Annotated in this window: 101 protein-coding genes, 3 tRNA genes and 3 pseudogenes; 57 read left to right on the forward strand and 50 right to left on the reverse strand. The window is 68.4% G+C overall.

All coding sequences use genetic code 11. The features are described from left to right. Positions 1-114: 114 nt before the first annotated feature. On the reverse strand, positions 115-1557 hold the full coding sequence (locus ACIBB8_RS10510; RefSeq protein ID WP_398950539.1) for a CCA tRNA nucleotidyltransferase: 1443 nt from the start codon (positions 1555-1557) through the stop codon (positions 115-117). Between the two features lie 183 nt (positions 1558-1740). Between ACIBB8_RS10510 and ACIBB8_RS10515 the strand changes: the two genes are divergently transcribed. The 7 genes from ACIBB8_RS10515 (at position 1741) to trxA (ending at position 11392) form a co-directional block, all read left to right on the forward strand. Further along, entirely contained in the window at positions 1741-4038 is a 2298-nt protein-coding gene (locus tag ACIBB8_RS10515; protein ID WP_398950541.1) for a DUF6049 family protein, read from the forward strand. 49 nt (positions 4039-4087) lie between these two features. Further along, complete coding sequence (murJ, locus tag ACIBB8_RS10520; RefSeq protein ID WP_398950543.1) at positions 4088-6244, forward strand: murein biosynthesis integral membrane protein MurJ; 2157 nt, start codon at positions 4088-4090, stop codon at positions 6242-6244. Between the two features lie 129 nt (positions 6245-6373). After that, positions 6374-8095 (forward strand): serine/threonine protein kinase, encoded by a 1722-nt coding sequence (locus tag ACIBB8_RS10525; protein WP_398950545.1) that lies wholly within the window; start codon positions 6374-6376, stop codon positions 8093-8095. A gap of 165 nt (positions 8096-8260) precedes the next feature. Continuing rightward, on the forward strand, positions 8261-8965 hold the full coding sequence (gene sigM, locus ACIBB8_RS10530; RefSeq protein ID WP_398950547.1) for an RNA polymerase sigma factor SigM: 705 nt from the start codon (positions 8261-8263) through the stop codon (positions 8963-8965). Next, on the forward strand, positions 8962-9918 hold the full coding sequence (locus tag ACIBB8_RS10535; protein ID WP_398950549.1) for an anti-sigma factor family protein: 957 nt from the start codon (positions 8962-8964) through the stop codon (positions 9916-9918). Before sigM ends, ACIBB8_RS10535 begins: the two co-directional genes overlap by 4 nt. A 133-nt stretch (positions 9919-10051) precedes the next feature. Continuing rightward, complete coding sequence (gene trxB, locus ACIBB8_RS10540; protein WP_398950551.1) at positions 10052-11014, forward strand: thioredoxin-disulfide reductase; 963 nt, start codon at positions 10052-10054, stop codon at positions 11012-11014. Between the two features lie 45 nt (positions 11015-11059). Continuing rightward, positions 11060-11392: a thioredoxin gene (gene trxA / locus ACIBB8_RS10545; RefSeq protein ID WP_030930508.1), complete on the forward strand. Its 333-nt coding sequence runs from the start codon at positions 11060-11062 to the stop codon at positions 11390-11392. A gap of 81 nt (positions 11393-11473) precedes the next feature. Here the strand turns inward: trxA and ACIBB8_RS10550 are convergent, their stop codons facing one another. The 9 genes from ACIBB8_RS10550 to rpmH all read right to left on the reverse strand — a co-directional run bounded on the left by ACIBB8_RS10550 (position 11474) and on the right by rpmH (position 18378). Beyond that, positions 11474-12091, reverse strand: a complete 618-nt coding sequence (locus ACIBB8_RS10550) for a GNAT family N-acetyltransferase (RefSeq protein ID WP_037702094.1) — start codon at positions 12089-12091, stop codon at positions 11474-11476. Between the two features lie 303 nt (positions 12092-12394). Continuing rightward, positions 12395-13495, reverse strand: coding sequence for a ParB/RepB/Spo0J family partition protein (locus ACIBB8_RS10555; protein WP_398950554.1), 1101 nt, complete (start codon positions 13493-13495; stop codon positions 12395-12397). Continuing rightward, positions 13492-14568, reverse strand: coding sequence for a ParA family protein (locus ACIBB8_RS10560; RefSeq protein ID WP_366693047.1), 1077 nt, complete (start codon positions 14566-14568; stop codon positions 13492-13494). Before ACIBB8_RS10560 ends, ACIBB8_RS10555 begins: the two co-directional genes overlap by 4 nt. A gap of 292 nt (positions 14569-14860) precedes the next feature. Beyond that, on the reverse strand, positions 14861-15577 hold the full coding sequence (rsmG, locus tag ACIBB8_RS10565) for a 16S rRNA (guanine(527)-N(7))-methyltransferase RsmG (RefSeq protein ID WP_398950556.1): 717 nt from the start codon (positions 15575-15577) through the stop codon (positions 14861-14863). A 109-nt stretch (positions 15578-15686) separates the two neighbouring features. Then, entirely contained in the window at positions 15687-16196 is a 510-nt protein-coding gene (locus tag ACIBB8_RS10570) for a R3H domain-containing nucleic acid-binding protein (RefSeq protein ID WP_030930494.1), read from the reverse strand. 14 nt (positions 16197-16210) lie between these two features. Continuing rightward, positions 16211-17491, reverse strand: coding sequence for a membrane protein insertase YidC (gene yidC / locus ACIBB8_RS10575; protein WP_398950559.1), 1281 nt, complete (start codon positions 17489-17491; stop codon positions 16211-16213). Positions 17492-17494: 3 nt separating this feature from the next. Next, positions 17495-17854 carry a membrane protein insertion efficiency factor YidD gene (gene yidD, locus ACIBB8_RS10580; RefSeq protein ID WP_358856651.1) on the reverse strand — a complete coding sequence of 120 codons (360 nt, stop codon included), beginning with the start codon at positions 17852-17854 and terminating at the stop codon, positions 17495-17497. After that, on the reverse strand, positions 17851-18222 hold the full coding sequence (rnpA, locus tag ACIBB8_RS10585; protein WP_078840444.1) for a ribonuclease P protein component: 372 nt from the start codon (positions 18220-18222) through the stop codon (positions 17851-17853). Before rnpA ends, yidD begins: the two co-directional genes overlap by 4 nt. Positions 18223-18240: 18 nt before the next feature. Next, on the reverse strand, positions 18241-18378 hold the full coding sequence (gene rpmH / locus ACIBB8_RS10590; RefSeq protein ID WP_030930485.1) for a 50S ribosomal protein L34: 138 nt from the start codon (positions 18376-18378) through the stop codon (positions 18241-18243). 380 nt (positions 18379-18758) lie between these two features. Here rpmH and dnaA point away from each other — a divergent pair, with 380 nt between their 5' ends. The 9 genes from dnaA to ACIBB8_RS10635 all read left to right on the forward strand — a co-directional run bounded on the left by dnaA (position 18759) and on the right by ACIBB8_RS10635 (position 31508). Then, a complete protein-coding gene (gene dnaA / locus ACIBB8_RS10595) occupies positions 18759-20555 on the forward strand; it encodes a chromosomal replication initiator protein DnaA (RefSeq protein WP_398950562.1) in 1797 nt (598 codons plus the stop codon). Positions 20556-21607: 1052 nt separating this feature from the next. Further along, entirely contained in the window at positions 21608-22738 is a 1131-nt protein-coding gene (gene dnaN / locus ACIBB8_RS10600; RefSeq protein ID WP_398950566.1) for a DNA polymerase III subunit beta, read from the forward strand. Positions 22739-22869: 131 nt separating this feature from the next. Then, entirely contained in the window at positions 22870-23748 is an 879-nt protein-coding gene (gene gnd, locus ACIBB8_RS10605; RefSeq protein ID WP_358856653.1) for a phosphogluconate dehydrogenase (NAD(+)-dependent, decarboxylating), read from the forward strand. 79 nt (positions 23749-23827) lie between these two features. Next, positions 23828-24958: a DNA replication/repair protein RecF gene (recF, locus tag ACIBB8_RS10610; RefSeq protein ID WP_398950569.1), complete on the forward strand. Its 1131-nt coding sequence runs from the start codon at positions 23828-23830 to the stop codon at positions 24956-24958. Further along, a complete protein-coding gene (locus tag ACIBB8_RS10615; RefSeq protein ID WP_398950571.1) occupies positions 24955-25536 on the forward strand; it encodes a DUF721 domain-containing protein in 582 nt (193 codons plus the stop codon). The genes recF and ACIBB8_RS10615 overlap by 4 nt, the downstream gene beginning before the upstream one ends. A gap of 416 nt (positions 25537-25952) precedes the next feature. After that, complete coding sequence (gene gyrB / locus ACIBB8_RS10620; RefSeq protein WP_398950573.1) at positions 25953-28022, forward strand: DNA topoisomerase (ATP-hydrolyzing) subunit B; 2070 nt, start codon at positions 25953-25955, stop codon at positions 28020-28022. A gap of 47 nt (positions 28023-28069) precedes the next feature. Further along, positions 28070-30694, forward strand: coding sequence for a DNA gyrase subunit A (gyrA, locus tag ACIBB8_RS10625; protein ID WP_398950575.1), 2625 nt, complete (start codon positions 28070-28072; stop codon positions 30692-30694). Positions 30695-30787: 93 nt separating this feature from the next. Continuing rightward, entirely contained in the window at positions 30788-31360 is a 573-nt protein-coding gene (locus tag ACIBB8_RS10630; RefSeq protein ID WP_398950577.1) for a DUF3566 domain-containing protein, read from the forward strand. A gap of 71 nt (positions 31361-31431) precedes the next feature. Next, positions 31432-31508: transfer RNA gene (locus tag ACIBB8_RS10635), tRNA-Ile, on the forward strand. Positions 31509-31576: 68 nt separating this feature from the next. Here ACIBB8_RS10635 and ACIBB8_RS10640 read toward each other — a convergent pair. Both ACIBB8_RS10640 and ACIBB8_RS10645 read right to left on the reverse strand, forming a co-directional pair. Next, entirely contained in the window at positions 31577-31798 is a 222-nt protein-coding gene (locus tag ACIBB8_RS10640) for a hypothetical protein (protein WP_398950579.1), read from the reverse strand. Positions 31799-32568: 770 nt separating this feature from the next. Continuing rightward, entirely contained in the window at positions 32569-32934 is a 366-nt protein-coding gene (locus ACIBB8_RS10645; RefSeq protein ID WP_398950581.1) for a DUF6344 domain-containing protein, read from the reverse strand. A 275-nt stretch (positions 32935-33209) separates the two neighbouring features. Here ACIBB8_RS10645 and ACIBB8_RS10650 point away from each other — a divergent pair, with 275 nt between their 5' ends. From ACIBB8_RS10650 to ACIBB8_RS10660, 3 genes are all read left to right on the forward strand, one after another. Then, positions 33210-33344, forward strand: a complete 135-nt coding sequence (locus ACIBB8_RS10650; RefSeq protein WP_003958712.1) for a DLW-39 family protein — start codon at positions 33210-33212, stop codon at positions 33342-33344. A 508-nt stretch (positions 33345-33852) separates the two neighbouring features. Further along, entirely contained in the window at positions 33853-34179 is a 327-nt protein-coding gene (locus ACIBB8_RS10655) for a hypothetical protein (protein WP_398950584.1), read from the forward strand. After that, positions 34176-35528 (forward strand): hypothetical protein, encoded by a 1353-nt coding sequence (locus tag ACIBB8_RS10660; RefSeq protein WP_398950586.1) that lies wholly within the window; start codon positions 34176-34178, stop codon positions 35526-35528. The genes ACIBB8_RS10655 and ACIBB8_RS10660 overlap by 4 nt, the downstream gene beginning before the upstream one ends. Before the next feature lie 22 nt (positions 35529-35550). Here the strand turns inward: ACIBB8_RS10660 and ACIBB8_RS10665 are convergent, their stop codons facing one another. Together ACIBB8_RS10665 and ACIBB8_RS10670 are read right to left on the reverse strand one after the other, a co-directional pair. Further along, positions 35551-36924: a serine/threonine protein kinase gene (locus tag ACIBB8_RS10665; protein ID WP_398950588.1), complete on the reverse strand. Its 1374-nt coding sequence runs from the start codon at positions 36922-36924 to the stop codon at positions 35551-35553. 273 nt (positions 36925-37197) lie between these two features. Continuing rightward, a complete protein-coding gene (locus tag ACIBB8_RS10670; RefSeq protein ID WP_366136023.1) occupies positions 37198-37746 on the reverse strand; it encodes a DNA-binding protein in 549 nt (182 codons plus the stop codon). Positions 37747-37917: 171 nt separating this feature from the next. On the opposite strand from ACIBB8_RS10670, the gene ACIBB8_RS10675 reads away from it, so the two are divergent. Then, positions 37918-37990, forward strand: a tRNA-Ala gene (locus tag ACIBB8_RS10675). Between the two features lie 84 nt (positions 37991-38074). Here ACIBB8_RS10675 and ACIBB8_RS10680 read toward each other — a convergent pair. After that, complete coding sequence (locus ACIBB8_RS10680) at positions 38075-38785, reverse strand: DUF5324 family protein (RefSeq protein WP_398950885.1); 711 nt, start codon at positions 38783-38785, stop codon at positions 38075-38077. A 320-nt stretch (positions 38786-39105) separates the two neighbouring features. Here ACIBB8_RS10680 and ACIBB8_RS10685 point away from each other — a divergent pair, with 320 nt between their 5' ends. Continuing rightward, positions 39106-39633, forward strand: a complete 528-nt coding sequence (locus ACIBB8_RS10685; protein WP_398950590.1) for a peptidylprolyl isomerase — start codon at positions 39106-39108, stop codon at positions 39631-39633. Positions 39634-39790: 157 nt separating this feature from the next. Next, positions 39791-40690: a rhomboid family intramembrane serine protease gene (locus tag ACIBB8_RS10690; RefSeq protein WP_398950887.1), complete on the forward strand. Its 900-nt coding sequence runs from the start codon at positions 39791-39793 to the stop codon at positions 40688-40690. Positions 40691-40978: 288 nt separating this feature from the next. Here the strand turns inward: ACIBB8_RS10690 and crgA are convergent, their stop codons facing one another. Further along, positions 40979-41233 carry a cell division protein CrgA gene (crgA, locus tag ACIBB8_RS10695; protein WP_366694353.1) on the reverse strand — a complete coding sequence of 85 codons (255 nt, stop codon included), beginning with the start codon at positions 41231-41233 and terminating at the stop codon, positions 40979-40981. Between the two features lie 141 nt (positions 41234-41374). Here crgA and ACIBB8_RS10700 point away from each other — a divergent pair, with 141 nt between their 5' ends. From ACIBB8_RS10700 to ACIBB8_RS10725, 6 genes are read left to right on the forward strand one after another with little or no spacing between them, the layout of a single operon-like run. Beyond that, positions 41375-42142, forward strand: a complete 768-nt coding sequence (locus ACIBB8_RS10700; RefSeq protein ID WP_398950592.1) for a DUF881 domain-containing protein — start codon at positions 41375-41377, stop codon at positions 42140-42142. A gap of 25 nt (positions 42143-42167) precedes the next feature. Beyond that, positions 42168-42884, forward strand: a complete 717-nt coding sequence (locus tag ACIBB8_RS10705; RefSeq protein WP_398950594.1) for a class E sortase — start codon at positions 42168-42170, stop codon at positions 42882-42884. A 56-nt stretch (positions 42885-42940) separates the two neighbouring features. Beyond that, positions 42941-43123: a hypothetical protein gene (locus ACIBB8_RS10710; RefSeq protein WP_037702041.1), complete on the forward strand. Its 183-nt coding sequence runs from the start codon at positions 42941-42943 to the stop codon at positions 43121-43123. Then, positions 43120-43758, forward strand: a complete 639-nt coding sequence (locus ACIBB8_RS10715; RefSeq protein ID WP_398950596.1) for an aminodeoxychorismate/anthranilate synthase component II — start codon at positions 43120-43122, stop codon at positions 43756-43758. The genes ACIBB8_RS10710 and ACIBB8_RS10715 overlap by 4 nt, the downstream gene beginning before the upstream one ends. Next, the gene (locus ACIBB8_RS10720) at positions 43755-45089 is read left to right on the forward strand and encodes a class E sortase (RefSeq protein WP_398950598.1); all 1335 of its coding nucleotides are present in this window, start codon (positions 43755-43757) and stop codon (positions 45087-45089) included. Before ACIBB8_RS10715 ends, ACIBB8_RS10720 begins: the two co-directional genes overlap by 4 nt. A 26-nt stretch (positions 45090-45115) precedes the next feature. Continuing rightward, positions 45116-45853, forward strand: a complete 738-nt coding sequence (locus tag ACIBB8_RS10725) for a class E sortase (RefSeq protein WP_398950600.1) — start codon at positions 45116-45118, stop codon at positions 45851-45853. A 98-nt stretch (positions 45854-45951) separates the two neighbouring features. On the opposite strand, the gene ACIBB8_RS10730 is transcribed toward ACIBB8_RS10725, so the two are convergent. From ACIBB8_RS10730 to ACIBB8_RS10760, 7 genes are all read right to left on the reverse strand, one after another. Next, a complete protein-coding gene (locus ACIBB8_RS10730) occupies positions 45952-46983 on the reverse strand; it encodes a restriction endonuclease (RefSeq protein ID WP_398950602.1) in 1032 nt (343 codons plus the stop codon). A gap of 203 nt (positions 46984-47186) precedes the next feature. After that, a complete protein-coding gene (pknB, locus tag ACIBB8_RS10735) occupies positions 47187-49184 on the reverse strand; it encodes a Stk1 family PASTA domain-containing Ser/Thr kinase (protein ID WP_398950604.1) in 1998 nt (665 codons plus the stop codon). Positions 49185-49351: 167 nt separating this feature from the next. After that, entirely contained in the window at positions 49352-50806 is a 1455-nt protein-coding gene (locus tag ACIBB8_RS10740; RefSeq protein ID WP_398950606.1) for a penicillin-binding transpeptidase domain-containing protein, read from the reverse strand. Then, on the reverse strand, positions 50803-52221 hold the full coding sequence (locus tag ACIBB8_RS10745; protein ID WP_398950608.1) for an FtsW/RodA/SpoVE family cell cycle protein: 1419 nt from the start codon (positions 52219-52221) through the stop codon (positions 50803-50805). The genes ACIBB8_RS10740 and ACIBB8_RS10745 overlap by 4 nt, the downstream gene beginning before the upstream one ends. A 23-nt stretch (positions 52222-52244) precedes the next feature. Then, positions 52245-53762 (reverse strand): Stp1/IreP family PP2C-type Ser/Thr phosphatase, encoded by a 1518-nt coding sequence (locus ACIBB8_RS10750; protein ID WP_398950610.1) that lies wholly within the window; start codon positions 53760-53762, stop codon positions 52245-52247. Positions 53763-53891: 129 nt separating this feature from the next. After that, the gene (locus tag ACIBB8_RS10755) at positions 53892-54407 is read right to left on the reverse strand and encodes an FHA domain-containing protein (RefSeq protein ID WP_398950612.1); all 516 of its coding nucleotides are present in this window, start codon (positions 54405-54407) and stop codon (positions 53892-53894) included. A 10-nt stretch (positions 54408-54417) separates the two neighbouring features. Next, positions 54418-55284 carry an FhaA domain-containing protein gene (locus tag ACIBB8_RS10760; protein ID WP_398950614.1) on the reverse strand — a complete coding sequence of 289 codons (867 nt, stop codon included), beginning with the start codon at positions 55282-55284 and terminating at the stop codon, positions 54418-54420. A gap of 317 nt (positions 55285-55601) precedes the next feature. Between ACIBB8_RS10760 and ACIBB8_RS10765 the strand changes: the two genes are divergently transcribed. Next, positions 55602-55684, forward strand: a tRNA-Leu gene (locus tag ACIBB8_RS10765). A gap of 800 nt (positions 55685-56484) precedes the next feature. Beyond that, positions 56485-57117 (forward strand): annotated as a pseudogene (locus tag ACIBB8_RS10770) (response regulator transcription factor). A gap of 186 nt (positions 57118-57303) precedes the next feature. Here the strand turns inward: ACIBB8_RS10770 and ACIBB8_RS10775 are convergent. After that, complete coding sequence (locus ACIBB8_RS10775) at positions 57304-57915, reverse strand: FMN-dependent NADH-azoreductase (protein ID WP_398950616.1); 612 nt, start codon at positions 57913-57915, stop codon at positions 57304-57306. Positions 57916-58048: 133 nt separating this feature from the next. On the opposite strand from ACIBB8_RS10775, the gene ACIBB8_RS10780 reads away from it, so the two are divergent. Beyond that, positions 58049-58396 (forward strand): winged helix-turn-helix transcriptional regulator, encoded by a 348-nt coding sequence (locus tag ACIBB8_RS10780; RefSeq protein ID WP_398950618.1) that lies wholly within the window; start codon positions 58049-58051, stop codon positions 58394-58396. Positions 58397-58409: 13 nt separating this feature from the next. Here ACIBB8_RS10780 and ACIBB8_RS10785 read toward each other — a convergent pair. Then, positions 58410-58724 (reverse strand): annotated as a pseudogene (locus tag ACIBB8_RS10785) (MarR family winged helix-turn-helix transcriptional regulator); the annotation flags it as partial. Between the two features lie 2 nt (positions 58725-58726). On the opposite strand from ACIBB8_RS10785, the pseudogene ACIBB8_RS10790 reads away from it, so the two are divergent. The 4 genes and pseudogenes from ACIBB8_RS10790 to ACIBB8_RS10805 form a co-directional block, all read left to right on the forward strand. Continuing rightward, positions 58727-59338 (forward strand): annotated as a pseudogene (locus ACIBB8_RS10790) (hypothetical protein); the annotation flags it as partial. Between the two features lie 135 nt (positions 59339-59473). Further along, the gene (locus ACIBB8_RS10795; RefSeq protein ID WP_398950620.1) at positions 59474-60925 is read left to right on the forward strand and encodes a DUF2252 domain-containing protein; all 1452 of its coding nucleotides are present in this window, start codon (positions 59474-59476) and stop codon (positions 60923-60925) included. 58 nt (positions 60926-60983) lie between these two features. Next, on the forward strand, positions 60984-61886 hold the full coding sequence (locus ACIBB8_RS10800) for a hypothetical protein (protein ID WP_398950622.1): 903 nt from the start codon (positions 60984-60986) through the stop codon (positions 61884-61886). Between the two features lie 46 nt (positions 61887-61932). Beyond that, positions 61933-62277: a rhodanese-like domain-containing protein gene (locus ACIBB8_RS10805; protein WP_366690159.1), complete on the forward strand. Its 345-nt coding sequence runs from the start codon at positions 61933-61935 to the stop codon at positions 62275-62277. 52 nt (positions 62278-62329) lie between these two features. Here the strand turns inward: ACIBB8_RS10805 and ACIBB8_RS10810 are convergent, their stop codons facing one another. The 6 genes from ACIBB8_RS10810 to paaA form a co-directional block, all read right to left on the reverse strand. Next, positions 62330-63517 carry an acyl-CoA dehydrogenase family protein gene (locus tag ACIBB8_RS10810; protein WP_398950625.1) on the reverse strand — a complete coding sequence of 396 codons (1188 nt, stop codon included), beginning with the start codon at positions 63515-63517 and terminating at the stop codon, positions 62330-62332. Between the two features lie 187 nt (positions 63518-63704). Then, positions 63705-64763: a 2Fe-2S iron-sulfur cluster-binding protein gene (locus ACIBB8_RS10815; protein WP_398950627.1), complete on the reverse strand. Its 1059-nt coding sequence runs from the start codon at positions 64761-64763 to the stop codon at positions 63705-63707. After that, positions 64764-65270: a 1,2-phenylacetyl-CoA epoxidase subunit PaaD gene (paaD, locus tag ACIBB8_RS10820; protein WP_398950630.1), complete on the reverse strand. Its 507-nt coding sequence runs from the start codon at positions 65268-65270 to the stop codon at positions 64764-64766. Continuing rightward, on the reverse strand, positions 65264-65965 hold the full coding sequence (paaC, locus tag ACIBB8_RS10825; protein WP_398950632.1) for a 1,2-phenylacetyl-CoA epoxidase subunit PaaC: 702 nt from the start codon (positions 65963-65965) through the stop codon (positions 65264-65266). The genes paaD and paaC overlap by 7 nt, the downstream gene beginning before the upstream one ends. After that, the gene (gene paaB / locus ACIBB8_RS10830; RefSeq protein ID WP_398950634.1) at positions 65962-66252 is read right to left on the reverse strand and encodes a 1,2-phenylacetyl-CoA epoxidase subunit PaaB; all 291 of its coding nucleotides are present in this window, start codon (positions 66250-66252) and stop codon (positions 65962-65964) included. Before paaB ends, paaC begins: the two co-directional genes overlap by 4 nt. Continuing rightward, on the reverse strand, positions 66249-67364 hold the full coding sequence (gene paaA / locus ACIBB8_RS10835) for a 1,2-phenylacetyl-CoA epoxidase subunit PaaA (RefSeq protein ID WP_398950636.1): 1116 nt from the start codon (positions 67362-67364) through the stop codon (positions 66249-66251). Before paaA ends, paaB begins: the two co-directional genes overlap by 4 nt. Positions 67365-67479: 115 nt before the next feature. Here paaA and ACIBB8_RS10840 point away from each other — a divergent pair, with 115 nt between their 5' ends. Genes ACIBB8_RS10840 through ACIBB8_RS10850 form a run of 3 tightly spaced genes read left to right on the forward strand, consistent with a single transcriptional unit; the run spans position 67480 to position 70258 of the window. Continuing rightward, on the forward strand, positions 67480-68256 hold the full coding sequence (locus ACIBB8_RS10840) for a DUF5819 family protein (protein ID WP_398950638.1): 777 nt from the start codon (positions 67480-67482) through the stop codon (positions 68254-68256). Then, complete coding sequence (locus ACIBB8_RS10845) at positions 68253-69527, forward strand: HTTM domain-containing protein (protein WP_398950640.1); 1275 nt, start codon at positions 68253-68255, stop codon at positions 69525-69527. The genes ACIBB8_RS10840 and ACIBB8_RS10845 overlap by 4 nt, the downstream gene beginning before the upstream one ends. Next, complete coding sequence (locus ACIBB8_RS10850) at positions 69524-70258, forward strand: TrmH family RNA methyltransferase (RefSeq protein ID WP_398950642.1); 735 nt, start codon at positions 69524-69526, stop codon at positions 70256-70258. The genes ACIBB8_RS10845 and ACIBB8_RS10850 overlap by 4 nt, the downstream gene beginning before the upstream one ends. Before the next feature lie 188 nt (positions 70259-70446). Here ACIBB8_RS10850 and paaN read toward each other — a convergent pair whose 3' ends face one another. Then, positions 70447-72147: a phenylacetic acid degradation protein PaaN gene (gene paaN, locus ACIBB8_RS10855; RefSeq protein WP_398950644.1), complete on the reverse strand. Its 1701-nt coding sequence runs from the start codon at positions 72145-72147 to the stop codon at positions 70447-70449. Positions 72148-72270: 123 nt separating this feature from the next. On the opposite strand from paaN, the gene ACIBB8_RS10860 reads away from it, so the two are divergent. Both ACIBB8_RS10860 and ACIBB8_RS10865 read left to right on the forward strand, forming a co-directional pair. After that, positions 72271-72864, forward strand: coding sequence for a TetR/AcrR family transcriptional regulator (locus ACIBB8_RS10860; protein ID WP_398950646.1), 594 nt, complete (start codon positions 72271-72273; stop codon positions 72862-72864). Positions 72865-72905: 41 nt separating this feature from the next. Continuing rightward, on the forward strand, positions 72906-73676 hold the full coding sequence (locus ACIBB8_RS10865; RefSeq protein ID WP_398950649.1) for an alpha/beta hydrolase family protein: 771 nt from the start codon (positions 72906-72908) through the stop codon (positions 73674-73676). A 62-nt stretch (positions 73677-73738) separates the two neighbouring features. Here ACIBB8_RS10865 and ACIBB8_RS10870 read toward each other — a convergent pair whose 3' ends face one another. Next, positions 73739-74236, reverse strand: a complete 498-nt coding sequence (locus ACIBB8_RS10870; protein WP_398950889.1) for an Lrp/AsnC family transcriptional regulator — start codon at positions 74234-74236, stop codon at positions 73739-73741. A 264-nt stretch (positions 74237-74500) separates the two neighbouring features. On the opposite strand from ACIBB8_RS10870, the gene pdhA (ACIBB8_RS10875) reads away from it, so the two are divergent. The 7 genes from pdhA (ACIBB8_RS10875) (at position 74501) to ACIBB8_RS10905 (ending at position 83310) form a co-directional block, all read left to right on the forward strand. Beyond that, on the forward strand, positions 74501-75673 hold the full coding sequence (gene pdhA, locus ACIBB8_RS10875; RefSeq protein WP_398950651.1) for a pyruvate dehydrogenase (acetyl-transferring) E1 component subunit alpha: 1173 nt from the start codon (positions 74501-74503) through the stop codon (positions 75671-75673). Beyond that, positions 75670-76698 (forward strand): alpha-ketoacid dehydrogenase subunit beta, encoded by a 1029-nt coding sequence (locus ACIBB8_RS10880; RefSeq protein WP_398950653.1) that lies wholly within the window; start codon positions 75670-75672, stop codon positions 76696-76698. Before pdhA (ACIBB8_RS10875) ends, ACIBB8_RS10880 begins: the two co-directional genes overlap by 4 nt. Continuing rightward, a complete protein-coding gene (locus ACIBB8_RS10885; protein WP_398950655.1) occupies positions 76698-78080 on the forward strand; it encodes a dihydrolipoamide acetyltransferase family protein in 1383 nt (460 codons plus the stop codon). Before ACIBB8_RS10880 ends, ACIBB8_RS10885 begins: the two co-directional genes overlap by 1 nt. A gap of 84 nt (positions 78081-78164) precedes the next feature. After that, entirely contained in the window at positions 78165-79013 is an 849-nt protein-coding gene (locus ACIBB8_RS10890; protein ID WP_398950657.1) for an NTP transferase domain-containing protein, read from the forward strand. Positions 79014-79582: 569 nt separating this feature from the next. Beyond that, positions 79583-81178, forward strand: coding sequence for a molybdopterin-binding protein (locus ACIBB8_RS10895; RefSeq protein WP_398950892.1), 1596 nt, complete (start codon positions 79583-79585; stop codon positions 81176-81178). Continuing rightward, on the forward strand, positions 81136-82266 hold the full coding sequence (locus ACIBB8_RS10900; protein WP_398950659.1) for a potassium channel family protein: 1131 nt from the start codon (positions 81136-81138) through the stop codon (positions 82264-82266). The genes ACIBB8_RS10895 and ACIBB8_RS10900 overlap by 43 nt, the downstream gene beginning before the upstream one ends. 57 nt (positions 82267-82323) lie before the next feature. After that, positions 82324-83310 carry an NAD(P)H-quinone oxidoreductase gene (locus tag ACIBB8_RS10905; RefSeq protein ID WP_398950661.1) on the forward strand — a complete coding sequence of 329 codons (987 nt, stop codon included), beginning with the start codon at positions 82324-82326 and terminating at the stop codon, positions 83308-83310. 202 nt (positions 83311-83512) lie between these two features. On the opposite strand, the gene ACIBB8_RS10910 is transcribed toward ACIBB8_RS10905, so the two are convergent. From ACIBB8_RS10910 to ACIBB8_RS10940, 7 genes are all read right to left on the reverse strand, one after another. Then, the gene (locus tag ACIBB8_RS10910) at positions 83513-84061 is read right to left on the reverse strand and encodes a bacterial proteasome activator family protein (protein ID WP_327245455.1); all 549 of its coding nucleotides are present in this window, start codon (positions 84059-84061) and stop codon (positions 83513-83515) included. 119 nt (positions 84062-84180) lie between these two features. Further along, entirely contained in the window at positions 84181-87015 is a 2835-nt protein-coding gene (locus tag ACIBB8_RS10915; RefSeq protein ID WP_398950663.1) for an FtsX-like permease family protein, read from the reverse strand. Next, positions 87012-87791, reverse strand: a complete 780-nt coding sequence (locus ACIBB8_RS10920; RefSeq protein ID WP_398950665.1) for an ABC transporter ATP-binding protein — start codon at positions 87789-87791, stop codon at positions 87012-87014. The genes ACIBB8_RS10915 and ACIBB8_RS10920 overlap by 4 nt, the downstream gene beginning before the upstream one ends. Before the next feature lie 58 nt (positions 87792-87849). Next, positions 87850-88464 carry a PadR family transcriptional regulator gene (locus tag ACIBB8_RS10925; protein WP_398950667.1) on the reverse strand — a complete coding sequence of 205 codons (615 nt, stop codon included), beginning with the start codon at positions 88462-88464 and terminating at the stop codon, positions 87850-87852. Between the two features lie 82 nt (positions 88465-88546). Beyond that, positions 88547-88771, reverse strand: a complete 225-nt coding sequence (locus ACIBB8_RS10930; protein ID WP_398950669.1) for a hypothetical protein — start codon at positions 88769-88771, stop codon at positions 88547-88549. A 103-nt stretch (positions 88772-88874) separates the two neighbouring features. Then, positions 88875-89414, reverse strand: coding sequence for a hypothetical protein (locus ACIBB8_RS10935; protein WP_398950671.1), 540 nt, complete (start codon positions 89412-89414; stop codon positions 88875-88877). A gap of 370 nt (positions 89415-89784) precedes the next feature. Further along, positions 89785-91422, reverse strand: a complete 1638-nt coding sequence (locus tag ACIBB8_RS10940) for a protein kinase (protein ID WP_398950673.1) — start codon at positions 91420-91422, stop codon at positions 89785-89787. Positions 91423-91714: 292 nt separating this feature from the next. Between ACIBB8_RS10940 and ACIBB8_RS10945 the strand changes: the two genes are divergently transcribed. After that, positions 91715-93292, forward strand: a complete 1578-nt coding sequence (locus ACIBB8_RS10945) for a protein kinase (protein ID WP_398950675.1) — start codon at positions 91715-91717, stop codon at positions 93290-93292. A gap of 23 nt (positions 93293-93315) precedes the next feature. On the opposite strand, the gene ACIBB8_RS10950 is transcribed toward ACIBB8_RS10945, so the two are convergent. From ACIBB8_RS10950 to ACIBB8_RS10960, 3 genes are all read right to left on the reverse strand, one after another. Beyond that, on the reverse strand, positions 93316-94299 hold the full coding sequence (locus ACIBB8_RS10950; protein WP_398950893.1) for a phosphotransferase: 984 nt from the start codon (positions 94297-94299) through the stop codon (positions 93316-93318). A 63-nt stretch (positions 94300-94362) separates the two neighbouring features. Beyond that, complete coding sequence (locus tag ACIBB8_RS10955) at positions 94363-94791, reverse strand: pyridoxamine 5'-phosphate oxidase family protein (RefSeq protein ID WP_398950677.1); 429 nt, start codon at positions 94789-94791, stop codon at positions 94363-94365. Positions 94792-94931: 140 nt separating this feature from the next. Continuing rightward, positions 94932-95591: a response regulator gene (locus ACIBB8_RS10960; protein ID WP_398950679.1), complete on the reverse strand. Its 660-nt coding sequence runs from the start codon at positions 95589-95591 to the stop codon at positions 94932-94934. A 338-nt stretch (positions 95592-95929) separates the two neighbouring features. Here ACIBB8_RS10960 and pdhA (ACIBB8_RS10965) point away from each other — a divergent pair, with 338 nt between their 5' ends. From pdhA (ACIBB8_RS10965) to ACIBB8_RS10975, 3 genes are read left to right on the forward strand one after another with little or no spacing between them, the layout of a single operon-like run. After that, positions 95930-97078, forward strand: coding sequence for a pyruvate dehydrogenase (acetyl-transferring) E1 component subunit alpha (pdhA, locus tag ACIBB8_RS10965; protein ID WP_366136502.1), 1149 nt, complete (start codon positions 95930-95932; stop codon positions 97076-97078). Positions 97079-97080: 2 nt separating this feature from the next. Beyond that, positions 97081-98061, forward strand: coding sequence for an alpha-ketoacid dehydrogenase subunit beta (locus tag ACIBB8_RS10970; protein ID WP_366690129.1), 981 nt, complete (start codon positions 97081-97083; stop codon positions 98059-98061). Between the two features lie 11 nt (positions 98062-98072). Beyond that, on the forward strand, positions 98073-99473 hold the full coding sequence (locus ACIBB8_RS10975; protein WP_398950681.1) for a dihydrolipoamide acetyltransferase family protein: 1401 nt from the start codon (positions 98073-98075) through the stop codon (positions 99471-99473). Between the two features lie 75 nt (positions 99474-99548). On the opposite strand, the gene ACIBB8_RS10980 is transcribed toward ACIBB8_RS10975, so the two are convergent. Beyond that, the gene (locus ACIBB8_RS10980; RefSeq protein WP_398950683.1) at positions 99549-101567 is read right to left on the reverse strand and encodes a PA14 domain-containing protein; all 2019 of its coding nucleotides are present in this window, start codon (positions 101565-101567) and stop codon (positions 99549-99551) included. Positions 101568-101677: 110 nt separating this feature from the next. Next, on the reverse strand, positions 101678-102577 hold the full coding sequence (locus ACIBB8_RS10985; protein WP_398950686.1) for a D-alanyl-D-alanine carboxypeptidase family protein: 900 nt from the start codon (positions 102575-102577) through the stop codon (positions 101678-101680). A 173-nt stretch (positions 102578-102750) separates the two neighbouring features. On the opposite strand from ACIBB8_RS10985, the gene ACIBB8_RS10990 reads away from it, so the two are divergent. Then, positions 102751-103425, forward strand: coding sequence for a GntR family transcriptional regulator (locus tag ACIBB8_RS10990; RefSeq protein ID WP_398950688.1), 675 nt, complete (start codon positions 102751-102753; stop codon positions 103423-103425). Further along, complete coding sequence (locus tag ACIBB8_RS10995) at positions 103422-104732, forward strand: nitrate/nitrite transporter (protein WP_398950690.1); 1311 nt, start codon at positions 103422-103424, stop codon at positions 104730-104732. The genes ACIBB8_RS10990 and ACIBB8_RS10995 overlap by 4 nt, the downstream gene beginning before the upstream one ends. Before the next feature lie 72 nt (positions 104733-104804). Here the strand turns inward: ACIBB8_RS10995 and ACIBB8_RS11000 are convergent, their stop codons facing one another. Next, positions 104805-105629, reverse strand: coding sequence for a maleylpyruvate isomerase family mycothiol-dependent enzyme (locus tag ACIBB8_RS11000; protein WP_398950692.1), 825 nt, complete (start codon positions 105627-105629; stop codon positions 104805-104807). 182 nt (positions 105630-105811) lie between these two features. On the opposite strand from ACIBB8_RS11000, the gene ACIBB8_RS11005 reads away from it, so the two are divergent. Further along, positions 105812-106612 (forward strand): carbon-nitrogen family hydrolase, encoded by an 801-nt coding sequence (locus ACIBB8_RS11005; protein WP_398950695.1) that lies wholly within the window; start codon positions 105812-105814, stop codon positions 106610-106612. A gap of 112 nt (positions 106613-106724) precedes the next feature. Here ACIBB8_RS11005 and ACIBB8_RS11010 read toward each other — a convergent pair whose 3' ends face one another. Beyond that, positions 106725-107216, reverse strand: a complete 492-nt coding sequence (locus ACIBB8_RS11010; protein WP_398950697.1) for an LURP-one-related/scramblase family protein — start codon at positions 107214-107216, stop codon at positions 106725-106727. Between the two features lie 121 nt (positions 107217-107337). Here ACIBB8_RS11010 and ACIBB8_RS11015 point away from each other — a divergent pair, with 121 nt between their 5' ends. Continuing rightward, on the forward strand, positions 107338-109155 hold the full coding sequence (locus ACIBB8_RS11015) for an NHL domain-containing thioredoxin family protein (RefSeq protein ID WP_398950700.1): 1818 nt from the start codon (positions 107338-107340) through the stop codon (positions 109153-109155). 163 nt (positions 109156-109318) lie between these two features. Here ACIBB8_RS11015 and ACIBB8_RS11020 read toward each other — a convergent pair whose 3' ends face one another. From ACIBB8_RS11020 to ACIBB8_RS11030, 3 genes are all read right to left on the reverse strand, one after another. Continuing rightward, complete coding sequence (locus tag ACIBB8_RS11020; protein ID WP_398950702.1) at positions 109319-110617, reverse strand: M18 family aminopeptidase; 1299 nt, start codon at positions 110615-110617, stop codon at positions 109319-109321. 167 nt (positions 110618-110784) lie between these two features. Next, entirely contained in the window at positions 110785-111411 is a 627-nt protein-coding gene (locus ACIBB8_RS11025; protein ID WP_398950704.1) for a Uma2 family endonuclease, read from the reverse strand. Between the two features lie 112 nt (positions 111412-111523). Then, a complete protein-coding gene (locus ACIBB8_RS11030) occupies positions 111524-113350 on the reverse strand; it encodes an acyl-CoA dehydrogenase (RefSeq protein ID WP_398950706.1) in 1827 nt (608 codons plus the stop codon). Positions 113351-113522: 172 nt separating this feature from the next. Between ACIBB8_RS11030 and ACIBB8_RS11035 the strand changes: the two genes are divergently transcribed. Beyond that, positions 113523-113963 carry an SseB family protein gene (locus ACIBB8_RS11035; RefSeq protein ID WP_037701899.1) on the forward strand — a complete coding sequence of 147 codons (441 nt, stop codon included), beginning with the start codon at positions 113523-113525 and terminating at the stop codon, positions 113961-113963. Between the two features lie 372 nt (positions 113964-114335). Next, positions 114336-115298, forward strand: coding sequence for a pirin family protein (locus tag ACIBB8_RS11040; RefSeq protein ID WP_398950708.1), 963 nt, complete (start codon positions 114336-114338; stop codon positions 115296-115298). The last annotated feature ends 45 nt before the right edge of the window (positions 115299-115343 follow it).

A 115343-nucleotide genomic window follows, 5' to 3' on the forward strand; every position in this document is an offset into this window, starting at 1 on the left:
GGGGGGGGGGCCGGTGGGGGGGGGGGGGGGCGGTGTTTCTCACCACACCCCCCCCCCCCCCCCCACCCCGGCCCGTGGTCTTTTACACGCAAAAAAACCCCCACGGCCCCACCCTCAGCTCTGCTCGGCCCACCACTTCTTGAGCTCCGCGACGGCCGCGTCATGCCCCATCGGGCCGTTCTCCAGCCGCATCTCCAGCAGGAACGCGTACGCCTTGCCGATCACCGGTCCAGGGCCGACACCCAGCGTCTTCATGATCTCGTTGCCGTCCAGGTCGGGACGGATGGCGTCCAGCTCCTCCTGTTCCTTCAACTGTGCGATGCGCTCCTCAAGCGCGTCATAGGTGCGCGAGAGCGCGCCGGCCTTGCGCTTGTTCCGCGTCGTGCAGTCCGAGCGCGTCAGCTTGTGCAGCCGCTCCAGCAACGGGCCCGCATCCCGCACATACCGGCGAACGGCGGAGTCGGTCCACTCGCCGTCGCCATAGCCATGGAAGCGTAGATGCAGCTCCACCAACTTCGAGACGTCCTTGACCGTGTCGTTGGAGTACTTGAGCTCCGTCATGCGCTTCTTGACCATCTTGGCGCCCACCACCTCGTGGTGATGGAACGAGACGCGTCCGTCCTTCTCGAAACGCCGGGTCCGCGGCTTACCGATGTCATGGAGCAGCGCGGCAAGCCGAAGAGTCAGGTCGGGACCGTCCTCCTCCAGGTCGACCGCCTGCTCCAGAACGGTCAGCGAGTGCTCGTAGACGTCCTTGTGGCGGTGATGCTCGTCACTTTCCAGCCGTAGCGCGGGCAGCTCCGGCAGCACCCGCTGCGCCAGTCCCGTATCGACCAGGAGTGCCAGTCCCTTGCGAGGGTGCGCGGAGAGCAGCAGCTTGTTGAGTTCCTCACGGACCCGCTCGGCGGAGACGATCTCGAGACGGCCCGCCATCTCCGTCATCGCAGTGATGACATCAGAAGCGACCTCGAAGTCCAGCTGCGCGGCGAAGCGCGCAGCACGCAGCATGCGCAGGGGATCGTCGGAGAAGGACTCCTCGGGTGTCCCGGGGGTGCGCAGCACCCGCTCCGCCAGGTCCTCCAGACCGCCGTGCGGGTCGATGAATTCCTTCTGCGGCAACGCGACGGCCATGGCGTTGACCGTGAAGTCTCGGCGTACGAGGTCCTCCTCGATGGAGTCGCCGTAGGAGACCTCGGGCTTGCGCGAGGTCCTGTCGTACGCCTCCGACCGGTACGTGGTGACTTCGATCTGGTAGCCGTTCTTCTGGCAGCCCACTGTGCCGAAGGCGATACCGACCTCCCACACCGAGTCAGCCCATGGGCGCACGATCTTCAGAACGTCCTCGGGCCGGGCGTCGGTGGTGAAGTCCAGGTCGTTCCCGAGCCTGCCGAGAAGCGCGTCCCGGACCGAGCCACCGACCAGGGCCAGACTGAATCCGGCAACCTGGAATCGGCGGGCAAGGTCGTCGGCGACCGGGGAGACCCGGAGCAGTTCACTGACTGCGCGATGCTGCACCTGGGTCAGGGCACTGGAATTCTCTTCATTGGCGTTCGGCACAACAGAAAAGGGTACGTGGCCGGACCGGCCCAGGCGTCATCGTTTCTTTCCGCCCTGCAAGACTCTCCCGATCATGTAGCGCACACCCGAGCACTTAGCACCCGCGCACATCGTTACCATGCGGGGACGCAGCAACCGACAACCATCGACAGCAGCTGACGACGACGAGGGACGGGTAGGCGCGTGGCCGAGGCGGCAGACATCCAGGGGATCAGTCCTTCTCCTGCCCGCCGGTGGCTACGGCGCGCAGCATCCTTGGTCGTCGCAGCACCGCTCGTGGCAGCCCTGCTGGCCGGCGCTGCCGCGCCCACGGCGCAGGCCGATGTGGCGAGCAAGGCTCCCACCGGCTCCAGCACCGTCGATGTGTCCCTGGACACCCTGGCTCCCAGCGCACCGGTCAGGGGGGACACGCTCACCGTCTCCGGCACCCTGACCAACAGGAGTAAGGAATCGGTCACCGATGCCCGGGTCGATCTGCGTGTCGGGCCGAGGCTCTTCAGCAGGACATCGATCGACGACGCCGCGGAGCGCACCGGGTACGTGCCCGGCAGCGATCCCGCAGCGATCGGCGGTAAGTACACGGTGGAATTCGCGAAACTCCCTTCGGGCATCAGCCAGGACTTCACGCTGTCCGTGCCCGTCGACAAGCTGGAACTCGACGGCGCAGGTGTCTACCAGATCGGTGTCTCCCTGTCCGGGCGGACCGCCCGCGCCCAGTACGAGCAGGTGCTCGGAATCCAGCGCACCTTCCTCCCCTGGCAGACGGGGGAGAGCGATTCCAGGACCAATGTCACCTATCTCTGGCCGCTGATCGCATCCCCCCATGTCACTGCCGAGACCGGCTCGGACGAGCAGCAGACACCGGTCTTCGCCGATGACAACCTGGCGGCCGAGATCGCTCCGGGCGGTCGCCTCGACCAGATGGTCTCGCTGGGCAGCCAGCTGCCCGTCACCTGGGTGATCGACCCGGATCTGCTCGCCAGCGTCGATGCCATGGCGAGGAACTACCGCGTCAAGGTCGACGACACCACCGTTCCCGGGAAGAACCAGGCCGTTGCCAAGCAGTGGCTCAGCTCACTGGAGAAGGCGGTGGCGGACAGCAAGGTCGTGGCGCTGCCTTTCGCCGATCCCGATCTTGCGTCCATCGCACACCGCGGCAAGAACGTCTCGGGGACCCTCAGCCACTTGCAGACCGCCACCGAGGTGGCCGGCACAACGGTGGAGACGATCCTGCACGTGAAGCCGTCCACCGACTTCGCATGGCCGGTCGACGGCGCGATCGATCCTTCGATCGTTGATGTCGCCACGTCGGCCGGTGCCCACAACGTGATCGCCCGCAGCGACAGCCTCCAGGAAACAGGGAAACTGCCGTACACACCGACCGCAGCCCGGCCGATCGGTGGCGGCACCAACGCCATCGTGGCCGACTCCCGGCTCTCCAAGGCCTTCGAGGGAGACATGTCGCGTGCGGAGGATTCCACTCTTGCCGTTCAGAAGTTCCTTGCCACAACCCTCGCGCTGACCGAGCAGGCCACGGACACCAAGCGCAGCATCGTCGTCGCGCCACAACGGATGCCGACCGCCGCTCAGGCGCAGTCGATGGCACGCGCCCTCCACGCCCTCGACGACGAACGGTGGACGCAGCCTCTCGACCTCGTGGGCGCGGCCGAGGCCGAGCCCGACGCCCAGGCGACGACGCGGGTGCCCGGGACCTCCCAGTACCCGAAGAGGCTCCGCAGCCAGGAGCTGCCCACCCAAGCCTTCCAGGACATCAAGTCCACCCAGGTCTCGCTGGACAGCTTCCAGGTCATCCTCACTCAGCCGGAGCGGGTGGTGACCCCCTTCGGCAACGCGATCAACCGAGCCATGTCGACGTCCTGGCGCGGCAGGTCGCTCGAGGCACAGCAGTACCGGGACTCGGTACGCACATATCTGCAGGGCCTCATCAACGAGGTGCAGCTCATTTCGAAGTCGGACGTCACGCTGTCCGGCCGCAGCGCCACGATCCCTGTGACCGTGCAGAACAGGCTGTTGCAGGATGTCGATCATCTGGTGCTCCGGCTGAAGTCGGAGAACCCGACGCGGCTCAAGCTGAACAACGGCGGCGCGATGGCCGAGAAGCCGATCCGTATTGCCGGTGGCCACAGTCAGTCCGTGAAGTTCGACGCAGCTGCGAACGCCAACGGCCAGGTACAGGTTGTGGCGCAGCTGTACACGGAGGACGGCATGCCGTACGGCGAAGAGATGACCTTCACGGTAAAAGTCTCCGAGGTCACACCGACCGTGTTGCTGGTGATCGCCGGCGGGCTGCTGCTGCTGGTCCTCGCAGGCATCAGGATGTACGCCCATCGCAAGCGTGCCAACGCAAGCGCCTCGGCCGGGGACGACGGCGGTGAACCCGGGCAGCCGAGTGACCCGACGCCGGACACCGGTCCGGAAAGCGGGGGGCCTTCAGGCACGGGTGAGAAAGTAGACCGTTGAGCGATGTCTGTCGTGGCCGGTCGGCCGGGGACGATGAGGTGGGGTTTCGATGAACGCGCCGTACGACGGTGACCGTGGTCAGGGTGCGGGCGGAGATGGTTCTTCCGGTGGCCCCCCGATGCCACCTGGCCCGGGCCAGGCGCCGCTGCCGCCCGACCCGTACGTCCAGGACGCGTACGACCACGACCCTTACCGCGCTCACGATCTGTCCGCCCAGGACCCGGTGGCCGAGGCGCTGTACGACCGCGCCGCCCACCCGCCGCCACCCCCTGGCATGTACCAGCCGCCGCAGCCGCTCTACCAGCAGCCGCTTGCGGCGCAGTACGCCCCCGATCCACGCATCTGGGCGCAGGCCCCGCCGCCCGAGCCCGACGGCCCGTCCCGGCACCTGCCGTACGGGGACGACGCGGCGACCACGCAGTTCGTCGGTGTGGACGACCTCGTCACCCAGGCATCCGAGCACCACGAGGAACCGGACGCGTTCGCTCACCTGTTCCGGGACCAGGAGGGCCCGGCCGGGTCCCCCGCTCCGTCCGAGCCAGAACCGGCTCCGGCACCCGCCCCGCCGAAGTCCGGCGGACGGGCCTCCAGCCTGCTGAAGTCCAGCGCGGTGATGGCGGCCGGCACACTCGTGTCCCGTCTTACCGGCTTTGTCCGCAGCCTGGTGATCACCGCCGCGCTGGGTGCGGCGCTGCTCGGTGACAGCTTCACCGTCGCCTACACGCTGCCGACGATGATCTACATCCTCACCGTGGGCGGCGGGCTCAACTCGGTCTTCGTTCCTCAGCTCGTCCGTTCCATGAAGGACGACGAGGACGGCGGCGAGGCGTACGCCAACCGCCTGCTCACGCTCGTGATGGTCGCACTCGGCGTGATCGTCGCGATCGCGGTCTTCGCCGCTCCCCTGCTGATCCATCTGATGTCGAGCACGATCGCGAACCGTCCGGCGGCCGACAATGTGGCCACCACCTTCGCCCGGTACTGCCTGCCGACCATCTTCTTCATGGGCGTGCACGTGGTGATGGGCCAGATCCTGAACGCCCGCGGAAAGTTCGGCGCGATGATGTGGACCCCGGTCCTCAACAACATCGTCATGATCTTCACGTTCGGCATGTTCATCTGGGTCTACGGCACCTCCGCCGAATCCCACATGGGTGTGGAGACGATTCCGCCGGAGGGCGTCCGGCTGCTGGGTATCGGCACACTGCTCGGCCTTGTCGTCCAGGCCCTGGCGATGATTCCGTATCTGCGTGAGGCCGGCTTCCGCTTCCGTCCACGCTTCGACTGGAAGGGCCATGGACTCGGCAAGACGGTCAAGCTGGCCAAGTGGACCGTTCTGTTCGTCTTCGCCAACCAGGCCGGCGTGCTGGTCGTCACGCAGCTCGCAACCGCCGCTGGCGAGGCTTCCGACAGGAAGGGCACGGGATTTCTCGCCTACTCCAATGCGCAGCTGATCTGGGGCATGCCTCAGGCGATCATCACCGTCTCGGTCATGGCAGCCCTGTTGCCCCGTATCTCCCGGGCCGCACACGACAACGACCCCGGCGCAGTCCGCGACGACATCTCGCAGGGGCTGCGCAACTCCGCCGTGGCGATCGTGCCGGTCGCCTTCGCGTTCCTCGCGCTGGGCGTGCCGATGTGCACGCTGCTGTACTCCGCCAGCGGCACCGAGGCCGCCAGGTCCATGGGCTTCATCCTGATGGCGTTCGCCCTCGGCCTCATCCCGTACTCCGTGCAGTACGTGGTGCTCCGTGGCTTCTACGCCTACGAGGACACCCGCACGCCTTTCTACAACACGGTCATCGTCGCCGGAGTCAATGCCGCCGCTTCCGCTCTCTGCTACGTGGTGCTTCCGGCCCAGTGGGCGGTCGTCGGCATGGCGGCTTCGTACGGGCTGGCCTATGCCGTCGGCGTGGGCATCGCCTGGCGCCGGCTGCGCAACCGGCTGGGCGGCGATCTGGACGGCGCACACGTTGTCCGTACCTACGCCCGTCTGTGCCTCGCGGCGATCCCCGCGGCGATCCTCGGTGGTGGCGTGGGCTTCGCACTGCTCCATGGCCTGGGCGAGGGTGCCTTCGGTTCGCTGATCGCCCTGCTCTGCGGTGGGGCCGTGCTGATGGGGGTCTTCTTCATCGCGGCGAAGCGCATGCGGATCGAAGAGATCAACGGCATGGTCGGGATGGTCCGCGGGCGGCTCGGACGCTGAGGATCAACCGGCCCGCACAACCATCGCCGCTCTCCGTGTGTCGTGCATAGCGCTGGAGTGTGGGCACAATTGGCGTGACTGTGCAGAGCTGGCTGGCATCGCGCAACGGATGGGGAGGCAGGAACGACGGTGGCGGAACGTAGCACGGCTGCCGTCGACGTGGCCGACAACAGCGGTGATGAGCCGCTGGCCGCCAAGGCGGACGAGGCCACGACCGACGGGACGGCAGAAGCCCAGGAATCGGCGGGCACCAGCCCCCGGGACGCAGACGATGAGCGAAGCAGCCCGGAGGCCGCCTTGGCGACCCCTGATCTGCACAGCGGTCACAGACTTGCCCAGCGCTATCGTCTGGAAGAGTGCGTCACCCGTCTGGACGGATTCAGCAGCTGGCGTGCTGTCGACGAGAAACTGCGCCGCGCGGTGGGCGTCCATCTGCTCCCCGCGGACCACCCGCGAGCCCGCTCCGTGCTGGCCGCGGCCCGGTCCTCCGCGCTGCTCGGCGACCCCCGCTTCGTGCAGGTCCTCGACGCGGTCGAGGAGGACGACCTTGTCTACGTCGTCCATGAATGGCTTCCCGACGCCACCGAGCTCACGGCTCTGCTGGCCTCTGGCCCCATGGACGCTCACGACGCGTACCAGCTGGTCAGTCAGATCTCCCAGGCCATGGCGGCCGCGCACCGCGAGGGCCTCGCGCATCTGAGGCTCACCCCGGGAGCGGTGCTGCGGAGCTCGACCGGTCAGTACCGGATCCGTGGCCTCGCCGTTAACGCCGCCTTGCGCGGCATCACCGCAGAGCGTCCTCAGCGCACGGACACGGAGGCGATCGGCGCCCTGCTCTACGCCGCGCTGACACAACGCTGGCCGTACGAGAACGACGCGTACGGTCTCTCCGGACTCCCCAAGGGCGTGGGGCTGATCGCCCCCGACCAGGTGCGGGCCGGCGTACACCGAGGTCTCTCCGAGCTCGCCATGCGCGCCCTGGCCAACGACGGCGCCACCGCCTCCCGGCAGGAACAGCCGTGCACCACCCCGGACGAGCTGGCCAAGGCCGTCGCGGCGATGCCGCGCATTCGCCCGCCCGAGCCCACGTTCACGGCTCCGCCCGAGTACCAGCGGACGACCTACCAGCAGGGCACCTACGGACGTCCGTCCGCCCGTCCCGGCGCATCCGTAACTAAGCCCGTGACGGCCGCACCCCCGGCGCCGCTCCAGAGCCGCACGGGCAAGGCCCTCAAGTGGGCCGTGTCCGCATTGCTGATCGCGGCCCTGGGTCTCGGCAGCTGGCAGCTCGCCGAGACACTGCTCAACCACGACAACGACCCGGGTGACCCCGGCAGCACGCAGACCAACCCGTCGAACGGCGACAAGCACGCTCCCGCTCCGACCAAGCCGCTGCGGATCGTCAAAGCGACGGAGTTCATGCCCGGCGGCTCGGGGATAAAGCAGGAGGACGTGCCCTATGCCGTGGACGGCAAGTCGGACACCGCCTGGGTCACCCCTCAGTACAAGGGCTACGCAAATTTCGGCAACCTCGCGAACCGCAAGCAGGGCAGCGGCATAGTCGTTGACCTCGGCAGTGTGCAGGACGTGAGAGGCATCAAGATCGAGATGTACCGCAGCGGTCAGAAGGCCGAAGTGCTGGCCGCCAACAAGAACGCATCCGCGCCGTCAGCCCTGTCCGACTTCTCGCAGCGCCTCACGAAGCTTGCTACGACGGGGAACGGCCTGGAGAAGAACCTCAATGAACCAGTGCGGACTCGCTACATCCTGATCCACATCACCGAACTCCCGCCGGACGGGTCAGCGAGCCTCTTCCGGGGCGGGATCTCGGAGATCTCCGTTCTCGGCTGACAGCACAGGCCGGCGGGAACACATCCTCCCCGTCGGCCTGCTGCGCGAGCAGTGACGAACGACCGCAGCACACATCGGACCGAGCTTCCTCATCTCTCTGACCCCGCTCGCCTGAATCGTGATAGACAGACGAACCTGATACACAGAGGGAGGGAGGGAGGGGAGGTGGCCGCCGAGCCTTTAGAGCCACTCAGCGACTCAGACCTCCTCGCTCGTCATGTAGCCGGTGAACCGGACGCCTTCGGTGAGCTCGTACGGCGCCACCGCGACCGGCTTTGGGCCGTGGCGCTGCGAACGCTGGGAGACCGCGAGGAAGCGGCCGACGCGGTTCAGGACGCCCTGGTCTCCGCCTTCCGGGCCGCGCATACCTTCCGCGGCCAGTCTGCCGTCACCACCTGGCTGCATCGCATCACGGTCAACGCCTGCCTCGACCGGGTCCGCAAGGCGGCGTCACGCAAGACCTCACCCGTCGACGACACCGAGCGACTCGAACAGCTCCTGGAGCCCCACGAGTCCGCCGAGGCGCCAGCCGAGCGTCAGGATCTGCACCGCGAACTTCTGGCGGCACTCGGCACGCTTCCCGCCGAACAACGGGCCGCACTGGTTCTCGTGGACATGCAGGGATATCCCGTGGCGGAGGCCGCCCTCATCCTCGAGGTGCCGACCGGCACCGTGAAAAGCCGCTGTGCACGGGGCCGAGCCCGGCTGGCCCCCCTCCTGACCCACCTCCGTGGTGAAGTCGGAGAGAACGGTGGACTCGGCATGGGAAGGAACCGGACGCAGAGAGCATCCGTCCCACCCGCATCGGGGCCAAAGGACGCGGAGACCAGTGATCCCGCTGGAGTGAAGGGCGGAGGTGGGCGCACGTGACATCAACGACCGACACGACCCAGCACCCGGATGTCTCGGAGATCTCCGAGCTCGCCGAAGGGCTGCTCTCACCATCCCGCACGGCGGAAGTAAGCCAGCACGTGGATGACTGCGCACTCTGTGGCGACGTCCGGTCCGCTCTCGAAGAGATCCGCGGACTGCTCGGCACGCTGCCCGCTCCCGTGCGTATGCCCGAGGATGTCGCAGACCGTATCGATGCCGCGCTGGCCGCCGAGGCCGATGTTTCACGTGAAACAGAAACCGCCGCAGAACAGCGTCAGGAAGCGGGAGAGCAAGAGGCGCGGGGCCGGGAAGCGGAGAACAGGGCGGCTCAGTCCAACGTTGCGGGCCGTCCCTCAGGGCACCCCAGGGCCGTCGGCGGCCCTGGCCGCCAGTCGTCACGGCGCCGCCGCCGCATCGTCCTTGGCACAGCGCTCGGCGCGGCGGCGGTGGGCATGAGCGTCCTCATGCTGCAGATGGTCCGGACGTCCCAGAACTCCGCAGATACCAAGGCGGCGGACACGGGCGTCAGCGCCTCGAAGGCGGGAGCGGGCGCGTTCTCGGGTTCCCCGCTCAGCCAGCGCGTACACAGCCTCCTCAGCAATGCCGAGGCGTCCCCTCCCAAGCATTCCAACGCCGAGAAGCAGGCGCCGTCTGTCGATGTCCAGTCGACCCCGGAGGGCGAGTCCCCTGCCGCCTCAACCGCCGGCACACCGCTGCGCGCTCCCGTCGCGTCCGTCCCCGCCTGCGTACAGTTGGGCACCGGACGAGAGACTGCCCCACTCGCCGTCGAGGAAGGCACTTACGAGGACACCAACGCCTTCCTCGTCGTTCTGCCGCACGAAACCGACGCCACCCTCGTCCAGGCCTACGTCGTCGATGCGAGCTGCGTCCGCGCAGACCCCGCAGGCAGGGGCGATCTTCTCCTGACCCAGGCCTACCCCCGCCCCTGAGAATGGCGCTGGACGCCGCTCCGGCACGTCGGGAATGCATCCCCCGTAGGATCCGTTGGGTGGGGTGAGAGTCGTTGAACCGACCCCAGTAGGCGTGGACAGTAGGCAGTCTGCAGAGACGAGGAAGAAACCCGTGAGCGACGTCCGTAATGTGATCATCATCGGCTCCGGCCCCGCGGGCTACACAGCCGCCCTTTACACCGCACGTGCGTCGCTGAAGCCTCTGGTCTTCGAGGGCGCCGTCACCGCTGGTGGCGCGCTGATGAACACCACCGACGTGGAGAACTTCCCCGGATTCCAGGACGGGATCATGGGCCCCGAGCTCATGGACAACATGCGCGCCCAGGCGGAGCGCTTCGGCGCCGAGCTCATTCCCGACGATGTGATCGCCGTCGACCTCGCCGGAGACATCAAGACCGTCACCGACACGGCCGGCACGGTGCACCGCGCCAAGGCTGTCATCGTCACCACCGGCTCCCAGCACCGCAAGCTCGGTCTGCCCAACGAGGACGCACTCTCCGGTCGCGGCGTCTCCTGGTGCGCCACTTGTGACGGCTTCTTTTTCAAGGACCAGGACATCGCTGTGGTCGGCGGCGGCGACACGGCTATGGAAGAGGCGACGTTCCTCTCCCGCTTCGCCAAGTCGGTCACGATCGTCCATCGCCGCGACTCGCTGCGCGCCTCCAAGGCCATGCAGGAGCGTGCCTTCGCTGACCCGAAGATCAAGTTCGCCTGGGACAGCGAAGTCGCCGGGGTTCACGGTGAGCAGAAGCTCTCCGGTCTGACCCTGCGCAACACCAAGACCGGCGAGACGTCCGAGCTTGCGGTGACCGGTCTGTTCATCGCTGTCGGCCATGACCCCCGTACCGAGCTCTTCAAGGGGCAGCTCGACCTGGACGACGAGGGTTACCTCAAGGTCGACGCTCCCTCGACGCGCACCAACCTGACCGGCGTCTTCGGCGCCGGCGATGTCGTCGACCACACATACCGGCAGGCCATCACCGCTGCCGGCACCGGCTGCTCCGCCGCTCTCGACGCCGAGCGTTTCCTTGCCGCGCTCGCCGACGAAGAGAAGGCCGCTGCGGCAGCCGCCTGATCCACGCCTCTCACCCCACACCCCCGCAAAGTTAAGGAGGCCGCCGTGGCCGGCGCCCTGAAGAACGTGACTGACGACTCCTTTGACGAGGACGTCCTGAAGAGCGAGAAGCCCGTACTGGTGGACTTCTGGGCAGCCTGGTGCGGCCCGTGCCGCCAGATCGCTCCCTCCCTGGAGGCAATCGCGGCCGAGCACGGCGACAAGATCGAAATCGTCAAGCTCAACATCGACGAGAACCCGGCGACCGCCGCCAAGTACGGCGTGATGTCGATCCCGACGCTGAACGTGTACCAGGGCGGCGAGGTCGCCAAGACCATCGTCGGCGCCAAGCCGAAGGCCGCAATCCTCCGCGACCTCGAAGGCTTCATCGCCGAGTAGGACCATGGTGCGCTGTTTCACGTGAAACGGGTCCATCCCTTGAGGGGATGGACCCGTTTCACGTTCTCCCAAGCTCTCGGATCACAGTGGGCGCAGTGCCGGTTCCTTCTGTACGGCACCCAGCAACCGATCCAGTGCCAATTCGACGTCTTCCTTCCACGAGAGCGTCGTGCGCAGCTCCAGTCTCAGCCGTGGATACACCGGATGCGGGCGTACGGTCTTGAAGCCAACCGCCAGCAGATGGTCAGCCGGAAGTACACAGGCCGGCTCCTTCCACCGGGCATCACCGAAGGCCTCGATCGCCTTGAACCCTCGTCGCAGCAGGTCCTTGGCGACGGTCTGCACCATGACCCGCCCCAGACCCTGCCCCTGATACCCGGGCATGATCCACGCAGTCATCAACTGCACGGCATCGGGGGACACGGGACTGGTGGGAAAGGCGGTCGAACGCGGAACATACGCCGGTGGCGCATAGAGGACGAAGCCGACCGGCACATCGTCCACATAGACGACCCGGCCACACGATCCCCACTCCAGCAGGACAGCCGAGATCCACGCTTCCTTTTCCAGCTCCGGAGTGCCTGCCTTTACCGCAGCTTCCCCACTGACCGGATCAAGCTCCCAGAAGACACACGAGCGGCAGCGCTTGGGGAGATCGGGAAGGTTATCCAGTGTGAGCGGTACGAGCCGCCGTCCCATGAAGGCTGTTCCTCGCTTCCTTCGCCCGCCGCATCACGTGCGGCAGTCAGTGCACTCCGTTCGCGGAGCAGGCCGCCGACAAACCCTCCGACGGCTCCCAAGCCCAGCCCCACTGTCACCAGCCGGCTGCGGCTCACTGATCGCATGGCCCTCCCTCCGCCGAGGTGGATCAAGGTGGACGTGCCATATCAAAACGAATCGTATCCACCCGGAGACGAAGCCGACACCGTGAGAAAGCAAAGGGCGGGCCGTGTTCCGGTAAGTACCCACACACGGCCCGCCCCACAGCTCACTCGGCGGGTGTCAGCCCTCGCCGTCCTCGGCGGACTCCTCGGAAAGACGCCGCTCCAGCACGCGGCCCTCACCCGGCGCCAGACTTCCGAGAATGCGGTCCAGATCTTCCATCGAGGCGAACTCGACGACGATCTTTCCCTTCTTCTGCCCGAGGTCGACCTTCACCCTGGTCTCGAAGCGGTCCGAGAGCCGGGAAGCAAGATCAGAGAGAGCGGGAGACAGCCGACCGCCGGCCCGGGGCCCCTTGGCCTTTGGGGTACTGGTGGTCCGGGAACCCATCAGGGTCACGATCTCCTCGACCGCACGCACCGAGAGGCCTTCGGCCACGATGCGATGGGCCAGCCGATCCTGCTCCTCGGAGTCATCGACGGACAACAGCGCTCGGGCATGACCGGCCGACAGCACCCCGGCAGCGACCCTGCGCTGCACAGGCGGAGAGAGCCGCAGCAGCCGCAGCGTGTTCGACACCTGCGGGCGCGACCGCCCGATACGGTCGGCCAGCTGGTCGTGCGTGCACTTGAAGTCCTTAAGCAGCTGGTCGTACGCGGCTGCCTCCTCCAGTGGGTTCAGCTGAGCCCGGTGGAGGTTCTCCAGGAGTGCGTCCAGGAGTAGCTTCTCGTCGTCCGTGGCCCGCACGATGGCCGGGATGCGCTCCAGCCCCGCCTCACGGCAGGCCCTCCAGCGCCGCTCGCCCATGATGAGCTCGTAGCGCTCCGGTCCCAGCTTCCGCACGACGACAGGCTGGAGGAGACCGACCTCCTTGATGGAGGTGACGAGCTCGGCAAGCGCGTCCTCGTCGAACACCTCACGAGGCTGCCGGGGGTTCGGAGTGATGGAGCCGAGGAGAACCTCGGCGAAGTACGCTCCCGCAGCGCCCGTCGCCTCGGAGGAGACTTCGGACTGCGAGATGGGCGCACTCGGCCCCGGTGCAGCGGAAGCAGCCGTGAGCGTGGCCACCTTCGCAGCGGCCACTCCTCGCTCGGCCGTCATCACCGGAATCGCGCCGGGCGAGGCCGCGCCTGGCTCGGAGGCTGGTACCTGACGTTCCTGCGGGGCAGCGGGAATCAGTGCGCCGAGCCCACGCCCCAATCCTCTACGACGCTCACTCACTGGATCCCCTCCGAAATGTTCTGCTGACTGTTCTGGCTGCCTGAGTGGGCGTGCTGGGCCTCGTAGTGCACCCCGACCCCCCGCAGGGCAATCTCACGAGCTGCTTCGAGATACGACAAGGATCCGCTGGAACCCGGGTCGTAGGTCAGAACGGTCTGCCCATAACTCGGCGCCTCCGAGATTCGTACCGACCGGGGGATGTTTGTGCGCAGCACCTCCTTGCCGAAGTGGCTGCGCACCTCCTCCGCCACCTGGGAAGCGAGCCGGGTCCTGCCGTCGTACATAGTCAGAAGGATCGTCGAGACATGCAGATCGGGGTTCAGATGTCCCCGGACGAGATCGACGTTCCTCAGCAGCTGTCCCAGTCCTTCCAGCGCGTAGTACTCGCACTGAATGGGGATCAGTACCTCGGCGCCCGCGACCAGGGCGTTGACCGTCAGCAGACCGAGCGAAGGCGGGCAGTCAATAAGGATGTAGTCCAGCGGCTGCTCATACGCCTGGATCGCTCGCTGCAGTCGACTCTCCCGCGCCACCAGCGACACCAGTTCGATCTCCGCACCGGCGAGATCGATGGTGGCAGGGGCACAGAAGAGACCTTCGACGTCCGGTACGGGCTGAACCACGTCGGAGAGCGGCTTGCTCTCCACCAGAACGTCATAGATAGAGGGAACTTCGGCATGGTGGTCGATGCCCAGGGCCGTGGAGGCGTTTCCCTGCGGATCGAGGTCGACCACCAGAACACGTGCGCCGTGGAGTGCAAGCGAGGCGGCAAGGTTCACCGTCGTGGTCGTCTTGCCCACGCCGCCCTTCTGGTTGGCCACCACCATGACGCGTGTCTGGTCAGGGCGGGGCAGCCCCTCGCCGGCGCGGCCGAGGGCCTCGACCGCCAGCTGGGCCGCACGACCGATGGGTGTGTCATCCATCGGCGGCGGTGTTTCACGTGAAACACCGTCTCCCGCCGATTCGGTTCGGGGACCGGGGACCGGATCGGTCATCGGTCCCGCGATGTTGGCGTCGGACCGCAAGGATTCACTCTCCTCGACTTCAGGCTCGCAATGAGCAGAGCCTGCCATGCTTTCGGGGTCGTGAACCAGCGAGGCCCGCTCTTCTGTGGATGAATCCACTTCTGTGGACAACTCCGTAACCCTGGCGGGCCTGCGATGGCGCGGAGCGGCAGCCGCACGGCCGCGGCCGATGATTCCATGCAGCAGAGAGCGACGTTTCACGTGAAACACGATGCCCCTGCAGCCTAGCTACAGGGGCACGACACTCCGCACAGAGTGCGTATGGCTGCTTGTGCGGAGCATTACCGATAGACGGCACGAACTGTACGTAATGACTGATCCCGCAACGTGACCACGCGGCTCAGCGCCGCCGTCGCGTGCGGCTCGTCCTTGCGGCCTTGGCCCTCTTTGCGGCGAACCTCACACCACCCGGGCTCTCACCGACCACCACGCGCACCACGGTGGACATCGGCTCGACCACGCCCTCCCCGACGTGCAGCACCTCGGTCTCCACCACGCCGAGCTTGCTCAGAGCGGCCCGTGCGCCGTTGACCTCCTCCTCGGCGGTGTCGCCCTTGAGCGCCAGCATCTCCCCATAGGGGCGCAGCAGTGGCACACCCCAGCCGGCGAGTCGGTCGAGCGGCGCCACGGCCCGGGCCGTGACGACATGGACCGGCGGAAGCGTCCCCAGGACTTCCTCGGCCCGGCCGCGGACCACGGTCACATGGTCAAGCCCGAGCAACTCGACGACTTCCTGGAGAAAGTTCGTCCGCCGAAGCAGCGGCTCCAACAAGGTGATCTTCAAGTCGGGACGCACCAACGCCAGTGGAATCCCCGGAAGACCTGCTCCGGAGCCCACGTCGCAGACCGTGACCCCTTCAGGCACCACTTCGGAGAGCACCGCGCAGTTCAGCAGATGCCGTTCCCACAGCCGAGGCACTTCGCGGGGGCCGATCAGACCGCGCTTGACCCCGGCATCGGCAAGAAGCTCCGCGTACCGGACAGCCTCCGGGAAGAACTCACCGAAAACCGCCCGCGCCTCTTCGGGCGCCTGGGGAAGCTCTACTTCCGCCGTCACGGGAACCGTCCTTCCATACCGCACTACCGCACTGTGGGTGGCTGACTATCAGGCTGACAAAGAGCGGCCCCGCCTGCGAACAGACGGGGCCGACAGAACAAGGGTCCGGTCAGGCCGGGAGAACGACGACGAAGCGCTGCGGCTCCTCGCCCTCCGACTCGCTGCGCAGACCTGCGGCCGCAACCGCATCATGCACAACCTTGCGCTCGAACGGCGTCATCGGGTCCAGCTTCACCGGCTCACCGGTCTTCTTGACCTCGTCCGCGGCCTTGGCACCCAGCTCGGCCAGGACCGCCCGCTTCTTGGCCCGGAAGCCTGCGATGTCCAGCATCAGACGGCTGCGGTCACCGGTCTCCCGGTGCACGGCCAGTCGCGTCAGCTCCTGGAGCGCCTCCAGCACCTCACCGTCGCGGCCTACAAGCTTCTGCAGTTCACGTGCCGAGTCGCTGATGATCGAGACCGCGGCCCGGTCCGCCTCGACGTCCATGTCGATGTCACCGTCAAGGTCGGCGATGTCGAGCAGGCCCTCGAGGTAGTCGGCTGCGATCTCCCCTTCCTGCTCAAGGCGGGTCAAGGTGTCGCTGCCCTCAGCGGCCGTGGAGGTGGTGCCTTCCGTCACGGATGGACTCCTTCTTACTTCTTGGACGGGTGCTTGGGCCGCTGCGGGCCCCTGCGCTGTCCGGACTTGGCTTGGCGTGAGGAGCCGGACGCGGGCTTGCCCGCCGGCTTCGGCTTGTCGTCCTGCGGTGCTTCCTGCTTCTCCAGCGAGGCCTTGGCCTCCGACTCGGTGGAGTCGGTCTCCTTCGCCGCACCGGGCTGAGCGGCACCGGCCTGAGTCGTACCGCTCTGACGCTTCGCCTTGGTCTGGCGCTTGGGCTGCTGACGCTTCTGTGCGGATCCACCCTCGGCCTCGGCAAGAGCGGTATCGCTCTTCGTCACCGTGCCGTCGTCCTGGGCGGCAAGGCCGAGCTTGGCCAGTCCGGTGATGAACTTCCGCTCGATGTCGTTGCGGTCCGGGCCCTTGGTCACGATCCGCTTGATCGTGTTGCGCCTGGCCCGGCCGCGCACCTCTCCGTGAGCGGTGACGCTCTTCAGCAGACGTTCCAGGTACTGGGTCTGCGCCTTGCTGCCCGGGGTCGGGTTCTGGTTGATCACGTACATTTGCTGACCCATGGTCCAGACGTTCGTGGTCAGCCAGTAGACGAGGACACCGACAGGGAAGTTGATGCCCATGCCGGCGAAGATCAGCGGGAAGATGTACATGAGCATCTTCTGCTGCTGCATGTACGGCGTCTTGACCGTCAGGTCGACGTTCTTCGTCATCAGCTGGCGCTGGGTGAAGAACTGCGACGCCGACATCATGACGATCATGACCGCGGTGACGACCCGGACATCCATCAGCGAGGCGCCGAGCGCCTGGACCGTCGCTTCGCTGTCCATGAACTTGGCAGCGAGCGGAGCACCGAAGATGTGAGCCTGACGGGCGCTGTCGAGCAGCGGCTGGTCGATGACACCGATCGTCTTGCCCGAGGCGATGGCCGAGAGCACGTGATACAGGGCGAAGAAGAACGGCGACTGCGCCAGGATGGGAAGGCACGAGGAGAGCGGGTTGGTACCCGTCTCCTTGTACAGCTTCATCATCTCTTCGGACTGACGCTGCTTGTCGCTCTTGTAGCGCTCCTGGATCGCCTTCATCTTCGGCTGGAGCACCTGCATGTTCCGGGTCGACTTGATCTGCTTGACGAAAAGCGGGATCAGGCAGATCCGGATCAGCACCACCAGGGACACGATGGACAGGCCCCAGGCCCAGCCCGTGTTATCGCCGAAGATCGCTCCATACAGCGTGTGGAACTGGACGATGACCCACGAAACGGGGTAAGTGATAAAGCTGAACAGACTGGCAATCGTGTCCACTAATCAGGCTCCTTGAGCATTGGGCGAAGTCTCTGCGGCCGGGCTTGGGGGTTCGGAGGCCGTCCCCCCAAGAGGCACATCAGCGGCGGAGTCCCCGGCCTTGCTGCCACGCAGTGCATTACGCAGCAGTTCGTGCCAACGCGGACGTTTGCGTGGCGGAACATGGTCCACGCCGCCGGGTGACCACGGATTGCACCGCAGGATGCGCCACGCGGTCAGCGCGGTTCCCTTGATCGCTCCGTGCCGGTCGATCGCCGTATATCCATAGTGGGAACACGACGGGTAGTAACGGCAGACAGGCCCGAGGAGTGGGCTGATCGTCCACTGGTACAGCTTGATCAGAGCCAGCAGCGGGTACTTCATCGCGCGCCCCCTCCCAGCAGCCGCTGAAGAGCGGCGTCCAGGTCTCGGGCCAGCTGTTCATGGTCGGCGTCGCCCGATCCGGGCAGCGCTCGTACGACAACCAGGCTACCGGGGGGCAGCATGGCCAGACGATCGCGGACCAGATGGCGAAGCCTCCGCTTCACGGCTGTGCGTACGACCGCGCCACCCACGGCTTTGCTGACAACGAAACCCGCACGCGGCGGGGGAGCACTCTCCCCAGTCACGTGCGGGTCCGTTGCACCGCTGCGTAGATGGACGACGAGTAGCGGCCGTCCGGCCCGGCGTCCTCGACGTACTGCGGTCGCGAAGTCCTCGCGCCGCCTCAGCCGATTCTCGGTAGGCAGCACGTCATGACCTGTACGCGATCAGGCGGACAGGTTGGCGCGACCCTTGCCACGGCGGGACGCGAGAATCGCGCGGCCGGCACGGGTGCGCATACGCAGCCGGAAGCCGTGGGTCTTCGCGCGACGACGGTTGTTCGGCTGGAAGGTGCGCTTGCTCACTCGGGGGCTCCAGAAATGATTGTGTGTTGGCGGGACATCGCCTGGCTGTCACCGTGCGCCCACGAGGGATTCGCGTAAACGCCTTAGTGCACCGCTTCACAATCACAGATCGTGATCTTTGCCCATCGGAGGCAGGCGGCAGCAGCCATCGACAACTCGACCTGGTCACGGTACGCGCGGCTACGCCATCCGGTCAAACCCGCCCCGCGAGGTCCCGCGCTGTACACAGCCTGTGGACAACGACTTGAACCTCACGGGTCGGCCTGACTACCGTGGCTGGACTGCGGTTCTTTTTCTTCCCGCCTGCCGGGCCTCACCCGTCCCGACCCATCCCGTCCCGAGAACCACACATTCGTGGGACCAGCGAGAAAGCGTGCCTTGTGGCTGACGTACCTGCCGATCTTGCCGCAGTGTGGCCACGAGTGCTGGAGCAACTCCTCGGGGAGGGCCAGCAGGGCATCGAGCCGAAGGACAAGCAGTGGATCGAGCGCTGCCAGCCGCTCGCGCTGGTCGCCGACACCGCGCTGCTCGCCGTGCCCAACGAATGGGGCAAGCGAGTCCTTGAGGGGCGGCTTGCGCCGCTCATCAGCGAGACCCTGAGCCGTGAATGCGGACGCCCGATCCGGATCGCGATCACTGTCGACGACTCGGCGGGCGAGCCGCCGAACCCGCCGGCACCCCCGATGCACCAGGCCCAGCAGCCCGAGCAGCACCGCTACCAGGGACCGCAGCACGACGAGCGGCAGCACAACGACGCGTACGACGGATACGGCCACCGGCCCTCGGACGACGGCATGCCGACGGCCCGCCCCGCCTACCCCGACTACCAGCAGCAGCGCCCCGAGCCCGGCGCCTGGCCGCGCACCCAGGAGGACCTCTCCTGGCAGCAGCCCCGGCTCGGCGGATTCCAGGAGCGCGACGCGTCCCCGGAGCAGTGGCGTGAGCCGCAGCACGACTACCGCCCCCAGCAGCACGACTACCGGTCCCAGCCGCCCGAGCATCAGGGTTACGAGCAGCTGCGCCCCGAGCGCCACGACATGCCGGACCCCCAGCACCGGCAGGGCGGTCCCGGCACCGGACGCCCCGGCGGCGCCACCGGACCGATGGGTGCACAGCCCGCACCCGCACCCGGTCCCGGCGAACCCCATGCCCGGCTGAATCCGAAGTACCTCTTCGACACCTTTGTCATCGGCGCATCCAACCGATTCGCGCACGCCGCCGCCGTCGCTGTCGCCGAGGCACCCGCGAAGGCGTACAACCCCCTCTTCATCTATGGGGAGTCGGGGCTCGGCAAGACCCACCTGCTGCATGCCATCGGGCACTACGCGCGCAGTCTCTACCCGGGCACCCGGGTGCGCTATGTGAGCTCCGAGGAGTTCACCAACGAGTTCATCAACTCGATCCGCGACGGCAAGGGCGACACCTTCCGCAAGCGGTACCGCGACGTGGACATCCTGCTGGTCGACGACATCCAGTTCCTGGCGAGCAAGGAGTCGACGCAGGAGGAGTTCTTCCACACCTTCAACACGCTCCACAACGCCAACAAGCAGATCGTGCTGTCCTCGGACCGGCCGCCCAAGCAGCTGGTCACCCTGGAGGACCGGCTGCGGAACCGTTTCGAGTGGGGTCTGACCACCGATGTGCAGCCGCCGGAGCTGGAGACGCGCATCGCGATCCTCCGTAAGAAGGCAGTGCAGGAGCAGCTCAACGCCCCGCCGGAGGTCCTGGAGTTCATCGCCTCCCGCATCTCGCGCAACATCCGGGAGCTGGAGGGAGCGCTGATCCGGGTGACGGCCTTCGCCAGCCTCAACCGGCAGCCGGTGGATCTCGGGCTGACCGAGATCGTGCTGAAGGACCTGATCCCGGGCGGCGAGGACTCGGCTCCGGAGATCACGGCGACGGCCATCATGGCGGCGACCGCCGACTACTTCGGTCTGACTGTGGAGGACCTCTGCGGATCCTCACGCAGCCGGGTGCTGGTGACGGCTCGCCAGATCGCGATGTATCTCTGCCGTGAGCTGACGGATCTCTCACTACCCAAGATCGGCGCGCAGTTCGGCGGCCGCGACCACACGACGGTGATGCACGCGGACCGCAAAATCCGTGCGCTGATGGCGGAGCGACGCTCCATCTACAACCAGGTCACCGAGCTCACCAACCGCATCAAGAACGGCTGACAGGACGCCGGTACGGCTTCTGGCACGACTTCATGCACGGCGCCGAGGGCGCCCCTGCCGGACTTCCGCACAAGTCCGGCAGGGGCGCCCTTCGTCGTCTCCTGCCCACATCCATGGAGCCGGGGCACACCTCGGCGTGGTCCTGAAACGTTCCTGCCGACCACCGGAAGTTCTTCTGCCGGCCTCCGGAACGCCTCCGTGGGGCTCCAGGACACCTCGGCGGAGTCTCCAGAGGCCTCCCGGACCCCCTTCCGGCGCCATCCGCACGCCGCCGTCCCGGCCCTGGTGTTCGAATACACGCCGCCGACCTGCGGTTCTCCACAGATCTGGGGAAAATTTCCCCTCCACAGCCTGGGGATCGCGAAGTTGTCCATATTGCTTCCACAGGGCCGACTGCCGATACTCCATCAGGCCAGGTCAAGGGTCTGGGGATTTGTGGTCAACAGTGATCCACAGCCTGTGGATAAAATATTCGTCCACAGGGACCACCCGATGTTGTCCACCGGCAGCCCACAGGCGGGGCTGCGTTGTCCCCAGCTTCTCCACACCCTTGTCCACTGTTCGGCAACACAACACCCGCCTTCACCGCGCGGAGTGAAAGGCGTCACACCAGGGAGCCCGGTTGGGCTGTGGGGAACCTGGGTAAAACTGGGGACAGCCCTGGGGAGAAACACCCCTGTCCTGTGCATCGGGTGTGCAGAACTTTTGCGTGTCCACAGAAACACCGGGTTGTCCACCGGTGCCGCCCACAGGACCAGTGGATAAAAAACCCGGCCTGACCTGCGAAAACGACGTTATCCACGGTTTCCACAGGCCCTACTACTACTGCCACATAGAGTTAGCTCGGATTTCGCTTCGAAGTGGGTGCTGTGCACAACTCGGCGCCGGAGCTCTCCGAACCTCTTGTCGCGACTTGACCCCGAGCAGCACCGAGTGTCGGTGCCGTACGTCAGACTGGTCCCGGGACGTCCTCCCCCTGCCATCGGCGGAGTGACCCCGACCAGACCACGAAGGCCAGCAGGGCGAGCGAGCAACAGCAGGAGGCGGTTCCGGTGAAGATCCGGGTGGAGCGCGATGTACTCGCGGAGGCGGTGGCCTGGGTGGCCCGCAGCCTTCCGGCCCGTCCGCCGGCGCCCGTTCTTGCGGGCCTTCTTCTGAAGGCTGAGGACGGCGCCCTCAGCTTCTCCAGCTTCGACTACGAGGTCTCCGCCCGGGTCTCGGTGGACGCCGAGGTCGAGGAGGACGGCACGGTGCTGGTCTCCGGCCGGCTGCTCGCCGATATCTGCCGCGCCCTCCCCAACCGACCGGTGGAGATTTCCACCGACGGTGTACGGGTCACCGTGGTCTGCGGCTCCTCGCGATTCACACTCCACACCCTTCCTGTGGAGGAGTACCCGGCGCTGCCGCAGATGCCGACGGCGACGGGCACGGTCCCCGGCGAGGTCTTCGCTTCGGCCGCCGCCCAGGTCGCCATCGCCGCGGGCCGGGACGACACACTGCCCGTCCTGACCGGTGTGCGGATCGAGATCGAGGGCGACACCGTCACCCTGGCGTCCACCGACCGCTACCGCTTTGCGGTCCGCGAGTTCCTGTGGAAGCCGGAGAACCCGGACGCGTCGGCCGTGGCCCTGGTACCCGCCAAGACGCTGCTGGACACCGCCAAGGCCCTGACCAGCGGTGACACGGTCACGCTGGCGTTGTCCGGCTCGGGTGCCGGTGAAGGTCTGATCGGTTTCGAGGGCGCGGGCCGGCGTACGACCACGCGACTGCTCGAAGGCGATCTGCCGAAGTACCGGACGCTGTTCCCCACCGAGTTCAACTCGGTCGCCGTCATCGAGACCGCCCCGTTCGTCGAGGCCGTCAAGCGTGTGGCCCTCGTCGCCGAGCGGAACACCCCGGTGCGGCTCAGCTTTGAGCAGGGCGTGCTGATCCTGGAAGCCGGATCCAGCGATGATGCACAGGCTGTGGAGCGCGTCGACGCCGTTCTGGACGGTGACGACATCTCGATCGCCTTCAACCCGACCTTCCTGCTCGACGGGCTCAGCGCGATCGACTCCCCGGTGGCCCAGCTCTCCTTCACGACGTCCACCAAGCCCGCGCTGCTCAGCGGCCGGCCGGCTGTGGATGCCGAGGCGGATGACGCGTACAAGTACCTGATCATGCCGGTCCGCCTCTCCGGCTGATCCGGCCACCGGTCCTGTCACGGCAGCGCCCGACGGGCACGCTCGGCTCCGAGCATGCCCGTCGGTCTGTCCCCGGCCGGGCGTAGGCTCGGCTTTGGGTACGAATCGGCACAACGCTTAAGGAATCTCTGATGGAGCTCGGTCTCGTCGGCCTAGGCAAGATGGGCGGCAACATGCGCGAGCGCATCCGCCGCGCAGGCCACACCGTCATCGGTTACGACCGCAACCCGGACGTCTCCGATGTCCACAGCCTCGAAGAGCTTGTGGGCAAGCTGAAGGGCCCGCGGGTCATCTGGGTGATGGTCCCGGCCGGTGCCGCGACCCAGTCCACGATCGACGAGCTGGCCGCGCTGCTCTCGCCCGGCGACATCGTCGTGGACGGCGGGAACTCCCGCTGGACGGACGACGAGAAGCACGCGGTCGAGCTGGGCATCAAGGGCATCGGCTTCGTCGACTGCGGTGTCTCGGGCGGCGTCTGGGGCCTGGAGAACGGCTACGCGCTGATGTACGGCGGCGACGCCGAGAGCGTGGCGAAGGTCCAGCCGATCTTCGACGCGCTGAAGCCGGAAGGCGACTTCGGCTCCGTCCACGCGGGCAAAGTCGGTGCCGGCCACTTCGCGAAGATGGTCCACAACGGCATCGAGTACGCCATGATGCAGGCCTACGCCGAGGGCTGGGAGCTGCTGGAGAAGGTCGACTCCGTCACCGATGTGCGCGAGGTCTTCCGGTCCTGGCAGGAGGGCACGGTCATCCGTTCCTGGCTGCTCGACCTGGCGGTCAACGCGCTGGACGACGACGAGCACCTCGACAAGCTCCGTGGCTTCGCCGCCGACTCCGGTGAGGGCCGGTGGACGGTGGAAGCCGCGATCGACAACGCGGTGCCGCTGCCCGCGATCACCGCGTCGCTCTTCGCGCGATTCGCCTCGCGCCAGGACGACTCCCCGCAGATGAAGATGATCGCCGCGCTGCGCAACCAGTTCGGTGGCCACGCGGTCGAGAACAAGAAGTAACCGCATCGAGGGCGGGCCGACATCACCGGCCCGCGCCGCGGAGCACGGAGCAGGAAGCCGGGAAGGTCGGCATACACCCATGCATGTCACGCATCTCTCGCTGGCCGACTTCCGCTCGTACGCCCGGGTCGAGGTTCCTCTCGACCCGGGCGTCACCGCATTCGTGGGGGCGAACGGTCAGGGCAAGACGAATCTGGTCGAGGCCGTCGGCTACCTCGCGACGCTCGGTAGCCATCGTGTCTCCTCCGATGCGCCACTGGTGCGGATGGGTGCGGACCGGGCTGTCATCCGGGCCGCCGTCACCCAGGGTGAGCGCGCGCAGCTGATCGAGCTGGAGCTCAACCCGGGCAAGGCCAATCGCGCCCGGATCAATCGATCGTCGCAGGTCAGGCCCCGTGACGTGCTGGGGATCATACGGACCGTACTGTTCGCGCCGGAGGATCTGGCGCTCGTCAAGGGCGATCCCGGGGAGCGTCGGCGCTTCCTCGACGAGCTGATCACTGCGCGTTCGCCGCGGATGGCCGGTGTCCGTTCGGACTACGAGCGGGTGCTCAAGCAGCGCAACACTCTGCTGAAGTCCGCGGCGATGGCGCGCAGGCACGGCGGCCGGTCGATGGATCTGTCCACCCTCGACGTGTGGGACCAGCATCTGGGCCGGGTGGGCGCGGAGCTGCTGGCGCAGCGGCTGGATCTGATCGCGACCCTGCAGCCGCTGACGGACAAGGCGTACGCGGATGTCGCGCCCGGTGGCGGCCCGGTGACGCTGGAGTACCGCAGTTCCGTCGGTGCGGGTGTGGAGTCCGCCCGTACCCGTGACGAGCTGTACGAGCAGTTGCTCGCTGCGCTCGCGGAGGTCCGCAAGCAGGAGATCGAGCGGGGTGTGACGCTGGTCGGTCCGCACCGTGACGATCTGCTGCTGGGACTGCGCGGGATGCCCGCCAAGGGGTACGCGAGCCATGGCGAGTCCTGGTCGTACGCGCTGGCGCTGCGGCTTGCCTCGTACGATCTGCTGCGCACCGAGGGCAATGAGCCGGTGCTCGTTCTGGACGATGTCTTTGCCGAGCTGGACGCGCGGCGCCGGGAGCGGCTGGCGGAGCTGGTGGCCCCGGGTGAGCAGGTGCTGGTGACGGCGGCAGTGGACGATGACGTTCCGGGTGTGCTGGCGGGAACGCGGTATGCGGTGTCGGCGGGCGAGGTGAAGCGGATATGAGTGGCTCCGTCGATCCGGCGAAGGGCGCTGCCGGCGGCCCGCAGGAGCCGTTGGGCGGGGCGAAGCAGCAGGAGGCGTCCGGTGTCGATCTGGCGCGGGTCGCCCTGCGTGCCGCGAAGGAGCAGGCTCGGGCGCGCGGGGCCGCGGCACAGCAGAAGAAACAGGCCAGACGGGGCGGTGGGCTGCGTTCGGGCGCGCGGGCGGACGGGCGCGATCCGTTGCCGCTGGGCGCCGCGATCAATCGTCTGATCACCGAGCGCGGCTGGGAGACCCCCGCGGCGGTGGGCGGTGTGATGGGCCGCTGGCCGCAGATCGTCGGTGACGATCTGGCGAATCACTGTGTGCCGCTGCGGTACGACGAGGCCCCCGAGGAGCGGGTGCTCACGGTGCAGTGCGATTCGACGGCCTGGGCGACGCAGTTGCGGTTGCTGGCGCCGCAGCTGGTCGCCCGGCTGAACGCGGATCTGGGGCATGGCACCGTGAAGTTGATCAAGGTTCTGGGGCCGGGCGGTCCGCAGCGCAGATTCGGTCCGCTGCGTGCGCCGGGAAGTGTCGGCCCGGGCGATACCTACGGCTGACCTGGGCTTTTCTCTCTTTGTGCGGTTCTTTGCCCGATGTCGGCGGCTGCCGTCCCGCAGTCCGGAGAAGTTCGGCTGCGGTGGTATGCCGCGTTCTTTGCGGTTTTGTCTGTTATTTGCGCGATGTGCGGGTCTGTACAGGTTGAAATCCTGCGGTGCGGCCGAGGTGTCCCTCGCTGTAGTGAGAGGTTGACAGGCCGAAGCGCTCAATGCCCGCGTGAGCCTCTTGGGGCCCCATCCCGAATATGGGGAGTCGTCAGGCGCTCATTCAGGGCGGCACATGCGGACTCAGGTACCGGCAAACCCCCATTCGTGTCGGCGCTACCGGTAGACTGGTGAACAATCCCGCATCCTTGCGGGAGTCGTCGATACAAGCCGAACGACGCAGCCGCTCCCGCTTGCCCGGAGAACGGCCTGTGCTGTGCCAGAAAGGGCGCTTCGTGGCCGATTCCGGCAACCCCAACGAGAACATTCCGTCCACACCCGGTGAGAGCGGCGAGGCGGCTGCCTCGTACGACGCCAGCGCGATCACCGTCCTCGAGGGCCTGGACGCGGTCCGCAAGCGACCTGGCATGTACATCGGCTCGACCGGTGAGCGTGGACTTCACCACCTTGTGCAAGAGGTCGTCGACAACTCGGTCGACGAAGCCCTGGCCGGGCACGCGGACACCATCGACGTCACGATCCTTGCCGACGGCGGGGTCCGAGTGATCGACAACGGTCGTGGTATCCCCGTTGACATCGTGCCGTCGGAGAAGAAGCCCGCGGTCGAGGTCGTGCTGACGGTGCTGCACGCCGGCGGCAAGTTCGGCGGTGGCGGATATGCCGTCTCCGGCGGTCTGCACGGTGTCGGTGTCTCCGTCGTGAACGCCCTGTCGACGCGCGTCTCCGTCGAGGTCAGGCGGGACGGCTACCGCTGGACCCAGGACTACAAGCTCGGTGTGCCCACGGCGCCGCTGGCCCGTAACGAGGCCACCGAGGAGACCGGTACGACCGTGACCTTCTGGGCCGACGGCGACATCTTCGAGACCATCGAGTACTCCTTCGAGACCCTGTCGCGCCGCTTCCAGGAGATGGCGTTCCTCAACAAGGGCCTGACGATCAGGCTCACGGACGAGCGTGAGTCGGCGAAGGCGACGGCGGGCGCGGATGTCGCGGAGGCGGTCGAGGTCGCCGAGGAGGAAGCGGCCCGTACGGTCACGTACCACTACGAGGGCGGCATCGTCGACTTCGTGAAGTACCTCAACTCCCGCAAGGGCGACGTCATTCACCAGTCGGTGATCGACATCGAGGCCGAGGACAAGGAGCGACTCCTCTCGGCCGAGATCGCGATGCAGTGGAACACGCAGTACAGCGAGGGTGTCTACTCCTTCGCCAACACGATCCACACGCATGAGGGCGGTACGCACGAGGAGGGCTTTCGCGCGGCGCTGACCACGCTGGTCAACAAGTACGCGCGGGACAAGAAGCTGCTGCGCGAGAAGGACGACAATCTCACCGGTGACGACATCCGTGAGGGTCTGACGGCGATCATCTCGGTGAAGCTGGGCGAGCCGCAGTTCGAGGGCCAAACGAAGACCAAGCTGGGCAACACGGAGGCGAAGACCTTCGTCCAGAAGGTGGTCCACGAGCACCTCACGGACTGGTTCGACCGGAACCCGAACGAGGCCGCGGACATCATCCGCAAGGGCATCGCGGCGGCCACGGCCCGCGTCGCCGCCCGCAAGGCGCGCGACCTGACCCGTCGCAAGGGGCTCCTGGAGAGCGCCTCGCTGCCGGGCAAGCTGAGCGACTGCCAGTCGAACGACCCGACGAAGTGCGAGATCTTCATCGTCGAGGGTGACTCCGCCGGTGGTTCGGCGAAGTCCGGCCGTAACCCGATGTACCAGGCCATCCTGCCGATCCGAGGCAAGATCCTGAACGTCGAGAAGGCCCGGGTCGACAAGATCCTTCAGAACACCGAGGTCCAGGCGCTGATCTCGGCCTTCGGTACCGGAGTCCACGAGGACTTCGACATCGAGAAGCTCCGCTATCACAAGATCATTCTGATGGCGGACGCCGACGTCGACGGTCAGCACATCAACACGCTGCTGCTGACGTTCCTCTTCCGCTTCATGCGGCCGTTGGTCGAGGCCGGCCATGTCTACCTCTCCCGGCCGCCGCTCTACAAGATCAAGTGGGGCCGCGACGACTTCGAGTACGCGTACTCGGACCGCGAGCGCGACGCCCTGGTCGAGCTCGGCAAGCAGAACGGCAAGCGGATCAAGGAAGACTCGATCCAGCGCTTCAAGGGTCTCGGCGAGATGAACGCCGAGGAGCTGCGCATCACGACGATGGACGTCGACCACCGCGTGCTCGGCCAGGTCACGCTGGACGACGCGGCGCAGGCAGACGACCTCTTCTCGGTGCTGATGGGTGAGGACGTCGAGGCACGGCGCTCGTTCATCCAGCGCAACGCCAAGGACGTCCGCTTCCTCGACATCTGAGTCGGCCGTACCAAGCAAGCCGCAGCTCGAAAGGACTTTGACCAGCAATGGCCGACGAGAACACCCCTGTGACCCCTGAAGAGGAGCCCGCAGCCGCGGGTGTGGGCATGCGTGTCGAGCCCGTGGGGCTCGAGACGGAGATGCAGCGCTCCTACCTCGACTACGCGATGTCCGTCATCGTGTCGCGTGCGCTGCCGGACGTAAGGGACGGCCTCAAGCCCGTCCACCGCCGTGTCCTGTACGCCATGTACGACGGCGGGTACCGGCCCGAGAAGGGCTTCTACAAGTGCGCCCGTGTCGTCGGTGACGTCATGGGTACGTACCACCCGCACGGCGACTCCTCGATCTACGACGCGCTCGTGCGACTGGCGCAGCCCTGGTCGATGCGCATGCCGCTGGTCGACTCCAACGGCAACTTCGGTTCTCCGGGCAACGACCCGGCCGCAGCCATGCGGTACACCGAGTGCAAGATGATGCCGCAGTCCATGGAGATGGTCCGGGACATCGACGAGGAGACCGTCGACTTCCAGGACAACTACGACGGCCGCAACCAGGAGCCGACGGTTCTGCCGGCGCGCTTCCCGAACCTGCTGGTCAACGGCTCCGCGGGCATCGCGGTCGGCATGGCGACCAACATCCCGCCGCACAACCTGCGCGAGGTCGCGGCCGGTGCCCAGTGGTACCTGGAGCACCCGGAGGCCTCGCACGAGGAGCTGCTGGACGCCCTGATCGAGCGGATCAAGGGCCCGGACTTCCCGACCGGAGCGCTCGTCGTCGGCCGCAAGGGCATCGAGGAGGCGTACCGCACGGGCCGTGGCTCCATCACGATGCGCGCGGTCGTCGCGGTCGAGGAGATCCAGAACCGGCAGTGCCTGGTCGTCACGGAGCTTCCGTACCAGACCAACCCCGACAACCTCGCGCAGAAGATCGCCGACCTGGTCAAGGACGGCAAGGTCGGCGGCATCGCGGACGTCCGCGACGAGACGTCCTCGCGCACCGGCCAGCGCCTCGTGGTCGTGCTGAAGCGGGACGCGGTCGCCAAGGTCGTACTGAACAACCTTTACAAGCACACCGATCTCCAGACGAACTTCGGCGCGAACATGCTGGCGCTCGTCGACGGGGTGCCGCGCACGCTGTCGATCGACGCGTTCATCCGCCACTGGGTGACGCACCAGATCGAGGTCATCGTCCGGCGTACCAGGTTCCGCCTGCGCAAGGCGGAGGAGCGGGCGCACATCCTGCGCGGTCTGCTCAAGGCGCTCGACGCGATCGACGAGGTCATCGCCCTCATCCGGCGCAGCCAGACGGTCGAGATCGCGCGTGAGGGCCTGATGGGCCTGCTGGAGATCGATGAGATCCAGGCGAACGCGATTCTGGAGATGCAGCTGCGCCGACTGGCCGCGCTGGAGCACCAGAAGATCACGGCCGAGCACGATGAGCTCCAGGCGAAGATCAACGAGTACAACGAGATCCTGGCGTCGCCGGTACGGCAGCGGCAGATCGTCAGCGAGGAGCTGGCGGCGATCGTCGAGAAGTTCGGCGACGACCGGCGCTCCAAGCTGGTGCCCTTCGACGGTGACATGTCCATCGAGGACCTGATCGCCGAGGAGGACATTGTCGTCACCATCTCGCGCGGCGGCTATGTGAAGCGTACGAAGACGGACGACTACCGCTCGCAGAAGCGCGGCGGCAAGGGTGTCCGCGGCACGAAGCTCAAGGAAGACGACATCGTCGACCACTTCTTCGTGTCGACGACCCACCACTGGCTGCTGTTCTTCACCAACAAGGGCCGCGTCTACCGGGCCAAGGCGTACGAGCTTCCGGACGCCGGCCGGGACGCGCGCGGCCAGCACGTCGCCAACCTGCTGGCCTTCCAGCCGGACGAGCAGATCGCCGAGATCCTGGCGATCCGGGACTACGAGGCTGCGCCCTATCTGATCCTCGCCACCAAGGGCGGCCTGGTGAAGAAGACCGCGCTGAAGGACTACGACTCCCCGCGTTCCGGCGGTGTCATCGCGATCAACCTCCGCGAGACGGAGGACGGCAGCGACGACGAGCTGATCGGTGCGGAGCTGGTCTCGGCCGAGGATGATCTGCTGCTCATCAGCAAGAAGGCCCAGTCCATCAGGTTCACTGCGACGGACGAAGCCCTGCGCCCGATGGGCCGCGCCACCTCGGGCGTCAAGGGCATGAGTTTCCGCGAAGGCGACGAACTGCTCTCGATGAATGTCGTCAGGCCCGGTACGTTCGTGTTCACTGCCACCGATGGTGGGTACGCGAAGCGGACCCCCGTCGACGAGTACCGCGTTCAGGGTCGTGGCGGCCTGGGTATCAAGGCCGCCAAGATCGTGGAGGACCGGGGCTCGCTGGTCGGCGCGCTGGTGGTCGAGGAGACGGACGAAATCCTCGCCATCACGCTCGGCGGCGGTGTGATTCGTACGCGAGTCAATGAAGTCAGGGAGACGGGCCGTGACACCATGGGCGTCCAACTGATCAATCTGGGCAAGCGTGACGCGGTCGTCGGCATCGCACGTAACGCCGAGGCCGGCCGCGAGGCCGAAGAGGTCGATGGAGATGCGGATGCCGAGGCGACTGCCGAGGCGACTGCAGAGAACACTGTCGAGGGCACTGTCGAAGGCACGTCGCCTTCGGCCGGGGAGCACGAGGAGTAGAGCGTGAGTGGAGCCACGGGCGCCGGTTCGGCCGCTTCCGGAGCTGGAGCGAACGGTGCCCGTGGCCCTGCCACGGACTCCCAAGGGGGCACTGTGACGGACACCCGGGGGCCTCAGCCCCAGTACGAGGGATACGCGAGCGGGCCGCTGCCCGGTGAGCGTGAGCCCGCGCCGGGGCAGGCAGGAGGGCCATACCACCCGCCGCAGGCGTACTCCTCGCCCGCGGGCGGGACGCAGGGCGTCGGGGCCGCTCAGGCGGCCCGTCGCCCGCGGACGGGGGCGCGGACCACTCCGCGTACCCGCAAGGCGCGACTGCGGGTGGCGAAGGCTGATCCGTGGTCGGTGATGAAGGTCAGCTTCCTGCTCTCCATCGCGCTCGGCATCTGCACGGTCGTGGCGGCCGCGGTCCTGTGGATGGTGATGAACGCCATGGGCGTCTTCTCCACTGTGGGCGGCACCATCAGCGAGGCGACCGGCTCCAACGACAGCACCGGCTTCGATGTGCAGTCGTTCCTGTCGCTTCCGCACGTCCTCATCTTCACGTCGGTCATCGCGGTGATCGACGTCGTGCTGGCGACCGCGCTGGCGACGCTGGGCGCCTTCATCTACAACTTGTCGGCCGGTTTCGTGGGCGGTGTCGAGCTCACGCTGGCCGAGGACGAGTAAGGGCTGCGGGTATCGATTTTGGGACTGGCCCCGACGTGCGCTAATCTTCAGAAGTCAGCGCGCAGCGCGGCGGGGCTATAGCTCAGTTGGTTAGAGCGCATCCCTGATAAGGATGAGGCCACAGGTTCAAATCCTGTTAGCCCCACCAGTACGAAGACCCCCGGTCCACTTGGGCCGGGGGTCTTCGGCATCTACTGCTGACATCAACGGCTGCGGTCAGCCGATGAGCGGGCCTTCCAGGAGCTCGGCCGGCATCGCCACGGCTCCGCGCTCCCCGTCGCCGACCACGTGGGTGTAGATGTCGATGGTCATGCTGATCTGGCTGTGCCGGAGGGTCGCCTGAGCCACCTTGGGGTGCACCTTCAGGAAGGCCGGCAGGGTGCCGCAGGTGTGCCGGGCGAGCCGGACCGTGATGCGCCGCACACCGGCCCGCTGCACGAGGTGGTCGAAGGTCCTCGTGCCCCTCCCGGCAGGCTTTGCCCCCGTCGCACCGATCGGCACGCCCGCTCGACGCGTTGGCCACAAGCCCCGGTAGCTCCGCTGCACAGATTTGTGGCCGCCTTGCGATCGCACGCACCGGACGACGCTCCTCAGGGGGCACACATTCCCGGTCACGGCACTGGAGAAGCCCGCCGGGTCGATCATGCCGCCATGCTCCGAGGAGAAGATCAGGTCATGATCCGTGTTCCGGGACCAGTGCTCACTGGCGATCAAAAGACGAAGCCACTCGCCCCCGCCGGCGTGAAGACTGCCTACAACACCACGACCCGCAAGACGACCGTCTCCTGCTCCGCCAACAAGGAGATGGACCTGGCGAGTTACTCCCTCTACCGGCGGCCCGTCGGCTCCAGCACCTGGTTACCGGCGGCCCGTCGGCTCCAGCACCCGGACGAAGTAACCACGACCACCATCTGCGCGGCCACACCGATCCCTCGTGAACCCCGACGACCGCACGCCCTGCTACTACGAGGTTCGCGACAGGCCGGTTGCATCGTCGTGGGCGGTCTTGGGGCATCGGAGTGCGGGAACGGCCCTGTCGGCGCAGGGGATCGCCTGATCGGGAACCGTGAAGCAAGGCTTCGCGGACTGCGGCTTCGTGCCCACCACGCCATGGTGGGCACGAAGCCGGCCCCCGGCTGCCCGGCGCACGAAAAGGCCCCCGTCCGGTGTGAACCGGACGGGGGCCCTGTGCGTCATTGGCGCCGCTCTTACGGCGGCAGGAGGGATGCGTCCCCCGTCGGGGCCCCGTGGGCGGTGCGGGCGGCACCGGTGGTGTCTGTGGCGCCCATGGCGTCCCTCATGTCCGTCAGCAGGTGCCTGGCGTCCGGTGCGAAGCCGTGTGCCTCGGCGCGGATGCGCTGCTTCATCGTGGGTGGCAGCGACCTGTCACGCGGAAGGGTCCATCGCACCGACGGCGTGGTCGCGGTTGCCGTGGTCGCATCTGTGTGCTCCTGAGTCGTGGCCTCCGGCTGTGCGGCCGCGGCGGGGGTGCTGATGAGCCCCATCGACGCGAGAAACGCGAAGAAGGCGGTGATGAAGGCGGTCCAGATGCTCTTGGCCTTGAAGGTGCTCATGGCCCCTCGCTTTCGGGTGGTCCGGTTTGCTTACCTTTCTGATGATGTGGATGTGGCCCCCGATTTCGGGGACCGACGCCGTGGATCCGCCGATCTTCAGATGAACACCACTCGTCTGGTGCAACCGGGCTGGACGGACCGATACGAGGCCGGGTGGGATGGCCGCTTTTGCCCGGGAACCAGCCGGGTCGCAGGTAGGTCACTGATCGGTATCGGTCGGTGTGTATAGTCGGGCGGCAGAAGTCCCCTACGTCAAGGAAAGACGAGGTCGCGCGGTGAAGAAGCTTCTCCTGGTCGCACTGGCCGCCATCGGCGGGCTCCTCGTGTACCGCCAGATCCAGGCGGATCGCGCCGAGCAGGATCTGTGGACGGAGGCGACTGACTCCGTACCCGCAGGTTCGGGTGTCTGAGACAGAAACAGCCTTGTGCGGGCCCCGGTCGCTGAGCGGCCGGGGCTTCGTGCTGTTGCGGGACCGTGACGCCTGTGCTCTTGGATTCACCTACACAAATCAATAGCTTGCGAAAGCAAAAGGGCCGATGGGGTGGTCGAGGGGGCACAGGTGGGAGCACCGAACCATCGCCGTACTTCAGCACTGGGGACTTGGGCCGGCAGGGCACTGCTCGCCCTGATCGCGGGTGCGATGCCCGCCACGGCGGCCGGCACGGCTGCGGACGGCACAGCTGCAGCCCCGGCCACGACATCTCGGTCGCCTCGACGTACTCGTACGGTGCGACGCAGCTGTTCACGCCCGCCCGCTTCCCGGTCGGCGGCGATGGTGAGTTCACCTCGTCGGCCCTCTGCAGCGGCCGTCCGGCTGCGATCAGGATGGGTTCGGTGCCGGTTGCCTGGACCAACCGCTACGAGTACCGCTCAGCGGCCCAGCCGACGGTGCATGCCGGGGCGAGTTCTGCATCTCGGTGACGCTGGGCGCGCAGACTGCTGAGATCGCCGAGAACGCCCGGATCGGTGTGGTGCTGCGGGTGGCGGTGCTCGGGGACGAGCAGGCCGGCCCCGAGCACCATGCCGCCGTCCTCGCCAGGAAGCCGGACAGGGGAGAGGGCAGGAGGACCGACAAGAAGGGCATTTCAGCTGCAGCCGGAGACAGCGGAGGTACGGGCGGGGCAGGATGGACCGGCGTTGCGGCCGCTGCCAGGGCGGGCGCCATGGTGGTGACCGCCGGGCTCGTGTTCGTACGCAGCCGCCGCAGGTCGGCCACACAGACGACGAGGGGAAGCGCGCGATGAGGCAGCGCAACAGGGGCCGGGCGACGCTGGCCGCGGCAGCGGCGATGTGCGTGGTGGTGGCGCTGCCGGGGCAGGCGTACGCGGCCGGTGAGCCTGCCGCGTACACCTTCCACCCCGGGGCGAAGGCGATCCCGGGCGCGGAGGTCAGCACCGACGCGTCGGCCCTGAAGCCCGGATCCGTCTACAGGAGCTCGATCAAGCCGGGCGAAAAGCTCTACTACCTCCTCGACCTCGACGCCGCCACGAACGCGTACGTCTCGGCGGTGGTCGTACCCAAGGCCGGTGGCAAGGTCGCGTACGGGGACGGCATCACGGTCAGCATCAGGGACAGCAGGGACCTGCAGTGCAGTTCCGAGGGCGCCCGCTTCGGGGCTGCGGAGTTCCCGCATCCGATCGCCGCGTACGCCTACCGGGTCACGGACAAGGACAGCAGCCCCTGCCAGGACGCCGGTACGTACAACGTCCTGATCGAGCGGGAGAGCAAGGCCACCTCGACGCCCGACGCCTGGGACCTGGAAATCCGTTACGCGTCGGAGCCGAAGCTGAAGAAGGGCGGTACGGCGCCGACCGAGGCGCCCCAGAACTGGCCCTCGGCGTCGCCGACACCGCCCACGCAGGCCAAGACGGAGGAACGGCCCGGCGGCACGAGTTATTACGACGCCACCAGCCTGGAGACCGGCACGTGGAGGGACGGCATCAAGCCGGGGCAGACCCTCTTCTACCGGGTGCCGGTGGACTGGGGACAGCAGATCTTCGCCACCGTCGACCTCGGCAACAGTGTCGGCGGCTCGGACGAGTACGTCGGCAACGCGCTCGCACTCTCCCTGGACAATCCGGCGCACGGCCATGTCGACAATGCCTCGCCGCTGTCGTACTCCGGCAAGCCCGCCTCGGTGTCGCTCGATCCGCTGCCCCCGGTGGCGTACGAGAACCGGTTCACGTTCAGTGCCGACGAGAGCGCCATGCGGTTCGCGGGCTGGTACTACCTGTCGGTGTCGCTCAGCCCGAAGGTCGCTCATGGATACGGGGAGAAGGCGATCCCGATGACTCTCAAGGTGCAGGTCGAGAACGCGGCGGGAACGTCGCCGTACGAGGGCTCCGCCGGAATCTTCGGTGTGACGCAGGACGACAAGGACATGGCCAGGAGCGGTAAGAGTGCCCCTCAGGCCGACAAGAGCAACACGATGAAGATGGTGGGCGCGGCCGGGATCGGCGCAGGCGCCGTGCTGGTGCTCGGCCTCGGGGCGTGGACGCTGCTTGCGCGTCGCCGCGCGGCGGCCGCCGTGGGTGGTCCTGCCGGTGGCGCAGCCGGGCAGCAGCCCTACGGAGGACCGCCGCAGGCCTGGTGACAGCGGCTGCAGCCACCGAGCCTCAGGCCTGTTTCAGTGCCCAGATTCCGACAGCGAAACAGACCAGCGCCACCAGCAGGACCGGGATCGCCACCCTCGGGGGCGGTCCCGGACGCTTTTGCGACGCCTGTGCGGGAGCGGCGGCCATGGGGTGGGCCGGAGGCGCTGCCGCAGCGAAGTGCGGGGACATTCCCGTCCCGGGGTGCGGAACCTGCTGCTGCTCGGCGGTGTATGCACGAGTAGGAACCGGTTCGCGCAGCACTGCGGATGTCGGGGCCTGGGAGAGATCCGGTGGGGCGGCAGGGAAGGGGGAACCCGTATGCGCCGGGAGCGGAGTGGGGGCAGGAGCAGGCTGAGTCTGCCGGGGCAGTGGCGTGGGGGGCGGCTGCTGCGGAGGCGGGGCGAGATGGAAGCTGCCCGTCTCCGACATCGGGGAGGGCGGTGGGGTGTGCGGCTGCTGTACGGCCTGGCCCGCGTGTGCGGTGTGGTCGGCCGGGGACGGCTGCTTGGGGGTGGCGATCGGGCCTGCGGGGCCGAAACCGGCGGGCAGCGGGCCGAGTTGGTCGAAGACCTCCACCGGTTCGTCGTCGACACCTGGCTCCGGCAGCATCTCGACCGCTGCCGTCAGCGCCTTCCGCGCGCCGGTGGCCGTGCGGAACCGGGCCTGCGGATCCGGCTGCAGAAGACCTGCGAGGACCTGCCACAGCGGTTCCGGGATGCCTTGCGGGGCGCTGGGGGTGCCGTGCGAGGCGAAGTATTCGACGAGGGCCCGGGCATCCGGCTTCTTCCCCTGCAGCAGATAGAGCGCGACAAGCCCCACGGCGAAGAGGTCCGCGGGGAAGTCGGGCTCCGCGCCCATCATCTGCTCGGGCGCGAAGTAACCCGGCGTTCCCACCACATAGTTGGTCTCGGTCAGGCGGGGCTCGCCCTTGCGCATGGAGATGCCGAAGTCGGAGAGCCGCAGGTGCGGCCGGCCGGTGCCGGTGGCCTCCATCAGGATGTTGGCGGGCTTGATGTCGCGGTGCACGACGCCTTCCGCATGCACCGTCGACAGTCCGGACAGCAACTGGTCGAGCAGCGTGCAGACGAAGCGCAGGGGCAGTGGGCCGTAATCGCCGATGACATGCGCAAGCGAGCCGCCGCTCACCAGATCCATGGTGAACAGGACCTTGTCGTCGTCCGCGGCCCAACTGGCCGGAGCGAGCACATGAGGATGCTCGATCCGCAGGGCCTGCTCGCGGACGAAGCGCAGCAGCGTGTGTGCGTCGCTCTGCTGAAGCACCTTGGCCGCCACGTACCGGCGGCGCCGGTGGTCCCAGGCTCGCCAGACGGCGCCGACGCCACCACGTCCGATCGGATCGATCAGTTCGTACCGACCAGCGAAGACCTCACCCATTGCGCTGTGCCCGCTCCCAGTTCCTGTTTCGGCTCGTGCCCGGCTCTCGGGGGTAGTGCACCAGAATCTTTCGTTCGGCTGAGCTTGTGGGGTCTGGTACGCATGTCCGCCGCGTTGTCGTCGGTCCACAACGCCCGGCGCTGTTTCCCTCCTCCGCCTGGCAGCCGCACGTACCAGGTTCCGCCCCCTGAATCCGGCCCGAACCGAAAGAAAGGTCCTAGTGCCGTGACCGGCAAGATGTTCCTCATGGGGCAGACATTGCCGGTCACGGCACTAGCTCTGGTGTCCTTCGTAGTGCGCGACCGCGTCAGCGGTGCGGCCGGCGCCGTACACCCGGAGGAACTCTGCCAGTTCCGGGTGGGTCGGGGCGAGGGAGTCGGCGGCATCGATGATGTCACCGGCGGCAGCGACCGACCGCAGCAGCGACTGGATCTCACGGACCACGCGGCGGACGGTGGGTGCCCCGCCGCTGGTCGTGGTCTGACCGGTGCCGGTGAGGACGGAACCGCCCTGGGACTTCTTGATCTCTTCCATGCGGTCGGTGGCCTCGCCCGCGCTGACGCTGCCATCGGCGACCTGGCCGGCCAGCTCCTGCAGAGCCTGGACACGCTGGACCACCGCGGGGTTGCCGATCTTCGCCCGCTGACCGCTCATCAGCTGGGAGAGCATGGGTGCGGACAGCCCGAGTACGGCGGCGAGCCGGGCCTGGTTCAGGCCGAGATCGTCGATGAGCCGGCGAAATAGAGCGCCCAGCGGTTCCCCGTACCAGCTGCGCTGAAGTTCCCTGGCTCTTGCCGTTGCTTCCTGCTGAACTGCATCCATGGCGTCTCCCCTTCGCTGAGGCTTCGCTGCTGCGAACCTCGTCCAGCATCTTACGGAGAGTGGTTGCCGACCGGGAGTCCCCATCTTTTTGGAAGATTCAGGGGGTCACCCGGTAGTCTGGTCTGCGGCGGTGACCAAGACGCTGATGTGTCTGGTGCTGTCCTCTTTTTCGGGGCCTTAGCTCAGTTGGTAGAGCGCTGCCTTTGCAAGGCAGATGTCAGGAGTTCGAATCTCCTAGGCTCCACGTCAAGAGCCCCTCCGATCTGCGGAAACGCAGATCGGAGGGGCTCTCCTGTGTGTCTGCCGTGGGCCGGGCGGCAGTGGCGGCTCAGCGGTCGTCGTCGAGGTCGGTGCCGTCCACCTCGTCCGTCTCGGCCTCCTTGGCGCGGACCTCGGGGTCCACAGCCGTTGGCCCGCTGCCGTCGACCGAGGTCAGCGGCGTACGGTCGGCGACCTCCGTGGGGGCGGGGGGCTCGACCAGCCAGTCCGGATTAGCCTGCTTGTCCCACCAGCGCCACGCCGCGTAGGCGCCGACTGCCAGCACGGAGACCACGGCCACCACCTTGAGCACGCGCCCGGCCTTGGCTCGCCGCTCGTGCTTTCTGGCCAGCTTCTTGATCTCCTTCGCCGTGACCTGCCCGCGCAGTGCGGCCAGTGCCGCGGAGCTGCGGGCCGCGGCTTCCTCGGCTACGGGCTGGGCGGCGGCCATCGCGTTCTCGACGCGGGGCACGGTGTACTCCGCGGCGCTCCTGGCTGCCTGACGGGTGCGGAGCGCGGCGCGCTGGGCGGCCTCGTCGACCTTGGGGGGCACATGTGCGCGAGCCAGTTCGATACGTGGTGCAAGATGCGCGTCGTACTGGACGCGGGCCTGCCGGGCTGCCTTCGATACTTTCGGCGCGAGCCGCGCACGGGCCTCGTGCGCATAGTGTGCCGCCTGGTCCTTGGCCGAGTCGGCGTAGGGCGCCACCACTTCCGCGGCGTGCTGCACGCTTTCCTTCGCCGAGTCGGTTGCGGCGCGCACGCTGTCGATGCGGGTCACGGGATCCTCCTCCTTGGTGGCGGGTAGGTACTCCGCCTTTCCACCCATTTCGAAATCATGCCCCGCGATGGCGTGTGCGGCATGCGGGGCGGGCATCCGGGGCATGAGACACGGTCATGCAAAACGGTCGTAAGAGATTTTTGTGTGCAATGTGGTGCAAGGGGGCTTGTCGATGACAATGCCACGGTTCGGTTCAGCACGCGCCGGTTCGTCACGCACTTGGCCTCTTTTGTTCGTGCGGGGAGCCGCAGGAACGCCGTGTGACGGATCGGCCGTGCGAGGATCGGTGGACGTCAGCGAAGACTTACGGAAGGCAGATCGTGGCCGAGCAGCTTTACGCCACCTTGAAGACCAGCCAAGGCGACATCGAGATCCGGCTTCTGCCGAACCACGCGCCCAAGACGGTCAAGAACTTTGTCGAGCTTGCCACGGGCGAGCGGGAGTGGACCCACCCCGAGACCGGCAAGAAGTCCAAGGACAGGCTGTACGACGGGACCGTCTTCCACCGGGTCATCAGCGGCTTCATGATCCAGGGCGGGGACCCGCTGGGTAACGGGACCGGCGGCCCGGGCTACGAGTTCGGCGACGAGTTCCACCCGGACCTCAGCTTCAACAAGCCGTACCTCCTGGCCATGGCCAACGCAGGCCCGGGCACCAACGGCTCGCAGTTCTTCGTGACCGTCTCGCCCACCGCGTGGCTGACCGGCAAGCACACCATCTTCGGTGAGGTGGCGGACGAGGCCAGCAAGAAGGTCGTGGACGCCATCGCGAACACCCAGACCAACGCGCGCACCGACCGCCCGGTGCAGGATGTGGTGATCGAGTCGGTCGTCGTCGAGACCCGATGATTGCCGGTGGTCACGGTGTGATCACTCTCTGATCGACTGTCTCGGGAACCAACCGCCCTGCTTGTCCGTACTTGGTTACATAGCGGACGAGCAGGGCGGCATCATGCGCGCTGTCGCCCACGACGTGACCCGAGGGGGCCAGCAAGTGATGGGACCGATGGACGAGCAGCCGCCCGGCGCCCGGGACCAGTCCGCCGACGCCCGCGGCTCATTCAGCTGCTACCGCCACCCGGGTCGTGAGACGGGGATTCGCTGCACGCGCTGCGATCGTCCGATCTGCACCGAGTGCATGGTCAGCGCCTCGGTCGGCTTCCAGTGCCCGGGCTGTGTCCGTCAGGGTTCCGGTACGGGTCACGGCCCGGCTGCCAATCAGCCGCGCACCCTGGCCGGCGGCACCGTCACCGCCGACCCGCGGCTGGTCACCAAGATCCTGCTCGCCATCAACGTCATCCTGTTCATCGCGGTACATGTGAAGGTGTCACTGCTCGACGACCTGACGCTGCTGGGACGGGCCACCTACTACGTGGGCGGTCCACTGGAAGGGGTCGCGGAGGGTCAGTGGTACCGGCTGGTGACGTCGATGTTCCTGCACCAGGAGGTGTGGCACATCGCGTTCAACATGCTGGGACTGTGGTGGCTCGGCGGTCCTCTGGAGGCGGCGCTCGGCCGCGCCCGCTACCTCGCGCTCTACCTGCTCTCCGGCTTGGCGGGCAGCGCGCTCACCTATTGGCTCGCCGCACCGAACCAGGGCTCGCTCGGTGCCTCCGGTGCCATCTTCGGTCTGCTGGGCGCCACCGCCGTGCTCATGCGTCGGCTGAACTACGACATGCGTCCGGTCCTCGTGCTCCTCGCGCTGAACCTGCTCTTCACGTTCAACCCCTGGGGCGGAATCGCCTGGCAGGCGCATGTCGGCGGTCTGATCGCGGGCACGCTGATCGCCATCGCCATGGTGCACGCACCGCGTGAACGGCGGGCGCTGGTGCAGTACGGCACCTGTGCGCTGGTGCTGGTGACGGTGGTCCTCATCGTGGTTGCCAGAACTGCCGCACTGACCTGATCGCAGGCGCCAGGGGGGCTTTCCCGGGCAGTTGTCCACAGCGGGTGCACGATCTTGTGCATTCTGTGGGTACAACTGTGCCCCTTGTCGCTGAGCTGGGTTTTTCCAGCGGAGACAAGGGGCGTGCCACCCCTCGATGAGGGAGACTGCAGTCACACCGGCGTCAACATCCGGGGAGTTATCCACAGATCGTCTGACCTTTTCCCCCGCCTGTGGATAACGCTGTGGGTAACTCAGGGCAAGGGTTGCGGTACCGGGGCCGGCTGTGGTCCTACGAGTGCTGTCCGGCTACTTCCACTGCGTGGAGACGCCGAAGCCGCCGGCGATGAAGCCGAAGCCCACGACGATGTTCCAGTTACCCAGCGTCTTGATGGGCAGATCGCCGTCGGTCACGTAGAACACGACGATCCAGGCCAGACCGATCAGGAAGAACGCCAGCATCACCGGCGCCACCCAACTGCGGTTGGTCAGCTTTATGTTGGCTGCCTGCTTCGCCGGAGGCGGCGTGAAGTCGGCCTTCTTGCGGATACGTGACTTCGGCACGAGGAACTCTCCTGTCGATGCGCTGCGTGACCGCGCAGGGAACTGTGGCTGGCGCCGGGGCGGGGCGCGAGGGGGAATGCTGCCTTCCCCGGACGTCCGTTAGCGTAGTGCTTCCGTGGCGCCGAAGGAGATAAGGGTACGTTGAGCAATTCTGCCGATTCTCCCCAAGGACCGGCCCGGCGCACCTTCCGGCACCCGGTCCGAGTGCTCACCGCTGCCGTTTTCGCCCTTGCCGGGCTGATCTTCGTCACCAGCGCCAACACGGCCAAGGGCACCAACATCCGCACCGACTCGTCGTTGCTGAAGCTCTCCGACCTCATTCAGCAGCGCAGCGAGAAGAACGCGGGGCTCGACGGCTCCAACGCGTCCGTACGCGAGGACATCGATGCCCTCGCCCAGCGCGACGACGGCAGCACCAAGGCGGAGGACGTCAAACTCAAGGCGCTGGAGCGGGCCGCGGGCACCAAGAAGCTCTCCGGCCGGGGCGTCGACGTCACGCTCGACGACGCCCCGCCGAACGCCACCGCGAAACCCGGCTACCCCGACCCGCAGCCCAACGACCTGGTCATCCACCAGCAGGATCTGCAGGCGGTCGTCAACGCTCTCTGGCAGGGCGGTGCCCGCGGCATCCAGGTCATGGACCAGCGGCTGATCTCCACCAGCGCGGTGCGCTGCGTCGGCAACACGCTGATTCTCCAGGGCCGGGTCTACTCGCCGCCGTACAAGATCACTGCGGTCGGCGACCCCGACCGGCTGGGGAAGGCCCTCGACAACTCCTCCTCGATCCGGAACTACCTGCTGTACGTGAAGGCGTACGGGCTCGGGTGGAAAGTCGACGAGCACGAGGCGGTGACTCTTCCCGGCTACTCGGGCACAGTGGATCTCCACTATGCGAAGCCGGTGAAGTAGCGAGCAGTTCCGGGGAGGCCGACCGGTGTCGGTGCGACTGATCGTCAGGGCCTTCAGCGAACTGTGCATCACCGCGGGCGCTTTGATCATCCTTTTTGTGGTGTACGTGCTGTTCTGGACCGGCGTGATGGCCGCCGGTGCCACTGAGGGGCAGATCGACATTCTGCAGAACCAGTGGGCGCGGGGGGCCGTGTCCGTACCCGGGCCGAACGCAACAGGAACGCCGTCGCCCTCGGCCGCACCCACGCCATCGCCGGCCCCCGCCGCCTACCGGGACGGGAAGCCGTTCGCGATGCTGTACATCTCCCGCTTCGGCAAGGGCTGGGAGTGGCCCGTCCTGGAGAACACCAAGGTCAAAACCTTGCAGAAGGGGCTCGGCCACTACCGCGGAACCGCCCCCCTCGGCGGCGTCGGCAATTTCGCGGTGGCCGGACACCGTCGCACCTATGGGGATCCCTTCAAGGACTTTCCGACACTGCGCCGCGGCGACGCGGTGGTGCTGACGGACGGGACGACGTGGTTCACGTACCGCATCGAGAAGAAGCCGTACCGCACCGTGCCGAGCGACACCGGTGTCATCGACGCCGTTCCCCGCAAGTCCGGCTTCGACGGGCCCGGCCGCTATCTGACGCTGACCACCTGCGATCCCGAATGGGGCAGCAGCCACCGGCTCATCGTCTGGGCGCATCTCGACGCGACGCAGCCTGTGACGGACGGCAAGCCGGCGGCTTTCCACAGCTGACCCACGCCTCTGCCCCGGCCCTTTAGTCTGGTCCCGTACCGAATGAAGGGGACAGCATGTACGGCTGGATCTGGCGGCATCTGCCGGGCAACGCGTGGGTGCGCGGGCTCATCTCGCTCGTACTGGCACTCGCCGTCGTCTATGTGCTTTTCCAGTACGTCTTCCCGTGGGCCGAGCCGCTGCTTCCGTTCGGCGACGTGACGGTCGACGGCACGAGCGGAACGGGGGCCGGCCAGTGAGTGCCCGCATCCTTGTCGTCGACAACTACGACAGCTTCGTCTTCAACCTCGTCCAGTACCTCTACCAGCTCGGCGCCGAGTGCGAGGTCCTGCGCAACGACGAGGTGACCACGGCACACGCCCAGGACGGCTTCGACGGCGTTCTGCTCTCGCCCGGCCCCGGCACCCCGGAGCAGGCGGGCGTCTGCGTCGAGATGGTGCGCCACTGCGCGGCGACCGGCGTCCCGGTCTTCGGTGTCTGCCTCGGCATGCAGTCGATGGCCGTGGCGTACGGCGGTGTGGTGGACCGCGCCCCCGAGCTGCTGCATGGCAAGACGTCGCCGGTGACGCACGAGGGCCAGGGCGTTTTCGCCGGGCTGCCGTCCCCGTTCACCGCGACCCGCTACCACTCGCTCGCCGCCGAACCGGGGACGATCCCGCCGGAGTTGGAGGTCACGGCGCGGACGGCCGACGGCATCATCATGGGTCTGCGCCACCGCGAACTGCCGGTGGAGGGTGTGCAGTTCCATCCGGAGTCGGTCCTGACCGAGTACGGCCATCTGATGCTGGCCAACTGGCTGGTGCAGTGCGGTGACACGGGAGCCGTCGCGAGGTCGGAGGGGCTCGCGCCTGTGGTGGGCAAGGCTGTCGCGTGACCGCACTCCGCCCCGAGCACGACACCGCTGAGGAAGGCCCGTACGAGCAACGAGCGTACGAGGCCACGGGCGCGTTCGAGGCGGCAGTCGACCAGCTGGCGGACCCGCTGAACGATCCGTTGCCGGGGCAGCACGCGCCGTGGTTCCGGGCGGAGAGCATTCCGGCGGAGACGGCGGGCACCGGGGCGGCGCAGGGCCGGCAGTGGGAAGGCCAGGTGCAGGCGCCACAAGGGGCGCAGGGGCCTCAGGGGACGCCGCGTGAGTGGTACGACCCCGAGGGGTACGAGCGGGACTGGTACGGGCAGCAGGAGCCTGTCGCGGCGCCTCCGCCCGCGCCGCCGCTCCCCCGTAACGACGAAACGATCGGTCTGCGGACGGCGGACCCCCGGCGCCTGGCCGACAGGGCGGTGACGGCTCCGGCACCTCAAGCAGAGCCGGAGTACGACACGGAGCCTGCCGCGGCTCAAGATCCCGGTCCGGAGACCACAGAACTCGAACCGCGTACGGAACCGCCCACCGGAGGCCGGGCCGAGCGCCGTCGCGCCGCCAAGGGGCGCGGCCGCCGTCGCGCCGAGCCGCAGCCGGGGACCCGGTCGGCGGCGACGCCGGAGGGGCGTCCGCTGTCCCGCGTCGAGGCGCGGCGGGCTGCCCGCGCGGCCAAGGACAGCCCGGCCGTGATCGCCAGCCGGGTCGTCGGCGAGCTGTTCATCTCGCTCGGCGTGCTGATGCTGCTGTTCGTCACGTACCAGCTGTGGTGGACGAATGTGCGTGCCGACCAGATCGCCGGGAAAGAGACGCACAAGATTCAGGACGGCTGGGCGAAGGGCCGCAAGCCGGGGGCGTTCGAGCCGGGGCAGGGCTTCGCCATCATCCACATCCCGAAGCTGGATGTGGTCGCCCCGATCGCCGAGGGCATCAGCAAGGAGAACGTCCTGGACCGCGGCATGGTCGGTCACTACGGCCAGGGCGCGCTCAAGACGGCGATGCCGTCGGCCAAGCAGGGCAACTTCGCGCTGGCCGGTCACCGGAACACCCACGGCGAACCGTTCCGCTACATCAACCGGCTGCGCAAGGGTGACCCGATCGTGGTCGAGACGCAGGATGCGTACTACACGTACGAGATGACCAGCGTCCTTCCTCAGACGTCCCCTTCCAATGTCTCGGTGATCACGCCGGTGCCGCCCGGTTCGGGCTTCACCAAGCCCGGCCGCTACATCACTCTGACGACTTGTACGCCTGAATTCACCAGTACGTACCGGCTGATCGTCTGGGGCAAGATGGTCGACGAACGGCCGCGCAGCAAGGGGAAGCCCGACGCGCTCGTCGGCTGAACTTCATCACGACAGGGACGGGTGCGGTGGCAGCGAGGACCCAGCAGCAGGACGAGCAGACCGACGAGTCCGCGCCTCCGGTGCGGAGCAGGGACCGCCATCTCGTTGCGACCGCGGTGAGTGTCTTCGGTGAGCTGCTGATCACCGCGGGCCTGGTGCTGGGCCTCTTCGTCGTCTACTCCCTGTGGTGGACGAATGTGCTCGCCGACCGCGAGGCCGAGAAGCAGGGGCACACCGTCCGTGACCGCTGGGCCGGGGGACCCGGGGCCCTCGACACCAAGGACGGCATCGGCTTCCTGCACGTACCCGCGATGAAGAACGGTGAGGTGCTCGTCAAGAAGGGCACCGGCACCAAGAACCTCAACGACGGCATCGCCGGCTACTACACGGACCCGGTGAAGTCGGCTCTCCCCTGGGACAAGCAGGGCAACTTCACGCTGGCGGCGCACCGCGACGGGCACGGGGCGAAGTTCCACAACATCGACAAGGTGAAGACAGGCGACGCCGTCGTCTTCGAGACCAAGGACACCTGGTATGTCTACAAGGTCTTCAAGGAGCTTCCCGAGACGTCGAAGTACAACGTCGACGTGCTGCAGGCGGTGCCGAAAGGATCGGGAGCGAAGAAGCCCGGCCGCTACATCACGTTGACGACCTGCACGCCGGTCTACACGTCGAAGTACCGCTACATCGTGTGGGGCGAACTGGTGCGTACGGAGAAGGTGGACAAGGACCGTACGAAGCCGGCGGAGCTGCGGCAACCGTGACTGAGCTCCTTCGAGGAGCTCAGTCGTTCTAGGATGGCGAAGGCCCGAAGTCGCAACTAGCCTTTGCGACTTCGGGCCCCTTCTCTGCCTGGCGACGGCTACCTCAGGATCGGGAGCGGTACTCCGGCGCTCCACTTTTCGAGGTGAGCGCGGTCGACGGGGGTGATGCCGTGGGTCTCGGCGATGGCGCGTGCGTCGGGTGTGAAGGAAGTCGTGGCGACGAAGAGTGCCACATCGGCCCCGTGCTGGACGAAAGAGGCGCCGAGGAACTTCTGCAGCTGTCCGCTCCACACCGGACGGTAGGGCGCGAAGCTCTTGCACTGCACGACGATGCTGCGGCCGTCCGCGGTCACCGCTGTGACATCCACACCTCGGTCGCCGCGGCCGCCATGTACCACGACGTCTGTGCAGCCGTCGCGGCGGAGCAGCGCGGCGACGTGGTGCTCGAAATCCCGCCAGTTCATGGCGTCGATGGACGCCATGATTCCGGTGTACGGGCGCGGGCCCTGGGCGTGCTCAAGGTGCCTGAGCCTTTGGTGGTGGTTGCAGAGCTTCCGCTCGACCTTCTCAACGTCGTCCCGGAGCGAGATCAGCTCCTTGCGGTGCTCGCCGGAGGCCTCGATGAGGGCGTTGAACATGGGGACGATGGTCTTGCCGAGGATGTGGGTGATGCGTCGGTCGATGCGGTCGTCGAGGGAATCCGGTCCCCTGTGGACAGAGTTATCCACAGGCTGAGTCCGTGCCATGTACTCCACGTCGAGCAGGTATGTACGCACCTGACGTGCGACTTCGCTGTCGCGGAGCAGCATGGCGACGTTGAGGACAGCTCGCCGGGGGAAGAGCGCAAGCGACGCGGTGCGTGACTGGATCCCACTGAGTTGCTTGAAGTAACTCAGTTCCGATCCGGTGAGGACGCGATAGCCGTTGCTTTCGAGCTCTTCACGATGGTCGAACACCATGGCCCGAATGACCGTTTCGGTCACTTCGAAGTACGCGGCGACCATTGCTGTCGTCACGTGCATGCCGTCCGGAAGAAGAGACAAGGTCTTGACCTTGTCGATGACGTGAGTCCGGTCCACCACGCCATCGCGCAGTGACCTCGACTCCAGCAGAGCTGCTTCGTTGATCATGCTCCTGACCTCCTATGTGTGCAGAAGAGAGGGAAGAGCTCGATACCCCGCCCCATCGATTCAACGAATCAGCACATATGAAGACACGATCGGTTTGCGGCCGCATGTGCGGTATGCCGGACAGGAGGCATCGCGGCAGGCGCAGCGAAGGGCCCCGGTCACCGTTTCGGTGGCCGGGGCCCTTCGCGTTTGTGCGGTGGGGCTCAGTTCTGTGAGCCCGATGGGCCGCCGAAGATATTGCCGTTCCCGTTTCCGTTGCCACCCATTGTGGTGAGGGTGATGACGGTGGTTGCCGGGTCTGCCGGGGTGTTCGGCGCAGGGTCGGCGTTGACGACCGTGGCGTTGTCGTCCTTAGAGCTGCCTTCCGCGAACTGGATGTTCGTGAAGCCCTTTTCGGCCAGGGCCTGCCTGGCCTGGGCGACCGTGCTGCCCCTGACTTCGGGAATCGGCACCGTCGCCGGCTGCGTCGGGCCTTTGGAGACCTTCAGGACGATCTGGACGTCCTTCGGCTGCTGGCTCGGGCCAGCCGGGTTCTGGTCGACGACCGTATTCGCCGGTTCGGGCGAATCCACCGGCGTCTGAGCGACGTTGGTGAAGCCGTTGCCGTTGAGCTGGGCCAGTGCCTGGTCGATGGTCCGCCCGCGGACGTCCGGCAGGGGCGCCGTGGCCTGCTTGGCGACCGTGATCTTGACCTCGGACTCCCGCTCGGCCTTCGCGCCGCCCTTGGGCGTCTGGTCGAGCACGGTGCCGGGTTCCGCGGTGGAGGACTCGGTCGCGACGACCTTCACCGAGAAGCCCTTTTCCTCCAGGATCTTGCGGGCGTTCTCCTCGGACTTCTCCGTGACGTCCGGGACCTCGACCTTCGGCGCACCGGTGGAGACGACGACCGTGACGGTCTCGTTCTCCGCCATCTTGCCGTCCTTGGGCGACTGGCTGCAGATCTTGCCCGTCTCTTGGGTCTCGCACGGTTCGCGCGAGCCGACCTTGACGTGGACAACGGCGTTCTTCGCGAGTTCCTTTGCCTCTGCCACGGTCGAGCCGACCATGTTCGGCACGTCGACCTGGCCGTTGTCGCTGTTGTCGTTGCTGAAGACGGACTTGCCGATCAGGATCGCGCCGATCAGCACCAGGATGCCCGCGACGATCAGCAGGATCGTCGAGGTGTTGTTCTTCTTCTGGCGGCGGCGGTCCGGGCGCTCGTCGTTTCCGTAGCCGCCGTCGTCCGGATTGACCGGGGGCAGCATGGAGGTCTGGGCGCCGCTCGGGTCGGCGGCGCGCAGTGCGGTGGTGGGCTGGTCGTTGCCGTACCCGTCATAGCCGCCGTAACCGGCCGCGCCCATCGCCGCGGTGGCGGCGACCGGCTGGCCGTCGAGGCAGGCCTCGATGTCAGCACGCATCTCGTCGGCCGACTGGTAGCGGTAGTCCGGGTCCTTGACCAGGGCCTTCAATACGATCGCGTCCATTTCGGGCGTGATCTCGGGATCGAAGGTGCTGGGGGGCTGCGGCTCTTCCCGTACGTGCTGGTAGGCGACCGCGACGGGCGAGTCACCGATGAACGGCGGCCGGACGGTCAGCAGCTCGTAGAGCAGACAGCCGGTCGAGTACAGGTCGGAGCGCGCATCGACCTGCTCGCCCTTGGCCTGCTCCGGGGAGAGGTACTGGGCGGTGCCGATGACGGCCGAGGTCTGGGTCATCGTCATACCGGAGTCGCCCATGGCGCGGGCGATACCGAAGTCCATGACCTTGACCTGCCCGGTGCGCGTCAGCATGACGTTCGCCGGCTTGATGTCGCGGTGGACGATGCCGGCGCGGTGCGAGTACTCCAGCGCCTGGAGGATCCCGACCGTCATTTCGAGGGTGCGTTCGGGCAGCAGTTTGCGGCCGGAGTGCAGAAGTTCTCTGAGCGTCGAGCCGTCGACGTACTCCATCACGATGTACGGGATGGAGACGCCGTCGACGTAGTCCTCGCCGGTGTCGTAGACGGCGACGATCGCCGGGTGATTGAGCGAGGCGGCGGACTGGGCCTCACGGCGGAACCGGGCTTGGAAGGACGGGTCGCGGGCGAGATCGGTCCGCAGCGTCTTCACAGCGACGGTGCGGCCGAGCCGGGTGTCGTGCGCGAGGTAGACCTCGGCCATGCCACCACGGCCGAGCACCGAGCCCAGCTCGTACCGGCCGCCGAGGCGACGCGGCTCTTCCATAACTGTTCCAGCCCTCTCCGTCAGTCCCGACCGCACCGGTGTGTGGTCCGGCGGTGTGCTGCTCGCGCATACGCTACCGGCCACGCGCTACCTGATCGGCCCACAGCCGTGAGCTGATATCTGACCGGTATCCCAATGTGCAGGTATGGCCCCCGATGTGATGGGCGTCACCTCTTGTTGATGACCGCCTCCATCACGGCCTTGGCGATCGGAGCGGCGAGGCCGCCGCCGGAGACGTCGTCCCGGTTGGCACTGCTGTCCTCGACCACCACGGCCACGGCGACGGGCGAGCCGCTGCTGGTCTTCGCGTACGAGATGAACCAGGCGTACGGCTTCTCGCTGTTGTTCAGACCGTGCTGGGCGGTACCGGTCTTGCCGCCGACAGTGACGCCGTCGATGAGGGCCTTGGTTCCCGTGCCGCTCTTGACGACGGTCTCCATCATCTGCTGGAGCTTCTGCGCGTTCTCGCCCGAGAGAGGCCGGCTGAGCTCCTCTTTCTCGTGGGTGTAGATCGAGTCGAAGTTGGGCGCCTGCCGCTCGGCGACCATGTACGGCTGCATGAGCTTGCCGTCGTTGGCGACTGCGGCGGCAACCATGGCCATCTGGAGCGGGGTGGCGCGGTTGGAGGCCTGGCCGATGCCCGCCATGGCGTTCTGCGGCCGGTTGTCCTTGGGGTAGACGCTCGCGTCGGCGCGGACCGGGGTGAAGATCTCCTTGTTGAAGCCGAACTTGGCGGCCTCGTCCATCATCTTCTGGTTGCCCAGATCGTCGCTGATCTTGCCGAAGACGGTGTTGCAGGACATCCGCAGCGCTTCCCGGAGCGAGGCGTTCTCGCACGGGATGTTGCCCTCGTTCGCCAGGACGGTGGTCGACAGCGGAAGCTTGTACGGCAGCGGGGAGTCCGTCTTGCCGTCGATGTCGGTGTAGAGGCCGTTCTCCAGAGCGGCGGCGGCGGTGACGACCTTGAACGTCGAGCCGGGCGGGTAGGTCTCGCGCAATGCCCGGTTGAGCATCGGCTTGTCCTTGTCCGCCAGGAGCTTCTGCCAGGCCTTGGTGTCCGCGTTGGAGTTGCCCGCGAAGGTCGAGGGGTCGTACGAGGGGGTGCTGGCGAGGGCCAGGATGGCGCCGGTCTGCGGGTCGAGCGCGGCGACGGCACCCTTCTTGTTGCCCAGCCCCTGGAAGGCGGCCTTCTGGGCGGCGGCGTTGAGGGTGGTGACGACGTTGCCGCCCTGCTTCTTCTCGCCCGTGAACATCGACAGGGTGCGGTCGAAGAAGAGCTGGTCGTCGTTGCCGGTGAGGATGCCGTCCTCAAGGCTCTCGAGCTGTGAGGCGTCGAAGGCCTGCGACGAGTAGCCGGTGACGGGCGCCCACATGGGGCCGTTCTTCCAGGCCCGCTTGTACTTGAAGTCGCTGTCCTTGGTCTCGACCGAGCTGGTCACGGGGTTGCCGTCGACGATGATGTTGCCGCGCTCATGGGCGTATCGCTCGATGCGGACGCGGCGGTTCTCGTCGCGGGTGTTCAGCTCGTCGGCGCGGACGTACTGGAGGTAGTTGGTCCGCACGAGCAGGGCGAGGATGAGGACGCCGCAGAAGATCGCGATCCGGCGCAGGGGCTTGTTCACGGTCGGACCACCTGGGTCATCTCGGCGTCGGAGGACGGGGCGGGGGCCGGTGCGGGGCGGCGTGCGGTGTCGCTGATCCGGATCAGGATGCCGATCAGGGCCCAGTTGGCGATCACGGACGAACCACCGGCCGCGAGGAACGGCATCGTCATACCGGTCAGCGGGATGAGACCCATGACACCGCCGGCGACGACGAACACCTGGATGGCGAAGGCGCCGGAGAGACCGATCGCGAGGAGCTTCCCGAACGGGTCGCGGGCGGCGAGAGCGGTGCGGACACCGCGCTCGACGATCAGACCGTAGATCAGCAGGACGGCCATCATTCCGGCGAGACCGAGCTCCTCACCGACAGTGGAGAGGATGAAGTCGGCGTTGGCCGCGAAGCCGATCAGGTCGGAGTTGCCCTGGCCCCAGCCGGTGCCGAGGGTGCCACCGGAACCGAAGGACATGATGGCGTTGGCGATCTGCTCGCAGGCGCCGGTCTTGTCCGTCGTGTAGCACGCGAACGGGTCCAACCAGGCGTTCACACGGGACTGGACGTGCGGTTCAAAGGTGGCAACGCCGACTGCACCGGCTGCGGACATCAGGAGACCGAAAACGATCCAGCTGGTCCGTTCCGTGGCGACGTACAGCATGATCACGAACAGGCCGAAGAAGAGCAGAGACGTACCGAGGTCGGTCTCGAAGACCAGGATCAGGATCGACAGCCCCCAGATCACGAGGATCGGTCCGAGGTCACGGCCGCGGGGCAGGTAGAGGCCCATGAAGCGGCGGCTGGCGAGGGCCAGGGCGTCGCGCTTCACCATCAGATAGCCGGAGAAGAAGATCGCGATGATGATCTTGGCGAACTCCCCGGGCTGGATGGAGAACGGGCCGAGGCTGATCCAGATCTTGGCGCCGTTCACCGAGGGGAAGAACATTGGCAGGATCAGCAGGACCAGCGCCACGGCCATGGAGATGTACGTGTAGCGCTGCAGGATGCGGTGATCCTTGAGCACCATCAGTACGGCGACGAACAAGGCGACGCCGATCGCGGAGTACATCAGTTGCTTGGGCGCGTCGGGACTGAAGGCGCCGAACAGCGTCTCGGCCCGCTGGATCAGCCGAGGCGACTTGTCCAAGCGCCAGATCAGCACCAGCCCCAGCCCGTTGAGCAGGGTTGCCAGTGGCAGCAGCAGCGGGTCCGCGTACGGAGCGAACTTGCGCACCACGAGGTGGGCGACGCCGCCGAGCAGGACCAGGCCGAGCCCGTATCCGAGCATGCCGGAAGGCAGTGTGCCATCCATGGCAAGGCCCACATTGGCGTACGCGAACACCGAGATGCCGATGGCGAAAGCCATCAGGCCCAGCTCGGTGTTGCGACGGCTCGGTGCGTCGATCGCGCCGATCGTGGTCGTGTTGGTGACAACGCTCATGGTGCTGAAGGCCCCCTACGGCTTTACTGCTTACCGCACTGCGGGACCAGCTTCATCTCTTCCTCCGAGAGGCTGGGGCCGGGAGTGGGAGTCGCTGTGGTCGGCTTGGTCTTGGTGGCGGTGGACGTGGTGCCGGACTCGGTGGACGTCTTCGAGAGGTCCGAGCCCGTGCCGCCGGCTTCACCCTCGCCGGTGCCGGTCTTGCTCGCGGCCTCGGCCGCGCGGCGCTGCGCGTCCTTCTTGCAGGCGGACGCCTGGGTCGAGAGTTCGCTGATCTTCTCGCGGGCGTCGGCCAGGTTGCCCTCGGCGATGGTCGCCTTGATCTGCTTGCGCTGATAGGGCGGGAGGTACTTGAGTTCGATCTCGGGGTGGTCCTTCTCAACCTTCGAGAGCGAGACCCATGCGAGGTCCTGGCTGATGCCGCGGTACAGCGCGACGTGGTCGTTCTTCGCGCCGACGAAGAACTGGTTCTGGGTCCAGCGGTAACCGCCGTACACACCACCACCGATGACGGCCAGCGCGAGCACGAGGTAGAACGAACGCTTCAGCCATTTGCGGCCGCCGCCGGGCTTGACGAAGTCGTCGTCGGTGTACGCGTCGAAGGAGCCGTCCGGCATTCCGCCGTACCCGAGGCCGTCACCGCTTCCAGGCGGGCCGAAGCCGCCCGCGGGCGGCGGGACGGGGCGGCCGAGGCCGGCCGCCCGGCCGGCCGGGGTGGTCATGGCGTCGCCGTCGTTCAGCTGGGCGGACTGGTTCTCGGCGACGGCGCCGACGACGACCGGGGTGTCGTTGAGATGCCCGGCCAGGGTGTCGTTGCTGTCGACGTCGAGGACGTCGGCGACGATGCAGGTGATGTTGTCCGGGCCGCCGCCGCGCAGAGCGAGCTGGATGAGCTCCTGGATCGTCTCCTGCGGGCCCTGGTAGCTGGCGAGGGTCTCCTCCATCGTCTGGTGCGAGACGACGCCGGAGAGTCCGTCGGAGCAGATCAGATAGCGATCGCCGACCCGTACCTCACGGATGGAGAGGTCGGGTTCGACGTGGTCGCCGCTGCCCAGCGCGCGCATCAGCAGGGAGCGCTGCGGGTGGGTGGTGGCTTCTTCCTCGGTGATGCGGCCCTCGTCGACCAGCCGCTGGACCCAGGTGTGGTCCTGCGTGATCTGGGTCAGCACGCCGTCGCGCAGCAGGTACGCGCGGGAGTCGCCGACATGGACCAGGCCGAGGCGCTGACCGGTCCAGAGCAGAGCGGTGAGCGTGGTGCCCATGCCCTCCAGCTGGGGGTCCTCCTCGACCATCATGCGCAGCTGGTCGTTGGCCCGCTGGACCGCCGCACCGAGCGAGGTGAGGATGTCCGAGCCGGGCACGTCGTCGTCGAGCTGGACGAGCGTGGAGATCACCTCGGAGCTGGCGACCTCACCGGCCGCCTGGCCGCCCATGCCGTCGGCGATGGCGAGAAGGCGCGGACCGGCATAGCCGGAGTCCTCGTTCCCCTCTCGGATCATGCCCTTGTGCGATCCGGCGGCGAAGCGCAGGGACAGACTCATGCGCACCTCGCCCGTCGGCTCGGGGTACAGCCTGTCTCGCGCCACACTGCCCACCCTCCGGTCGGGAGCAGGTCCGGGTCCGTTGCCCGGACCGCTCCGGCCCGCTCGCTCCGCTCGCTCATTGTCGTACTACTTCCGCAGCTCGATGACGGTCTTGCCGATCCGGATCGGCGCGCCCAGCGGAACAGGCGTCGGGGTGGTGAGGCGGGTCCGGTCGAGATACGTGCCATTGGTGGACCCGAGATCCTCGACGATCCACTGGCCGTCACGGTCGGGGTAGATCCTGGCATGCCTGCTGGACGCGTAGTCGTCGTCCAGCACGATCGTTGAATCGTGCGCCCGGCCCAGCGTGATGGTCTGTCCCTGGAGCGCCACCGTGGTGCCGGTGAGGGTGCCCTCGGAGACGACCAGCTTTGTGGGCGCCCCACGGCGCTGGCGGCCGGGCTGCTGGCGTTGCTGCGGCGGTGCCGCGCCGGTTTGGCGTGCCTGTTGCGGTCGCGTGTCGCCCGCGTTGCGGCGTGAGCCGCGTTGCGTGACGCGCGTTCCGAACAGGTCGCTGCGGATGACCTGAACGGCCACGATGACGAACAGCCACAGAACAGCCAGGAAACCTAGCCGCATGACCGTCAGGGTCAGCTCTGACATTGCCCCCGCTTCACCCTTCGGCTTGCCGGTAAACGATGGTGGTGCTGCCCACGACGATCCGCGAGCCGTCGCGGAGCGTAGCGCGGGTGGTGTGCTGCCCGTCTACCACGATGCCGTTGGTAGACCCGAGATCCTGGATCGTCGAGGGCGTTCCGGTCCGGATCTCACAGTGCCGGCGCGATACGCCGGGGTCGTCGATCCGCACGTCGGCGTCGGTGCTGCGTCCCAGCACCAGCGTCGGGCGGGAGATCTGATGGCGGGTGCCGTTGATCTCGATCCAACGTCGTACCTGCGCGCCCGGCATGGGGCCGGGCGCGGCCGGCGGGCGCCGGTCGGTAGTGGGTGCTCCGGGACGGCCACCGCCCGGCGGCGGGGCCGCGGGCATGGGCGGGACGGAGCTGGGGGGATAGCCGTAGCCGCCGGTGGGCTGCGGGGCGGCGGGGCGCCCGTGGCCGGGTTGTCCGGGGTGGCCCTGTGGAGCCTGCTGGCCCTGCTGCGAGGTGCTCGAAGCAAGGGTGCGGCTGCGCACGCGGTAGAGCCCGGTGTCGAGGTCCTCCGCCTTCTCCAGGTGAACCTTGATCGGTCCCATGAAGGTGTAGCGCTGCTGCTTGGCGTAGTCCCGGACCAGACCGGAGAGCTCGTCGCCGAGCTGGCCGGAGTACGGGCTCAGGCGCTCGTAGTCCGGGGCGCTGAGCTCGACGATGAAGTCGTTGGGGACGACGGTCCGCTCGCGGTTCCAGATCGTTGCGTTGTTGTCGCACTCGCGCTGGAGGGCACCCGCGATCTCGACCGGCTGGACCTCGGACTTGAACACTTTGGCGAAGGTGCCGTTGACCAGACCTTCGAGACGCTGCTCGAAACGCTTCATGACTCCCATGGGGCACCTCCTCCGGTGTTCTCGTCCCTGTACTGCTTACTGATCGTATCCACGCGTCGGGAAATCGGCTGGTTCCCCTTGTCTGCCCAGTGGATGAGTGTCACCCCTCACACGGATCGTAGAGGTGACCGCTCCTCACAGTGTCCCGCACCTGCGGTGTGCTGAGGAGGAGTGGGGGTGACCGCATTGCGTTCCCGCTTCCCGTCATCCGCCCGGCAAAACAACGGATGTGAATCCACCCTGTCCAGCGTGCTAATCTTCCGGATGTCGCCAGGCGCTCGCACCAACAGGTGAGAGAGTCTGAAAACACCACTCATGCGCGAGTGGCGGAACGGCAGACGCGCTGGCTTCAGGTGCCAGTGTCCTTAGGGACGTGGGGGTTCAAATCCCCCCTCGCGCACAAGAGAGAAGCCCCACAGGCCAACGGTCTGTGGGGCTTCTTCGTTCCCGGACGAGGGGGTCGGCGGCGGGGCGACTTTCGTCGTGCGCGGGCGCAACGGAAGAAAGGCATCGCGTGTGCGAAGGGCTGCCTAGGGTGCGGGGCGTGTACGCGATATCGGAACTCCGGGCCGGATGGCAGTGGTGTGCGGCGCCGGAGCTGTGATCCCGCCGCAGGACGGCCGGGGAGGCCGTGCTGGCCGTGGTGCTCGGGCTGCTGGCCGCGGGGACGGAAGAACTGCTGCGCGGCGGGGAAGTGCGGCGTCCTCTACGTGGGTGTGACCGTCGCGATGACCTGGCCGGGGCTGCGGCCGCTGACCCAGGTGTTGTTCACCACCCTCTATTTTTTGGCAACGACGCTCGTGCCGGGTCTAGCAAGCCGGTACCGGACGCAGCGCCGGACCCTGCTGCACGCTCTCCAGGAGCGCAATGCACAGCTGATCCGGGAGCGGGCCATGATCGTGGGGCAGGCGCGGCTCATGGAGCGCCAGCGGATCGCTCAGGCACATGCACGACAGCCTCGGTCACCAACTGGCGCTGATCTCTGTTCGTACGGGGGCACTGGAGGTCGACCCGGAGCTGACGGTGCGGCAGCGCGAGGCGGTCGGTGTGCTGCGCGGTGCGTCGGTTTGTGCCATGCACGAACTGTGGGAAGTCGTCGGGATTCCGCGGGACGACGTCGCGGGACCCGGGCGCGGCGAGGACGGGCAGTGGGTGCGGTGGTCAGCGGCGGGCGGGGGCTGCCCGGGCTCCACGAACGGGATCAGAGTCGTCTTCGCTGACGACGAGCCCCTCATCCGGGCGAGGATACGGACGATCCTGACCTCGGACCGCTTCATCGAGGTTGTTGCCGAGGCGGCGAATGTGCGCGAGGCCGCGGATCAGGTCGGTGCCCATGCGGCGGATGTGGTGCTGCTCGACATCCAGATGCCGGTGATGGACGGGCTCACAGCACTGGTGGAGCCGTGCACGGCAGCACCGGCGGTGCGGCTGCGCTCACGGCGTTCGGGGAGCGGGAGAACGTCCTGCGGGCGTGGAGCAAGGGGGTGCCGGATTCCTGCTCACGGGCACCGCGCCGGCCGAGCTGATCCAGGCGGTTCGGGCGGCAGCGGCCGGTGACGCCTATCTCTCGCCCGGTGCCGGCACGTGGTCGATCAGCTGGCCAGGGGACAGACGGCGAAGCAGGGTGAAGGGGCGCGGCGGGTGGCGGAACTCAGTAGGCGGGAACGCGAGGTACTGCCCCTGCTCGGCGAGGGGCTGTCCAACGCCGACGCAGGCAGGCCGCTGCACATGAGGGAAACAATGGTGAAGACGTATGTCAGCCGGATCCTGGCGAAACTGAGGTGCGAGAACCGGGTGCAGGCTGCGCTGTTGGCGAGGGATGCGGGGCTGTAGGCGCGTCCTGGAGGCTCTGGAACGCTGGGCCTTGTTTCACGTGAAACATCTGATTCGGGGCATTCCGGTAAGTCGGGGCTTTCCTGTGTGGCGCGGTGTTTGTGTGTCCCAACGCAATGACGGGCCGGGGCTCACGGGAGTGTCCGATCCCCGCGAGCCCCGGCCGGTTTTCCGTCGTGCCGCGGCTCAGGCGGCGAGTCGCGCGGCGAGCGCCTTGGCCTTCTCCGTGGCCTCGGTGAACGCCCTGGCGCGGGAGGCCTCGGCGAGCGGGATGAGCTCGGCCATCGCGGGCTGGGAGTGGGCCAGCGTCAGCTCCGGGACGATGAAGTCGACCTCGGCGCCGAACATGTTCGTCAGCAGCTTCTCCAGGTAGTTCTGGACGAACTCGGAGTCCTCGCGCGGGGTGCCGGGGGCGTACGAGCCGCCGCGGCTGGCGACGACGGTGATCGGGGTGCCCGCCACCGGGCTGTCGGGCCCCGCGTTGCGGCCGACGATGATCACCTGGTCGAGCCAGGCCTTCAGGGTCGACGGGATGCTGAAGTTGTACATCGGGGCGCCGATCAGGACAGCATCCGCGGCTTCCAGTTCGGCGGCGAGCTCGCTGCGCAGCGGGTCCTCGCCGCCGGCGGCTGCCGCTGTGGCGTCCAGGTGGGGCAGGGGGTTCGCGGCGAGGTCGCGGTAGACGACCTGCCCGTCCGGGTGCTGCTCGAGCCAGGTCTTGACGAAGGTGGCGGTGACCTCGCGCGATGCGGAGCCCAGCGGGAAGACGGCGGAGTCGAGGTGCAGAAGCGTGGCCATGGGGGGTCTCCACGGAATATTTAGAGGGTGATGCCCGGCCGTTGATGCAGGGCATCTTTTTCGTATGCACCTAGTAATAACATAGGGGCTTACAAATCATAAGCCCCTCACTCTGACGCAGTACCCTGGGTGTATGGCGGAACACAGTGAGCAGGCGTGTCGACGGGTCGACGTGAGCATCACGCGCGTCTTCGAGCTGTTCGGGAAGCGCTGGACGGGCCCGATCGTCTCCGTCCTTCTGCAGCAGCCGGTGCACTTCGCGGATCTGCGGCGGGCGATTCCGGGCATCAGTGAGCGCATGCTCTCGGACCGGTTGACCGAACTCGGTGCGGCCGGGCTGGTGGTGCGTGAGGTCGACGAGGGGCCGCCGCTGCGGGTCTCGTACCGGCTGACGCGGGCCGGTGCCGCGATGGAGCCCGCCCTGAAGGAGCTGGCGCTCTGGGCGCAGACGTACCTCGTGGTCGACGAGAGCGGCTGCTGACGGCTCGCGGCGGTTACTGGGGCGTGCCCGTGCCCGGGGTGCTCGTCCCGCCCGACGCGTTGTAGCGCAGCAGGTACCCGGCGAACCGCGCGAGATCGTCCGCGGTCCACTCCGCGAGGCGCTGCTGGTAGGCCGCGTGGCGGCTGGCCTGTGTCGAGGCAAGGGCCTGGGTTCCGGCCTCGGTGGGGTGCAGCACCTGGATCCGGTGGTCCGTGGGGTCTGGATGGCGCTCGACCAGGCCGAGCTTTTCCAAGGTGGCGACCTGTCGGCTGACCGTCGATTTGTCGAGCATGTAGTGCGCGGCCAGATCCGTTGCGCGGCAGCCCTCGTGGCGCGGGTGCGGTGCTGGCGTTGCGGATCAGGGCGGCGCTGGCCCTCGGTGCGTCACTCGTGGTGAGCGTGATCGGGGCGGTCTTCGCGGGGCCGATGTTCGGGCTGGTGGACCACGGGCTGGGCGGACTCTGGGCGATGGCCTGGCTCTACTCGGCGGGCATTCTCCTGATCGGCGTGGGGCTGCACACGTTCCTCAAGCGGTGGACGACGCTCGGCGTGATGGTGCTGTTCGTGATGCTGAACTTCACCAGTTCCGGCGGCATCTTCCGGCCTGAACTGCAGCCCGGCTTCTTCGGCTCGCTGCATGCGTTCTGGAACGGCGCGGGCTTCGTCGAAGGTGCGAGGAGCCATGTGTACTTCGATGGGCACGGACTCGGCGGACACGTGCTGGTGCTCGCGCCCTGATTCGTGGTGGGGCTGGCTGCGATGGGAGCGGCCGGGGTGGCCGAAGGAAAGCGCCGGAAGGTTGCTGCGCAGGCTCAGGGTGTGGGTTCGTCCCGGCACCGGGCCGGGTCGGAGAACCGGACAGGCGCGGAGAGCGGGGTGACGGCGGAGCATCGGTCCGAGGCCGAGGCGAGGGAGGAGCTGGAGGAGTCTGTCGGCGTTTGACCAGGGCAAGGCGCTGTCCACAGGTGTTCGGTCAGGTTTTCCACAGGGGCAGACGGCTGTTGGCGGACGGCGGTACCGTCGTCGGGAGTTGATGTTGGACAGGACGTCGGTCGAGGGCGGGGAAGGCTGCGCGCCATGGGTGAGTTCGAAGCGGCAGTGCCGAGGCAGCGGGTTGTGACGGATGAGCCGCGCATACCGGTTGTGCCTGGGTTCGCCCGGCGCGCGGCCGTTGCGGCGGACAGCGCGCCGCAGTCGCCGAGGCGGACGGGCAAGGAGCTGCGCGACCGGGTGCCCAGGACCTCGCACGATGCGCTGATCCTTCCCTCGGGCCGGCCCGATGCCGTGCAGGCCGTCGAGGAGTCGAACCGGGGCCGAGTGCCCGGCCTCGCGCCCATCCGGGTGGGGCGGATGGCCGCCACACCGTTCGCGTTTCTGCGCGGTTCGGCCGGGCTGATGGCCCATGACCTGACGGGCACACCGGTGACCGGGGTGGGCGCCCAGCTCTGCGGCGATGCGCACGCGGCCAACTTCGGGCTGTACGGCGATGCGCGAGGCAGCCTGGTCATCGATCTGAACGACTTCGACGAGACCGTGTTCGGCCCGTGGGAGTGGGACCTCAAGCGGCTCGCCACCTCGCTGGTACTCGCGGGGCGTGAGGCCGGGGCGGACGAGGACACCTGTCGGCGGGGTGCATACGACACGGTGGGTGCGTACCGGAGGACGATGCGATTGCTGGCCAGACTGCCCGCGCTCGACGCCTGGAATGCCATCGCCGATGAGGAACTCGTCTCGCACACGGATGCGCGGGACCTGGTCGGCATGCTGGAACGGGTCTCGCAGAAAGCCCGTAAGAACACCAGCGCCCGCTTCGCCGCCAAGTCCACGGAGGAGGCCGAGGGCAGCGGACGCCGCTTTGTCGACGCACCGCCGGTGCTGCGGCGAGTGCCGGATGCGGAGGCCGCGGCGGTCGCGGCGGCGCTCGGCGACTATGTGGGCACGATCTCGGAGGACCGGGTGCCGCTGCTCGCCCGTTACGCGATCCATGACGTGGCATTCCGGGTGGTCGGCACGGGGAGCGTGGGAACCCGGTCGTACGTGGTGCTGCTGCTCGATCACCGCGGCGAGCCGTTGGTCCTGCAGGTGAAGGAGGCGCGGCCCTCCGCGCTGGCGCCGTATCTGCCCGCCGTCGGTTTCGAGGTGCCCGAGGCGGCGCACGAGGGTCGCCGAGTGGTGCTCGGGCAGAAGCGGATGCAGGTGGTCAGCGACATTCTGCTGGGCTGGGCGACTGTGCAGGGGCGGCCCTTCCAGGTGCGGCAATTCAGGAACCGCAAGGGCAGTGTGGACCCGGCGGCCCTGGCGGCCGACCAGGTCGACGACTACGGGCGGATGACAGGCGCACTGCTGGCGAGGGCCCATGCCCACAGCGCCGACCCGCGGTTGATCGCGGGCTACTGCGGCAAGAACGACGAGCTGGACGAAGCGGTGGCGAGCTTCGCCGTGACGTACGCGGACCGTACGGAGGCGGATCACGCGGAGCTGGTGCGGGCTGTCGGTTCGGGGCGAGTAGCAGCCGAGCTCGGGGTGTGAGGGGCGCTCCGCCGACCGTGCGTCCTCGGGGCGCGGGCCGGGGCCATACGCTGGACGGGTGACCCACGAAGCCGCCGGGGTGCCGACCACCCGGAACGACGATGACCGGCAGGACAACGACCGGCAGCAGGAGCAGCACGAGCAGCATGGCCCTCGGGGCGACGCCGACGCGGGCGGTGCCGCTGATGCGCGCCCCGAGGCGCGGCTGGCGAAGGCCGTGCGGGTGGCGGAGCAGGCGCTGATCGAGTTCGAGATCGCGGTGGAGACCTTCCGGGTCGAGGTGGAGAACTTCTCCCGGCTGCACCACCAGAAGCTCGGCCCGATGTACGCCCGCCTCGACGAGCTCGACGCGCAGATCGCGGAGGCCCGAGCCGCTCGGACCGGTGACCCCGAGGATCTGCGCAGGGCTCAGGAGGCTCGGGCGCTCGTGATGCCGATGCCGGGAATCGACGAGCTTTTCCACGACTGGCTCGACTCCGACGGGCTGTCCCCCGAGGCAGCGGCGATGCTGACCGAGCAGCCGGTGCGGCCGCCCAAGCGGGTCCGGCCGACCGAGGAGGCGCGCAAGCTCTACCGCGAGCTGGCACGCAGTGCCCACCCCGATCTCGCCCAGGACGAGACGGAGCGGGCGCGCCGGGACGAGTTCATCACCCGCGTCAACGCCGCCTACGGGCGTGGGGACGAGGCCCTGCTGAAGGAGCTGGCGGACGAGTGGGCGGCGGGGCCGGTTCCACCGCAGGCGGAGCTCAGCGAGAGCGAGGAGATTTACGCCCGGCTGAACTGGCTGACCCAGCGCAAGGAACTTTTGACGGTGCTCGCCCAGGAGCTGGAGGAGGGCGCGATCGGGGCCATGCTGCGGATGGCGCCCGACGACCCGGACCGGCTGCTCGACGAGATCGCCGAACAGCTGCTGGGTGAGGTCTCGCAGCGAGAGGCGGAGCTGGCAGGTCTGGTGCAGTAGCGTTTCCGGTAAGTCCGGAGCGTACGCACGAGAGAAGGCATGACCCATGAATTTCGCCCCGCTGCCCTCGGTGGATGTCGCGGCGGTGCCGTCGGACGGCCTTGTGCTGGACGTCCGGGAGAACGACGAATGGGCGGCGGGGCATGTCGACGGTGCCCTGCACATTCCGATGAGTGACTTCGTCGGCCGCTTCGGTGAGGTGACCGAGGCGGCGGAGGACGGTCGGCGCGTGCATGTGATGTGCCGGGTCGGCGGCCGGTCCGCCCAGGTCACTCAATACCTGGTGCAGCAGGGCATCGACGCCGTGAACGTCGACGGCGGGATGCTCGCCTGGGACGGTGCCGGGCGCCCGATGGTCACGGACAACGGCAACCCGGCCTTCGTTCTCTGATTCGGCGGGGATCCTCCCTCGCGCCGGTGGGAGCCGGAGCGGGCCCGGGGTCTCAGCCGAGGGGATGGGCGGCCAGCAGGTCGCCCAGTGCCTCCTCGTGCATCGCTGCGGGGCCGAGCGACAGCTCGATCTGCTTCGCCCAGGCGTGGAAGCGGTGCAGCGGGTAGTCGGTGTCCGCGCCGAAGCCGCCGTGCAGATGCTGGGCGGTCTGCACGACCCGACGGACCCCGTCCGACGCCCAGATCTTCGCCACCGCGACATCGCCCGCGACGGGCAGCGTTCCGGGCGCACCGGTGGAGATTCGCCAGGCCGCCTGCCAGAGGCTCACTTCCATGGCCCGCAGATCGATGTACCGGTCCGCGGTCTGGACAGCGACGGACTGAAACGTCGCGACGGGATACCCGAACTGCTCGCGCTTTCCGGTGTATTCGCTTGTCATGGCGAGCACGGCCTCGCCGAGACCCAGCGCGAACGCGCAGGTTCCGGTGGTGAGCAGGGTGCGCAGCCACTCCCAGGCACCCGGCGCACTGATCAGCGCGCTGTTCTCGATCCGTACCGTGTCCAGCTGGACCTCGGCGAACAACTCACCGCTCGTGGAGACCTGTTCGGTGAGTGCGACGCCCTCGGCCGTGCGGCGTACCAGTGCCAGCACGGCCAGGCCCTCGTCCGTGTGGGCGGGCACCGCGATCCAGTCCGCGGACTGGGCCCACGGCACCCCCGACTGCACTCCGTCGAGCACCCAGCCCGCGCTTTCGCCGTCCTCGCCGCTGGACCGGTCCTGGTCCTGGCCGGCCTTTCCCGCAAGGTCCCGGCGGGCGGTGACGGCGAGCTCGGCCGGATCGTGGCCGGTGCGGCCGTTGGCGCCGACGGTGAGGACCAGCTCGCCCCGGCCGACTCGGGGCAGCAGCTCGGCTGCCAGGCCGCGGTCGCCGTGCTGCTGGATCGTCATCGCGACCGCGCAGGTCTCCAGCAGCGGCACCCGGGCGAGCACCTTCGCCGATTCGCGCAGGACCAGGCAGAGCGCGACCACGTCGAGCCCGGCCCCGCCGTGTTCCGGTGCCAGCGTCAGGCTCAGCAGGTCACCTGCGGCCAGCCTCGCCCACACGGACCGGTCGATGTCCTCGGCCACCGTTCCGGGAGTGAGCGCGGGGCTGGGCACTCCGTCGGGCTCAACGCCCGAGAAGACCGCCCTTGCCGCCTCGACGGCTGCCTGCTGCTCCTCGGTGAAGGTGAAGTCCACTGCACTGACCTCCCGCGAACCGCTGTGCGCTTAACAGGACCTGACGGGTCGTCAAGATAGAACAGGTTCTATGAGAAGGGAACAGGGGAAGGGTGCGGCGGTCCGGGAGACCCGGAGATCCGAGGAGATTCGGGGAGGTTACGAGGAGATCCAATCGAACTCGGTGGGATCCGAGTGATCCGAGAGGTCAGCGGTCGAAGTCGAGTTCCACCTCCGGTGTGAGCGGATGCGACTGGCAGGCAAGCACATAGCCCGCCCCTGTCTCTTCCGGCTCCAGCGCGAAGTTGCGGTTCATCCGGACCTCGCCCGAGACCAGGAACGCCCTGCACGTCCCGCACACCCCGCCCTTACAGGCGTACGGAGCGTCGGAGCGGCCGCGCAAGACCGTTTCCAGCAGCGATTCGCCTTCCTGGACCGGCCAGTTGCCCGAGCGTCCGTCCAGCGTCGCGGTGAGCGTGCTGTGTGCGGGCGCCTCGACCCGTGTGCGGGCGGGAGCGGTTGGGCCGTCGTCGACGTGGAAGATCTCCTGGTGGATACGGGCCCGGTCGACACCGAGGCCGTGCAGCGCACCCTCTGCCGCCCGGACCAGGCCGAACGGCCCACAGAGATACCAGCCGTCCACCCCTCCCACCGACAGGAGCGCGGGCAGCAGCCCGGTCAGCCGCTCCCGGTCGAGCCGGCCGGACGGGAGACCTGCCTGCTGCTCCTCGCGGGAGAGCACTGTCACCAGCTGGAAGCGGTCCGGGTAGCGGTCCTTGAGGTCGGCGACCTCGTCCAGGAACATCGTCGAGGCAGCCGTCCGGTCGCTCCGAATCAGACAGAACCGGGCCTCGGGCTCACGGGCCAGCAGAGTCGACGCGATCGACAGCACCGGGGTGATGCCGCTGCCGCCGACGATCGCCGCGTAGTGACCGGCGCGCGGCGTGAGCACGAAGCGTCCCATCGGGGGCATCGCCTCGACCTGGTCGCCGACGGCGAGTTCCTTGAGGGCGTACGTGGAGAACGCGCCGCCGTCGACCAGGCGGATGCCCACCTTCAGCTCGGGATCGGCTGGGGCATCGGCGGCAGGGGTGCAGATCGAGTACGAACGCCGGATTTCTTCGCCCTGGACCGTGTAGCGCACATTGAGGTGCTGCCCTGCCTTGTGGCGGAAGGTCTCGCGCAGCTCGGGGGGCACCGCGAAGGTCACGGCCACCGAGTCGTCGGTCAGCCGCTCGATCGCTCGGACCCGGAGCGGATGGAACATCTACAACTCCTTGAAGTGGTCGAACGGTTCACGGCAGCTCGCGCAGCGGCGCAGCGCCTTGCAGGCGGTGGAGGAGAACCGGCTCAGCAGCTCCGTGTCCGTGGAGCCGCAGTGCGGGCAGCGCACCGAGAGGGTGAGCGGCACCGGTCCGCCGGACCCGGTGGCGGCATCATGCGGGCGCGGGGGTGCTATGCCGAACTCGGCGAGCTTGCGCCGCCCCTCTGCGCTGATGTCGTCGGTCGACCAGGCCGGTGCGAGCACAGTGACCACGGAGACCCCCGATATGCCGTGGTCGTGCAGCACCTGCTCGATATCGGCCGACATGGCCTCGATCGCCGGGCAGCCGGTGTACGTCGGGGTGAGGCGGACGGTGACTTTGCCCGGGGCGAGCACCTCCACTCCGCGGAGCACGCCCAGCTCCTCCAGGGTGAGCACAGGCAGCTCGGGGTCGGGCACGGACCCCGCGAGCCTGCGCACCTCCTCTTCCAGCAGCGTGCCGGTCACCACGACGCCCCCGGGTGGCTGCGGTGCAGATGCTGCATCTCGGCGAGCATCCGCCCGAAAGGTTCCGTGTGGATGCCCTGCCGTCCTGCCCCGGCCGCCCAGGCCCCGGACTGCGGACCGGTCGGCACCGTCAGCGTCGCCTGCTGCAGGACGCCGGTGACGGTGGCCAGCCAGTCGGTGTGCAGCGAAGGCCAGTCGATCTCCACTCCTTCGACCGGCTGGAACAGTTCACCGGTGAACCGCCACAGCGCATCCACCCCGCGTTGCATCCGCTGATGACTCTCCTCCGTGCCGTCGCCCAACCGCAGCGTCCAGTGGGTGGCATGGTCCTGGTGGTACGCGACCTCCTTGGCGGCCTTCGCGGCCAGCCCGGCGAAGTCGCCTCCGCCGGCTGCCAGTTGCTCGTACAACCCTCGCTGGTAGACGGAGAAGTAAAGCTGGCGGGCGATGGTGTGGGCGAAGTCGCCGTTGGGCTGTTCGACCAGCTGGACGTTGCGAAAGGCGCGCTCCTCGCGCAGGAATGCCAGATCGTCCTCGTCCCCGGCGAGCGAGAGCAGCATCCGGGCCTGTCCCAGGAGGTCCAGGGCGATGTTGGCGAGGGCCACCTCCTCCTCCAGCACGGGCGCGTGGCCCGCCCACTCCCCCAGCCGGTGCGAGAGCACCAGCGCGTCGTCGCCGAGGGCAAGGGACGCGGTCACAGGTTCTTCACCCCTTCCGGGATCTCGTAGAACGTCGGGTGCCGGTAGGGCTTGTCGCCCGCCGGCTCGAAGAACGAGTCCTTCTCGTCCGGCGAGGAGGCCGTGATCTCCGTGGATGGCACCACCCAGATGGAGACGCCCTCGGAACGGCGTGTGTACAGGTCACGGGCGTTGCGCAGGGCCATCTCGGCGTCCGGGGCGTGCAGGCTGCCCGTGTGGGTGTGGGAGAGGCCGCGCCGCGAGCGCACGAACACTTCCCAGAGCGGCCAGTCGGTCGAGCTGCTCATGCCGTCGCCTCCGCGTTCGGTGAGGTGTGCATGTCTGGCTGGGACATTTCCGCGTGTGCTGCTTCTGCCATGCGGGCCGGTGCGTGGGCGTGGCGGGTCGGTGCGGGGTGCTTGAGCGCGTACGAAGCCGCCGCGTCGCGGACCCAGGCGCCCTCTTCGTGTGCCCGGCGCCGCTGTGTGAGGCGCTGTTCGTTGCACGGGCCGTTGCCCTTCAGGACCTCCTGGAACTCCGTCCAGTCGATCGCCCCGAAGTCGTGGTGTCCGCGCTCCTCATTCCACCGAAGGTCCGGGTCCGGGAGGGTGAGCCCCAGCGCCTCGGCCTGCGGGACACAGATGTCGACGAATCGCTGCCGCAGCTCGTCGTTGGAGTGCCGCTTGATCTTCCAGGCCATCGACTGCGCCGAGTGCGCCGATGCGTCGTCCGGCGGGCCGAACATCATCAGGGACGGCCACCACCAGCGGTTCACCGCATCCTGCGCCATCTCGCGCTGCTCCGGGGTCCCGCGGCCGAGGGTGAGCAGCAGCTCGTACCCCTGGCGCTGGTGGAAGGACTCCTCCTTGCAGATACGGACCATGGCTCGTGCGTACGGGCCGTACGAGCAGCGGCAGAGCGGCACCTGGTTGGTGATCGCGGCGCCGTCCACCAGCCAGCCGATCGCGCCGACATCCGCCCAGGTCAGCGTGGGGTAATTGAAGATTGACGAATACCTCTGGCGGCCCGCGTGGAGCTTGTCGAGCATTTCCTCACGGCTCGTCCCCAGCGTTTCCGCCGCGCTGTAGAGATACAGCCCGTGTCCCGCCTCGTCCTGCACCTTGGCCATCAGGATCGCTTTGCGGCGCAGCGAGGGTGCGCGGCTGATCCAGTTGGCCTCGGGCTGCATGCCGATGATTTCCGAGTGGGCGTGCTGGGCCATTTGCCTGACCAGCGAGGCCCGGTACGCGTCCGGCATCCAGTCGCGCGGCTCGATGCGCTCGTCGGCCGCCACCGCGGCGTCGAAGGCTGCTTGCTGAGCCGCGTCCGCCCCCGCCGGCCCATCGAACCCACCTGCTGTCGCCTGCCGGGTCCCTCGCGCCTGGCCCTGCGCTGTCTGGTCCGTAGTCGCTGCCGCCATCCCGGGCTCCCTACCGACCGATCGTTCGGTTCAATGGCTTCAATGGTGAGTCGGTGGCCCGTAGGGTGTCAACCCTGTGGATAACTGACCGGGGATCGACGGGGATCGGGGCGGGATGGATTCGTACGACGACAGGGGCGTCGGAGACGGGAACGGGAGCGGTGGTCCGGGGGTGGATCCGGGTTCGGACCGGCGTCTTCGTACGACACCGCCCGCTGAATCCGCCGGACCTCCCGCGCCGGTGCGTTCCGGTATCGCCGGACTGTCCCGTCCGTACCAGATCGTGGCCGCCATCGCGCTATCGGTCATCGGTATGATTGCCTGCACCCATCTGGCCATGGTGTTTCTGCACGTCGCCCCGTCCAACACGCTGACCAAGCAGCACGGCAAAGCGGTCGACGACTGGGTCTATCCCGAGTTCGAGCAGAACTGGAAGCTCTTCGCGCCCAATCCGCTCCAGCAGAACGTCGCTGTGCACGTGCGGGCCGAGATAGCTGGTCCCGACGGACGTCGCACCACCCCGTGGATGAGTCTCTCGGCCGAGGACAGCAGAGGGATACGAGGCAATCTCCTCCCCAGTCACATCCACCAGAACGAGCTCCGCCGTGCCTGGGACTTCTATCTCAATTCCCACGACATCCAGAACCGCCCTAACGGACTGCGCGGCGATCTCTCCGAGCGCTATATCCGCCGCATCGTGATGCTGCGCCTCGGCGAGCACGACTACGGCGGCACCGTCGAGCGCATCCAGGTCCGATCCGAGGTGTGTTCCGTCTCCGCGCCGCCGTGGAGCACGGAGAAGATCAGCACCAAACCGAACTACCGGGTGCTGCCGTGGTGGACCGTCACCCCCGCCGATCTCCCCGGGAACGCCAAGGAGGCGGTCAAGTGAGTACGGCTCCCCCCGGCCGCAAGTTCGCCAGCGGCGTGCAGCGCATTACCTCCTCGGCTCTCGGCCGGTATCAGAGCGCCGTTGTCCGGATCGGTTTCTCCGCCACGTACCTGCTGTTCCTGCTGCGTGAGCTGCCGCACCGCCATGAGATGTACGGTCCCGACGCCCCATGGCGCTGGGACATGGCGAAGCAGCTCATATCGGGTAACGAGTCCTTCTCGGTGCTCATGTGGTCGGACAGCACGGCCTGGTTCGAGATCGTCTATGCGGTCGTCCTGCTTTCCGCCGCGCTGCTGATGGTCGGCTGGCACACCCGGGCAATGTCCGTCCTTTTCATGGTCGGTGTGCTCTCGCTGCAGAACCGCAGCGTCTTTCTGGGCGACGGCGGGGACAACGTCGTCCATCTGATGGCGATCTACCTCGTGCTGACGCGCTGCGGGCAGGTCTGGTCGCTGGATGCGCGACGTGCGGCGCGGGTACGCCGTACGGAGTCAGGGGCGGACGGCGAGTCGAAGTCGGAGCAGGAGCCGGGGGCGGGAGGCGCCCGGCCGGCCTTGAATGTCGCCGGGACGATTCTGTGGCTTGTGCTCGGCCTGGTCCTTGTTGTGGCTACGGCGACGGACGGCCTCGGTGGCACCTGGTGGCTGCCGACTCTCTTCTGGGTGCTGTGGATCGGGCACGGTGTCTGGTGGGCCGTGAACCGTTACGCGCCGCAGAGCGAACCACGCACGCTGCTCGATGTCCTCGCCAACCTCGCGCACAACGCCATTCTCGTCGTGATCATGGCCGAGGTCTGTCTGATCTACGCGACCGCGGGCTGGTACAAGGTCCAGGGATCGCGTTGGCAGGATGGCACGGCGCTGTACTACCCGCTCAATCTCGACTCCTTCACCCCGTGGCCCGCGCTGTCGCACCTTCTCGCGTCCAACGGCGTGATGGTCATGGTGCTGACGTACGGCACGGTCATCGTGCAGGTCGCCTTCCCCTTCACTCTCTTCAACCGGCGCGTCAAGAACGTCCTGCTCGTCGCCATGATGTGTGAGCACGCGGGCATCGCTCTGCTGCTGGGGCTGCCCTTCTTCTCGATGGCGATGATCGCCGCCGACTCCGTCTTTCTGCCGACGGTCTTCCTGGTCTGGCTGGGCGGCCGGGTGACGCTCGGGCGGCAGCTGCTGTTCTCGCGCACGGGCCGGGTGCCCGAGCAGCAGCGGGGCGGCGAGGAGGAGGTACCGCAGCACAGCGGAAGCAGTGGCCATACGCTCGTCGGGTGAGCAGTGATACCGGCAGCAGTAGGAGCAGTAGCAGTGAGAGTCCGTCGGCCGATGGCCTCGGGGTCGGTGAGCAGTCCGCGGAGGCGTTGCAGTACGACGACGGATTCGGGGCGGAGATCGGCGTCGGGCCGCATCCGCTGCCCTGGCCCGAGGGCGAGCGGTACGACCCCGAGCTGCTCGCCCAGGGCGACCGGCGCAATGTCGGTGACGAGTACCGCTACTGGACGAGGGAGGCGATCGTCGCCGATCTGGATCTTCGGCGGCACGACTTCCACGTAGCGGTGGAGAACTGGGGCCACGACTTCAATATCGGGTCGGTGGTGCGGACTGCGAATGCCTTCCTCGCCAAGGAGATCCACATCGTGGGCCGGCGGCGGTGGAACAGGCGCGGTGCGATGGTCACCGACCGGTACCAGCACGTGCGGCATCACCCCGACACGGCGGATCTGACCGCCTGGGCGGCGGCCGAAGGGCTGCCGATCATCGGGATCGACAATCTGCCGGGGGCGGTGCCGCTGGAGCGGACCGAGCTGCCGCGGCGCTGTGTGCTGCTCTTCGGGCAGGAGGGGCCGGGGCTGACCGAGGAGGCGCGTAAGCACGCGGCGATGGTGTGCTCGATTGCGCAGTTCGGATCCACGCGGTCGATCAACGCGGGGGCCGCGGCGGCCATTGCCATGCATGCGTGGGTGCAGCGGTATGCGGATATTTCGAGGGGCGTGGGAGCGGGCTGAGGCCGGGGGTGCCCCACTGCGCGGGCGGGGCGGCGGAGTGGCGCCTGCGGCGGGCTTCTCGCGCCCCTGCCCGTAGCGGGCGCCCTTCCCGAAATGGGGGTTCCGCCCCCCGGGCCCCGCTCCTCAAACGCCGGAGGAGCTCAAGAGACGCCGAGGGGCTGGAGCCGGGAGGAGCGGGGCGGGCTGTGTCAGGCCTGGCGGCGGACTTCCACCATGCGGAAGCGATTTGATACGAACGCTCCGTCGCACAGGGCCGCGTTGGCCGCAGGGTTGCCGCCCGAACCGTGGAAGTCGGAGAACGCCGCGGTCTGGTTGACGTACACCCCGCCCGTCAGATTCAGCGAGAGCTGGGCCGATTCGTCCAGGCAGACCTCCTCCACCGCGCGCTCCACCTCCGGTGACGTCGTGTACGCCCCGACCGTCATCGCGCCCTTGTCACGGATCGTGCGGCGGAGCAGCTCCACAGCGTCCGCCGTCGAGTCGACCGCGACCGCGAATGCCACCGGTCCGAAGCACTCCGACAGATACGCCGCTTCGTTGTCCGGCTTCGTGCCGTCGAGCTTCACGATGACCGGGGTGCGGACCACTGCGTCGGGGAACTCCGGGTTGGCCACCTCCCTTGAGGCCAAGGCGACTTCGCCCAGCCCTGCCGCGGCCTCCAGGCGGGCCTTCACATCCGGGTTGACCAGCGCGCCGAGCAGCGCGTTCGCCCGGGCATCGTCGCCGAGCAGACCGGTGACCGCGGCTGCGATGTCGCCCACCACGTCGTCGTACGTCTTGTCGCCCGTGTCCGTCGTGATGCCGTCCCGGGGGATCAGCAGGTTCTGCGGGGTGGTGCACATCTGGCCGCTGTACAGGGAGAGGGAGAACGCCAGGTTGGACAGCATGCCGCGGTAGTCGTCGGTGGAGTCGACGACGATCGTGTTGACCCCCGCCTTCTCCGTGTAGACCTGTGCCTGGCGGGCGTTGGTCTCCAGCCAGTCGCCGAAGGCGGTGGACCCGGTGTAGTCGATGATCTTGATCTCGGGGCGGACCGCCAGGGTCTTCGCGATGCCCTCGCCCGGACGCTCGGCGGCCAGACAGACGAGATTGGGGTCGAAGCCGGCCTCGCTCAGTACCTCGCGGGCCACCTGCACCGTGAGCGCCAGGGGGAGCACGGCGCGCGGGTGCGGCTTCACCAGGACGGGATTGCCCGTGGCGAGAGAGGCGAACAGTCCCGGATAGCCGTTCCACGTGGGGAAGGTGTTGCAGCCGATCAGCAGTGCGATGCCGCGGCCCGCCGCGATGTACGTCTTGTGCAGCTGCAGCGGATCGCGCTTGCCCTGCGGCTTGGACCAGTCCGCCGTCCGCGGGGTGCGGATCTGCTCCTCGTACGCATACGCCACCGCCTCCAGGCCGCGGTCCTGGGCATGCGGGCCGCCCGCCTGGAACGCCATCATGAACGCCTGACCGCTGGTGTGCATCACGGCGTGGCCGAACTCGTGGGTGCGGGCGCTGATGCGCGCCAGGATCTCCAGACAGACCAGTGCCCTGGTCTCGGGCCCCGCCTCGCGCCACGCTGCCATTCCCGCGCGCATCGCCGGAAGCAGCACATCCAGGTCGGCGTGCGGATACTCGACGCCGAGCTCCGGTCCGTAGGGTGAGGTCTCGCCGCCCGTCCAGCCGTCGGTGCCCGGCTGACCGAGGTCGAGCCGGGCGTGCAGTACGGCGTCGAAGGCGGCCTTGCCCTCGGCGGCGCTCAGGCTGCCCGGTGCACCGCCCTCGCCGTACGCCTTCGGGTGCTCGGGGTGCGGGGACCAGTACGCGCGCGTGCGGATCGCGTCGAGGGCCTGGTCGAGCGTGGGGCGGTGCTTCTCGGACAGCAGGTGCGGGGAGAGCTCGGCGGCCATGGCGGACCAACTCCTCATCGAGCTGGGCAGGGACGGGCGGACAGAGTTAGAGTAACCGAACGATCGGTCGGGACAAGGGGCCCCACGAAACCTGTGGACAACTCGTAGGGGAGGATCGCGGACATGACCACGGCCAAGCGGGACACGTACACCCCGGAGACTCTCCTCACCGTCGCCGTCCGTGTCTTCAACGAGCGCGGTTACGACGGCACGTCCATGGAGCACCTGTCCAAGGCGGCGGGTATCTCCAAATCGTCCATCTATCACCACGTCGCGGGCAAGGAGGAGCTGCTGCGGCGTGCGGTCAGCCGGGCGCTGGACGGGCTCTTCGGGATTCTCGACGAGCCGGGTGCGACGCACGGGCGCGCCATCGTGCGGGTCGAGTACGTCACGCGACGTACCGTCGAGGTGCTGATAGCCGAACTGCCCTACGTCACGCTGCTGCTGCGCGTAAGGGGCAATACGAAGGCCGAGCGCTGGGCCATGGAGCGCCGGCGTGAGTTCGACCAGCGGGTGGCCGAACTGCTGAAGGCGGCCGTCGCGGACGGAGATCTCCGCTCCGACATGGACATACGGTTGGCGACGAGGCTGCTCTTCGGAATGATCAACTCTCTGGTGGAGTGGTACCGGCCGCAGCCGGGGGGCGACGCAGAGGGGGAGCAGTTGGCGGACACGGTCGTCCAGCTGGCCTTCGAGGGGATGCGTTCCGACCGCTGAACCGTTGACGGCAGGACAGGTCCAGACCACCATCCTTCGGCATGGCTGCCTTCCCTCGTGTTCCCGGGTTCCTGTGTGCTGTCACGTTGCTTGCCGCCGTGTCGCTGACCGGCTGCGGAGGGGGCGGCAGCGATGCCGAGAAGGGGGCGGACGCGAGTGAGGTGGCCCGGCAGCCTGATGACTTCGGCTGTCTGACATCGGCCGAGGCCGAGGCGGCGTCCATCACCTTCGAGTCCGCCGACTCCACTGAGACCGGTGGCTATATGCCCGGCGGTGCGAGTGGCACTGGGACAGGCGCGGGGATCGTGCTGGCCCACCAGTCCGACGGCACCGCCTGCCAGTGGAAGGACAAGGCCGACGAGTTGCACCGGGCCGGCTATCAGGTGCTCGCGGTCAATTCGGTGGGCCAGGAGGTCTCCGAGATCGTCGGGGCGGCCGGGTATCTGCGCGGCAAGGGCGCGAAGAAGCTGCTGCTGATGGGAGCGTCCAAGGGCGGTACCGCCGTGCTCACCGCGGCGCCGGAACTGCAGCCGCAGCCGGACGCGGTGGTGTCGCTCTCCGCGCCGACGCTGTACTCCGGAATGAACGCGCTGGGCGCCGTGCCCAAGCTGACCGCGCCGGTGCTCTACATGGCCGCCGAGTACGACGAGTACTTCGGGGACGACGCTAAGACGCTGAACCGGGCGAGCACCAGGTCGGCGGAGCACAAGCTGATCTACGTCAAGGGCGCCGGTGAGCACGGAGTGGCGTTGCTCACCAGCCAGGAGAACTGGGCCGCGGTACGGGCGTTCCTCAAGAAGTACGGTTCGTGAGAGGCCCTGGTGTCCCTCCCGGCAAGCTTTGCCCCGTCGGGGAAAACGTTGCCGGTCACGCCCTAGGTGGGGCGCTCGGGGCCCGGGGCCAGGTCCGTCTCCTCGAACACCAGCAGCGTGCGGGTGGAGAGCACCTCGGGGATGGCCTGGATCCTGGTCAGGACGAGCTCGCGCAGCGACCGGTTGTCCGGTGTGTGCACGAGCAGAAGTACGTCGAAATCGCCGCTGACCAGTGCGATGTGGGTAGCCCCCGGCAGCGCCTGGAGCTGCTCGCGCACCGTTCGCCAGGTGTTCTGGACGATCTTGAGCGTGATGTACGCGGAGGCGCCCTGCCCCGCCCGCTCATGGTCCACCCGCGCGCTGAAGCCGCGGATCACCCCGTCGTCGATGAGCCGGTTGATCCGGGCGTAGGCATTGGCGCGCGACACGTGGACGCGGTCGGCCACCGCCCGTATCGAGGCGCGGCCGTCCGTCTGGAGCAGCCGGAGGATATCGCGGTCGATGGCGTCGAGCGGCCGCGCGGGCAGAACCCGGCCGGGGTCCTCGGCTCCGTCGGCCATTTGTTCAGCTGCCATGTCCTCGCGCCTCCTTGTCCTGGACGACCTGCCCCTATCCCAGGCTGTGGAGAACCGTTTGTCCACAGGCTGGCGGTGCCTGTAGCCAAAATGCGTTCGCGACCGAACAATCGGTAGGTGAGGCACACCACATCTGCGCCTCGGTACGTGCTCGACATTTCGACATATTCAGCCACACCTCGATATCGGGTGATCCTTCGATATCGCCGGTTGCCGCTCGATACCCCTCGATGCCAGGAGGTGCTTGTCATGACGGTCCAAGAGCTGCCCGGCGCGGCTGCTTACCGGCCCACGCCGCCCCCGGCCTGGAAGCCGCTCACCGACCCCGCGCCGCTGCTCCCGGACCCCGAGCCGTACCGCGTGCTCGGTACGGACGCCGCGGCCGACGCAGACCCGGAGCTGCTCCTGCGGCTCTACGCCGAGCTGGTGCGCGGCCGGAGATACAACGCACAGGCGACTGCCCTCACCAAGCAGGGCCGACTTGCCGTTTACCCTTCCAGCACCGGGCAGGAGGCCTGCGAGATAGCGGCGGCGCTGGTGCTGGAAGAGTGTGACTGGCTCTTTCCCAGCTACCGCGACACCCTCGCGGCGGTCGCGCGCGGTGTCGATCCGGTCGAGGCACTGACCCTGCTGCGAGGGGACCGGCACACCGGTTACGACCCGCGCGAGCACCGCATCGCCCCGCTCTGCACCCCGCTCGCGACCCAGCTCCCGCACGCCGTGGGCCTGGCGCACGCGGCGCGGCTGGCCGGCGACGACGTGGTCGCGCTCGCCATGGTCGGCGACGGCGGGACCAGCGAGGGCGACTTCCACGAGGGGCTGAATTTCGCGGCCGTCTGGCGGGCCCCCGTGGTCTTCCTGGTCCAGAACAACGGCTTTGCCATCTCCGTGCCCCTGGCCAAGCAGACGGCCGCGCCGTCGCTGGCGCACAAGGCCGTGGGGTACGGGATGCCGGGCCGGCTGGTCGACGGCAATGACGTGGCCGCGGTGCATCAGGTGCTCGGCGAGGCGGTGGCGCGGGCCAGGGCCGGAGGCGGTCCGACGCTCGTCGAGGCTGTGACGTACCGGATGGATGCCCATACGAACGCCGACGACGCCACGCGCTACCGCGTCGACAGCGAGGTGGAGGCGTGGCGGGCGCACGACCCGATACAGCTTCTGGAGAGGGAGCTGACCGGGCGCGGGCTGCTCGCTGAAGACGGCATCGAGGAGGCGCGCGCGGCCGCGGAGCGGATGGCAGCCGGGCTCCGTGAGCGGATGAACGCCGATCCGGTGCTCGACCCGATGGACCTCTTCACCCATGTGTACGCGGAACAGACCACGCAACTGCGGGAGCAGGCGGCCCGGTTGCGGGTCGAGCTCGACGCCGAGCAGGACCACCACGGCCAGAGCGGCCCACGTGGTGCGGAGGGAAGGCGATGACGACGGCGGCTATGACCGGCGAGCAGACGGAGAAGGCCAAGCCAGCCACCATGGCGCAGGCTCTGGGGCGTGCGCTGCGTGACTCGATGGCCGAGGACCCGACGGTGCATGTCCTCGGTGAGGATGTCGGCACGCTCGGCGGGGTCTTCCGGATCACCGACGGGCTGGCGAAGGAGTTCGGCGAGGACCGCTGTACGGACACGCCGCTGGCCGAGGCGGGCATCCTCGGGACGGCTGTCGGTATGGCGATGTACGGGCTGCGGCCCGTGGTGGAGATGCAGTTCGACGCGTTCGCCTACCCGGCGTTCGAGCAGCTCATCAGCCACGTTGCCAAGATGCGGAACCGGACCCGTGGTGCCATGCCGCTGCCGATCACGGTGCGGGTGCCGTACGGCGGCGGGATCGGCGGGGTCGAGCACCACAGCGACTCGTCTGAGGCGTACTACATGGCCACGCCCGGCCTGCATGTCGTCACGCCCGCCACGGTCGACGACGCGTACGGGCTGCTGCGGGCCTCGATCGCCTCCGACGACCCGGTGGTCTTCCTGGAGCCGAAGCGGTTGTACTGGTCGAAGGCGGCCTGGTCGCCGGAGGCGCCGGTGGCCGTCGAACCGATCGGGCGGGCCGTCGTCCGCCGCCCTGGGCGCAGCGCGACGCTGATCACGTACGGGCCGTCCCTGCCCGTCTGCCTGGAGGCCGCGGAAGCGGCCGTCGAGGAGGGCTGGGACCTCGAAGTGGTCGATCTGCGCTCGCTGGTCCCGTTCGACGACGAGACGGTTGCCGCTTCGGTGCGGCGCACCGGTCGCGCGGTCGTCGTCCATGAGTCGTCCGGCTTCGGCGGCCCCGGTGGGGAGATCGCCGCCCGGATCACCGAGCGCTGCTTCCACCACCTGGAGGCGCCGGTGCTGCGGGTCGCCGGATTCGACATCCCCTATCCGGCGCCGATGCTGGAGCGGCACCATCTGCCGGGCGTGGACCGGGTGCTCGACGCGGTCGCACGGCTGCAGTGGGAGGCGGAGAGCTGATGACCCAGGTGCTCGAATTCAAGCTGCCCGACCTCGGCGAAGGACTGACCGAGGCGGAGATCGTGCGCTGGCTGGTGGAGGTCGGCGACGTGGTCGCCATCGACCAACCGGTCGTCGAGGTCGAGACGGCCAAGGCGATGGTGGAGGTGCCGTGCCCCTACGGGGGCGTGGTGACCGCCAGGTTCGGCGAGGAGGGCACGGAACTTCCGGTCGGGGCACCGTTGTTGACGGTGGCGGTCGGGTCCACTGCGGGAGAACCCTCTGCTGATGGGGCTGCGGAGGCCGAGTCGTCCGGCAATGTGCTGGTGGGGTACGGGACGGGGGCACCGGCGGCGCGTCGCCGGCGGGTTCGGCCCGAGGCGGTCTCCGGTGCCGGGTCTGCGACGGCGCCTGCGACGGAGCCGGCCCCGGGGACTGTCGCAGGGGCGGTCCCCGCGGCTTTTCCCGGTGAGGAGCCGGGGCCGGTGGCAGTCATCTCGCCGTTGGTCCGGAAGCTGGCGCGGCAGCATGATCTCGACCTGCGGCAGCTGACGGGGTCGGGGCGGGACGGTCTGATCCTCCGGTCCGATGTCGACTCCGCCATCAGGGCGGCGGCGAGCGGAACAGCGGGGTCGGCTCCTGCGTCCGCAGTCCCGGCGTCGTCCCCGGTATCGGGGGCTCCTTCGGTTGCCCGTGCGCTCGCCGGTGAGCGGATTCCGTTGCGCGGTGTACGGGGCGCGGTCGCCGACAAGTTGGCACGCAGCCGGCGCGAGATACCCGATGCCACGTGCTGGGTCGACGCGGACGCCACCGAGCTGATGGCCGCGAGAGCCGCGATGAACGGCGTCGGCGGTCCGGCTGCGGTGCCGAAGGTGTCGGTGCTCGCCCTGCTGGCCCGTATCTGCACGGCTGCGCTGGCCCGGTTCCCCGAGCTCAACTCCACGGTGGACCTGGACGCGCGGGAGATCGTGCGGCTGCCCGATGTCCATTTGGGGTTCGCGGCCCAGACCGACCGGGGGCTCGTCGTCCCTGTCGTGCGGAATGCGCAGGACCGTAACGTGGAGTCGATCGGTGCCGAGATCGGCCGGCTGACCGAGGCTGCCCGGACGGGGAAGCTGACCCCGGCGGATCTGAGCGGCGGCACGTTCACGCTGAACAACTACGGGGTGTTCGGCGTCGACGGTTCGACGCCGATCATCAACCACCCGGAGGCGGCCATGCTGGGTGTCGGCCGCATCGTGGCCAAACCGTGGGTGCACCAGGGTGAGTTGGCTGTGCGCCAGGTCGTTCAGCTCTCGCTGACCTTCGACCACCGAGTCTGCGACGGCGGCACGGCAGGCGGCTTCCTGCGATACGTGGCCGACTGCGTGGAACAGCCTGCGCTGCTGCTGCGCACGTTGTAGAAGAAGAGGAGAGGAAGCCGAGGAGGGCGAGGAGGAAGGGCGCGGGGAGGTTCAACGGGAGCGTGTGGCACTCATACTCGGGGCATGACCGTGTATGACGCCATCGTCCTTGCCGGAGGGGCCGCCAAGCGCCTCGGGGGTGCCGACAAGCCGGCCCTGCGGGTGGGCGGCCGGGCGCTGCTCGACCGGGTGCTGGCCGCCTGCCCGGACGCCGCAGCCACCGTCGTGGTGGGCGGTCGGCGGCCCACCGTACGCCCAGTGACCTGGGCGCGCGAGGAGCCGCAGGGCGGCGGGCCTTTGGCGGCGCTCGGTGCCGGGGTGCGGCTCACGACGGCCGGGCATCTGCTCGTGCTCTCCGCCGATCTGCCGTTCCTGGGGGAGAGTACGGTCGAGGAACTGCTGGCCGCAGCTGCTCAAGGGGAGCGTGACGGAGCGCTGTGCGTGGATCAGGACGGGCGGGACCAACCGCTGGTCGCCGTCTACCGTTCCGAGCCGCTCCGTCGCGAGCTGGCCCTGCTGGCCGCCGAGCACGGCAGTCTGGCCGGGCTCCCGCTGCGCCTGCTGACGCACGAACTGGACCTCGCCCGCGTCGAGGCCGATCCGCTCGCCTCCTTCGACTGCGACACCTGGGATGACATTTCCGCAGCACGGGCCCATATCAGAGAGCATGGGACCGTGCTGGACGAATGGATCACCGCAGTCAAGAACGAACTGGGCATCGAACTCGACGTCGACACCGACGTCCTGCTCGACCTCGCCCGTGATGCCGCCCACGGTGTGGCCCGGCCCGCCGCGCCCCTGACGACCTTCCTGGTCGGGTACGCGGCGGCGAAGGCGAGCGGCGACGGCGGCGGAGCCGAGGCCGTGGCGGAAGCCGCCCGGAAGGCGGCCGCGCTCGCTCTTCGCTGGGCGGACGAGGCCGAGACGCCGTGACGACGCCCACACGCAAGGCCGACGGGGGCGCGGCCGACGACTGGACCCCCGGACCCCCTCCGGATCCGGGGAGCAGACGCCCGGGGGAGGACCAGTCCGCCGTCCCGACCTCGGGGGAGATCGGTGCCGCCGCGAAGGCTCCGGCCGCCGGCCAGGCCATTGCAGCGGGTCAGGACCGGGTTGCCGCGGGTGCCGGCCGCGCCGGTGTCGCAGGAGAGGCTCAGGCGGTCTCGGGTGCCGGTGTCGCAGAGGCTGCCTCGGCGACTGCTCAGGCTCGTGCGGAGGATGAGGCCCCGAACGCCGAGCGGGCCGGTGCCGCCGCGGAGGGCTGTGCCGCTGAGCGGGCCGGTGCCGCCGCGGAGGTCCGTGAGGCCGGGGAGGGTCGCGTTGCCGAGCGGGCCGGTGACGCCGCGGAGGGCTGTGCCGCTGAGCGGGCCGGTGCCGCCGCGGAGGTCCGTGAGGCCGGGGAGGGTCGCGTTGCCGAGCGGGCCGGTGCCGCCGCGGAGGGCTGTGCCGCTGAGCGGGCCCGCGCCGCCGCGGAGGACAGGGCTGTCGAGCAGGCGCTCGCGCTGGTCGGACGCCGCTCCCCGCGTGGGCCCCACTCCGTGGCTCAGCCACAGTCCCGGGCCGGGTTCTCGGAACAGAGTCCCCGGCAGGGATCCGGTCCGGGCCCGCGCCAGAGTCCTGACCACGGCCCTGACCACGTCCCTGGCCAAGGACCCGGGCAGGGATCGGACCCGGACCCCGTTCAGAGCCCCGGTCCCGGTCCTGGCCCGAGTGTTCACCAGGGCACTGACCACGGTGCCGGCCACAGCCCCGGCCGTGCCCCCGGTCGGCAGCCCCCCAGCCACTGCCCCGGCACCGAATCCGCCCGCGATCCGCGTGCCCGCGACCGACGCGCCGACGTTCAGCGCAGGCATGCCACCGCCTGGGGCGAGGCCCGCGCTCTCGCCGCGCGGGCCGGGCGGTCCGCCTCGCCCCGCACTCTGCGGCTCACCCTCGACCGGGCCATCGGACGCGTACTCGCCGAGCCGCTCGCCGCACTCGCCGATCTGCCGTCCTTCGACACCTCCGCCATGGACGGCTGGGTCGTTGCCGGACCCGGGCCCTGGACTCTCCGAAGAGGCGAGGACGGCGGGCAAGGGCTGTGCATTCTGGCCGGGCACAGTGTGCCCGCGCTGCTTCCCGACGGTGATGCCGTACGGATTGCCACCGGCGCCCGCATCCCGGCCAATGCCACCGCTGTGATCCGGAGCGAACACGCTCACGCCGACGAGGCCAAGGGGCTGTTGTACGCGCAGCGCCAGGTGGTTCCCGGGCAGGACATCCGGCCGCGTGGCCAGGAATGCCGTTCCGGTGATCAACTCCTGCCCGCCGGAACGATGGTGACGCCTGCCGTCCTCGGGCTGTCCGCCGCTGCCGGTTACGACGAGCTGCTGACGGTCTCCCGCCCGCGCGTCGATGTCCTCGTCCTCGGGGACGAACTGCTCACCACCGGTCTGCCGCACGACGGGCTGATCCGGGACGCCCTGGGGCCCATGATCGGCCCCTGGCTCCGGGCGATGGGCGTCGAGGTCTCCGCTCCGCAACGCCTCGGCGACGACCGTGAGGCCCTCCGGCATGCCCTCACCACCTGCGACGCCGATCTCGTCATCACCACCGGCGGTACTGCGGCAGGCCCCGTCGACCACGTCCATCCCGTCCTCGCCGAGATCGGCGCGGAGCTGGTGGTCGACGGCGTCGCCGTGCGCCCCGGTCACCCGATGCTGCTGACCCGGCTGACCTCCGGGGGCCCGTATCTCGTCGGGCTGCCCGGCAACCCCCTCGCCGCCGTCTCCGGCCTCCTCACGCTCGCGGAGCCCCTGCTGCGCGGGCTGGCCGGCCAGCCGGTGGAGGTTCCGTACCGGGTCGTCGTGCGCGACGAGGTGCACGGGCACCCGCACGACACCCGCCTGGTCCCTGTCGTGCACCGGGTCGGTGCGGGCTCGGGCTCCGAACACGTCGTACCGCTGCACTACAACGGTCCGGCCATGCTCCGTGGGATCGCCGCCGCCGACGGGCTGGCGGTCGTGCCGCCGGGCGGGGTACGGTCCGGCACCGAGGTGGAGATCCTCGATCTACCGTGGGCCACGGCGACGCCATGGACGGAAGGGTGTTTCACGTGAAACTTCCCGGCCACGACGCGATGGCCAGGCGGGTCGACGAGCATGTCGTCCCCACCCGGATCATGCTTCCGCGTCGTGTCGTCGACAGGCCGCTCCGACAGGTGGCCAAACGGCTGTTGATGGCGCTGATAGTCCTGGCCGCCACGGTGCTGATCGTCTGGGCCGACCGCTCCGGCTACCACGACAGCGCAGATGAATCGGTGGACCTGCTCGACGCCATCTACTACTCGACGGTCACCCTCTCCACCACCGGCTACGGCGACATCACTCCGTACAGCGACAGTGCACGGCTGACCAACGTGGTGCTCGTGACACCGCTGCGCGTGCTCTTCCTGATCATCCTGGTCGGCACCACCCTGGAGGTCCTGACGGAGCGGACCCGGGAGGACTTCCGGCTGAACCGTTGGAGAACCAACTTGCGTGACCACACCGTTGTCGTCGGTTTCGGTACGAAGGGCCGTTCGGCGATCCAGACGCTCTGCGCCACCGGTCTGAAGAAGGAACAGATCGTGATCGTCGACCCGGCGAACAAGGTGATCGAGGCAGCGAATGCCGAAGGTTACGTGGGCGTCGTCGGGGATGCGACGCGAAGCGAGGTGCTGCTGCGGGCCGAACTCCAGAAGGCGCGTCAGATCATCATCGCCACCCAGCGTGACGACACGGCGGTGCTGGTCGCGCTGACGGCGCGGCAGCTCAACCGTGGCGCGAAGATCGTCGCGGCGGTGCGCGAGGAGGAGAACGCACCTCTGCTGCGGCAGTCCGGCGCCGACGCCGTGATCACCAGCGCCAGTGCCGCGGGCCGGCTGCTGGGCCTCTCGGTCCTCAGCCCGAGCGCGGGCACGGTGATGGAGGACCTGATCCAGCAGGGCAGCGGCCTCGATCTCGTCGAACGGCCGGTGATAAAGGCCGAGGTCGGCAAGAGCGTCCGGGAGACCGACGACCTGGTCGTCAGCGTGCTGCGTGGTCACCGGCTGCTCGGTTACGACGATCCGGCGGCCAGCCCGTTGCAGCTGACGGACCGGCTGATCACCATCGTGCGTGTGTCGGACACCCCGCCGCTGAACACGCCGCGCCGGCAAGGGGCGTGACGGCTCGGGCGTTTCTCTTCGCCCGGCGTGACGACGTCACGGAGTAGCCTCGCCGCCATGCATGCGATCACGATCCCCGAACCCGGTGGCCCCGACGCGCTCGTATGGGCCGAGGTCCCCGATCCCGTACCCGGCGAGGGCGAGGTCCTCGTCGAGGTCGTGGCCGGCGCGGTCAACCGCGCCGATGTGCTCCAGCGGCAGGGCTTCTACAACCCGCCGCCCGGCGCGTCTCCCTACCCCGGTCTGGAGTGCTCCGGCCGGATCACGGAAATCGGCCCCGGTGTCGTCGGCTGGTCCGTCGGCGACGAGGTGTGTGCGCTGCTGGCGGGCGGCGGATACGCGGAGAAGGTCGCCGTACCCGCCGGACAGCTGCTCCCCGTACCGGACGGCATCGACCTGACGGTGGCCGCGGCGCTGCCCGAGGTGACGTCGACCGTCTGGTCGAACGTTTTCATGGTGGCCCATCTGCGCCCCGGCGAGACGCTGTTGGTGCACGGCGGGTCCAGTGGTATCGGCACGATGGCGATCCAGCTCGCCAAGGCCGTGGGCGCGCGGGTCGCGGTGACGGCGGGCGGGCCAGAGAAGCTGGCGCGCTGCGCGGAGCTCGGGGCCGACATCCTGATCGACTACCGGGAGCAGGACTTCGTCGAGGAGTTGCTCAAGGCGACGGACGGGGCGGGCGCGGACGTCATCCTCGACATCGTCGGCGCGAAGTACCTGGACCGGAATGTGAAGGCGCTTGCCGTCAGCGGTCGACTCGCCATCATCGGTCTGCAGGGCGGCGTCAAGGGCGAGCTCAATCTGGGCGTCCTGCTGAACAAGCGGGCTGCCGTCACCGCGACGTCGCTGCGCGGACGCCCCCTTGCGGAGAAGGCCGCCATCGTCGCCGCCGTGCGCGAGCATGTGTGGCCGCTGATCGGCAGCGGTGTGGTCCGGCCGGTCGTGGACCGTACCCTGCCGATGTCCGACGCGGCGGAGGCCCACCGGGTGCTGGAGTCCAGTGTGCACATCGGCAAGGTGCTTCTGCGGACGCCGGCAGCCTGAGCCATACGGACAGCGGGCCCAGGCACACGAATTCGTGTGCCTGGCCCCGCAGTCCGTCCGTGCGCAGTGCTGTGACCGGCCATGTGTGCCCCATGAGGAGCGTCGTCCAGTGCGTGCGATCGCAAGGCGGCCGGACGTCCTGGGGTGGGGCGGGCAAAGCCTGCCGGCAGGGGCAGTAGATAGGTGGAAAAGGTGTACGGGCTTACAGGTACGGTCCCGAGCGGATCGCCCCGTGCGCGTCCGACGCGCCGTCATCGTCCTCGTGACCGCTGCCCGGCGGCAGGGCGCGACGCATCTGCTCCAGTTGCGCCCGGGCCGCCATCTGCTGGGCGAACAGCGCCGTCTGGATGCCGTGGAAGAGGCCCTCCAGCCAGCCGACCAACTGAGCCTGCGCAATCCGGAGTTCCGCCTCGGAGGGCACCGACTCCTCGGTGAACGGCAGCGAGAGCCGCTCAAGTTCCTCCACCAGCTCCGGGGCGAGGCCATCCTCCAGCTCCTTCACGGAGCTTGCGTGGATCTCCTTGAGCCGGACCCGGCTCGCCTCGTCGAGAGGAGCCGCCCGGACCTCTTCCAGGAGCTGCTTGATCATGCTGCCGATGCGCATGACCTTTGCGGGTTGTTCGACCATTTCTGTCACTGGGACCTCACGCGATTCGTCGTCAGTGCCACCGCCGCCGATCGCCATGCCGTCCTGTCCCACTACGAGGACTTGGGGGTGCTCCTGCGACCGTTCATTCCTCGGCATCTCCATGGCGTCATTGTCTCGCACGCCTGCTGTACAACACGGTGGTGCCCCCGCAAACGGTTGATCCACCGTTTTTGGGGGCACCGAATCAGCCGGTCAGGTCATTGATCTCATCGCACGTCTCGTCATCCGGCCCGCCGTGCCAGCGCCAGACGCGACCGCGTGAACGCCGCCGCGAGCACCCCGGCCAGCAGCGGGATGCACACGACGAGCACACCGATGGTCGCCCAGGGCAGCACGATCGGCGTGTACGCCGACTGCGTGGGATTGAGCCGCATCACCTTCAGCGCTTCCCGCAAATCGATGAGGCGCAGTGCCACCGCGGGCACCAGGCCCGCCAGTGTGCCGAGCACCACACCCGTGAGCGCCACCACCACACACTGGAAGCCGGACAGCTTCCGCCGCATGCTCGGAGTCGCACCCACGGCGCTGAGGGTGTTCAGATCGGCTTCCGCGTCCGCCTTGGCGAGGCCCGTGGTGATCGCGGCGGCGCCCAGAGTCACGGTGCCGGCGAACAGGGTCAGGATCAGCAGTATGGTGTTCTGCCGTTGGCTGGGGCCGGATTCGGACTGCACCCAGATGCCGCCGCCGGACTGCTCCATGGCAGCGGACACCCGCTGGTTCTCGGCGTCCGTCGGCGTGTGGGCGACGGCGTACACGCTCCCGGTTGCCCTGGTGTGCAGGCCGAGCCGCTCCGCGGTCCTCTCCGGAAGGATCATGCGTATTCCGGGGGTGGCGGCGTACTTCGCGGGGGCCACGTACACCTTCAGCTTGTCCGTGGTGGTCCGCGCCTCGCCCGGGTGCAGCTTTCGGTTCTTCGCGTCCTTCTCGCTGTACTGGTGGACCGCCTTGACGGTGACCTCGCCGTTCTCCGCGTACACCGGGTTGAGCAGCACCGGAGTTCCCGCGGCCAGTGCCTTGGCGGCTGCGGGGTCGTCGAGCTTCACATACGTGTCGAGCAGGGCCGCGTCCGCGACGACGATGTTGTGCTCGTCGGCGTTGAAGAGACCCCACGCCATCAGGTCGGTGAGGCAGGCAGGGGAATGCATCAGCTTCTTGTGTTCGTCGGCGGAAAGCCGCGCGGCGAGTTCCTTGGCTCCCTTGCGGGTGAGTGGGCAGCTGTGGGCCTTGTCGGCGGGCTTGACCAGTTCCAGCGAGCCGCAGTGGTTCTCCTCGTACACGCTGCAGTCGCTGCCTGCCCAGACCCGCCGGAAGTCCGCGTGTCCGCTGCTGACGGCCATGTTCCGCTCCACCGCTGCCCGTGCCAGCGGAAGGCGTTCTACCGCATCCGCGGAGGACGCGACGACGATGGTTCCCTTGGTGAGCGACGGAACGTAGTTGTACTCCACCTCGGCCGAGTAGCTGGACATGTTCGTGGCGACGGCCACCGAACCCGCGACGGCCGCCATCACCGCGGCCACGGCGGGAGCGGTACGACCTCGGTTGCGGGCCGCGTCCCGCAGCGCCATCCGGGGCGAGAGAGGCAGCCACCTGCCGAGCCGCCCCAGGGAACCGACGATCACCGGGATGCAGGCGAGCAGCCCGAGTTCCGCGACGATCGAGCCGCCGGCGACCAGCGCCGAATTCCCGCTGGTGCCGCCGTAGAGGGCGATCGCGGCACCGCAAGTCAGCACGCAGGCGCCCAGGATGGGCAGCAGCCGTGAGGAACGGCGGACGCCGCGCCGTCCGGTGAGGGACTCCAATACGGACTGCCGGCTTGCCACGATCGCTGGGGCGAATGCCGCCAACAGGCCGGTGATCAGGCCGATCACGGCGATGAGCAGCAACTCCAGCGGGGGCATCGAGAGGGAGCCGAACCGGTGTCCGGCCCAGTTCTCGATCACGGGCTGGAGAGCCGCGGTGAGTCCGAGGCCGACCACGACACCCGTCATCGCCCCGATGCCACCGAGCACGAGACCGCCGCCGAGCACCACGGCCCTGACATGGCGCCGGTCTCCGCCACAGGTGCCGAGAAGGCCGAGCTGGCGGCGGGAGCGGCGCGCACCGACCGCGAAGGCCGGTCCGGCGAGCAGCACGATCTCCAGGACCGCCATGGCGACCACGGTGATGAATGCCGTGCTGAGCTCTTCGGATCCGTTTTCGGTGATGCCGGGGTTTCTGGCGGCCAGCGGGACCTCGGAGTCCGGCGGCGGGTCGAGGACGACCTGCCGGGACGTGACGAGTACGCCCTTCTTATTGGCCTCCATGATGTGCGGCCAGGTCACGCCCACCCCTGCGGGGCCCTTGACCAGCCAGTCCGTGGACCCGGCGTTCGGCGGGAGCACCTTCTTGTCGTGGTCGGACCCGTCCTTCCACGGCGCGATGACCGCACCGGGGTCGGCGTAGAGCGCCTTGGTCTTCAGCTCGCTGGGCAGCTCGACCACACCGGTGATGGTGTACTTCCGGCCGGAGTTGCGCACGGTGGTGGTTGAGCCGAGGTACAGCCCGGTCGCCTTCAGGAACGGCTCGGTGGCGGCCATCTCCCCCATGCCGTGCGGATAGGTGCCACGTACGAGGTCGATCTTGCCGCGGAGCATGCTGTCCGACGTCCGGATCTCGACGATGTCGGTGTTCGTGACGCCGTACCGGGTGGTGACACTCGCCGGGACGGACTGGATGCTTACCGCCCGCGACCCCTTGGGGAACGTCGTCCTGATGTCGACCGGGTCGCCGTTCCCCGCGGGGAGTACGTCGTCGAGGTTCGTGTAGGTGCTCGCGTCGGGGAGCTGCTCGATGGGTCCCATCATCTGGTCCCTGAACAGCGCGTCGGCGGACCCTATTTCACTGGTCAGGGCCTCGGTGGTGGTCGGCGTCATGCTGCGGTACGTCACATCGAGTGCCGTGACGCCGAGCACCGGGACAGCGATCATCGTGACGACCAGTGCGCTGCGGCCCTTGGCGCGCATCGCGTCGCGCCTGGCTACGCGGAGGGCGGCGCGCCAGCCCGTGAAGATGCTCACCGGGCGCCCTCGGCGGCCAGCAGCGAGGCGGCGTCGGTAGTGAGCGTCTGGTCGACGATCGAACCGTCCCGGAGGAACACGACCCGGTCGGCCCAGGCGGCGTACCGCGGCTCGTGCGTCACCATCACAGCGGCCGCACCCTGGTCACAGCGGTTGCGCAGGAGCGCGAGCACCGCCTCGCCGGTCTCGGAGTCGAGCGCTCCGGTCGGTTCGTCGGCGAGTACCAGGCGCCGGTCCCCCACCAGCGCGCGGGCGATCGCGACGCGCTGCTGCTGGCCGCCGGACATCTCGTCCGGGAACCGGTCGGCGATCTCCAGGAGGTTCAGCTCCTCCAGCGCCTCCCGCGCCTCCGTGCGGGCCTTGCGCACGGAGACCCCGTCGAGTTCGCGCGGCAGGGCGATGTTTTCGGCTGCGGTGAGTGCCGGTATCAGGTTGTAGTCCTGGAAGACATAGCCGACGCTGCGGCGGCGCAGGGCGGCGATGCCCTTGCGGCCGAGGCCGGCGATGTCCCGGCCCTCGATGATGACCTGGCCGCTGGAAGCGGTGTCGAGACCGCCCGCGATGGTCAGCAGGGTGGACTTGCCGGAGCCGGACGGGCCCATCACGGCGACGAGTTCACCGGTGTGCACGGAGAGATCGATGCCGCGCAGGGCGTGCACTTCGGCGACGCCGGTGCCGTGGGTGCGGGTGAGCGCTCGGAGTTCGAGCACCGGTGCGTCGACCGGCAGTGGCGAACCGGACGAGGACACGGGTCGGGACGGGGCGCGCGAGGACATGGTGGGTGGTTCCCCCTTGGAAGGTCTGAGCTCGGTGCCGGTTTCCGGGTGTTCGTGGTCAGCGTCGGGTGCGTGGCCGGGTGGTGCGGGCCGGGGCGCGTTTGGCCGTACGTCCCTCGGGCTCCGGCTCCGTGGCGGCGGCCTCGGCGAGGCGGACCAGCCGGGACTCGCAGTGGTCCAGCCAGCGGGCCTCGGCCTCCGCCTGAAAGATCAGCTGCTCCAGTACGAGCAGCCAGGCGACCTCGTCGCGGTTGGCCGGGACATCGGCGAGGGCCTGGGCCTTGAGACGGGTGTAGTCCTGCATCGCCTTCACCGTGTGGTGGCGCTGGGACTGGATGACGGCCCGGATGTCGATACCGGGCGCGCCGACCGCCATGGCGAGCTTGATGGCCAGCTCGTCGCGGGGTGGGTTGCTGCGGTCGACGGGTGTCTCGAACCAGCTCCGCAGCTCGGTGCGGCCGTCGTCGGTGATCGCGTAGAGGGCGTGTCCCTGGTCGTCCTCGTCGTCCTGGACGACCAGGCCGTCGCGCTCCAGCCTGCTCAGCGTCGTGTAGACCTGGCCGACGTTGAGCGGCCAGGTGGAACCGGTGCGTGACTCGAATTCGGTGCGGAGCTGGGAGCCGTATCTGGGCCCGCGTTCCAGCAGGGCCAGCAGCCCGTGACGGATCGACATACTGAGTATGTATACCGAGTATGCTGCGCGATGCAAGCTCCTGCTGGAACACGCGGGCGTGGCGGGGGGCGTGGGCCCTGTCTCAGTTCGGCCGGCGCAGACGGAACGCCAGGAAGCCCAGCCCCAGCCCTATCAGTGCGATTCCGGCGCCCAGCGACACCCTCTGTACTCGCCGCACGGTGGGAGTGCCGAGGGACTGCGGCGCGAGTCGGCCCTCCGGCGGGGAGCCGCTCACCTCGGGCGTGGCCGCGGGCACCGCGACAGGAGTCGTCACGACGGGCTGGACCTCGGGCTGTACCTCGGGCACGCCGTGGGGGGTGTCGCGATGAGCGAGCTCCTCCGGAGAGAACGGACGGCCCGGCCGCAGGCGCCCTTCCCCGGCCTGCCGCCCAGCGAGTGGCGGCTGCGCCTCAGGGAGGGCCGACGGCCTGGCGGACCGGCTCACGGATGCCCTGGGGGAGGGCGAGGCGGAGCGTGAGGTCGAGGCCGGGGCCGGGCGTGAAGGCGAGGGTGAGGCGGAGCGTGAGGCCGAGGCCGGGGCCGGGCGTGAAGGCGAGGGTGAGGCGGAGCGTGAGGCCGAGGCCGGGGCCGAGGGTGGGGCGGGGCGTGAAGCCGAGGCCGGGGCCGAGGAGGAGGGGGTGGCCGGCCTGCCGGCCGATGCGGCCGGGGAGGGTGCGGAGGGCGAGGGCGGAATCGTCGAGTGATCGGCCGAAGGAGTGACCGGGGGTTCGCCCGAAGGGCCGGAGGATGCGCCGGAGGAGGGGGTGGCGGTCGGGGCGGCGGGGCTCGGGGGCGAGGAGCCCTCGGGGGGCGGCGGAGCGGCCACCGATCCGCCGGGCCGAGCCCGGGTCAGCCCCGGCGTACCACCGGAAGTGCGCTGGTCGGAGTGTGCCTGTCCCTGTGCCGGTCCCAAGGCCGCCCCCGCGGCTATCACCAGACAGGCCACACACCTCGACGACCATATGGAGAGGAGTGCTGAAGCCATGAGGTCAGCGTCACATGTGCCGATATGTCCGGCATCTCAGGTGGCTGTCCTGCATCCCGGACGCCTGTAAGAGCCTGTCGGGCGACCTCTGATCGGGCGGCCACGCCCTGGCACGCACGCTTCCCGCGTTGCCGAAATGCCCTGGTAGCTCCTTCCCCGAGCTCTCAGCTTCGTTCGAGCGGGGAGACCCCACCCGAAGCCATCCCGGCGCCCACGAATCGCACGCACCACGCCGCGCCCGCTTTCCGATCGAAGGTCGCCCGACAGGCTCTCAGGCGAAACGGTCCGGCACACCTCACACGTGCCGGACCGTCACTTCTCCTTGTGCGTGCGTGTCAGGCCGGGTCGCCCGTCGAGACGCGCAGCTCGAAGTGCGCGCCCTTCTCGTCTATGGGGGTACCGGCGGACGGGAACTGTTCCAAGACCTGGTCCTCGGCGTAGGTGTTGCCCGGGACCTTGATCTTCTTGATCGTCCAGCCCACGGCCGTGGCGCATTCCTTGGCGGAGAGGTAGTCCTTGTACGTGAAGTCCGGCGCTTCGATCTTGCTCGGGTCGTCGCTGGCCTCGGAGGGGTCGGTGCAAGCCTCCGTCTTCATGGTCCGGTTCCGCTCCGGATCCTTGTGCTCGCCCGCCACCGCCGAGCTGCTCGGGTCACCGCCCTTGCCCGTGTCCGAGCCCGTTTCGTTCTTCAGCGACAGCACCGTGATCAGGCCGCCGATCGCGATCAGCGCGACCACGATCGAACCGACGATCACCGGCATGTTCCGCTTGCTGCCCCCGCCCGTGCCGCCGCCGCCACCCACCGGCTGCGGCGACATCGTGTATGGCGTCGGGGCCGGGGTCCGGTACGCCGGGCTCGACTGCGGGTAGCCGTAGCCCGGCGACGGCGTGGGCGCCGGGGCCGGGGTCGGCGGGCCGTACGGGCCGGGCTGCTGCTGGTACTGCTGCGGCTGGTACGGCATCTGCACGCCCTGCGGCGCCTGCGTGGACTGGTCGACCGGCGGGAAGACCGCGGAGCCGACGCCTGAGCCGCTGTTCGCCGGTCCGGCCGGGCCGCCGATGATCACCGGGGCGCCCGTCTGACCGCCCGCGTTCAGCACGCGCGTGATCTCGTCCTGCATCGCCGCCGCGCTGGGGAAGCGCTCGTTCGGGTTCTTTTTCAGTGCCCGGGCGACCAGTGCGTCCATCGCCGGGGTGATCGACCGGTTGATGGAGGACGGCGCGACCGGCTCCTCCTGGACGTGCGCGTACGCGATGGCGAGCGGCGAGTCCGCGTCGAACGGGATTCGTCCGGTCAGCAGCTGGAACAGCATGATGCCGACCGAGTACAGGTCGGAGCGCGCGTCCACCCCACGGCCCAGGGCCTGTTCGGGGGAGAGGTACTGCGGGGTGCCGACGACCATGCCGGTCTGCGTCATCGACGTGACGCCCGACTGCATGGCGCGGGCGATGCCGAAGTCCATGACCTTCACGACGCCGCGCTTGGTCACCATCACGTTGCCGGGCTTGATGTCGCGGTGGACCAGGCCCATTTCGTGGCTGGTGTCCAGCGCGGCCAGCACGTCGCCGGTGACCTTGAGTGCCTTGTCGGCCGGCATCGCACCGTAACTGCGGATGTCCGCCTGGAGTACGGAGCCGAGCGGCTCCCCCTCGACGTACTCCATGACGATGTACGGCATCAGCGCGCCGCCGAGCTCGTCCTCGCCGGTGTCGAAGACCGAGACGATATTGGTGTGCTGCAGCTTGGCCACGGCCTGAGCCTCGCGACGGAACCGCTCACGGAAGGACTGCTCACGCCCCAGCTCCGTGTGCAGAGTCTTGATCGCCACTTGACGGTCGAGCGCGGAGTCGTACGCCAGATATACGGACGCCATCCCGCCTTCGCCGAGCAGGTCGCGAAGCTGGTAGCGGCCACCGGCGACCGAACCGCCCGCGTAGCGACCCTGGGCGCCGTGCGCGCCGTCCTGGCTCATGACTTGCTTCCCCCTCGGCGCGCGTCTCGCGCGAAGATCCGTATGACGCGCCAAGTCTGCCCGAGGGGTACGACACGTCAAGCCGGGTGCCCGTTCCGTGACCCTAAGCACAGGAAGCGTCTCGGAAGCGTTACAGAATTTGCGTGAGCGGTGCGCCAGCCGGTTTGATGGCCCGTCCCTCTCGAGAACCGGGTGTCCGGCAGAGCCTGTAGCGTGACGTGGCAATGCAGCAAGGCATGCAAGACACCGTGAGAACCCGCGGACGCGCGGACAGATACGACGGCGAGGACTGATGGCACCCGAACCCGAAGCAAACGGCGGCGGAGTCTCGGATGCAGCCGACTCCTGGGGCATCGGAGGTGTGGTCGGCGACGGACGTTACCGGATGACACACCGGCTGGGCCGAGGTGGCATGGCCGAGGTCTTTGCCGCGGAGGACGTCCGGCTGGGACGTACCGTCGCGGTGAAGCTGCTCCGTTCCGATCTTGCCGAGGACCCGGTCTCCAAGGCCCGGTTCACGCGTGAGGCACAGTCGGTCGCGGGCCTCAACCACCATGCGATCGTCGCCGTGTACGACTCCGGCGAGGACGTCGTGGGCGGCCAGACCGTCCCGTACATCGTGATGGAGCTCGTCGAGGGCCGCACCATCCGTGATCTGCTGCTCAACGCCGAGGCGCCGCCGCCCGAGCAGGCGTTGATCATCGTCTCGGGGGTACTGGAGGCCCTCGCGTACTCGCACCAGCACGGCATCGTGCACCGTGATATCAAGCCGGCCAACGTGATCATCACGAACTCCGGCGCGGTCAAGGTGATGGACTTCGGCATCGCCCGTGCGCTGCACGGCGCGCAGTCGACGATGACCCAGACCGGCATGGTCATGGGCACGCCGCAGTACCTCTCCCCCGAGCAGGCGCTGGGCAAGACCGTCGACCACCGCTCCGACCTGTACGCCACCGGCTGTCTGCTCTACGAACTCCTCGCGCTGCGGCCCCCGTTCACGGGCGAGACGCCGCTCTCCGTGGTGTACCAGCACGTCCAGGACATTCCGGTCCCGCCGTCCGAGATCCTGGACGCGGTGCCGCCGGAGCTGGACGGGCTCGTCATGCGGTCGCTCGCGAAGGACCCGGACGACCGGTTCCAGAGCGCCGAGGAGATGCGCGGGCTGGTCCAGTACAGCCTGCAGATGCTCCAGGTGCAGGGCGGTCACACGGGTACGTGGAACACCGGGCCGGTCACCATGCACGAGTTCGGCAACACCCCCGCCATGGGCATGCCCGGCGGGACGATGGCGATGGGGCACCCGCAGCACGGGGACACCTCGCAGAGCCCGATCCTGCCGCCGATGAATCCGGACGACGGCGGGTACGACGGCGGACACCAGAGCGGTGGCGGCCGCGGCAAGCTCTGGCTGTTCGTCGTTCTCGCGCTGATCGCGATCGGGGCGGGTGCCGCCATCGCGGTGAACGCCGCGGACAACAACGACACCACCCACAAGAAGACGCCGACCACGACCTCCAGTTCCCCCGCCCCGAAGAAGAGTTCGGAGAAGCCGACCGACGAGCAGACGGACACCGCCCCGACGGCGGACGACACCACCGGTGGCAAGCAGCAGCCGAACAACCCGCCGTCCTTCTCCCGGTCTCCCTCGCAGACCACGCCGTCCCAGACCCCGTCCGACACGGCCACCTCGCCGGACACCGGCACGTCCGACGGCACGACGAACGAGGGCACGACCGGTGGTGAGACCCCCCAGCCGAGTGACACGGCCACCGCTCCGGGCACCCCGGGCGGCAGCGACGCTGCCGGGGCGGCCGGCGGCACCCCGGGCGGCAGCGACGCCGCCGGGGCGGCCGGCGGTACGCCTCAGTAGAGCCCCTGTGGCCCTGCCCGCCCTCACCCCGTGAAGGCGTCGCGCACCGCCTCGTACTCCCGCGTCCACCAGACCGCCAGGGCCGACACCGCAGGAAACTGCGGGTCGGCCCTTCGGTCGTCCAGGCGGTAGCGCCAGCGCAGTATCCAGAAGTCGTTGAGCCGCTCCCACCACACCCGGTGCACCGCGGCAGCCAGTTCGCAGGCGCCCGCCCCGACCGCACCCCGATAGGCCCGCGCGTAGGCCCGTACCCTCTCCAGGTCCAGCTTCCCGGCGGGCTGTACGAAGAAGATCGCCGCGGCCCGTACCGCCTCCTCGGCGCGCGGCTGCACCCCCAGCCGGTCCCAGTCGATGATCGCCACCGGGCCGGCGCCCCGGTACAGCACGTTCAGCGGGTGGAAGTCGCCGTGCACCCAGCCGGTCGCCGGGATGTCGGGCGTGGGCGGCCGGCGGTCGGCGTGCCGCTCCAGCAGGCCGCGCCGTTCGACGAGGCGGTGCTCGGCCAGCTCGTCGAAGGAGTCCCGTGGGCGGTGTTCGCGCGCCGCGGCCAGCAGGTCGTCGATCAGCGCGAACGTGTCGACGGCGTCCGGGCTGGCATGCCGGCGCCCCCCGGTCGCCCCCGTCTCCATCACTTGCGCGAGCCCCGTGTGTACGGCTCCGAGGAGCGCCCCGAGCCGTTCCGACTGGGCGAGGGTCAGCTGGGCGCCGACCCGGTGCAGTCCGTCCACCCAGGGGTGCAGCGCGTAGCACCGGCCGTCGATCTCCGTGACCGTGTCGCCCTCCGTGTCCTCGACGGGCGGGGCGACCGGCACCCCGAGCGACTGCAGCTGCTGGGTGGCGCGGTGCTGGCGGACGATCGTCGCGCGGTCGCCGGTGGAGTCGTCGAGATGGTGTTTGAGGAAGTACGAGCCGCGGGTGGTGGAGACGCGGTAGCCGTGGTTGAGGAGGCCCTTGGTGAGGGGCTTGCAGCTGAGGGGCTCACCGGCGTCCGGGTAGCGGCGCAGCACCTCGCCGACCGGAGGAACAGGTGGAAGGGTGACAGATGAGCGCGGCACTCACCACATGGTAGATCACGCTGCGTGTCGGTTCGGCTGACTTGCGTGATGGCGCAGAGTGTGCACCGTGACGAAGTGCGGGGCGAGGCGGAGGTAGACCGGCTCGAAGGGTTCGCCGCTGACCTCCCGAGGTGCCGCACCGAAGCGCTCGCGCTGCTCCTGGCTCGGATGCACGATCTCGGCAGGACCGGTGAACTGGACCGACCACAGGTCGCCGCCGTCGCCGGAGGCCGCCGTGTTGAAATTGTCCGCCCCGTACGCGACGACGGTGCCGTCGCACGAGGCGTGGTACCCGAGTCCGCTGTGCATCCGCAGGACGACGTGGCCGTCGATCACGATGTGGCGGGCCACCGCCAGACAGGGGAGCGCTCGTCGGGTCGTCGCCAGCCGGCCGTACGGCACCCGGGCGAGCAGCTCGATCGCTTGCAGTTCCTCGGAGGACATGCGCTCCACTCTGCGACACCTCGGTGGGCACAGAAAGAGGCCGCGGCCCCGGGTGATCCGGGACCAAAGTCCCGGGGGTCATCCGGGACCACGGCCCCGTCGGAGAGGAGGGAGGGCGCCCGCGGCCCGTCCCGTACCGCTCAGCGCTGCTCGGCCTGGAGCCGCGCCACATAGGCGGCTGCCTGCGAGCGGCGCTCCATGCCCAGCTTGGAGAGCAGGCTGGAGACATAGTTCTTGATCGTCTTCTCGGCGAGATGGAGCCGCTCACCGATCACCCGGTTCGTCAGCCCCTCGCCGATCAGATCGAGGATCTTGCGCTCCTGGTCGGTGAGGCTCGCGAGCTTGTCGTCGCCCCGGCCCTTATTTCCCTCGCGCAGCCGCTCCAGCACACGCGCGGTCGCGACCGGGTCCAGCAGCGATTTTCCGGCCGCCACATCCCGTACCGCATTCAGCAGCTCATTGCCGCGGATCGCCTTGAGCACATATCCCGACGCGCCCGCCATGATCGCGTCGAAGAGGGCTTCGTCATCGGCGTACGAGGTCAGCATCAGGCAGTGGATGCTGTTGTCCAGGGACCGGATCTCACGGCAGACCTCCACCCCGCTGCCGTCCGGCAGCCGTACGTCGAGCACCGCCACATCGGGCCGCGTGGCGGGGATGCGCACCAGAGCGTCCGCCGCCGTACCGGCTTCGCCGACGACTTCGATGTCGTCCTCGACCGAGAGCAGCTCATGGACCCCGCGTCGGACGACCTCATGGTCATCCAACAGAAATACGGTGATTTTTCCTTCTTCGCGCACAATCGCAGTCTCACACACTCCCCTCTTCCCTGCCGCTGAACGGCGGGATAACGTGCCGTTGTTCCGGCGGCCTGCAAGGCCGTTCCCAGCGCTGTGACCAGCGAGAGTTCCCGAATTTCTCGATTTACTTGGAAATCCAAGCAAAATCGCAGGTCAGGGAGTGTTTCGCAGTTGTGCGATGCACTGGGTAACGTGCCTTTGACAGGACGCTCGCCGGGGCACCTGTCACGCCTGTTCCCGGCCGAGCGGCACCCACCCCGTGCACGGGTACGGACACAGGCGAGCCGCACTGGTCTCCCGGCAGACCCCGGGGGCCGGACCGACGGAGGAGCACGCACGTGACCGTGGAGAGCACTGCCGCGCGCAAACCGCGACGCAGCAGCAAGCGGACCAGCGCCGCGAAGACGCCACAGAGTTCCGAGCCCGAGCTTGTACAGCTGCTGACGCCCGAGGGCGAGCGCGTCGAGCACCCGGACTACACGATCGACCTGACCGCGGACGAGCTGCGCGGTCTGTACCGGGACATGGTCCTGACCCGCCGCTTCGACGCCGAGGCGACCGCCCTGCAGCGTCAGGGCGAACTGGGTCTGTGGGCCTCGCTGCTCGGCCAGGAGGCCGCGCAGATCGGTTCCGGCCGAGCACTGCGCGACGACGACTACGTCTTCCCGACCTACCGTGAGCACGGTGTCGCCTGGTGCCGCGGGGTCGACCCGACCAATCTGCTCGGGATGTTCCGCGGCGTGAATCACGGCGGCTGGGACCCGAACAGCAACAACTTCCACCTGTACACGATCGTCATCGGCTCGCAGACCCTGCACGCCACCGGCTACGCCATGGGCGTCGCCAAGGACGGCGCGGACTCCGCCGTGATCGCGTACTTCGGGGACGGCGCCTCCAGCCAGGGCGACGTCGCCGAGTCGTTCACCTTCTCCGCGGTCTACAACGCCCCGGTCGTCTTCTTCTGCCAGAACAACCAGTGGGCGATCTCCGAGCCCACCGAGAGGCAGACCCGCGTCCCGCTCTACCAGCGCGCGCAGGGCTTCGGCTTCCCCGGCGTCCGGGTCGACGGCAACGACGTACTCGCCTGCCTCGCCGTCACCAAGTCGGCGCTGGAGCGGGCTCGCCGGGGCGAGGGACCCACCCTCGTCGAGGCGTTCACCTACCGGATGGGCGCGCACACCACCTCCGACGACCCGACGAAGTACCGGGCGGACGAGGAACGCGCCTCCTGGGAGGCCAAGGACCCGATCCTGCGGCTCAGGACGTACCTGGAGAAGCAGGACCTCGCCGACGAGGCGTACTTCTCCGCGCTCGACGAGGAGAGCGAGGCTCTCGGCAAGCGGGTCCGTGAAGCGGTACGGGCCATGCCCGATCCGGACCGGATGGCGATCTTCGACCACGCGTACGCCGACGGCAACCCCCTCGTCGACGAGGAGCGCGCCCAGTTCGCCGCCTACCAGGCTTCGTTCGCCGAGGAGGGCAACTAGTCATGGCCCTGGAAAAGATGTCCATCGCGAAGGCGCTCAACGAGTCGCTGCGCAAGGCCCTCGACACCGACCCCAAGGTCCTCATCATGGGTGAGGACGTCGGCAAGCTGGGCGGGGTCTTCCGGATCACCGACGGGCTCCAGAAGGACTTCGGCGAGGACCGGGTCATCGACACGCCGCTCGCCGAGTCCGGCATCGTCGGCACCGCGATCGGTCTGGCCCTGCGCGGCTACCGGCCGATCGTGGAGATCCAGTTCGACGGCTTCGTCTTCCCCGCGTACGACCAGATCGTCACGCAGCTCGCGAAGATGCACGCCCGCGCGCTCGGCAAGATCAAGCTGCCGGTCGTCGTCCGGATCCCGTACGGCGGCGGCATCGGCGCCGTCGAGCACCACAGCGAGTCGCCCGAGGCGCTGTTCGCGCACGTCGCGGGGCTGAAGGTGGTCTCGCCGTCCAATGCGTCGGATGCCTACTGGATGATGCAGCAGGCCGTCCAGAGTGACGACCCGGTCATCTTCTTCGAGCCGAAGCGACGTTACTGGGACAAGGGCGAGGTCGAGACCGACCTCATCCCCGGTCCGCTGCACAAGGCCGCGACGGTACGGGAGGGCTCGGACCTCACCCTCGCCGCATACGGCCCGATGGTGAAGGTCTGCCTGGAGGCCGCCGCGGCCGCCCAGGAGGAGGGCAAGTCGATCGAGGTCCTGGACCTGCGGTCGATGTCCCCGATCGACTTCGACGCCGTCCAGGCCTCGGTCGAGAAGACCGGCCGGCTGGTCGTCGTCCACGAGGCGCCGGTGTTCTACGGCTCCGGTGCCGAGATCGCCGCCCGCATCACCGAGCGCTGCTTCTACCATCTGGAGGCACCGGTGCTCAGGGTCGGCGGCTACCACGTCCCGTATCCGCCGGCGCGTCTCGAGGACGAGTATCTGCCGGGCCTGGACCGGGTGCTCGACGCCGTCGACCGCTCGCTGGCGTACTGAGGAGAGGGGTCGTGACGACGATGACCGAAACGTCTGCTCGCTTCCGTGAGTTCAAGATGCCCGACGTGGGCGAGGGACTGACCGAGGCCGAGATCCTCAAGTGGTACGTACAGCCGGGGGACACCGTCACCGACGGCCAGGTCGTCTGCGAGGTCGAGACCGCGAAGGCGGCCGTGGAGCTGCCGATCCCGTTCGACGGCGTGGTGCACGAGCTGCGCTTCGCCGAGGGCACGACCGTCGACGTCGGCCAGGTGATCATCGCGGTGGACGTGGCGCCGGGCAGCAGTGACACGGCTGCGGAGGCGGCTCCGGCCTCGGCCGAACCGGAACCGGCTGCGGAACCGGAGGCACCGAAGGGCCGCCAGCCGGTGCTGGTGGGCTACGGCGTGGCCGAGTCCTCCACCAAGCGCCGTGCCCGCAAGGGCGCCGAGCAGCCGGCGGCCGCGGCTGCCGCGATCCAGGGCGAGCTGAACGGTCACGGACCGGCCGTCCCGGAGAGCCGCCCGCTCGCCAAGCCGCCGGTGCGCAAGCTGGCCAAGGACCTGGGCATCGACCTGGCCACGGTCGTCCCGACCGGCGAGGGCGGGGTCATCACGCGCGAGGACGTGCACGCGGCGGCCGCGCCCGCACCGGCGCAGGCGACCGCACCCGCCCCGGTTCCGGCCACGGTCCCGGAACCGGTGGTCACCGCTCCCGCCCCGGTACCGGGTGCCCGGGAGACCCGTATCCCGGTCAAGGGTGTGCGGAAGGCCATCGCGCAGGCCATGGTCGGCAGTGCGTTCACCGCACCGCATGTCACCGAGTTCGTGACGGTCGACGTCACGCGCACGATGAAGCTTGTGGCGGAGCTCAAGGACGACAAGGACATGGCGGGGGTCCGGGTCAACCCGCTCCTGATCATTGCCAAGGCGCTCCTGGTCGCGATCAAGCGGAACCCGGAGATCAACGCGGCCTGGGACGAGGCCAACCAGGAGATCGTGCAGAAGCACTATGTGAACCTGGGCATCGCGGCCGCCACCCCGCGCGGTCTGATCGTGCCGAACATCAAGGACGCGCAGGACAAGACCCTGCCGCAGCTCGCCGCAGCACTGGGCGAGCTGGTCGCCACGGCCCGGGACGGCAGGACGTCTCCCGCCGCCATGGCGGGCGGCACGGTGACGATCACCAACGTCGGCGTCTTCGGCGTCGACACGGGTACGCCGATTCTGAACCCGGGCGAGTCCGCGATCCTCGCGGTCGGTGCGATCAAGCTGCAGCCGTGGGTCCACAAGGGCAAGGTGAAGCCCCGTCAGGTCACCACGCTGGCGCTGTCGTTCGATCATCGCCTGGTCGACGGCGAGCTCGGTTCCAAGGTCCTGGCGGATGTCGCCGCGATCCTGGAACAGCCCAAGAGGCTGATCACCTGGGCCTGATGGCCGTGTGAGACGGAAGAAGCGGGCCTGCGCGGAGATTCCTTCCGCGCAGGCCCGCTCTTCTGTCGGGTCAGGTCACCCGGCGGGAGCCAGGATCACCCAGTCCCCGGCGGGCGCCGACCGGGTGCCGTCGGCGTACACGGCGGTCACCCGGTAGAAGTGGGTGGTGCCGGTCGGGGCGGTGGCGTCCGTGTACGACACCTCCGTGACGGGGTCGACGGTCAGCTTCTCGTACGTGCCCGCGGTCGGGTTCCACCGTTCGACCAGGTAGCCCGTCGCATCGGCGACCGTGTTCCAGGACAGGTCCACCGAGGTGCCGGTGGTGCCCCGGGTCGCGGTGAGCGTGAGCAGGTCGTTGTCCGGGGTCTCCTCGGACGGTGTCAGGTCCAGCTCGGTGACGACGGCGATCTCGGCGCTGTGCGTCATCCGGAAGCTGGAGTTGCCGGAGGTGTCCTCGACGTCGATGAAGTAGCACCGCTCCTCACCGTCGGGCAGCCGCTCGTCGGTGTAGGACGTGGTGGCCGCGTCGAGGTACTCGCGCGAGGTGCCGTAGCAGACCCGCTCGTCCTCGCCGTCGATCAGCTCTCCGCGGTACACCACGTACCGCTCGAGATCGGGCTCGGTGTTGGCGTTCCAGTGCAGCTCGATGCCGTACTCGGTGGCCTTGGCGGTGAGCCCGGTGACCGGCGCGGGCGGAGTCACGTCCCTGGCGAGCGTGGTGACCTTGACCGTGGTCGAAGGAGCCGACTCCCGGCCCGAGTTGTCGTAGGCCTTGATGACGTAGTGGTAGGTGAGGCCGTCGGCCGGGGAGGTGTCGGTGCAGGTGTACTGGAGCCGTCCGTCGCCGAGCGTCTTCCAGGTGGTGCTGCAGCGGATCGGCGCGGCCGAGGTGTCCACGGGGAGCGTCTCGGAACGGTAGACGTGGAAGTCGTACACATCGCCGTCGACGGCGTGATCGGTCGTCCAGGTGAAGGTCGCACTGCTGATCCCCGGCGTCGCGACGATGTCCCGCGGCGCCGCGACCGGACGGTACGCCGCGACGGCGGGGCCGTACGCGGAGGCGCGCCCGGCACCGTCCACAGAGGCCACCTGGTAGGTCCACTTCTCGGAGCGCTTCACCGTGGTGTCGGTGAAGGCCGTGGCGGTGACGGAGCGGACCGATACGTGACCGTGCTGGTCGTCGCGCTTCAGGTTGTAGCGCACCGCGCCCGGGACGGGCTTCCAGGTCAGCACGATGCCGGCATCGGTGCCCTTCGCGGTGAAGTCCGCCGGAGGGGTGACGGCGACAGTGGTCAGCGGTATGTCGGCACTGCCGATGGAGACGTTTCCGGCCTTGTCGTAGGCGCGGACCTCGAAGTAGTACGTCTTCCCGCCCTCGGGCGGGACCCCCGCGTACGAGGTCGCGGTGGTCGTCTTCACGAGGGTGAACGTGCTGGATCCCTTGAGCCGGCGGTAGACGCGGTAGCCGGCGAGGTCCATCTCCTTGTTCGTGGACCAGGTCACCTTGGCGTTCGCCGTGGCGTTGTCGAGGACCGCCTTCACGCCGACCGGGCTGAGCGGCTTGACCTTGTCGACGGTGGCCGACGTCCTCGGTGCGTAACCGAACTTGACGTCGGCCGGGCCCGTCCAGTTGACGAAGTCGATGCGCAGGGAGTGCTTCCCGGCGGGGACGGTGATGTTGACCGTCTTCTTCTGGGTGGTGGAGACGTTCCTCCAGATGTCGACCTTGCGCACCCCGTCGACGTACACGCGAATGCCGTCACGGGTCGCCACGGTGAACGCGAAAGGGCCGCCGGAGCCGAAGTCCCGGGTCAGGGACCAGCGGACACCGAAGTTGTCCTTCGGCAGGCCGGAGGCGGGGGCGCCGGTGCCCCAGTTCTGGTCGATGACCGAGTCGCAGTCGGTCTTCTTCGGCGTACCGGAGAACGACGTGTTCGCGAAGAACTGCCGCTTGAAGACCGGCGAGGTGCAACTGGTCGCCGCAGCAGCGGGCGTGGCACTCACGGCGGTGAGCAGACTGCAGGAGGTCGCGGCGACCGACAGCGCGGCGACGCTGCGAAGCCGCCCACGAGGAATGGTGGTCAATGTGCGCATTGCCCTTTCAGGCTGGATGACGGGGGGTGAACCCGCGGCCGGGTGCAGGAAGGGGTCCGCCGTACCGCACGGCGGACCCCTCCCTCACCCCCGGAAACGGGGGTGGAGGACTACTTCTTGAAGGAGTAGTCCATGATCTTCTTCATGTCCGCGGTCCGGGTCGTCGCGCTCGTGGAGGCGAGCACGGTACCGATGACCGTCTTGCCGTTCCGGGTCGCGGCGAACACCAGGCAGTACCCAGCCGTCGGGCCGGAACCTGTCTTCACACCGATCGCACCGCTGTAGCTGCTGAGCATCGCGTTGGTGTTGGACCACGACATGTAGCGGTAGCCACCGGACTTCGTGGTGACTTTCTGCGTGGTCGACTTGGTCTTGACGATCGTGCGGAAGGTGGAGTTCTTCATCGCACTGCTGGCGATCTTCGTCAGGTCGCGCGGCGTCGAGTAGTTCGAGCCGTTCCCTATGCCGTCGAACGAGTCGAAGTGGGTGTTCTTCAGACCGAGCGACTTGGCGGAGGCGTTCATCTTGCCGATGAACGACGTCACGCGGGCCGCGCGGGTGGTGCCGGTGCCGAACTTGTCGGCGAGCGCGTACGCGGCGTCGCAGCCGGACGGCAGCATCAGACCGTAGAGGAGCTGGCGGACGGTGACCTTGTCGCCGACGATCAGGCGCGCCGACGAGGCGCCCTTGGCGACGATGTAGTCGCTGTACGCCTTCTGGATCGTGACCTTGGAATCCAGGTTGAGGTTCGTCTGCGCCAGCACCACCTTGGCCGTCATGATCTTGGTGGTCGAGCCGGTGGAGCGACGGGTGTCCGCAGCCTTCGTGTAGAGGGTCGACGCGGTTCCGTTGTTCATCACGTAGCCGCCCTTGGCGGCGATCGTGGGGACGGGCAGCGTGGCAGCCTGCGCCGCGGAGGCGAAGACGCTGCCCGCGATGACAGCACCCGCGGTAAGAGCCACGGTGGCAGTGGCGGAAACGCGGTTTATGCCCTTAATACCGATTTTCAACTTGAACGCTCCAAATGCCCCTGGAATGCGGCCGCATATCGGTGCCGCTCGGTGGTGAGACTCACGAGGTGCCCGAATGGATGTGCTGAATCCCCGAGTAATTTCCGGGGTTTTACCGTCCAGATTCCGGACAGCGCCGCCGCATGCGTGCATGTTGTATCTATGCTGTGTGCATGCCTGCCGCACCCCCTGTCGTGACACCCCCGCCCGCCAAGCAGCCGCCCGCCGCCGAACGCGTCTACACCCACATCAAGAAGGCGGTCCTCGACCGCCGTTACGAGGGGGGCACGCTCCTCACCGAGGGCGGCCTCGCGGACGCCGTCGGCGTCTCCCGTACACCCGTGCGCGAGGCCTTGCTGCGGCTGGAGGTCGAAGGGCTGATCAAGCTCTATCCGAAGAAGGGGGCCCTGGTGCTTGCCGTCTCCGCACAGGAGATCGCGGACGTGGTGGAGACCCGGCTGCTCGTAGAGGAGTTCGCCGCCCGCAAGGCCGTGCCCGCCTCGGCGAAGCTGATCGGCCGCCTGGAGGAACTGCTCGACGAGCAGCGACGGCAGGTGGCGGCCGGGGACCTGGCCGCCGTGTCGGTCGCGGACCGCTGCTTCCATGCCGAGATCGTGCGCAACGCCGGCAACGAGATCCTGTCGCGCCTCTACGACCAGCTGCGCGACCGGCAGTTGCGGATGGGCGTCGCCGTGATGGAGGCGCATCCCGGCAGGATCGCCGCCAACATCACCGAGCACACCGAGCTGTTGGAGGCCATCAGAGCCGGGGACGCGGACGGTGCCGCGCAGGTCGTACGGCGCCATGTCGGCCGGGTCAGGGTGCTGGTCCGGGGTGAGGACCGGTGAGTTCTGCCGCCGCTCCCACCCTGTCCCTGCCCGGTGATCCGCCCGGCGGCCGCCGGGCCGCCCGGGTCTGGGGCATCGGCGTCGCCGTCTACTTCGTCGCCATCATCTTCCGTACGAGCCTCGGGGTTGCCGGTCTCGACGCCGCCGACCGGTTCGACGTCAACGCCTCCGCGCTGTCGACGTTCTCCATCCTTCAGCTGCTCGTCTACGCGGGCATGCAGATACCTGTCGGCCTGATGGTCGACCGGCTCGGCACCAAGAAGGTCCTCACCCTCGGGGCCGCCCTGTTCACCGTCGGGCAGCTCGGCTTCGCACTCTCCCCGTCGTACGGCATGGCGCTGGCTTCCCGGGCGCTGCTCGGCTGCGGCGACGCGATGACGTTCATCAGCGTGCTGCGGCTCGGTGCCCGCTGGTTCCCGGCCCGGCGCGGACCGCTGGTCGGCCAGATCGCCGCACTCTTCGGCATGGCGGGCAACCTCGTCTCCACGCTCTTCATCGCCCGCGCCCTGCACAGCTTCGGCTGGACCGCCACGTTCGCGGGCAGCGCGGCCGCCGGGGCCGTGGTCCTCGTCCTGACCCTCCTTTTCCTGAAGGACCACCCCGAGGGGTACGAGCCGCCGCCCGTCGAACACGCGGGCGCCGCCTACGTACGCAAGCAGATCGCCGCCTCGTGGCGGGAGCCCGGCACCCGGCTCGGGATGTGGGTGCACTTCACCACGCAGTTCCCGGCCATGGTGTTCCTGCTGCTCTGGGGGATGCCGTTCCTGGTGGAGGCACAGGGGCTGAGCCGGTCCACTGCCGGCGAGCTGCTCACCCTGGTGGTGCTCTCCAACATGGCCGTCGGCCTCGTCTACGGACAGGTCATCGCCCGCCACCACGCCGCGCGCGCCCCACTCGCCCTCGGCACGGTCGCGGTGACGGCCGTCGTGTGGGCGTCGACGATCCTGTACCCCGGCGACCACGCGCCGATGTGGCTGCTGATCACGCTCTGCGCGGTGCTCGGCGCCTGCGGACCGGCCTCGATGATCGGCTTCGACTTCGCACGGCCGGCCAACCCGCCGCAGCGCCAGGGCACCGCATCGGGGATCGTCAACATGGGCGGTTTCATCGCCTCGATGACGACACTGTTCGCCGTCGGTGTGCTGCTCGATGCGACGGGGGACAACTTCCGCATCGCGTTCGCCTCGGTCTTCGTCCTGGAGGCGATCGGGGTCGTACAGATCCTGCGGCTGCACGCCCGCGCCACGCTCCGCGAGCGGAACCACCATGTGATCAGCCGCGTGGAGGCCGTGCACGTTCCCGCGTGACGCCTGCCGCGGCCGGTCCGGCGGCGCGCCCGTCTCTTCTCCTCACAAAGACGGGCGCCGCCGACCGTGCCGTTACGGCGTGACGGCGAAGTTCTGCAGGATCGCCGTCGCCAGCTCCTGGTCGCCCTCGACCTTGATCTGGTCCGCGACCGCCGTCGCCCGCACCCGCCCGCAGGCCAGCCGGACGTACGTCTCCCAGTCCATCGCCAGCGTCACCGCGGGCCCCAGCGACGGCGAACCGTCCACCGAACCACGGCCGTCCGCGTCGACCCTGACCGTGCGCAGGAACTCCATCGGCCCGTGCACATCGAGCACGACCGCCGAATTCGGCGGTGCGCCCGCGTCCTTGGCGACCACCTTCGGCAGCGCGGCGAGGAGCGTGTCCCGGGTGATGGTGGCGCCGGGGGAGTCGAGATTGCCGGGCTTGCTCAGCGTCGTACGCAGATCCTGCTCGTGCACCCAGACGTCGAAGGCCCGCATCCGCAGTGCCAGTTCGAGGGTCTGCTCGGCGCCGAGCGGCGCGCGGGTCATGGTCTCCGGGGCACGCGACTCGTTCCGCAGCTGACGCGAGCGGCGGATGATCGTGTACTCCAGCTCGGAGGTCATCTCGGGTGCCGTGTGGTGGCGCCGTACATCGACCTGCATCTCCATATAACGGGTGAAGTCGTTCTGTACGTGGTAGAGATCGCGCGGCAGCGTGTGGATCGGCCGCGGATCGCCGAGCTGCTCGCACTCCATACCGATGATGTGCGAGACGATGTCGCGCACCGACCAACCGGGGCACGGTGTGCGGCGATTCCACTCCCCCTCGGCGAGCGGCGTCACGAGCTCGGCTATCGACTCGATGGAGTGGGTCCAGGCATCGGCGTAGGTCTGGAGGCTGGGATGGACGGTCACGGGACCCCTCGTGCGGTTCTGCGGTGCATGGGCTGGACTGCTGGCGCGGTCGGCGGGCGGCGACTGCGGGCTGCGTGGGAGGTTCGTTCGCTAAGTTACGCTGCGAGCAGGCACCCCGGCAGTGCTTTCGTGTGACGATCGTAGGCCCGTGTTGACGGCTCGAATGCCAGGACGGTGGTAGTGTGCGCGCCTCCCTCATCCAGATCGCAGTAGACCCGGACGAATCCGTCAATTCTCGCAGGGACCGAGCCGCTTCCCTGGTCGCGGGCCAACGCGGTGCCGATCTGGTGGTCCTTCCCGAGCTGTGGCCGGTCGGCGCGTTCGCGTATACCGCCTTCGCCGACGAGGCGGAACCGCTCCGGGGACCCACCCACGACCTGATGGCGAAGGCCGCGGCCGACGCCGGGGTCTGGCTGCACGCGGGCTCCTTCGTGGAGCGCGCCGACGACGGCACGCTCTACAACACCTCGCTGGTCTTCACGCCCGAGGGCGAGCGCGCAGCCGCGTACCGCAAGATCCACCGCTTCGGCTTCGACAAGGGCGAGGCGGTGATGATGGGAGCCGGCGAGGACCTGGTCACGGTCGCCCTGCCGCAGACCACGCTCGGCCTCGCCACTTGTTACGACCTGCGCTTCCCCGAACTGTTCCGCGGCCTCGTCGACGCCGGTGCGCAGACGCTCGTCGTCCCGGCGGGCTGGCCGGAGCGGCGCCGCGCCCACTGGACGCTGCTCGCCCAGGCGCGTGCCGTGGAGAACCAGGCGTATGTCCTGGCCGTCGGCACCGCCGGTACCCACGCCGGGGTCCAGCAGGCCGGGCACAGCATCGCCGTCGACCCGTGGGGCGAGGTGCTCGCCGAGGCGGGCGCGGACGAGGAGGTGCTCACCGTGGAGTTCGACCCGGCGAAGGTCGCCACCACGCGGGAGCAGTTCCCGGCGCTCAAGGACCGACGCCTGGGTCTCGTCCCGCCGTCGAGCGGCTGTTGACGCATTGGCCGGACCGGACTTCGCACCACCGTCGGGCATCCGCCGACGCATCTGCCGGACCGGGCCCTGCCCCATCGTCGAGCGGGGCCCGGTTTCACGTGAAACGTCCCGGTCAGCCGTCGCGCTCCTTGTCCGCGAGCACGATGACGCACACCGATACGGCGATGAGCAGTGCCGCGTCGGCGTCCTCCCGTACGACATCGATGCCGTACGTGTCCCGTACGGTCAGCCAACGCCGTGAGATCTGGGCCAGGAGCTCGCCGTCGTAGTCGATGGCGAACTCGCGGTCCAGGATCTTGCCGCTGACATCGAGCGCGGTGCCGTCGACCAGCGTCACCCGGTAATGGTTGCGCAGCAGCGACAGCCGCTTCCGCTTGATTCTGGCGAGCTGCTCGCCGTCGCGCTCGATGAGCATCGTGTCGCGCAGGCTGAGCAGTTTCTGCCGGATCTCGACCAGGAGCTGGCCCTGCGCGTCCTTCAGTTCGAAGGTGTCGCGCACCCGCATCGCCTTGCCGTCGACGAGGAAGACCTTGCGCCCGTCCGTATCCTCGATCCAGTAGTCGTCGCCGACACCGAACAGTCGCTCACGCACCAGGAATCTCATGGCTGACAGGATCCCCCCGTGACCCCCCGGGATACGTGAGACTTCCCGGGACGCGTGGGAGCTCAAAAATGCCGGAGACCCTCCGGAATGCGGAAGCGCCACGGTGATGTTGACTGTTCACATGGCAACACGTGCGCGCGTCAGGGCCCCGGAGCTGGTCGGCAAAGGCGGCTGGCTCAATACCGGCGACCACCAGTACACCCTCGCTGACCTGCGAGGACGCATTGTCATTCTGGACTTTTGGACATTTTGCTGTGTGAACTGTCTGCATGTCCTCGATGAGCTGCGCGAGCTGGAGGAGAAGCACCGCGACACCGTGGTGATCATCGGCGTGCACTCGCCGAAGTTCGTCCACGAGGCCGAGCACCAGGCCGTCGTCGACGCCGTCGAGCGGTACGAGGTCCACCACCCCGTCCTCGACGACCCCGAGCTCGCCACCTGGAAGCAGTACGCCGTACGGGCCTGGCCGACGCTCGTCGTCATCGACCCCGAGGGCTATGTCGTCGCTCAGCACGCCGGCGAGGGCCATGCGCACGCCATCGAGAAGCTCGTCGAGGAGCTGGAGGCCGAGCACGCCGAGAAGGGCACGCTGCGCCGCGGCGACGGCCCGTACGTGGCGCCCGAGCCCGTCGCCACGCACCTGCGCTTCCCCGGTAAAGCGCTGCTGCTGGCCGACGGCGGCTTCCTGGTCTCCGACACCACCCGGCACCGCCTCGTTGAGCTCGACCCCGACGGCGAAACGATGCGCCGCCACTTCGGCACCGGGGACCGCGGGTTCGCGGACGGCGGACCCGACGAGGTGCGGTTCAGCGAGCCGCAGGGGCTCGCTGTGCTGCCGGACGGCCGGATCGCCGTCGCCGACACCGTCAACCACGCCATCCGCGCCCTCGATCTCACGACCGGGGTGACGACGACCCTCGCGGGCACCGGCCGTCAGTGGTGGCAGGGCTCTCCGACGACCGGCCCGGCGCGCGAGGTCGACCTCTCCTCCCCGTGGGACGTCGCCTGGTTCGCGGACCGGCTGTGGATCGCCATGGCGGGCGTGCACCAGCTGTGGTCGTACGAACCCGACTCCGCAGCCGTGCAGGTCGCCGCGGGTACGACCAACGAAGGACTGGTCGACGGTCCGGCCGACGAGGCCTGGTTCGCCCAGCCGTCCGGGCTTGCCGCCTCGGCCGACGGCGACCGGCTCTGGGTCGCCGACTCGGAGACGTCCGCACTGCGGTACGTCGACCGGGACGGGACCGTGCACACCGCCGTCGGCACCGGACTCTTCGACTTCGGCCACCGCGACGGCGCCGCCGGCCAGGCACTCTTCCAGCACCCGCTGGGCGTCACCGCACTGCCGGACGGGTCCGTCGCCGTCAGCGACACGTACAACCACGCCCTGCGCCGTTACGACCCCGCCTGTGGCGAGGTCACCACGCTGGCCACGGATCTGCGCGAGCCGAGCGACGCGGTGCTGGTCGACGGCGATCTCGTCGTCGTCGAATCCGCCCGGCACCGGCTGACCCGGCTGCGGCTGCCCGAGGAAGCCGTACGCGTCGCCGGCCAGGCGCACCGCACCCAGCGCGCGGCCACCGAGATCTCCCCTGGCACGCTCCGGCTCGACGTGGTCTTCCAGGCGCCCGCCGGGCAGAAGCTGGACACCCGGTACGGCCCGTCGACCCGGCTGCTGGTCTCGTCGACCCCGCCCGAGCTGCTGGCGGAGGGTGCGGGGCCCGGCGCCGATCTCTTCCGCGACCTGGTCCTGGCCGACGGCGTCACCGAAGGGGTCCTGCATGTGTCCGCGATGGCGGCGTCCTGCGACGACGACCCGGAGAACGAGTACCCGGCCTGCCACGTCCACCAGCAGGACTGGGGCGTCCCCGTCCGCGTGAGTGCGCAGGGAACGCCACGGCTGCCGCTGGTGCTCGCCGGAATGGACGAGCAGGCCTGACCGGCCGGCGGGCTCATGGGGACAGGGGCGTTGGGGTGCAGGAGCAGTGCGGCGAGCAGACTGCGGCGCTTGGCGGGGTCACGCCTCCTCGGCGGCCCGGAGGCACCGGGCCGGTGTACGGATCGCGTACCCGGCCCGGCGACAACCATGTGCGGAAGTCGGGTCAGCCTGCCAGGAAGGACGCCAGCGCGTTCGCCAGCAGATACGGGTCGTCCGCGCCGCACAGCTCACGCGCACTGTGCATCGACAGGATCGCGACGCCGATGTCCACGGTCTGGATGCCGTGCCGGGCCGCGGTGATCGGGCCGATCGTCGTGCCGCACGGCATCGAGTTGTTGGAGACGAACGTCTGCCACGGCACGCCCGCCTTCTCGCACGCCGCCGCGAACACGGCCCGGCCGCTGCCGTCCGTCGCGTACCGCATATTGACGTTGACCTTGAGGATCGGCCCGCCGTTCGCCACCGGGTGGTGTGTCGGGTCGTGACGCTCCCCGTAGTTGGGGTGGATCGCGTGACCGGTGTCGGAGGAGAGGCAGATGGTCCCCGCGAACGCCCGGGCACGGTCCTCGTACGTGCCGCCGCGGGCGAAGACAGAGCGTTCCAGCACCGTGCCGAGCAGCGGGCCGTCGGCGCCGGTGTCGGACTGCGAACCGTTCTCCTCGTGGTCGAACGCGGCCAGTACCGGGATGTACGGAATCTCGTCGTCCGGCTGTCCGGCGACGGCGGCGAGCGCGGCCGTCGCCGCGTGCACGGAGAGCAGGTTGTCCATCCGCGGCCCGGCCAGCAGCTCGCGGTCCCGGCCCAGGTAGGCCGGCGGCTCCACGGCGTGCGGCATCAGGTCCCAGCCGGTCACGTCGTCGGCGGCGACGCCCGCCTCCTCGGCGACGAACCTGATCAGGTCGCCCTCCTCGACGTCCCCGAGTCCCCAGATCGGCTGCATGTGCTTCTGCCGGTCGAGCTTGAGGCCGTCGGTGTTGGCCGACCGGTCCAGATGCACGGCCAGCTGAGGCACGCGCAGCAGCGGCCGGTCGATGTTGACCAGCCGGTGCGTGCCGTCGCGCAGCGAGATCCGGCCGGCGAGACCGAGGTCCCGGTCCAGCCAGGTGTTGAGCAGCGTGCCGCCGTACACCTCGACGGCGATCTGCCGCCAGCCGTACGACCCCGTGTCGGGCAGCGGCTTCACCCGCAGATTCGGCGAGTCGGTGTGCGCGCCGACGATACGGAAGGGGGTGTGCGCCCCGGCGCCTTCCGGCACGTACCAGGCGACGATTGCCCCGCCGCGCAGCACGTACTTCCCACCGGTGGAAGCGTCCCAGGCCGCGGTCTCCTCGACCTGCCGGAAGCCGGCCTTCTCCAGCCGCGCCGCGGCGGTGGCCACGGCGTGGTACGGGGAGGGGGAGGCCATCAGGAAGGCCATCAGGTCGTCGGTGTGACCGCGGTCGAAGCGGAGGGGAGAACTCATGGTCTTCACTGTAACGACGATGGCGCTGTTGAAATCCGGGTACCGCCGCCCTGGCGTGTGACTACCCCGCGGGCGGCACGGACGCCGGCACAGCGGTCGGCTCCCTATCCGACTGCTGATCATAGGGGCGACCCGGTGGGGGGAGAAGGGAGAGCGGAGGCCGGGGGCTACAGGTCTTCGATGGCGGTCAGGTCGATGTCGATGTCGTACGGAGCGGAGAGCTTCAGCCGGTCGTGGTGGACGCCGGTGGAGACGTACGTCTTGTTGACCGGGTCGAGTGTGTATGTCCAGACCACGGGCCGGTCGTTCTCGCCGGCCATTTCGACGAGCCAGAAGTGCTCGATGCCTGCGCCCGCGTACTTGTGCGGCTTGGTGTCGCGGTCGCGGTCCTCGGAGTCGGGAGATACGACTTCGACGGCGAGCAGGACGTCGGCGGCGTCGTAGCGCGTCTGCCGCTGGTTCACCGCGCCTTCTTCCCGCACCACAACCAGGTCGGGTTCCGGGGCGTTCCGCTTGCCGAGCACGATGGCCATCTCCCGGCGCACGCGCAGACCGGCGGGTACGTGCGTGCGCAGGCCCTGTTCCAGCAGATACATCGCCAGCGTGTGGAAATTGCGCTGCGGACTCACGAAAACCAGGCTTCCGTCGATCAGCTCCGTGTGCGGCGGGAGGTCGTCAAGCGTGAAGAAGTCGTCCACGGTGTAGCCGTCCTCAGGCGGGACCGGCCACTTGGATGTCTCGCGCCGCAGCTGCGACGCCTCGGGCAGCGCCTCGGCGGTCATGGTTCCTCCCATGGACGGGATTCTGAGCCCTGCAGCCAGCGTACCCAGCTGATACGACAGCACCGCCACCCGAAAGCGTGTCCGGGTGACGGTGCGTGTTGACGAGCGCGAGCGGAGCCTGAGGCTAGAACGCGGCCTCGTCCAGGTCCATCAGCGAACCGTCGACCACCTCGGCGAGCGCGCGCTCGGTGGAGACGCCCGGCAGGACGTTCGCGGCGAAGAACTTCGCGGCGGCGATCTTGCCCTGGTAGAAGGCGACGTCCTTCGCGGAGGCGGTCGGCAGCTTCTCGGCCGCGACGGCCGCGCCCTTCAGCAGCAGGTAGCCGACGACGACATCGCCGGAGGCCAGCAGCAGGCGGGTGGTGTTGAGGCCCACCTTGTAGATGTTCTTGACGTCCTCGCCGGTCGCGGTGAGGTCGGTGATCATCGTGCCGACGATCGCCTCCAGGTCCACGGCCGCCTTGGCGAGCGCGTCCAGCGCACCGGACAGCTCCTCGTTGCCCTGGGCGCCCGCGAGGAACTTCTTGATCTCCTCGGACAGCGCGTTGAGCGAGGCACCCTGGTCACGGACGATCTTCCGGAAGAAGAAGTCCTGGCCCTGGATCGCCGTCGTGCCCTCGTAGAGGGTGTCGATCTTGGCGTCCCGGATGTACTGCTCGATCGGGTACTCCTGGAGGTACCCGGAGCCGCCGAATGTCTGGAGCGACTGCGCCAGCTGCTCGTACGACTTCTCGGAGCCGTAGCCCTTCACGATCGGGAGCAGCAGGTCGTTGAGGCCGTGCAGCGCCTTGGCGTCCTCGCCCGCGGCCTCCTTCTCCTGGATCGCGTCCTGGACGGAGGCGGTGTACAGCACGAGGGAGCGCATGCCCTCCGCGTACGCCTTCTGCGTCATCAGCGAACGGCGCACGTCGGGGTGGTGCGTGATGGTGACCTTGGGCGCGGTCTTGTCCATGAAGTTCGCCAGGTCGGTGCCCTGGACGCGCTCCTTGGCGTACTCCAGCGCGTTCAGGTAACCCGTCGAGAGGGTGGCGATGGCCTTCGTGCCGACCATCATCCGGGCGAACTCGATGATGCGGAACATCTGGCGGATGCCGTCGTGCTTGTCGCCGATCAGCCAGCCCTTGGCGGGGTGCTGGTCGCCGAACGTCATCTCGCACGTGTTGGACGCCTTGAGGCCCATCTTGTGCTCGACGTTCGTCGCGTACACGCCGTTGCGCTCGCCCAACTCGCCGGTGGTCCAGTCGAAGTGGAACTTCGGGACCATGAAGAGCGACAGGCCCTTCGTGCCGGGGCCTGCACCCTCGGGGCGGGCCAGCACGTAGTGAATGATGTTCTCGGACATGTCGTGCTCGCCCGAGGTGATGAAGCGCTTCACACCCTCGATGTGCCAGGAGCCGTCCTCCTGCTCGACGGCCTTCGTGCGGCCGGCGCCGACGTCCGAACCGGCGTCCGGCTCGGTCAGCACCATCGTCGAGCCCCACTGCTTCTCGACGGCGATCTCGGCGATCTTCTTCTGCGCCTCGTTGCCCTCGTCGAAGAGGATTCCGGCGAACGCCGGGCCGGAGGAGTACATCCACACGGCCGGGTTCGAGCCGAGGAGCAGCTCCGCGTAGGACCAGATCAGGGAGCGCGGCGAGGTGGTGCCGCCGATCTCCTCGGGCAGACCCAGGCGCCAGTATTCGGAGTCCATGAAGGCCTGGTAGGACTTCTTGAAGGAGGCCGGGACCGGTGCGGTGTTGGTCTCCGGGTCGAAGACCGGCGGGTTGCGGTCGGCGTCGGCGAACGAGTCGGCGAGCTCGTTCTCGGCGAGGCGGTTGACCTCGTCGAGGATGCTCTTCGCGGTCTCGACGTCCATCTCCGCGAACGGTCCGGTGCCGTACAGCTTGTCGCGCCCGAGGACCTCGAAGAGGTTGAACTCGATGTCGCGGAGATTCGACTTGTAGTGCCCCATGGGAAGGCTCCGTAATCAATAGCAGTGGCGCGCAGCGCCCCGGGGAGGGGTGAGGGCCGGGCGGGCGACGAGCTGGCGGTGCGTATATCAGCTGACCTCACCGATGATGCTACCCGTCAGTAATAAGACGCAACCCCTCAAGCCCCTGATGTGGCCGATTACTCTTTGCGGCATGTACGGCTACGACCAGAACCAGGGCGCACAGCAGCAGATGGGTGGCGGCTACGGCGAGCAGCCGCTGTATCCCGAGCCCTCGCCGCCCTCCCTCGGTGATGCGGTACGGGCCTTCACCACGGGTTCTCTGTCCGCCGAGGACTTCCAGCAGATCTTCGCGTCGTCGAAGGTCTACTGCCCCCGCGGCGACAACCCCGGCTTCCTCGCCCTGCACAACACCCAGCAGCCGGTGATCCCCATGTTCACCACGCTCAAGGAGCTGCGGCTGTACGCGGGCAAGGAGTCCAAGTACTTCGTGATCACCGGCGCCGAGGTGATCGATCTGCTGCCGACCGGCTACGGCTTCGTCCTCGACATGGAGGGCGAGCACCGCATGGTCTTCGACGCCAAGGCCGTGGAGCAGATGGTCGACTTCGCGATGCGTCGCATGTACGGCTAGGAGGGCACTGAAGATCTTGGCCGGGCGCCCGGCGTCTTGCACGCACATCTGCGGCGTTGTCAAAACGGCCTGATAGCTCCGCTATGAGGCCGCTTCGGCGCCTTGCGGCTGCACGCGCCAGACGCCGCTCGCTGATCCGGCCAAGATCTTCAGCACCCTCCTGGGGCGTGTTTCGAAAGTCCCGGGCGCCGGGTGTCACTGCTTCGCAGGCGTTTGATTGCTGACCTCCGAGAAGGGGTCCGTACCTGTCGGGTACGGACCCCTTCTCGTTGTCCGGGGAGCGGCTGCGGCGGTGCGGGAATGCCGCAGCCCTTGCAGGATGTTCACTGTTCAACTAAATTGAAGCCAGGACAATCCCGGAGGTGGCCCCCCATGCCCGCAGTGACCGTCGAAAACCCGCTGACCCTGCCCAAGGTCGCCGCCCCGGGCGACGCCACGGCCCGTCCCGTGCTCGCCGTCATGACGGCGCCGAGCGGATTCGAGGGCGAAGGCTTCCCGGTTCGCCGTGCGTTCGCCGGGATCAACTACAAGTACCTCGACCCGTTCATCATGATGGATCAGATGGGTGAGGTGGAGTACCAGCCCGGAGAGCCGAAGGGCACCCCGTGGCACCCGCACCGCGGCTTCGAGACCGTGACGTACCTGATCGACGGAACCTTCGTCCACCAGGACAGCAACGGTGGCGGCGGCACCATCAAGAACGGTGACACCCAGTGGATGACGGCCGGATCCGGCCTCCTCCACATCGAGGCGCCGCCGGAGTCCCTCGTCATGTCGGGCGGCCTCTTCCACGGGCTGCAGCTCTGGGTGAACCTGCCCAAGGCCGACAAGATGATGGCCCCCCGCTACCAGGACATCCGCGGCGGCCAGGTCCAGCTCCTCGCCTCCCCGGACGGCGGCGCGCTGCTCCGCGTCATCGCCGGTGAGCTCGACGGGCACGAGGGTCCGGGGGGCACCCACACCCCGATCACGATGATCCACGCCACGGTGCGCCCCGGCGCCGAGGTGACCCTGCCGTGGCGCGAGGACTTCAACGGACTCGCGTACGTGCTGGCCGGTCGTGGCACCGTCGGCCAGGAGCGCCGTCCCGTCCACATGGGGCAGACCGCCGTCTTCGGGGCCGGCTCCTCGCTGACCGTCCGCGCGGACGAGAAGCAGGACGGCCACACCCCGGACCTGGAGGTCGTCCTCCTCGGCGGCCGCCCCATCCGGGAGCCGATGGCGCACTACGGGCCGTTCGTCATGAACAGCCAGGCCGAACTGAAGCAGGCCTTCGAGGACTTCCAGGCCGGCCGTCTCGGCACTGTGCCCGCAGTCCACGGCATGGGTGAGTGACCTGCGTGACGGGCCGGACTGACGGCCCGTCACTCGTTCGGCCGT

This window comes from Streptomyces sp. NPDC051286 (assembly GCF_044455345.1).
GTDB lineage: Bacteria > Actinomycetota > Actinomycetes > Streptomycetales > Streptomycetaceae > Streptomyces.

What these genes read in the sequence shown, in the direction of transcription:
- ACIBB8_RS10990 (WP_398950688.1), top strand. Translation starts at nt 102,751, where the DNA reads ATGCCTGCCGCACCCCCTGTCGTGACACCCCCGCCCGCCAAGCAGCCG.
- ACIBB8_RS10970 (WP_366690129.1), top strand. Translation starts at nt 97,081, where the DNA reads ATGGCCCTGGAAAAGATGTCCATCGCGAAGGCGCTCAACGAGTCGCTG.
- ACIBB8_RS10880 (WP_398950653.1), top strand. Translation starts at nt 75,670, where the DNA reads ATGACGACGGCGGCTATGACCGGCGAGCAGACGGAGAAGGCCAAGCCA.
- pdhA (WP_398950651.1), top strand. Translation starts at nt 74,501, where the DNA reads ATGACGGTCCAAGAGCTGCCCGGCGCGGCTGCTTACCGGCCCACGCCG.
- ACIBB8_RS10925 (WP_398950667.1), bottom strand. Translation starts at nt 88,464, where the DNA reads ATGTCGATCCGTCACGGGCTGCTGGCCCTGCTGGAACGCGGGCCCAGA.
- ACIBB8_RS10760 (WP_398950614.1), bottom strand. Translation starts at nt 55,284, where the DNA reads ATGGGAGTCATGAAGCGTTTCGAGCAGCGTCTCGAAGGTCTGGTCAAC.
- ACIBB8_RS10955 (WP_398950677.1), bottom strand. Translation starts at nt 94,791, where the DNA reads ATGTCCTCCGAGGAACTGCAAGCGATCGAGCTGCTCGCCCGGGTGCCG.
- ACIBB8_RS10670 (WP_366136023.1), bottom strand. Translation starts at nt 37,746, where the DNA reads ATGGATGCAGTTCAGCAGGAAGCAACGGCAAGAGCCAGGGAACTTCAG.
- ACIBB8_RS10910 (WP_327245455.1), bottom strand. Translation starts at nt 84,061, where the DNA reads ATGGAGATGCCGAGGAATGAACGGTCGCAGGAGCACCCCCAAGTCCTC.
- paaB (WP_398950634.1), bottom strand. Translation starts at nt 66,252, where the DNA reads ATGAGCAGCTCGACCGACTGGCCGCTCTGGGAAGTGTTCGTGCGCTCG.
- ACIBB8_RS10795 (WP_398950620.1), top strand. Translation starts at nt 59,474, where the DNA reads ATGGGTGAGTTCGAAGCGGCAGTGCCGAGGCAGCGGGTTGTGACGGAT.
- ACIBB8_RS10615 (WP_398950571.1), top strand. Translation starts at nt 24,955, where the DNA reads ATGAGTGGCTCCGTCGATCCGGCGAAGGGCGCTGCCGGCGGCCCGCAG.
- ACIBB8_RS11025 (WP_398950704.1), bottom strand. Translation starts at nt 111,411, where the DNA reads ATGGGAGGAACCATGACCGCCGAGGCGCTGCCCGAGGCGTCGCAGCTG.
- pknB (WP_398950604.1), bottom strand. Translation starts at nt 49,184, where the DNA reads ATGGAAGAGCCGCGTCGCCTCGGCGGCCGGTACGAGCTGGGCTCGGTG.
- ACIBB8_RS10865 (WP_398950649.1), top strand. Translation starts at nt 72,906, where the DNA reads ATGGCTGCCTTCCCTCGTGTTCCCGGGTTCCTGTGTGCTGTCACGTTG.
- ACIBB8_RS11035 (WP_037701899.1), top strand. Translation starts at nt 113,523, where the DNA reads ATGTACGGCTACGACCAGAACCAGGGCGCACAGCAGCAGATGGGTGGC.
- ACIBB8_RS10710 (WP_037702041.1), top strand. Translation starts at nt 42,941, where the DNA reads ATGTACGGCTGGATCTGGCGGCATCTGCCGGGCAACGCGTGGGTGCGC.
- ACIBB8_RS10665 (WP_398950588.1), bottom strand. Translation starts at nt 36,924, where the DNA reads ATGGGTGAGGTCTTCGCTGGTCGGTACGAACTGATCGATCCGATCGGA.
- ACIBB8_RS10775 (WP_398950616.1), bottom strand. Translation starts at nt 57,915, where the DNA reads ATGGCCACGCTTCTGCACCTCGACTCCGCCGTCTTCCCGCTGGGCTCC.
- ACIBB8_RS10815 (WP_398950627.1), bottom strand. Translation starts at nt 64,763, where the DNA reads ATGTTCCATCCGCTCCGGGTCCGAGCGATCGAGCGGCTGACCGACGAC.
- ACIBB8_RS10780 (WP_398950618.1), top strand. Translation starts at nt 58,049, where the DNA reads ATGGCGGAACACAGTGAGCAGGCGTGTCGACGGGTCGACGTGAGCATC.
- ACIBB8_RS10860 (WP_398950646.1), top strand. Translation starts at nt 72,271, where the DNA reads ATGACCACGGCCAAGCGGGACACGTACACCCCGGAGACTCTCCTCACC.
- ACIBB8_RS10840 (WP_398950638.1), top strand. Translation starts at nt 67,480, where the DNA reads ATGGATTCGTACGACGACAGGGGCGTCGGAGACGGGAACGGGAGCGGT.
- ACIBB8_RS10750 (WP_398950610.1), bottom strand. Translation starts at nt 53,762, where the DNA reads ATGAGTCTGTCCCTGCGCTTCGCCGCCGGATCGCACAAGGGCATGATC.
- ACIBB8_RS10920 (WP_398950665.1), bottom strand. Translation starts at nt 87,791, where the DNA reads ATGTCCTCGCGCGCCCCGTCCCGACCCGTGTCCTCGTCCGGTTCGCCA.
- ACIBB8_RS10745 (WP_398950608.1), bottom strand. Translation starts at nt 52,221, where the DNA reads ATGAGCGTTGTCACCAACACGACCACGATCGGCGCGATCGACGCACCG.
- recF (WP_398950569.1), top strand. Translation starts at nt 23,828, where the DNA reads ATGCATGTCACGCATCTCTCGCTGGCCGACTTCCGCTCGTACGCCCGG.
- ACIBB8_RS10560 (WP_366693047.1), bottom strand. Translation starts at nt 14,568, where the DNA reads ATGGCAGGCTCTGCTCATTGCGAGCCTGAAGTCGAGGAGAGTGAATCC.
- ACIBB8_RS11015 (WP_398950700.1), top strand. Translation starts at nt 107,338, where the DNA reads ATGGCAACACGTGCGCGCGTCAGGGCCCCGGAGCTGGTCGGCAAAGGC.
- ACIBB8_RS10660 (WP_398950586.1), top strand. Translation starts at nt 34,176, where the DNA reads ATGAGGCAGCGCAACAGGGGCCGGGCGACGCTGGCCGCGGCAGCGGCG.
- ACIBB8_RS11020 (WP_398950702.1), bottom strand. Translation starts at nt 110,617, where the DNA reads ATGAGTTCTCCCCTCCGCTTCGACCGCGGTCACACCGACGACCTGATG.
- ACIBB8_RS10690 (WP_398950887.1), top strand. Translation starts at nt 39,791, where the DNA reads ATGGACGAGCAGCCGCCCGGCGCCCGGGACCAGTCCGCCGACGCCCGC.
- paaA (WP_398950636.1), bottom strand. Translation starts at nt 67,364, where the DNA reads ATGGCGGCAGCGACTACGGACCAGACAGCGCAGGGCCAGGCGCGAGGG.
- ACIBB8_RS10940 (WP_398950673.1), bottom strand. Translation starts at nt 91,422, where the DNA reads ATGAGCCAGGACGGCGCGCACGGCGCCCAGGGTCGCTACGCGGGCGGT.
- murJ (WP_398950543.1), top strand. Translation starts at nt 4,088, where the DNA reads ATGAACGCGCCGTACGACGGTGACCGTGGTCAGGGTGCGGGCGGAGAT.
- ACIBB8_RS11010 (WP_398950697.1), bottom strand. Translation starts at nt 107,216, where the DNA reads ATGAGATTCCTGGTGCGTGAGCGACTGTTCGGTGTCGGCGACGACTAC.
- ACIBB8_RS10730 (WP_398950602.1), bottom strand. Translation starts at nt 46,983, where the DNA reads ATGATCAACGAAGCAGCTCTGCTGGAGTCGAGGTCACTGCGCGATGGC.
- ACIBB8_RS10905 (WP_398950661.1), top strand. Translation starts at nt 82,324, where the DNA reads ATGCATGCGATCACGATCCCCGAACCCGGTGGCCCCGACGCGCTCGTA.
- ACIBB8_RS10945 (WP_398950675.1), top strand. Translation starts at nt 91,715, where the DNA reads ATGGCACCCGAACCCGAAGCAAACGGCGGCGGAGTCTCGGATGCAGCC.
- ACIBB8_RS10885 (WP_398950655.1), top strand. Translation starts at nt 76,698, where the DNA reads ATGACCCAGGTGCTCGAATTCAAGCTGCCCGACCTCGGCGAAGGACTG.
- yidD (WP_358856651.1), bottom strand. Translation starts at nt 17,854, where the DNA reads ATGAAGTACCCGCTGCTGGCTCTGATCAAGCTGTACCAGTGGACGATC.
- ACIBB8_RS10805 (WP_366690159.1), top strand. Translation starts at nt 61,933, where the DNA reads ATGAATTTCGCCCCGCTGCCCTCGGTGGATGTCGCGGCGGTGCCGTCG.
- ACIBB8_RS11030 (WP_398950706.1), bottom strand. Translation starts at nt 113,350, where the DNA reads ATGGGGCACTACAAGTCGAATCTCCGCGACATCGAGTTCAACCTCTTC.
- ACIBB8_RS10980 (WP_398950683.1), bottom strand. Translation starts at nt 101,567, where the DNA reads ATGCGCACATTGACCACCATTCCTCGTGGGCGGCTTCGCAGCGTCGCC.
- ACIBB8_RS10550 (WP_037702094.1), bottom strand. Translation starts at nt 12,091, where the DNA reads ATGGGACGGCGGCTCGTACCGCTCACACTGGATAACCTTCCCGATCTC.
- gyrA (WP_398950575.1), top strand. Translation starts at nt 28,070, where the DNA reads ATGGCCGACGAGAACACCCCTGTGACCCCTGAAGAGGAGCCCGCAGCC.
- paaN (WP_398950644.1), bottom strand. Translation starts at nt 72,147, where the DNA reads ATGGCCGCCGAGCTCTCCCCGCACCTGCTGTCCGAGAAGCACCGCCCC.
- ACIBB8_RS10870 (WP_398950889.1), bottom strand. Translation starts at nt 74,236, where the DNA reads ATGGCCGACGGAGCCGAGGACCCCGGCCGGGTTCTGCCCGCGCGGCCG.
- ACIBB8_RS10890 (WP_398950657.1), top strand. Translation starts at nt 78,165, where the DNA reads ATGACCGTGTATGACGCCATCGTCCTTGCCGGAGGGGCCGCCAAGCGC.
- gnd (WP_358856653.1), top strand. Translation starts at nt 22,870, where the DNA reads ATGGAGCTCGGTCTCGTCGGCCTAGGCAAGATGGGCGGCAACATGCGC.
- ACIBB8_RS11040 (WP_398950708.1), top strand. Translation starts at nt 114,336, where the DNA reads ATGCCCGCAGTGACCGTCGAAAACCCGCTGACCCTGCCCAAGGTCGCC.
- ACIBB8_RS10755 (WP_398950612.1), bottom strand. Translation starts at nt 54,407, where the DNA reads ATGTCAGAGCTGACCCTGACGGTCATGCGGCTAGGTTTCCTGGCTGTT.
- ACIBB8_RS10645 (WP_398950581.1), bottom strand. Translation starts at nt 32,934, where the DNA reads ATGAGCACCTTCAAGGCCAAGAGCATCTGGACCGCCTTCATCACCGCC.